The following is a 115,343-nucleotide window of genomic DNA, read 5'->3' as shown; positions in this document are numbered from 1 at the left end:
GCCGCTGCGTCAGTCATCGAAAGACTCACCGCATTGGCGGATGGCGTGTCGTTGGTGTTGGCGGCGCTGGTCGTCACTTTCACCCCGCTGCGCACGCTTTGCAGGTTGTTCACCACCACGTTTTCCCCTTGCTGCAGGCCCGAGGTCACCAGCCATTCTCCATTGATCATCTCGCCGGTGTGGATGCTACGCTGCTCGATGGTGTTGTCGCTTTTCACCACAAAGACATATGGCTGACCTTTGGTGTCATGCATGATCGACTCTTGCGGCAGCAAAATGCCTTGCTGCTGAATGCCCTGCGGGAAGCTGGCATGCACGTACATGCCCGGCAGCAGTTCGTTATTCGGGTTCGGGAACACCGCGCGTAGCACCACGGTGCCGGTGGCGGTATCGACGTTCACTTCCGAGAACGCCAGCCTGCCCTGCTCGGCGTACTGGCTGTTATCTTCCAGCGACAAGCCCACGGCGGCGGTGTTGTCGGCCACTTTGGCGATTTTGCCGTCGGCCAGCGCGCGGCGCAGGCGCAGCAGATCGGTGGAGGATTCGCTGACATCGACATAGATCGGATCAAGCTGAGTGATGGTGGCGAGATAATCGGTTTGCCCGTTGGTGACCAGCGCACCGGCGGTGTACAGCGAGCGGCTAATGTGGCCGGAAATCGGTGCTTTCACCAGCGTGTAGTCGAGATTCACTTTGGCGGTTTCCACGTCGGCCTGCGCTTCACGCGCGGCGGCGACCGCATCGTCGTAGGTTTGCTGGCTGATGGCGTGCGCGTTGGCCAGCGGCTGATAGCGCTTCACCACCATCGCATCGTTCTGCCAGGTCGCCATGGCTTTGTCGTAGGCCGCTTTATAGGTGGCAGGATCGATTTGATACAGCGGCTGGCCGGCTTTTACTTCACCGCCCTCGGTAAACAGGATTTTTTCAATTACGCCGCTCACCTGCGGACGCACCTGCGCAGTTCTCACCGCCGTGGTGCGGCCTGGCAATTGGCTGACAAGCGTAACGGGTTGCGCTTTCAGGTTGACCACGCCCACTTGCGGGGTGGCGGATGCGGCGGGCTTTGCTCCGCCCTGGTCACAGGCTGCCAGTAAAAACACCACGCTGGCAGAAAGAAGTTTCAGGCGCATAGTTGTTCTCTAAAAGATAGGAAGGGAATAGTCACGAAGGTAATGACTCAAAAAGCCATTGTAGGGAGGCGGGTTAAGCGGGGTTGTTAAGGTTGCGTAAAATATATTTTCCAAAGGAAAATGGTAAACCTTTCGTGCCATAAAGGGTTGGGATTTTTAGCGTTTTGCGGGTTTTCAGCCCCGAAATCGATTATCGAAAATTTCGTAGCGGCGCAATTTATTGCGCAAGATAACAGCGGGAAAAAGGTCAACGGAGCGCAATGAATTGCGCCGCTACGGTTATGTGCACGCAATAACCACCGATTTAACCTTTGGGTTCGATGCCTCTGCGGCGCAGCTCGCGGCGCGCCAGCTCTTTTAACCAGCACGACAGCGTGACGTTGTCGTCGTCGGTCACACTGCGCAGCTGCTCGTGCAGCTCCGGGTGAATACGTAACTGAAACGCCGAAGAACGGCCCTCGCCTTTTGGCGTGCGGTCTTTGGTTTTTGGCATCGCGGGTTGGCCTCAACGAGTCGCAATAAAAAATCGCCCCTTAAAGCGCTACCAACACCGTAAGGGGCTAGCGAACCGCCATGGAATGCGACATCGCGGTGCGTTACCTACAGGTTACACAACCCGATATTTTTATGTTGCCGGGGAAGTGTTAAGACTCAGACAAGAGGTGTGAGCGAGTTCGCACGGTCGTAAATTACAGGCAAAAAAAACCCACGCATCTGCGTGGGTCGGTGTAATAACAGGGTACTGCCAAAGCAGCTTGTTTCACACCCATCAATACCTCTGGGATCTCCATACTCGCACCGTTGAGTCGGTGAAAGACAGGTGCAAAAAGCAACGGTGTTTGGGGAAGTGAAACGAGGTGTGAATATTCTCCACACCTCACTTACACTTTTGATTTAACTAAGATTTGTCTGAAGAAGGTTTACTGTAGATCGCATCGGGTGCCACGTTCATGTGCTTGAGTACCGGGCCCATGATGTTGCCGAAGATCGGTGCCGCCACCGAGCCACCAAAGTGATCGCCCGCGGTGGGATGGTTGATCATTACCACCAGCGCCACTTCAGGATGGCTGGCGGGCGCGATGCCGGCGGTGTAGTTGATATAACCGCCATCGTACTTGCCGCTGGTGCCCATCTTCTCTGCGGTACCGGTTTTGGTCGCCAGACGATAACCCGGCACCGCCGCTCTTACCCCGGTCCCGCCCGGCAGTACGTCGCTCTCCAGCATATGCACCACGGTTTGCACCACCTGCGGATTCGCCACCTGTTTGCCTAACACCGGCGGCGTCACTTTGGTGATCGACAATGGACGATAAACGCCGTACGAACCAAGCGTGGCGTATTCACGCGCAATCTGCAGCGGCGTGACGCGCAGGCCGTAGCCAAAGGCAAAGGTGGCGCGTTCGATATCGGCCCAGCGCTCGCGGTGCAGCGGGAAGTACCCCACGCTTTCACCGGTCAATCCCAGCCCGGTAGGTTTACCCAGGCCAAATGCCTGATAGGTATTAACCAGCGCTTCAGCGGGCATCGCCAGCGCAATGTGCGAGACGCCGATGTCACTCGATTTCTGCAAAATGCCGGTCATGGTGAGGCGCGGCCAGTGACCAACGTCGCGAATTAAGTGGCCGTTGACGCTGTAAGGCGTGGTATCGATCACCGAATCGGCGCGCACCAGATGGCGTTCCAGCCCTTCCATCACCACCAGCGGTTTCACCGTGGAGCCGGGTTCGTAACTGTCGTTGATCGCCGAGTTACGCATCTGCGCCGGCGTGGCATTTTCATAGTTGTTCGGGTTGAACGACGGATAAGAGGCCATCGCCAGAATTTCGCCGGTATCGATTTTCACCAATACCGCCGCACCCGAATCCGCTTTGTTAAGCAGCACGCCGTCGCGCAGTTTGCTGTAGAGCGTGAATTGGTCGAACTTATCGATACTGAGCTGCACGGTTGGCGGCTGCTGTGGCGGCTGGTAATCGATCATCGCAATGATGTTGCCTTCACCATCCTGACGATAAACTTCTTTGCCCGGATCGCCCTGCAGCACATGGTCGAAGCCCTTCTCGATGCCGTTCAGGCCGTTGCTGTCGGCCCCTACAATGCCAATCAGCGGCGCAGCTGCTTCACTCATCGGATAGAAACGGCTGTCGTTATACACCGAGCTGATACCTTTGAGTTTCAGCTCGGCGATATCTTTGGCGATGCCGAGTTCGATTTTGCGGCCCAGATAGAGGAAGCGTTTTTTCGGGTTGGCGGTGATGGCCGCGCGCAGATCTTCCGGACGCTGATTGAGCGCGGCCGCCAGATAAGCCCATTTGGCGCTGGTGAAATCGGGATTTGCCTCCAGCACGCGCATTGGATCGGCGATGATGTCACGTGCCGGAACGCTCAGCGCTAACGCCTGGCCGTCACGATCCAGCAAGGTGCCACGGTTAGTTGGCAACGTTACGGTACGCAGCGAGCGCTGATCGGCTTCGTGCTCCAGCATCGGATGCTTGATCAGCTGCAGGTCACCAACGCAAATCAGCAACAGCACCAAACAGCAGAAAACGCCAAGGCAGATCAGGCGAAAACGAAACGGGTTAAAGGGCGCTTTTATCTGGTCTTTTCCCAGAAATTTTTTTATTTGAGGCATGGCAATCCGCTGCTGTAAGTGAATCTGAAGCTTATTGCTTGCAGTTATAAAGAAACGTAAAGCGAGTTGACAGGAAAACTGTGTTTCGATTCGTTAAGCAAAAAAAACCTGCGCATCTGCGCAGGTCGGTGTAATCAAGAAAACTTTTTGATGTTCACCCATCAATACCTCTGGGACCCTGACTGTAGCAAGGTGGCACGCTGGGAAACCATCGCCTAAACGCAACAGTTACCGGCAAAATGTAACCAGCGATGAGATTATTCGTTGCCCATTCACATCAGATGTTTTTTGATTTCCACCAGGCAACTCATGGCGTTAGGACCCTGCGTTAACGACGAGGTGCCGATATCCAATGTCAGGACATTCGGGTTGCCGGCGCGATCCCACGGTTGCCAGGCGCGACCAAAGCCAGGATCGAACCAGGCGCCGGTGGCGATGATCACCACGCCCGGCGTTACACCGTCGGTCAGGCGCACACCGGCCAGCATGCGCCCGCGCGCATTGCTCACCTCAATCTCATCGCCATCCTGAATATCACGCGTTGCCGCATCCTGCGGATGCATATATAGCGTCTCATGTCCGGCGGTTTTGTTGCCTTGCACCGTGGCGGTGGCGTCCATCTGGCTGTGCAGACGATCGGATGGCTGAATCGAGATCATATGCAGCGGGAACTGTGAACTGAGCGGCGCGCCCAGCCACTCTTGCGGCTCGCGCCACTCGGGATGTCCGGCGAAATCTTCCAGCTGATAATCGGCAATAGTTTGGCAGAACAGCTCAATCTTGCCGCTGGCGGTTTGAATTGGATGCGTTTCTGGGTTAGCGCGGAAATCATCCATAAACACGAACGGCTTGCCGCCTTCGGGAATCTCGACAAAACCGCGCTCCCAGAATTCCCCGAACTCCGGGAACGGAATATCACGCCGCGCATGCGCTACCGCGCACTGTTGATACAGATGCTCAATCCACTGCATCTCATTGCGCCCTTCGGTGAACACATCACGATAGCCGAGGCGATCGGCGATATCAGCGAAGATGTCGAAATCATTGCGCGCCTGATGCTGCGGCTTGATCGCCTGATGCATTGCCAGCACGAAGCGATCGCGCGACGATCCGCCGATGTCGTTGCGCTCCAGCGTGGTGGTCGCGGGCAACACGATATCCGCCATCTGCGCCGCCGGCGTCCAGACGATATCCTGCACAATCACGGTATCCGGGCGCTGCCAGCCTTCCACCAGACGATTGAGCTGCTGATGATGATGGAACGGATTGCCGCCCGCCCAGTGCACCAAATGGATATCCGGATAGTGCTGGGTTTCACCCTGGAATGCGTACGGCTGGCCGGGATTGAGCAGCATGTCGCTGATGCGCGCCACTGGAATCGACAAATTGCCCGGATTCGGGCCGGTGCTCATCATGGGTGCCGGGCCATCCTGACGCGGATTGCCGACGCTGTTCATCGAGCCATGACCAAAGGAGAAACCGCCGCCCGGCAAGCCTGGCTGACCGAGCATTGACGACAGCGCAATCATCATCCAGTACGGCTGCTCGCCGCGATGGGCGCGCTGTACCGAATAGGAGCAGGTAATAAAGCTGCGTTTGCCGATCAGCTGCTGCGCCAGCAAAGCAATGCGCGCCGCCGGAATGCCGGTAATGCTGCTGGCCCACTCAGGCGTTTTGGCGATGCCATCGCTTTCACCGAGCAGATAGCCGCGCAGCTGCGGCCAGCCGGTGCAATGGCTGGCGAGGAAGCTTTCATCCAGCGCGTTACGCCTGGTGATCTCAAAACCCAGCGCCAGCATCAGCGCCACGTCGGTGTTCGGGCGAATAGGAATCCACTCGGCATTGACGAACGCCGGGCAGTCATCGCGCATTGGGCTGATGTTAATAATTGGCGTGCCTTTGGCACTGAGCTGCTCCAGCGCCGGTTTCAGGCTGTGCTGCCCTGCGCCGCCGGAAGCCACCTGCGCGTTTTTCAGCGCCAGGCCGCCGAAGGCGATAAAGATGTCGGCGTGCTGCACCACTTCCGGCCAGTCGGTGACGCGGCCGGTGAGCGGCATGTAGGTGCCAATCACGTACGGCAGGAAGAACTGCGCCGCGCCCCAGCTGTAGTTACCTTGCTGATCGACGCCGCCGCCGCCCTGAAAATAGAAGCGACGAATCAGCGTGCGCGCGTGGTTGACGCGTCCCGCCGATGACCAGCCGTAAGAGCCGTTGAAAATGCCCGCTGCGCCGTAGCGATCGCGCACGCGGCGATTCTCTTCCGCCACTAAATCCAGCGCGGTATCCCAATCCACCGCCACGAAATCTTCCCGACCGCGCAAGGTGCGATCGCTGTTCTCACGCGACTTCAACCATGAACGGCGCACCATCGGCTGGCGAATACGCTTATCCGAATAGACCAGTTCAGGAATGGTGTTGAGCATCGGCGAGGGATCGGCATCGGCGAAGAAGGGTTCACAGCCAATCAGGCGATCGTTTTCGGTGACGGCAGTGAATGCGCCCCAGTGCGCCAAGTGTGGCACGCGAGTTTTCATGGTTTTTGGTCCGGCAGGCAGGTGTGATTATGTCTGGCAGCATAACATGAGCCTGTAACCGAGCTAAAGCGCGGCTGTGAGCGCCTGATTTTCCGTGCTTTTGCGACAGCGCTGGCATTCTGCCGGGTTGCTACAGGGTGGGTTTTCCGTAACACTGGTGGCATGTGTAAACGTTTTCCCGGATGTCGATAATCGCATGGCTACCATTAAGGATGTTGCCCGAATGGCTGGGGTGTCGGTTGCGACCGTCTCCCGCGTCATCAATAATTCGCCCAAAGCCAGCGAGAGTTCTCGCCTCGCCGTTACGGCGGCAATGGAGCAGTTGCAGTATCACCCGAACGCCAACGCACGCGCCCTGGCGCAGCAATCCACCGAAACCCTGGGTTTAGTGGTGGGCGATGTTTCCGATCCGTTTTTTGGCGCGATGGTCAAAGCGGTGGATGAAGTTGCGGGCCAGACCGGCAACTTTTTGCTGATTGGTAACGGTTACCACAATGAGCAAAAAGAGCGTCAGGCGATTGAGCAACTGATGCGTCATCGCTGCGCCGCCTTAGTGGTGCACGCCAAGAAAATCCCCGACGACGATTTAGAGATGCTGATGAAGCAAGTGCCGGGCATGGTACTACTGAATCGCCAGCTGAAAGGCTTTGAACATCGCTGCATCGCGCTGGATGACCGTTACGGCGCTTGGCTGGCAACGCGCCATCTGATTCAGCAAGGCCATACGCAAATCGCCTTTATCTGCTCCACTCACACCATTTCCGATGCCGAAGATCGTCTACAAGGCTATTACGACGCGCTGAAAGAGCACGGTTTGCCGTGTAATGACCGTTTGGTGGCGTGGGGCGAACCGGACGAAGTGGGCGGCGAACAGGCGATGACCGAATTGATGGGACGCGGCAAGCAGTTTACGGCGGTGGCCTGCTACAACGATTCGATGGCGGCCGGTGCGCTGGCGGTGCTGAGTGATAACGGCATTCGCGTGCCGGAAGAGATGTCGCTGATTGGCTTCGATGATGTGCTGGTGTCGCGCTATGTGCGTCCGCGTTTGACGACGGTGCGTTATCCGATTGTCACGATGGCGCAACAGGCGGCGCAGTTGGCGCTGGCGTTAGCCAATGGCAGCGAGATGCCGGAAGTGACCAATATGTTTAGCCCCACGCTGGTAAGACGGCATTCGGTGAGTGGGCCGGGTTAATCTAAGCTGTAGATGCCATTTTATATTTACAAATGGCATAGTATTATTTTAATCTCCTTCATACTGAAATATTACAATTGAATTTATGCTTATATAGTGGAGATGAGCATGGGTGAAAGAGCTCGTTATAAAAACATATGGGATGTAGTTTATAAAGAAAAGCCAGCTTCAGAGCAGGCATTTTCAAAAAAAACACTCGTAGATATTATTACACATCAAAAAAGAATAACTGGTTATAAAAATCATGACATTGACATAAACTTCAATCGAGGCTCTATTGCCAATAAGCGATTGTTTTTGAATAATATAAAATTTGAATGCTGTGATTTTAAAGGCAAAAACTCAAATCAAAGAATTACATTCACAAATTGCTCATTCATTAATTGTTACTTTGGAGGTACTGAGTTCACACATACTAACTTTAACAACTGTAGGTTTGAAAGCACATCATTATCACTTGTTTCTTTTAACAACTGTAATTTTGATGATAAAAATGCATTTCGCAATATCTCACACTCAGGCGCATTAACTAAGTTCTCAGAAACGAACATTAAAGCTACAGACCTAATATTCAACACTCACAATTATGCCACCAGAAATTACTGTAAAACAAACAACAAAAAATATTATATAGAAAAATATAAATCTCGAGTTTCCACGTCCAAACTATCAAGGAATGTTCTTTTATCTAATGCATCAACAAGTGATGACGATACATACTATGACTCAATGAAGGCTTTAGCTATTTCTTCATTTCGTGAAAAAGTTTCCAAAACCTTCAAGAACATATACTTAAACCTTAAATCCTGCAGCGAATTATGTATCTCAAAAAAAATCAATCATGACTCTAACTACTTCTTTGCCTTTAAAGCATTGATATTGTCGCTAATACTTATTTTTAGATGTTTCTTTTTCCCTATCGAAAGAGCAATGCTATTTATTAGTGGTGGCTTAAACGGATGGGGTGGCAGTTTGTCAAGATGTATTTTTTCTGGCGCAGCAATAGTTCTGTTCTACTCTTTTATATATCAACACATACAAATTGACACGACTTCAAAGTTCGACAATCCCTTTATTGAGTCTCTTGTAGCTAGTCTAGACATTACCTTTCTGGCTGGTTACACTAAGCATGTAACTAATGATGGCGATACAACTTTAGAGTTGATTGCTCTTTCAAATATGTTATTGGGCCTCTGGTGGTATGCTATTAGCATACCTACTTTAATAAATAAAGTTAGTACATCAAGGTTGTAATGGATAAGAATATAAAATGCTTAGTATTGTTTGGAAGTCACGCACGTGGTGATCATGACTTACATTCAGATATTGATCTGCTCGGAATCGACAACTCATACGATTATGGAGTAACTAGCATTGGAACAACTAACTTATCGTTATATTCTGAAGATAAAATAAAGCAGATGATGATTGAAGGAGATCTATTTGCCTTACACATTAAAGAAGAAGGGGTTTGCATATATAATAGTGAGGCATTTAATGATTTAAAAAGACATTTCACTTATAAAGAGAGCTATTCTGTAGATATTTATACAAGTTACTTTTTAGCAAAAAAAATATTTGAGAGAAAACATGAAATCAAAGACTGGAAATTCGCCAATAGAAGAATTAGTTGGTGCATCAGAACTTTTTTGATCTCTCTATCGGCTGAAAATAAGTTGCCAGTTTTTTCCAAGTCTGCAATATCAAAATTCGCAATGGAACTGGTCGATAAAAATAAAATTTCAGCTGATGAATTCTACTGCTTGATTGATGCAAAATCCCACGCAAAAAAAAACAAAAAAGTAATAAGTCTATTGGCAACTTTTCTGGAATGCTTTAATAATTATGATGATGAAACCAGATTATCCAAAAGAACATTTTACTCAAGTGGAGTGGTTTGCAATACACTTGATAATTTATTCCACGATCTTAAAGTCCATTACATTTAAAAAATTTTGAACCATAAAATTTGTTAGTGAGTACCAATATTTTTAAAGCATCATTTAGTGAACGGGCCAGTTTAAAAAAACAGCCCGCAGCACAATGTGCAGCGGCGCAATTAATTGCAAATTCAGAAGTATCATCGTGGCTTTAAAACAGCGCGATAAATCACACTGCTACGATCAGTGCGTTGAGCTATCACAAATCCCGCGAATACACCTTCACCCGCACATCCGGGAACTCCAGCGCGTCGCACTGATACTGCCAGCCAAAACGTTCGTAATAGCCGCCAAAGGTGGACCATAACCACAGCTTGTCATGACCGCACTGCTGCGCGAAATCGATCACATGCTGCTGCAGCGCTTTGCTCAATCCCTTGCCGCGCGCGGACTCCTCAACAAACAGCGCCGCCACCCACGGCGTGAGATCCTGACGGCTGATCAAATCGCAGCGCCAGAATCCCACCGTGCCGAGCGGTATGTCGCCGTCGAGCGCCACGAAGGTCACCGGAAAGTCCGCGCCGTTGAGGCTGCTGCGCACAATGCTGTGGTAAAACTCACGCGACGTACCGTCACCAAACGCCTGCCATAGCCAGTCGGTGATCTGCGTGGCGTGATGCGGCACCTCGCTGAGCGCGACGATCTTCATCAAATCAGCTCCAGCGCCAGCAGCTCCTGAATGGTCTGCGCACGACGAATTTCACGCGCCGCGCCATTCTCGAACAGCACTTCCGGAATCAGTGGACGACTGTTGTAGTTCGACGACATCGACGCGCCGTATGCGCCGGTATCGTGGAACACCAGATAATCGCCGACCTGCGCCACAGGCAGCGCACGGGTTTCTACTTTGCCACCTTCCAACTGCGTGAACACGTCGCCCGATTCACACAGCGGACCGGCCACTACGCTCTCCACGGTGGCGTCGCCCAGCGCGCGGCCATCGACCGGCAGCAGAGAAATGTGGTGATAGCTGCCGTACATCGACGGACGCATCAAATCGCTGAAACCGGCATCGACCAGCACAAAGTGACGGCTGCCCATCTCTTTTACCGCGCGAACCTGTGACACCAGCACGCCCGATTCAGCAACCAGGAAGCGACCTGGCTCGATCTCCAGTTTCACCGGGTGACCGAGGTGCGCAGCGATACGCTCGCGCGCGTCGTTCCACAAGCCGTAATAGTGCTGGGTATCAATGGCTTCTTCGTCAAAACGATACGGAATCGACAAACCGCCACCGGCAGAAATCGCTTCCAAATCCTGCCCAAATGCCACCACCTGATCGACCATCGCGTCACACACCTGCTGCAGATGGCCATAATCCACGCCGGAACCGATGTGCATATGCAGGCCGACCAGACGCAGGCCGTGCTGCTGAATCGCCGCCAGCGCCAGCCGCAGATCGCTGTGCCAGATGCCGTGTTTACTGTTCTCACCGCCGGTGTTGGTTTTCTGGCTGTGGCCGTGACCAAAACCCGGATTGATGCGCAGCCACACCGCGTGGCCCGGTGACACCTCGCCCAGTTGATGCAGCATATCCACCGAACCGGCATTGACCGGCACTTTCAGCTCGGCGATACGCGTCAGGGTTGGCTGATCAAACACATCGGCGGTGAAGACGATATCTTCGACGCCCGGCTGATAACCGGCGGCAATAGCACGCTCGATTTCACCCAGCGATACCGAATCGACTTTGACGCCCGCCGCACGCATCAGACGCAAAATGTGAATGTTGGAGCAGGCTTTCTGCGCAAAACGCACCACGTCGAAGGCGCCGAGCTGCGCAATGCGCTGCTGAATAATCGCCGCATCATAAGCCCAGAATGGGCCGGCATAACGCTGCGCCAGCGGCAGTAAGTTGGCGGCAGTTAACGCGGTTTCGCTGTTATTGAGTGGGCGTGGCATGTCAATTCTCCTGTGTCATTGAGGCTATTTAGCCACAGCGCATCAATTCAGAAAAATATCTGTTTTAGCGACGTCTATACAAATATGATATGGGTTATCTGGAGGAGACAATGGCAAAAATTAACTGGCGACATATCGAAATTTTTCACGCGGTGATGACCAGCGGCAACCTGACGCAGGCGGCGACGCTGCTGCATACTTCGCAGCCCACGGTGAGCCGCGAACTGGCGCGCCTTGAGCAGCAGCTCGGCCTGCAGCTTTTCGAACGGGTGCGCGGCCGCCTGCAGCCCACGGTGCAAGGCTTGCGGCTGTACGAAGAGGTGCAGCGCTCGTGGTACGGGCTAGATCGCATCATGGATGCCGCCGAAGGATTGCGTCAGTTTCGTCAGGGTGAATTGTCGATCGCCTGCCTGCCGGTGTTTTCGCAGTCGCTGTTGCCGCCGCTGCTGCAGCCCTTTCTTCAGCGCTATCCGCAGGTCAGCCTGAATATCATTCCGCAGGAGTCGCCGTTGCTGGAAGAGTGGCTGTCGGCACAGCGTTACGATCTCGGCCTGACCGAAACCCAACACGCACCGGCGGGCACCGAACGCTTGCCGCTGCTGACCTGTGACGAAGTGTGCGTGCTGCCGCCACAGCATCCGCTGTGTCAGCGCGAGGTGCTGACGCCGCAGGATTTCCACGGTGAAAACTACGTCAGCCTCTCGCGCAGCGATAGCTATCGCCAGCTGCTGGATTCCCTGTTTCATGAGCAGAATGTGGAGCGTCGTCTGGTGCTGGAGACGCACAGTGCGGCGTCAGTGTGCGCGATGGTGCGCGCGGGCGTGGGGATTTCGATTGTGAATCCGCTGACGGCGCTGGATTACGCCGACAGCGGTGTGGTGATGCGTCGCTTCAGTATTGCCGTGCCCTTCACCGTCAGTCTGGTGCGGCCGCAGCATCGACCGGCTTCGGCGCTGGTCGATCACTTCTGCGACCACCTGCAACGGCACGTGGCGGCGTTTCCACAACGTATTGCCGAGCGGCTGGCTTAAGCGTTGACCGCTTCGCCCTGCCCGCCCGCTTTGCGGAAGGTGATCAGGCAGATCACCAGTCCGACCGCGGCCAGCGCAGCAGCGGCAACCGGCACCGACGTCAGGCCGTACCCTTTCTCGATCACCGCGCCACCGACCCACGCGCCGAGCGCATTGCCGACGTTGAAGGCGGAGATATTCAGCGTAGAGACCAGATTCGGCGCATCTTTGCCGTGGCGCACCACGTTAATCTGCAAGCCCGGCACGGTGGCGAAGGTCGCCATCGCCCACAGGAACAGCGTGATTTCCGCCAGCCACAGCGCATGGCTGGTCCAGCTGAACAGCAGCGAGAACACTGCAATCAGCACAAAGCTGAGGATCAGGCTGAACGACACTTTCCAGTCGGCCAGCTTGCCGCCGAGGATGTTGCCGACGGTCAGACCCGCGCCAATCAGGAACAGCGTCCAGCTAACACCTCGATCCGAGATACCGGTCACCTGCAACAGCAGCGGGGCAATGTAGCTAAACAGCGCAAACATCGCCGCCGCAAAGAATACCGTCATCAGCAGCGACAGCCACAGTTTGCCGTTGGCCAGCGCGCTGATTTCACTTGCCAGATGCACCGGCTTCTCTTCTTTGTTGGTCGGCAGGCTCACCATCAGCGCGATAAAGGCGAAGATGCCGATGATCGCCACGCCCCAGAAGGTAGCGCGCCAGCCAAACATCTGACCAAACCAGGTGCCGAGCGGCACGCCGAGCACGTTGGCCAGCGTCAAACCGGTGAACATCAGCGCCACGGCAGAAGCTTGTTTACCTGGTGCGACCAGGCTCGCCGCCACCACTGCACCGATGCCGAAGAACGCACCGTGACACAGCGCCGTCACCACACGCGCCAGCATCAGCAGGTTGTAGGTGTAGGCCAATGCACAGAGCACGTTACCGATGATGAAGATGATCATCAGCAGAATCAGAGTACGTTTACGCGGCAGTTTGGCGGTCAGCAACGCCATGATCGGCGCGCCAATAGCAACGCCCAGCGCGTAGCCGCTGATCAGCCATCCCGCAGAAGGAATGGTCACTTGCAGATCGCCCGCCACCTCGGGCAGCAATCCCATAATGACGAATTCCGTGGTGCCGATGGCGAACGCACTCAGCGCCAGCGCCAGTAATGCAACAGGCATAACATACTCTCCCAATAATTTTTTGCAGGCGGGCCGCACTGCGAACGCAGTACGGTGACAACAGACGCTTATTAAAATTTGAACTGCGTCACATTGTTATTAAAGCATAGCCCTTCCATGCCAACCACCCTGCGCGCCGCAAGACTATTTTGCGCCTGTAGCAATAATCCCTGCGCGCGAAAATGTCACTGACTAACCATTGAGACAGATGGAGGTTTCCGCGCTACGCTTGAGAAGGATGTGATCGTTATCACAGTGAGTCAGCTTTTGGCGCAAAATCAAACAGTAAAGGATGGACGTGCACTGCCGATACCTCAATGGATTGCCCGGTTATGGGGTGTCAAAAATCGAGGGGAAAGCGTATGCGATGGCTCATCGCGCTAACGGTTGGCTGCCTAAGCGGCTGCTCTGTTGGGCATTACGAATACAGCAAAGAAGCAGCAAAACGCGTCGATATGACCGTCACCGGCATTCCAACGGTGCTGGGCATTGGTGCGCTTGGCACCACCATTCCTCTCACGCCCGAATACAGCCTGACGGCGGCCCACGTGGCGAAGTATTCACTCTATCGGGTGAAAGCCTGGCATCCCGAATGCGATATCGCTGTGGTGTACCACAAAAACAGCGAAGCCAATTTGCCGCCGCCGTTCCGCAATAGCCATATCGGCGACGACGTGAATCTGTATGGTTACAGCTTTATTTCGGCGATGCCGGTGGCGTCGAGCGGCAAGAATCTGATCAATACCACGCTGGCGAATGACTGGAACAAAGCCAGCTGTGTGGTGGTGGCGGCCAATGCCGGCGTGGTGAAAGGCATGTCCGGCGGCGCGGTGTATAACGCCAGCGATGATACGCTGGCTGGGGTGATTGTCGGTTACAGCAGCCAGATTGATGACAATAAAAGCGGCAAAACGCTGTTTAAGAATGTGGCGCTGTATGTACCGTACGCACGCTTTCAGGCGTGGCTGGATGGGGTGGTGAAGTCTTAGATCGTGCTGGCTGTCCCCCTCCTCGGTCGGTGCTGGCGGTCGGTGCTGGCTGTCCCCCTCCTCGGTCGGTGATTGCTGTCCCCCTCCTCGGTCGGTGCTGGCTGTCCCCCTCCTCGGTCGGTGCTGGCTGTCCCCCTCCTCGGTCCTCCCCCATAAATGGGGGAGGAAGATGCTGCAATATGATAGTTCTGAAGCTGCATGTGGCAGCGTCTCCTTCCCCCATTCATGGGGGAAGGCCGGGATGGGGGACAGCGTGCACAGTCAAGCCGGAACCCACGCCCCCTGCACCTGCACCTGCGGGAAACCGCTGGTCAGGATACGCAGTTCGGCATCGCGCGGGGTGTTGTCGCCCTGCCCCTGAATGCTGACGATATCCTGCGGACAGGCGGAAAACGCCACAAAACAGTCCATCTCGGCGCGCAGCACAATATAGTCACCCGGCTTCGTCACCACCGGCAGCGTCTTCAGCGTGATGCCATCCGGCTGCACCTGAATATTCATAAAGATATTAAACGAGGCCAGATTGCCATGCGGCAGCGTCACGCCCAGCTCACGCATGCCTTCAAACAGATTGTCATGGCAGTTGCGATGCGGTTCGGTGCAGCCGAGCAGCTCATAACGACGCGCATCGCAGGCCGCCATAAAGGTGTCGTGCACGCCTGGCGAGGTATCCGCCACCAGCGTCAAAATCGGATGGCGCTGGCTGGTGATAAAGCTGTCGCCCACTTTGGGATTGAGACGCTGATTCCACACGCGCGTCGCCTCCATACACATATATTCACTCACATCCTCAGCGTTGTACGCCCAGCAATCCACCACCTGCGTGCCGTGCAGGTTAATCACCTGCACCGCTTCACCTCTCTTCAGGCGCACCGCTTTACCGTAGCGTGCCGGGATGATCACCGCTTCGCGATGCTGAAATTCAGCCGACATGTTGTTCTCCTGATTAATGCTGCATGGCACGACGATAACGCGTCATGCGAGATTCAAGGCCGCGCGCCAGCCAGTCGATGATGCTGTTGAGCAGCCAGTAACAGAGCGCCACCGTGAGATAGATCTCCAGCGGCGCGTAGGTATCCGAAATCGCCTGTTTGGCGGCGTACATAAACTCCTGCACCGAGACAATCGACAGCAGCGCGGAGTCTTTAATCAACCCGATCATCAGCCCGACCAGCGGCGACAACATCTGCGGCAGCGTTTGCGGCAGCACCACGTCACGCAGTTGTTCGCTGCGGCTCAGGCCCAACACGCGGCACGCTTCCCACTGCCCTTGCGGCAGCGCATCAATCGCCGAGCGGATCACCTGCGCAATGTAAGGCGCGTAGTAGAGCGTCAATGCCAGCACGCCCACCACCGGCGACGACAGCGTGATGTCATATTCCGGCAACACAAAATAGAGCAGATAGATCACCACCAGCAGCGGCAGCGCGAGGGTTAAGCCGCTGTAAAGATTGAGCAAACGCAGCCAGAACCGCGAGGCACGCATCAGCAGCACGGCCAATAGCGCGCCCCACAGTAGCGAGCAGAGCGCCGCCACCAGACAAAGCTGCAAGGTGGCGAGCAGGCCGTCACCGAGCGACGGCAGAGAGGTGATAATTGCCTGCCAATCCATTACGCTAACCTCCGCTTCGCTTCTAAACGACGCGCCGCCGCAATTAACGGCATGGCGATCAGCAGATAACCGGCCGCCACCAGCAGCAGCACCTGCGTGGCTTCGTAGGTGCGGGCGATGACGATCTGTCCGGCGTAGGTCAGTTCAGTGAGCGCCACCACCGACGCCAGCGGCGTGGTTTTCAGCAGAATGGTGAATTTATTCACCAGCATCGGCAGACTGGCGCGCATCACTTGGGGATTGATGACGTACCACCACGTCAGCAGGCGGCTCAGACCCAGCGTGCGCGACGCTTCCAGCTGTCCGCGCGTCACCAGGCTGCGATTCACGCGCAGGATTTCCGCCACGTACGCGCCGCTGTTGAGGCCAATGGCAATCACCGCCGCCAGCATCGGCTGACCGCCCAATCCCAGCCGCGGCAAGGTGAAAAACACCACAAACAGCTGCACAATCGCTGGCGTTCCGCGCATCACGCTGACATAGCAACGCCCGATGGCGCGCCAGATCCAGGCTCGACGCAGCTGCAGGAAGCAGCCGAGCTGCCCCATCACCACGCTGACTAATGACGCCAGCACGGTGAGCACCAGCGTCATCAGCAGGCCGTGTCCGAGTTCCGGCAGCGCGGCCACTACCTGTTGATCCAGCCCCATGCGTTACTCCGCGTTAAAGTCGTGCAGGTTTTCCGCCACCGACAGCAGCAGCGGCGCGGGACGATCGTTGCCCTCAATGCCGGTGTTACAGGCGGAGACGATGAACTGCGTGTCCATCACCACGCGACAGGTAATGCTGTCGCCAGCTTGGGTCAGGTTGGTTTCCGGCAGAATCTTGCCTTCTCGCGTCAGCTTGACGTGCATAAACAGGTTGATGGGATCCGGCAGCTTCGGCACCACCATGCCCAGACGCGCCAGCTCGCCGCGCAGCGCATCGAGGCAACCTTCGCCCGGATAACCGCGCTCAGCGAGAAACGCCGTGGTGGAGGCCGGCAGCAGCAGGTCGTGACGCTTCACGCTGTCTTTGCCCAGCACCATCATCGGACGACGAAGGTTGTTCACCAGACGCATGCCGGAACCGAGCAGGTAGCTGTTGCTAAACACCCGCGTGTGATGCACCGACAGCCACACGGCGGGATCGGCCAAGCTAAAGCCAAACAGCGAAGCCACCGCACCATCACCCTGAGCGGTGATGCGCAGCAACTGACCGCGCAGCACGCTAATCGAACCGATGCTGCCCGCTGCAACCTGCACCGGTTCAGCCAGCGTGCGCACGGCGGTTTCCTGATAACTTTCACGCATTAACAGCATGATTCATCTCCTGAGCGTGAAAATGGTCGCTGACCACGATGTCGATTGGCGTCACCTGCAGGCCGTTGCCGGGAATAATGTCCTGCGGGCAGGATGAGACCGCGCAGATCAGATCGCACAGCGCTTCAAAGGTGATGCTATCGCCCGCTTTGCTGTTGGGATCGGTCACTTCCATGCGACCATCGGCGGTGACCGGGCCGTTCTGGAATAGGTTGAACGGTTCCGGCAGCGAGAAGTAGGTGACGCCAAACGCCTTCATCCCCTCCAGCAGGTTATCGACGCAGTTGCGATGCCCTTCGACACCGAAATCAATGCTGAAACGGGTGCGATCGCAGGCCGGCACGTTGGCGTCGTGGATGCCGATGCTGTCGGCAAGAATGCGCAGCATCGGGCGGTTTTCACTCGACCACAGCGCGTCGCCCGGCTTAAAGAACAGCGAGCGCAGCTGCTGACGCGTGTGCACCGGCGACAGCTTCTCGTTCAGGTCATTGGCATTGACCGCGACAAAATCGGCCGCCTGCTGCCCTTCGCTGTCAATCACGGTAATAAACTGGCCCTTGCGCACGCGAAAGGTTTTGCCAAAGCCGGCAGGTACCGTCAGGTTGGACTGGCACATAATTACTCCTGCGGAATGAAGTCGCTGGCGGGCACGGTAAAAGTGGTGCCGAGATATTGCTGCTGCAGTTTGGTCAGTTCGCCATCTTTCTGCATCGCCAGGATGTGGTCGCTAATGGCTTTGTTCAGGCTGCCATCTTCTTTGCGAGTCGCCCAACCCATCCACTGCGACGGGCCGACTTCGCCCACCTGCGCCACTTTGCCGGCATATTTTTTTGCTACCGGCGCGAGTACCGAGATGTCGTCATAAACGAAGTCGGCGCGTTTGGTCATCAAGGTGCTGACGGTTTGATCGAGTGAATCGACATTGATGATGGTGATCGGTTTTTTACCCTCCTTCTTCAACTGCTCGTTGAAGCCCTTCAGCAGCTGCTCTGGCACGCTGGCGGTTTTCACCGCACCGCGCAGACCCGACAAGCTTTCCGGACTCAGGGTTTTGCCGCTGAAGGTTTTCGCTTCGGCTTCACGCACCAGCACGCCGTTGACGGTTTTGCTGTACGGCACGGTAAACAGCACTTTTTTCGCGCGTTCCGCCGTGACGTTGAGGGATGAACCTTCGGCATTGAAAGAGCCCGAAATCAGGCCCGGCAGAATGCCACTGAAGGCGGTTTTCTGAAACTCCAGTTTCACACCGAGATCGTTGGCAAAGGATTGCATGATCGCCACGCTGTAACCGGTGATCTCACCTTTGTCATCGGTGTATTCGTAGGGAGGAAAGGTTGGATCGATACCGACGGTAATTTTGCCGCTGCTTTTGATGTCGGCCAGCGTATCGGCTTGTGCCTGCGCCATGGTGCCGACAGAGAGAAGTGCGGCAATCAGCAGTGCTGTTTTTTTCATTATGGTGTTTCCCTGGTGTTGGTGAAATGTCATTTTCTAATGAGCATATTTTGTGCCAGCTTTTTCACTACCATGCAGGGAGACCTGATAAAAAATAGATTTTATTTAATAAAATCAAATGGAAACATTTGTTTCTTAATTTTTATTTTTAGTTTCTATGATTTCACACACGGTAAGACGGGGATAATTGGATGGGTGGGCACTGGACAGAATTGCACCGTTTTGGTGATTTTTCTGGCGCACAATGCGCCAGCAAGGCGCATTATTCCAGTTCGTCGAGGGATTGGTGCAGCGCTTCGATTTGCGCGAGATGATCGTTGCTGGCTTTACCCATTTGCCGGGCCACCAGTGAACAGAGCAGGTTACACACGCCAGAGAGCGCGGCGGTGCTGTCGAAAATCAGGCTGCTGTCGGTGTGACAGCGGATTACCCACTGCGCATGGCGCGCCGGTTTGCCGGAGAGCACGTCGGCGATATACAACATCGGCACATTGCGCTCGGCCAGCGCGTTCATCGCCGCCTCCAGCGCGGGCATGCGACGACGCAGACCGACGCAGATCACCACATCCTCGGCGGTCAACGCCGCTACATGTTCCGCCAGCGAATCGCCGGGACGCGGCAGCAGACGCACATCGGAGTGAATATGGATCAGGTCACGATAAATCAGATGCGCGATGGTTTGGCTGTGGCGCCAACCCATTACCACCACGCGACGCGCCTGGCTGATGGCGCTGACCGCCTGCTGCAGCTGTTCGCTGTCCAGCGTGCGATAGCTGTTGACCAGGTTGGCGATCTCTCTTTCCAGATGCTGCTGCATGATGCTCGCCAACGGCGACGCGCTGGGTGCCGGTTGCAGATAGAGCGGTGAACCGCTGCTTTGCATGTCACGCGCCTGGCGACGTGCGGCTTCATAACTTTCATAGCCGAGATGGCGGAAGAAGCGCGTGGTGGTGGCTTTGGACACGCCCGCGCTGTGTGCCAGTTCGGTGGCGGTGTTCATGGCTAACTGGCCTGGTGCGGCGAGTAGCACATCGGCAAGTCGCTGCTCGTGGCTGGAGAGTTGATCCCAGTGCTGACGAATCCGGCCCTCTAACGTTGCCGCTTTTGCACTCATGCTGATTCCCTGAAAAAGAAAAAAACCATCCTGCACAGAGCGTGCCGGGTTGTCATCAGGAATTTTGTATTGGGGGGAATGTGCTGGCTGTCCCCCATCCCGGCCTTCCCCCGCTAGCGGGGGAAGGAGATGCTGCCACATGCAGCTTCAGAACTCACATTTTGCAGCATCTTCCTCCCCCATTCATGGGGGAGGACCGAGGAGGGGGACAGCGAGCACGGACCGGGATGGGGGACTGCGGCGAAATACTACTTACCGGTCGGGCGCAGTGCCGGGAACAGGATCACGTCGCGGATGGTGTGGCTGTTGGTGAACAGCATCACCATACGGTCGATACCAATACCCAAACCAGCGGTTGGCGGCAGGCCGTGTTCCAGCGCGGTGACGTAGTCTTCGTCGTAGAACATCGCTTCGTCATCGCCAGACTCTTTCGCATTCACCTGCTGCAGGAAACGCTCAGCCTGATCTTCTGCATCGTTGAGCTCTGAGAAGCCGTTACCGATTTCACGGCCGCCGATGAAGAACTCAAAGCGGTCAGTGATTTCCGGGTTCTCGTCGTTACGACGCGCCAGCGGTGATACTTCAGCCGGGTATTCGGTGATGAAGGTTGGCTGAATCAGGTGCGCTTCAGCGGTCTCTTCGAAGATCTCTGTAACGACGCGGCCCAGGCCCCAGCTCTTCTCAACTTTGATGTGCAGTGATTGGGCAATCGCTACCGCTTTATCAAAGTCTTCCAGATCGCTCAGGTCAGTTTCCGGACGGTATTTCTTGATCGCTTCACGCATGGTGAGCTTCTCGAACGGCTTACCGAAATCGAAGCTGTGATCGCCATACGGCACTTCCGTGGTGCCCAGCACATCCTGCGCCAGCGTACGGAACAGGCTTTCGGTCAGTTCGATCAGATCTTTGTAATCCGCATACGCCATATAGAGTTCCATCATGGTGAACTCTGGGTTATGGCGTGGCGAAATCCCTTCATTACGGAAGTTACGGTTGATCTCGAACACGCGATCAAAACCGCCAACCACCAGACGCTTCAGATACAGCTCTGGCGCAATACGCAGGTACATATCGATATCGAGCGCATTATGATGGGTGATGAACGGACGCGCAGATGCGCCGCCCGGAATCACCTGCATCATCGGGGTTTCCACTTCCATAAAGTCGCGGTTAACCATGAACTGACGAATGCCAGCCATGATTTGTGAGCGAATTTTAAAGGTTTTGCGCGAATCGTCGTTGGAGATCAGATCGAGATAACGCTGACGATAACGGGTTTCCTGATCGGCCAGGCCGTGGAATTTGTCCGGCAGCGGACGCAGCGCTTTGGTCAGCAGACGTAGCTCAGTGATGTGGATCGACAGCTCACCGGTTTTGGTTTTGAACAGCTTACCGCGCGCACCGAGGATATCGCCGAGATCCCATTTCTTGAACTGCTCGTTGTAGACGCCTTCTGGCAGATCGTCGCGTGAGACGTAGATCTGAATCTGGCCGCCGACATCCTGCAGGGTCGCGAATGACGCTTTACCCATGATGCGGCGCGTCATCATACGACCGGCCACGCTCACTTCAACGCCCAGCGCTTCCAGCTCTTCATTCTCTTTCGCGTCATAGCTGGCGTGCAGCACATCGGACGTGGTATCGCGGCGGAAATCGTTAGGAAACGCCACGCCTTTTTCACGCAGCGCGCTGAGTTTTTCGCGACGCGCTTTCAGTTCGTTGTTTAACTCAAGGGCGGCATCAGCGCTCTGCGGTTGTTGTTCAGACATGTCGGTTCCTTATAGCCCTGCTTTTAAACTTGCTTCAATAAAACGATCAATATCGCCATCCAGCACCGCTTGGGTGTTGCGGGTTTCTACGCTGGTACGCAGATCCTTGATGCGTGAATCGTCGAGAACATAAGAACGGATCTGGCTGCCCCAGCCGATATCAGATTTGTTATCTTCCGCTGCCTGCTTATCCGCGTTTTTCTTCTGCATCTCATATTCGTACAGCTTGGCGCGTAACTGCTTGAAGGCCTGATCTTTGTTCTTGTGCTGTGAACGGTCGTTTTGGCACTGCACCACAATGTTGGTCGGCAAGTGGGTAATACGCACTGCAGACTCGGTTTTGTTAACATGCTGGCCACCCGCACCGGAGGCGCGGTAAACGTCGATACGCAGATCGGCAGGATTGATATCGATATCGATGTTGTCATCCACTTCCGGGTAGATAAACACCGAACTGAATGAGGTATGACGACGGCCGCCGGAATCGAACGGGCTCTTACGCACCAGGCGATGAACGCCGGTTTCGGTACGCAGCCAGCCAAACGCGTAGTCGCCGATGATTTTAATGGTGGCGGATTTGGTTCCGGCCACTTCACCGTCTGACTCTTCAATAATTTCGGTTTTATAGCCTTTGGCTTCCGCCCAGCGCAGATACATGCGCAGCAGCATGCTGGCCCAATCCTGCGCTTCGGTGCCGCCGGAACCGGCCTGAATATCCATGTAGCAGTCGGCGCTGTCATATTCGCCTGAGAACATACGACGGAATTCCAGTTCGCCCAGCTTCACTTCCAGTGCATCAAGCTCGGCAACCGCTTCGTTGAAAGTCTCTTCGTCGTCAGCTTCCACCGCCAGATCCAGCAGGCCCTGCACATCTTCCAGGCCTTGCGTCATGTGATCTAAGGTTTCCACTACCGCTTCCAGTGAAGCACGTTCTTTACCCAGCGCTTGCGCGCGCTCAGGTTCGTTCCAGACGTCAGGCTGCTCCAGCTCGGCGTTTACTTCTTCGAGGCGTTCTTTCTTGGCATCGTAGTCAAAGATACCCCCGAAGAACGTCGCTGCGCTCACTGAGGTCCTGGATACGATTTTTGACCGGATTAATTTCAAACATGGCTTTTCAGTCTTTTTTGACGATTCGGTGAAAGGAGATAAAAACTAACGCGCTAGTTTACCCGAAAGTGTGCGCACTTTGTAGCATTGCACGCCGCCTGAGTGAGCGCGCCTCCGCCGTAAGAAAAAAAGTTCTTATCCTTCTGGAAAGCTTTACCAGCTACGCTTTCCCAAACACCCCCGCAAATACCTCGCCTTCAGAACCTTCTTAGGAGTTTTCCTGCAAAAATTAGGCAATTGGCGCCAGATGACGTCATTAAAGATCATGATTTATAACGATAAATCATTAAGAATTGTCTTGTGAGAAATTTCCTGCAAGAAAGCAGACACGTCTCAAATAACGCCATTAAGCAGCTGATATTCAGCCTATCGATTTATTAGCGCCCTTTTATCATTTTGCTCAGTGACTATCCCCCCGATGGACATCACTGACGTCCAGACCGTTTGTCACCACGATCGCCAGGAATGCGCAGCTTCGACAGGGAATGACACAGTAATCAGCGCCCGTAAACGTGAGCGGGCACAACATGTCCTGAGAGACATGAAGGAGTATCGATGTTTATTCCCGGTTTGCGCACTTCACCGCGCCTGCTTGCCTTGTTAATGCCTTTGTTACTTGTCGCCTGCGGAGGTGGTGGCGGCGGCGGAGGTGGCGGTAGCGCGGCAACCTCGCCCACCACCGGCACGCCTGAGACACCCACGCCAGCTCAGCCCAGCGCTTCAGGCAATGTCAGCAAAGTCGGCATTATTGATTCAGGGTTATCGCCCGATCGCAGTGAAATCAATTACGCCAACGTGCAGTTCACCAGCTACGTCGGCGGCGGCAGTAGTTTGAATGATAATCAGGGCATTAACGGTCACGGCACCGTGGTGGCGCTGACGTTATTAGGCCTGTCGCCGGGCAGCACACTGTATGTGGCGCAGGCATCGCAGAACAATATCTTTCAATACGACGATACCGCCCGTGCGGTGAGCGGCCTGCTGAGCCAAGGCGTGCGGGTTTTCAATATGTCGTATGCCTCCAAAGAGCGCTTAACCTCCGCACAGGCACTATCCGATGCGCAGCCGCACTATCAGGTGCTGGTGCAAAGCATGCGTGAGATTGCGGCCGCTAACGGTTTGGCGGTGGTGATCACCGGCAATGGCGGCACTGCAACACCGTCCCCTAACGCGCAGCTGCCGTTGATTTATCAGGACAGCGCGTTGCAAAAGAATATGCTGGCCGTTACCGGCGTGATGGACAGCACCTCATACGACACGGCGAACCGCGCGGCGTTAACCGGGCCGTTTGATGCCTGTGGTAACGCCGCGGCATGGTGCCTGAGCGCACCGGGATACACCGATTATCGCTTTCAGAACGCCGATGGTACCTGGGTAAATGCGCGTAGCTACGGCACCTCGTTTGCCGCGCCGCGCGCCGCTGCGGCCGCTTCGCAAGTGTTGCAGCGCTTTCCGTGGATGAGCGGCTACAACCTGCAGCAAACGTTGCTGACCACCGCCACTTATCGCAGTGATGCTTACGCAGGCGCTGCGGATAGCGCCAACGGGCGGCCTTACAACAACACCTTCGGCTGGGGCGATCTCAACCAGGCGAAAGCGCTCAACGGTCCGGCAATGTTCTGGGCCAATGATTTTCACGCCAGCCTGGATGCGGGTAGCTATGTCTTCTCGAATGCCATCAGCGGGGATCGTGGCCTGATACTCGACGGCGCCAATAATGGCGGCGTGCTACGGTTAACCGCTAACAACAGTTACCTCGGCCAGACCAGCGTTGCCGCCAATACGTTGCTGATTGAGGGTGCGATTGCGGGCAGTGCCAACGTCAGCGGCAGTGGCACTTTAGGTGGCAGCGGTGTGATTGGCGGCAGCTTACTCAATCAGGGAACGGTCAACGGCGGTTTGCAGGTGCAAGGCGATTACCAGCAACGCAGTAATGGCGTGCTCAATATCGCGTTAAACAGCCCGCTGCGTGTAGCGGGCCACTCGACGCTGGACGGCACGCTGAACCTCGCGCCACCCTCATCAACTTATGTGGTGAAACAGCAGGAAACGCTGCTGACCAGCGATGCGGGCGTTAGCGGCCAGTTCAGTCAGGTCAATACTGGCATTTTTCTCGACGGTTCGGTCAGCTACAACGCTAACAGCGTCACTGGCCAGCTGACGCGTAAAAATACCGCAGCAGTAGCGGCAGCGCTGGGCATGAACAGCGCCAGCACTCAGCAAACGGCCGCGAATCTGGAGCAGGCGTTTAGCGTAGCGGACAGCTGGCAGCAACAGGGTTCACTGAGCAGTGCGCAGCAGTCAGCGCTGGGCGCAGCAGGAGCGTTTCAGTCGCTGGCAGATGCCCGCAGTGCGCAGGCCGCCATCAATTCACTTTCCGGTCAGGCGCACGCTTCCAGCAACGCGGTACTGTTTAACGCGCTGGATTATCAAAGCCGCCTGTTGAGTAACCGTATCGCCGATGCCAGCGCTGACAATCGTTACGGTTTCTGGCTGGAGAGCGGTCAACTGCGCGGTTCACTGGATCAAGCGGGCTACCTCGGCACCGATTACCGCAACACGCTTACCGCATTGGGCGTGGATAGCGATTTGGGCATTTCTGGTCTGCGCGTGGGCGTGGCCTGGACGCAGAATCAGATCGACTCAACCTACGACCAAACCGGCGGCACCAGCCGTAATCGCCTGCAAGGCGCGATGCTGTATGGCCGCTACGATTTGACGCCAGCATGGTATCTGCAGGGCAATCTCAGCTATCAACATGGTCGCGATGAGTTAAAGCGTCTGGTGTTGCTGGATGAAGCTTCGCCGGTGTCATCGACCACCAGCAGCAACAGCTGGCAGGCGGCGCTGCAAAGCGGCTATCGCTGGACAATTGAGGAGAATTATCGCCTCGAACCCTATCTCGGCTGGCGTGAAACCGGGCTGGATACCGGTGCGTTTGAGGATAAGGGCAGCGCGTTTGGTCTAAGCGGCGACGGCGACAGCTATCGACGCAGCGTCGGTTATAGCGGTTTGAGTATCAGCGCACGGCAGGATTGGTCGGCTGGATTGTGGAGCATGCTGAGTCTGTATGGCGAATATCAGTACGCATTCAACAATCCGTCGATGGATGTCAGCGCGCGCTGGGGCGGATTTGGCGATGACCAGAACCGCTTCACGATTCCCGGTATGCAGCTCGATCGCCGCTCGCAGTGGTTAGGTGTGCGGTTGGATGTGGCGCAGACGTCACGCGCGCGCCTGTTCCTGCGCGCCGATCAGCACTTCGCCGATCGCGGTGACGAGAAAGTGCTGCGCGGCGGTGTGGATGTGAGTTTCTGATAAACGTTTAACCGGTCAACTGAGCGCGATAAATCGCGCCGCTACGGATACGTGCACAGGTAGCGGCGCGATGCATTGCGCGTTTTGGTAGTGAACTACAGCGGCCAAAGGTGATCGATGATCAATTGCACCGAACGATTGCCACGGTATTCGTTGATATCCAGCTTATAGGCCAGCTGCACCTGACGCACGCTGCTGTCTGGCCACAGCGTGGTATCCACGTTGAAGGCAATCCCATCCAACAGCGGGCCGCCGCCGAGCGGCTCGACCATCACTTTCAAATGACGCTCGCCCACTAACCGCTGTTGTAACAGCTTGAACTTGCCATCGAACACGGGTTCCGGGAATGCCTGGCCCCACGGACCGGCCTCGCGCAGCATTTCGGCAGTATGCAGGGTAAACTCCTGCGCATGCAGTTCGCCGTCCGACCAAATCACGCCCTGCAACGCTTCGCCATCCAGCCACTCATCAATCAACGCGGCAAATCGCGCACGGAACTCCTCGTACTTCGCGGTTTCCAGTGACAATCCGGCCGCCATGGCGTGACCACCAAATTTGATCATTAAGCCTGGGAACAGCGTGTCGAGACGCTCCAGCGCATCGCGCAGATGCAAACCCGCAATTGAGCGGCCCGAACCTTTCAGCGTGCCGTCTCCGGCGGGGGCGAAAGCGATCACCGGGCGATGGAAGCGCTCTTTCAGGCGCGACGCCAGAATCCCCACCACGCCCTGATGCCACTCGGGATGGTAGAACGCCAGTCCAAGCGGCAGATCGGTATGCTGACGCTCCAGCTCATCGCACAGCGCCAGCGCTTCGCTCTTCATGCCCTGCTCAATCTCTTTACGCGTCTGATTCAGCGCATCGAGTTCATTCGCCAGCATGCGCGCCTGGGAAATATCTTCGGTGAGCAGCAGCGCCACGCCGACTGACATATCATCCAGACGACCGGCAGCATTCAGGCGCGGGCCCACGGCAAAACCGAGATCGCTGGCGGCGAGTTGGCGCGCATCGCGGTTGGCAATCTCCAGCAGCGCGCGAATCCCGGCACGGCATTTGCCCGCGCGAATACGGCTCAAACCTTGCCACACCAGAATGCGGTTGTTGGCATCCAGCGGCACCACATCGGCCACGGTGCCCAGCGCCACCAGATCCAGCAGCTCCGCCAGATTTGGCTCGGCTCGGCTCTCACTAAACCAGTTTTGCTGACGCAGGTGCGCACGCAGCGCCAGCATCAGATAGAAGGCCACGCCAACACCCGCCAGCGAACGTGAGGGGAATTCGCTGTCGTTGAGGTTCGGATTAACAATCGCTTCGGCGGCGGGCAAGGTTTCGCCCGGCAAGTGGTGATCGGTAACCAGCACCGGAATGCCGTGCTGATGCGCGGTATCCACTCCGGCATGTGATGAGATGCCGTTATCGACGGTGAGGATCATCTCCGCACCGCGCGCTTTAGCCTGCTCGACCACTTCCGGACTCAAACCGTAGCCATCTTCGAAACGGTTTGGCACCAGATAATCCACATTACCGCCGAGGCTGCGCAGCGCCAGCACGGTTAACGCGGTGCTGGTGGCGCCATCGGCATCGAAATCGCCCACCACCACGATACGTTTGCCCGCCAGCAGCATCTGATGCAGCAACGTTACGGCGGCTTCGATGCCGCCCAGCGTTTGCCACGGCAGCAGATGTTTAGCGCCGCGCTCCAGTTCCATCGCCTCTTTCACGCCGCGTTGCAGATACAAGCGGCGCAGCAAAGGGGGCAAATCAGCGGGTAAGCTGGCTTCGGTCTCGGCTTCGCGCCGACGCAATTCAACAGAATGAATCACTGTGCGTTAACCGCCACGCTTCTGGCCGTCAAGCACCTGCTTCAGCTCTTGCGGTCCCTGGTAGCCAGGAATCATCATGCCGCTATCCGTGAGAATGGCTGGCGTACCCTGAATGCCAAACAGGATGCCGAGTTTGTACTGCTGCTCGATATTGATTTTGCAGGTCGCTGGCGCATCCATCTGCGGCGCATCGCCTTTCATTGCTGCATCGAAAGCTTTGTTACGATCGGCGCTGCACCAGATGGCGCGCATGGCTTTTTCTACCTGACCATTCAGACCTTCACGCGGGAAGGCCAGATAGCGCACGGTGATGCCGAGCGCGTTGTAGTCGGCCATCTGCTCATGCAGCTTGCGGCAGTAGCCACAGGTGATGTCGGTGAACACGGTGATGACGTGCTGCTCTTTCGGCGCTTTATAGACAATCATGTCTGGCGCCAGCGCAGTAACTTTTTTATCCAGCAGCTGGTTGGTAACGTTGATCGGTTGGGTGCCGCTGACATCATACAGCGGGCCCTGAATCATGTGCTTGCCGTCTTCGGAGACGTAAAGCACGCCGCTTTCGGTCAGCACCGTTTTAATACCCGGCAGCGGGGACGGCTGGATTTCAGCCTGCTGCAATCCCAGTTTTTTCAGCGTTTGCTGAATAGCGTTGTCATCGGCATGCGCCAATCCAGTGAATGCACTGACCAGCAGAGCCAGCATCGTTAGCTGCTTTTTCATCTTAAATCCTTGTTACCGCATCTCAAGCGCGCGGATGATGCTGTTGATGTAACAGACGCAGGCGCTCAGTGGCGACGTGCGTATAAATTTGGGTGGTCGAGAGGTCGCTGTGGCCCAGCAACATCTGTACGACGCGTAAATCGGCGCCGTGGTTCAGTAAATGTGTGGCAAATGCGTGGCGCAGCACGTGCGGCGACAGCTTTTCGCTATCGATACCGGCAAGGGTCGCATAGTGTTTAATGCGATGCCAGAAGGTCTGCCGCGTCATTTGCTGCGCGCGTTGGCTGGGAAACATCACGTCCAGCGTTTGCCCGTTGAGCAGCCACGGCCGACCATGTTCCATATAGTATTCAATCCAGTAAACCGCTTCTTCACCTAACGGCACAAGACGCTCTTTGTTGCCTTTACCGATTACGCGCACCACGCCCTGACGCAGGCTGATATCGCTGATGGTCAAACCCACCAACTCCGTTACGCGTAAACCGGTGGCGTACAGCAGCTCCAGCATCGCCTTGTCGCGCAGTTCGAGCGGCACATCAATGCTCGGTGCCTGTAGCAAGCGTTCGACCTGGTTTTCACTGAGATCTTTCGGCAGACGCTGCGGCAGTTTCGGTGCCGACAGCAGCGCGCTGGGATCGTCGCTGCGCACTTTTTCCCGATAGAGATATTGGCACAAGCGGCGAATGGCGCTGAGGGTGCGCGCCGAGCTGGTGGCTTTGTAGCCGCCCTCAACGCGTTCGGCAAGAAACTGCTGCAAATCAAGCGCTTCAAGCGTTAATAGCGTGCGATCGTGGTGATGCAGCCAGCCGGTGAGCGTTTGCAGATCCTGCCGGTAAGAGGCGAGCGTGTTCTGCGCCAGATTACGCTCAATCCAAAGCGCATCCAGAAACTGTTCGATCAGATCGCTGTCCTGCACTGTACTCTCCGCCCGTGTGAAATCGTGCTCATTATGCCTGAAAGTAGCCTGCTTCTGGTACAATTGCCCCCGAGTCAGGTTCAGACAGAGCATTAATTGCATGAATATCGGTTTGTTTTATGGTTCGAGCACCTGTTACACCGAGATGACGGCGGAAAAGATTCGCGACTTTATCGGTGAAGAATTAGTCACGCTGCACAATTTGAAAGATGACGATCCGTCGCTGATGGAGCAGTACGATTTGCTGATCCTCGGCATTCCGACGTGGGATTTCGGTGAGTTACAGGAAGATTGGGAAGCGATTTGGCCACAGATTCCGGCGCTGAATTTGCGCGGAAAAATCGTGGCGCTGTACGGCATGGGCGATCAGGGCGAATACGCCGAATGGTTCCTTGATGCGCTGGGCATGCTGCACGAACTGCTGCAGCCGATGGGCGTGCAGTTTGTGGGTTACTGGCCGCTGGAAGGCTATGAGTTCACCAGCAAAAAACCGCTGACCGCCGATGGCACGCAGTTTGTCGGTTTGGCGCTCGACGATGTTAACCAGTTCGAACAGAGCGATGAGCGCATTGAGCAGTGGTGCGAACAGATTCTGACGGAAACCGCAGCGCTGCTTTAAGGCAGCGTTTGACCATCCCTTAGAAAACAGCAGGCGCGCAGCGTGCGCCATTCACCGGGCGGCAGGTTGTCATGCATTAACCACAGCCGCCAGCGTTTTCCCTGCTGATTACGCAGCACCAGCAAAACGCCATACGGCAACCAATCCGCCTTACGTTCCGCTCGCCAGCGCACGCCGCGCCACAGCCAATTGCCCTTCACGTCCAGCACCAAATGACCTACGCGCTGAACCAAACGGCGCTCGTTACGCCAGCACTCCGCCAGCAGCAGCACTAACACCGGCGCTTTGCTCCACGCCCACGCGTCAGGCCACTCCAGTGCCAGCAGCAAACCGGTGCACAGTAGAGAAAGCGTCACATTCAGTGCGCGCGCACTGCGTGACGCTCGCAGATCACATTGCCACCGGACCGCGTTCACGGTTACGCTGCTGAATCAGTTTCACCATACGTTTGAACTCGGGATCAACCGGTTCACCGTGATTCATCAACCAGTTGAACAGATCGGGATCGTCACTCTTTAGTAGTGCGATAAAAACCTGCTTATCGGTGTCGTTCAGCGAATCATATTCAAATTTGAAAAACGGCATGATAGCCATATCCAGCTCCAGCATGCCGCGACGGCATGCCCATTGGACGCGGGCTTTGTCGTTAATTTCCATGTCTCAGGTTCCATGACTAAAAACAGTGGGGCTCAGTGTACCTGCTTTTTTTTCTCGCTGCAGGCGCTGTGCTTAACCCTGTGCAATACCTCGGCGTTACATCCCCCAGTTTGCAATGGGTATCACGCGATTTGTGCGCCATATTCAGTAAACAGGTTGCAAAGCCGCACTGCTCTTTTACCATTGCAACCTATTACCTCATTAATCAGGAAAGAGACATGTCGATTTTTACCCTTCCACCTCGCCAGCCTGCTGCATCGTCACGCCTGCCTTTAACCCTGATTTCGCTCGACGAATGGGCGCTGGTTAAGGTGCAAGGCAACGACAGCACGTCTTATCTGCAAGGTCAGTTGACGCTGGATGTCGCGGCGATGGGCGAGACGCAGCATCGTCCCGCCGCGCACTGCGATGCCAAAGGCAAAATGTGGAGCAACATTCGTCTGTTCCATCGCAGCGAAGGTTACGCTTACGTGGTGCGTCGCAACCTGCGTGAGCAGCAGCTAACCGAACTGAAGAAATACGCGGTGTTCGCCAAAGTCACCCTCGTCGCTGACGATGAAGCGGTGCTGCTCGGCGTTGCCGGTTTCCAGGCGCGCGCCGCGCTGGCAGGCGTATTCAGCACACTGCCGGATGCCGAAACGCCGGTAGTACAGCAAGGTGAGAGCACGCTTTTGTGGTTTGATCAGCCAGCCGAACGTTTCCTGCTGGTGACCACGCCAGAACAGGCGAATGCGTTGAAAGAGAAACTGGCGGGAGAAGCGCAGTTCAACGACAGCCTGCAATGGCTGGCGCTGGATATTGAAGCGGGCATTCCGGTGATTGAAAGCGCCACCAGCGCGCAGTTGATTCCACAAGCCACTAACCTACAGGCGCTGGATGCCATCAGCTTCAAAAAAGGGTGTTACACCGGCCAGGAAATGGTGGCACGCGCCAAATTCCGCGGTGCGAACAAACGCGCACTCTATTGGCTGGCAGGTAAAGCCAGCAAAGTGCCGGAGGTTGGCGGTTCGATGGAGCTGCAGATGGGCGATAAATGGCGTCGCACCGGCACCGTATTGAGCGGCGTGCAGCTGGATGACGGCAGCGTTTGGGTGCAGGTGGTGATGAATAATGATTTGGAGCCGGATAGCGTATTGCACGTGGAAGGCGACGAAAGTGGCAAATTGACCATTCAGCCGCTGCCGTATTCATTAACCGAATAATTGCGGGCCGGGTCCGTATTAAACACGTAAGGTCGCCATTTTCGGCGACCTGGATTGAGCTTACATCACGTAAAAATAAATCGCGCAGAAGTGCAACACGCTGCCGCCGAGCACAAAACCGTGCCAGATGGCGTGACTGTAAGGAATACGGCGCGAGACGTAGAATATCACCCCTAGCGAATAGACAATGCCACCGGCAGCCAGCAGCCAAATCCCGCCCGGCGACAGTTTGATCGCCAGCTGATAAATCACCACCAACGACAACCAGCCCATACCGAGATAGGTCACCAGCGACAGCGCTTCAAAGCGGTGGGCAAAGGCGATTTTAAACAGGATACCGGCCAGCGCCAGGCTCCAGATCACCACCATTAAGCCCTGTGCCAGCGGCGAATTGAGCCCCACCAGCAAGAACGGCGTGTAAGTGCCAGCAATCAACAGATAAATGGCGCAGTGGTCAAATTTCTTCAGCCAGTATTTGGCTTTTTGATGGGGAATGGCGTGATACAGCGTGGAGGCGAGATAGAGCAGAATGATGCTGCCGCCGTACAGGCTGTAACTGGTGATCGCGGTAACGTTAGCTTGGGATTCAACGGCTTGCGTCAACATCAACACCAGGCCAATGATGCCGAAAATGCAGCCGATTCCGTGGCTGATACTATTGGCGATCTCTTCGGCCAATGAGTAGCCCTGGGCAAGAACTGGGGTTTGTACCATGAGGGGATTCCTGAACAACGGAAAAAGCGAGTGTGCTATTTCTGAGCAACCAGAGTAACCGGGATAATTTTCAGAGTACACATGTACGCTAAAATAAATCTGTGAGTGGGTGTGACAGGCGAGGGTTTGAATGAATCGGTCGCCATGCATGGCGACACTCCGCACGGATACTGTTTTATGGGGTCGGTATTGATACCGGCTTGGTGATTATCGTCCGCCAGCCGCATCGATAAAGGTGCCCGTCACGTATGACGCGGCATCGCTCGCTAGCCAGGCAATTGCTGCAGCAATCTCTTCTGCCTGGCCGCCGCGTCCCATTGGCAATGCGCTCGCCAGGCGATCGACCCGACCCGGCTCGCCGCCATCGGCGTGCATGTCGGTATAGATAAGGCCAGGTCGCACGCTGTTGACACGAATGCCTTGCGATGCCACTTCCAGCGACAACCCTTTAGTCAGCGTATCCATCGCCCCTTTTGAGGCGGCGTAATCCACATATTCGCCTGGCGCACCGAGACGTGACGCAGCGGATGACACATTGACGATGGCGCCCCCTTTGCCGCCATGATGCGTGCCCATGCGTTTTACCGCCTCACGACAGCAGATGAACGTGCCGGTGACATTGGTGGCGAACACGCGCTGAATACGTTCGGCATCCAGATCTTCCACCCGACATTGGGTAAACAAAATACCGGCATTATTCAACAGCACTCGCAGCGCGCCCTTTTGCTGATCCAATTCGGCAAACATACGTATGACCTGCGCTTCATCGCCAATATCGGCCTGCAGCGCAAACGCACTACCGCCCTGCGCTTCAATCTCTGCCACCACGCTTGCCGCTTCGGCTGCACGCTGACGATAGTTGATCGCCACGCGATAACCCGCCTGCGCCAGCGATAGTGCGGTTGCGCGTCCAATGCCGCGACTACCGCCGGTAATCAAAGCCAGATCCATTTTTGCCTCCACAAAAAAGGGCCGAACAATCGGCCCTTTCATAAATATCACCCGCTACTTTAGCCTAAATAATTTGAGATACAGCAAGGCGGCAAGTTCATTCATCCCCGGGAGCTTACATCAGTAAGTGACCGGGGTGAATGAGCGCAGCCAACGCCGCTGTGGCGCAAAGTATGATGGCTAAATTATTGGTATTCGCTCATTGGTACACACGAACAGAACACATTGCGATCGCCAAATACATCATCCAGACGTTTCACCGTCGGCCAGTATTTATTGGCGCTACCGGCCGGGAATACGGCCAGCTCACGGGTATACGGATGCGCCCAGTCGCCGACGATTTCTGTCTGCGTGTGCGGTGCGTTCACCAGCGGATTATCTTCCAGCGGCCATTCGCCATCGGCAACGCGATCGATTTCCATGCGAATAGCCAGCATCGCATCGATAAAGCGATCCAGCTCGATTTTGCTTTCCGATTCCGTGGGTTCAACCATCAGCGTTCCCGCAACCGGGAATGACATCGTTGGTGCGTGGAACCCGTAATCGATCAGACGCTTAGCAATATCCAGCTCGCTGATACCGGTCTGCTCTTTCAGCGGACGAATGTCGAGAATACATTCGTGCGCCACGCGGCCATCGCGGCCGGCATACAGAATCGGATAGGCCGATTGCAGACGGCTGGCAATGTAGTTGGCGTTCAGGATCGCCACCGAACTCGCTTGCTTCAGACCTTCTGCGCCCATCATACGGATATACATCCAGCTGATTGGCAGAATCGATGCGCTACCAAACGGTGCGGCAGATACCGCGCCCTGCTGCGTCAGCACGCCATCAATTTGCACCACGCTGTGACCCGGCACGAACGGTGCCAGATGCGCTTTCACACCGATTGGCCCCATACCCGGACCGCCACCGCCGTGCGGGATACAGAAGGTTTTGTGCAGGTTAAGGTGCGATACATCCGCGCCGATATAACCTGGCGTGGTGATACCGACCTGCGCATTCATGTTGGCGCCGTCGAGATACACCTGGCCGCCGTGCTGATGCACGATCTGGCACACCTCGCGAATGGTTTCTTCATAAACGCCGTGTGTTGACGGATAGGTCACCATGATGCACGACAGCTGCTCACCCACCTGCGCGGCTTTCTCACGCAGATCGCCAAGATCGATGTTGCCTTGTTTATCACACGCCACCACCACAACTGACATGCCCGCCATCTGCGCCGATGCCGGATTGGTGCCGTGCGCCGAGCTCGGGATCAGGCAAACATTACGGCCGCCTTCGTTACGACTTTCGTGGTAACGACGAATCGCCAGCAGGCCGGCGTATTCGCCCTGCGCACCTGAGTTGGGCTGCATGCACAGCGCATCGTAGCCGGTCAACTGCACCAGCCATTGCGACAACTGGCCAATCATCTGCAGATAACCCGACGCCTGCTCAGCCGGGCAGAATGGATGCAGTTCGGCAAATTCCGGCCAGGTGATTGGAATCATCTCCGCCGCGGCGTTAAGTTTCATGGTGCACGAACCGAGTGGGATCATCGCCTGGTTCAGCGCCAAATCTTTTTTCTCCAGGCTGTGCATGTAGCGCATCATCTCAGTTTCGCTGTGATGACGGTTGAACACCGGGTGCGTCAGGAAGGCGCTTTCACGCACCTGACCAGCCGGAATCGCACTGTTTTCCGCAGCAACAGCGGCATCCAGCGCATCAATGTCCTGACCGTGCGCATCGCCCAACAGAATGGCGAACAGCGCCAGCACATCTTCACGGGCGGTGGTTTCATCCAGCGTAATGCCAACCGCATTGTGGATATCGCTGCGCAGGTTGACGCCGAAGCTCTGCGCGCGGTTCAGCACCGCCGCTTTATCGGCCACTTCAACCGTCAGCGTATCGAACCAGCTGTTGTGGCGCAGCTTCAGGCCACCGTTTTGCAGGCCCGCGGCCAGAATGCTGGTCAGACGGTGAATACGTGAGGCAATGCGTTTCAGGCCAACCGGACCGTGATACACCGCGTAGAGACCGGCGATATTCGCCAGCAGCACCTGCGATGTACAGATGTTGGAGTTGGCTTTCTCACGACGAATATGTTGCTCGCGGGTTTGCATCGCCATACGCAGCGCGGTGTTCCCGGCGGCATCGCGCGATACACCAATAATGCGACCAGGCATCGAGCGTTTGTGCTCGTCGCGGCTGGCGAAGAACGCGGCGTGTGGTCCGCCGTAACCCATCGGCACGCCGAAACGCTGGGCAGAACCAAAGACGATATCTGCGCCCTGCTTGCCTGGCGCCTCTAGCTGCACCAGCGCCATGAAATCTGCGGCTACGCTCACCACCACTTTGCGGCTTTTCAGCTCGGCAATCAGTGAGCGGTAATCGTGCACTTCACCGTGCGTACCCACCTGTTGCAGCAACACGCCGAACAGATCATCGTGATCCAGCGCCTTGTCAGCACGATCAATAATCAGTTCAAAACCAAAGGTTTCTGCGCGGGTGCGCACCACATCCAGCGTCTGTGGATGGATGTCATCGGCGATGAAGAATTTGGTGGCGGTTTTCAGTTTGCTAACGCGCCTGGCCATCGCCATTGCTTCGGCAGCAGCGGTCGCTTCGTCCAGCAGTGACGCGGAAGCGATGTCCAGACCGGTCAGATCCAGCGTCAGAGTTTGGAAGTTGAGCAGCGCCTCAAGACGGCCCTGCGACACTTCTGGCTGATACGGCGTATACGCGGTGTACCAGCCTGGATTTTCCAGCATATTGCGCAGGATGACGGGCGGCGTGATCACCGCGCTGTAGCCCATGCCGATCCAGGATTTGTAGCGTTGGTTCTGACTGGCAATGGCTTTCAGCTCTGCCAGCGCTTGCTGCTCGGTCGCCGCAATGCCTACTGCAGGCGGGCCTGGCAGTTGGATGTCGGCAGGCACAATAGAACTGATCAATGAGGAGAGCGAACTGGCACCAATCGCTTCCAGCATTAAGGCCTGTTGTTCCGGCGTAGGACCGATGTGGCGCTCAATGAAAGCACCGTTGTGTTCAAGCTGGCTGAGAGTCTGGGTCATTTGCAGTAAATCCTGAATCGGGCTGGGTTACAAAAATGGCGTTAAATCAGGCAGATAAAAAAGAAGGTGACGCAGCGCGCCACCTTCTGCCACTACCGGTTACTCGTCGATTGCGGCTTTATAGGCATCGGCATCCAGCATCGCGTCGAGTTCTGATTCGTCGCTGGCTTTGATGCGGAACAGCCAACCATCGGCGTACGGCGCGCTGTTCACCAGCTCTGGCGAATCGCCCAGATTGTCGTTCACCGCCACAATCTCACCGCTCAGTGGCGCGTAGATGTCTGAAGCCGCTTTCACCGACTCCGCAACGGCGCAGTCATCACCGGCCGCGAAGGTGGCACCGACGTCTGGCAGATCGACAAACACCATATCGCCCAGCAGTTCCTGTGCGTGTTCGGTGATACCCACAGTGAAGGTGCCGTCGGCTTCTTTACGGACCCATTCGTGGCTATCGCGGTATTTCAATTCATTTGGCACATTGCTCATTGGCCATTTCTCCTGAAAAAAAATTACTGGGCAACCGGCTTACCGGCGCGAACAAAAATCGGTTTGGTAACTTTCACGGGCATTTCACGGTTGCGGATTTCCACAATCGCCTGCTCACCAATGCCGGCTGGCACACGCGCCAGCGCGATGCTGTAACCCAGGGTTGGTGAGAAGGAACCACTGGTAATAATACCTTGCTGCGGCTGACCTTGTTGATCGGTGAAGCGCACCGTTAACCCGTTACGCAGCACCCCTTTTTCGGTCATCACCAGGCCAACCAGCTTTTCGGTGCCGTGCTCGCGCTGCGCTTGCAGGGCATCACGGCCAATGAAATCGCGATCGGCAGGTTCCCAACTGATGGTCCAGCCCATATTGGCGGCGAGCGGCGAAACGCCCTCATCCATCTCCTGACCGTACAGGTTCATGCCCGCTTCCAGACGCAGCGTGTCACGCGCACCGAGTCCAGCCGGTTTAACGCCTGCGGCCAACAGCTGCTGCCAGAAAGCGGCGGCTTCAGCCGCTGGCATGGCAATCTCATAACCCGCTTCGCCGGTGTAGCCGGTGGTAGCGATAAACAGGTTTTCGGCCTGCACGCCAAAGAAGGGTTTCATGCCGGCAACGGCATCACGCTGAGCGGCGCTCAACAGCGTTTGTGCTTTCTGCTGCGCGTTTGGACCTTGCACCGCAATCAGCGCCAAATCGTCACGTTCGGTCAGCTCAACGCCAAACGGCTGCGCATGCTGTTTAATCCAGGCTAAATCTTTCTCTCGCGTAGCGGAGTTCACCACCAGACGGAAGAAATCTTCGCTCATAAAGTAAACAATCAAATCATCAATGACGCCAGCAGAGGCATTCAACATGCCGGTATACAGGGCTTTGCCCGGCTGGGTGAGCTTGGCGACATCGTTTGCCAGCAGATAGCGCAGGAATTCGCGGGTACGTGCGCCGTGCAGATCGACGATGGTCATGTGGGAAACATCAAACATGCCGGCATCGTTACGCACCGCGTGATGCTCATCCATTTGCGAGCCGTAATGCAGCGGCATCATCCAACCGTGGAAGTCCACCATGCGTGCACCGCTTGCCTGATGCTGTTCGAATAGAGGCGTTTGCTGAGTCATAACCATCCTGTGAAGACAAGTGAGTGTGACGCGCCTGCGTCGCCTAATGAGGCTGACGCAAACGTTCTCTTTGTGCTGAAGTTATCACCTAATGTGGCAATTAACCATGAGGAAAACGAGGGCGAAACACTACCACCTTTCATCAAATCATCGAACAACGCCCAGCATAAATCACTGCATTATTGTGATTAGCCTCGCACAAAATACGACTAAATTACTTTCATGCAGCAAATTGAGGGAATACACGCCACAGGATTAAGAAATGGTCCGGCATGCGCAGGGCTATGACATGAATTAATCTAATGCGAATTAAGGCGTCAAATTAGAATAAATCAAACGAGGCGCGATCGCGGTGCATCGCTGCATCATTGGGGTGCAGGAAAGAAAAACGGCGCCCAATTGGGCGCCGTCAGCTGAGATGATTAGCGTATCCATCTGGGTAGATCGTTAAGCCCCATCGCCTGTTTCAGCATCAGCGGTTTAACGCCAGGTAAAGTGTCGGCGAGCTTGAGGCCAACATCACGCAGCAGCTTTTTCGCGGGATGGGTGCCGGCAAACAGCTCGCGGAAACCCTGCATCCCCGCCAGCATCATCGCCGCACTGTGCTTGCGGCTGCGCTCATAGCGACGCAGATAGAGATGCTGACCAATGTCTTTGCCTTCCTGATGCAATCGACGAATTTCACCAATTAATTCAGCTGCATCCATAAAGCCAAGATTCACGCCCTGCCCGGCCAGCGGATGGATGGTGTGGGCGGCATCGCCGACCAGCGCCAAACGGTGCGCGGCAAAGTTACGCGCATAACGTGCCGTCAACGGGAAGGTTTTACGTTCACTCTCGACCTGACACAAGCCAAGACGCATATCAAATGCCACCGACAGCTGCTGATTAAATAGCGCTTCCGGCATCGATTGCAGGCGTGCCGCTTCCTGTGGCGCGAGCGACCAGACGATCGAGCATAAGTGTGGATCCTGCATCGGCAGGAACGCCAGAATACCGTCGCCGTGAAACACCTGACGCGCAATCGCATCATGTGGCATATCGGTGCGGATGTTCGCCACCAGCGCGTGATGCTCGTAATCCCAGAAAGTCAGCGGAATATCCGCTTTATCGCGCAGCCACGAATTCGCGCCGTCGGCCGCCACCAGCAAACGTGCGCTCATCATGCTGCCATCCTGCAACGTAATGAAGGCTTCGTTGTCGCCAAACGCTACTTGCTGCAGCTGCGCCGGGGCAAACAGCGTGATATCGCTGCTCTGACTGGCTCGCTGCCACAACGCGCTATGAATCACTTCGTTTTCAATAATATGGCCAAGATGCGATAAACCCTGCTGCTCGTCATCAAAGCTGATTGAGCCAAAGCTGTCCTGATCCCACACTTCCATGCCGTGATAGGCGCTGGCGCGCAGCGCCAGAATGCTCGACCAGACATCGAGCTTTTGCAGCAGACGTTCACTGGCAGCGTTGATGGCGGAGACGCGAATCGACGCATTGGCCGCCGGATCAAACTGTGGCTCGGGTGCTTTTTCCAGCACGGCAACGCGTAAGCCGCTGCCTTGAAGTCCGCAGGCGACGGCCAAACCCACCATGCCGCCTCCGGCAATTGCCACATCAAAAGTTTGCATTGCAGCCCCTTAATTCGTGCTTAACGCTTAACCCAGCCGAGCGTGCGCGCGGCAAGTGGATTTCGTAGCCAAGGCAGATGGTCCATCGCCACCAGCCCAAGATTTCGTCCTGCTACCAACGGCGCATAGCGGTTAGCAAACAGTCGGACTAAACCGTCAGTGACGCCAACAGTGGCGGCACGATCGGGCTGACGTCGCGCGGCAAAATGCTGTAATACCGCGAAACTGCCGGGATCTTGCTGCTGACGATATGCGCCTGCCAGCGTTTCCGCCAGCGACATCACATCACGCAGACCCAGGTTGAAGCCTTGTCCGGCGATTGGATGCAGCGTTTGCGCCGCGTTGCCCACCAGCGCCAGACGATGTGTCACCTGACGTTCAGCGGTTTGCAGCGCAAGCGGATAATGCTCGCGTTGACCGGTATGCGTGAAGCGCCCCAGACGCCAGCCGAATGCGCGCTGCAGTTCTTGCAGGAAGGTCGCATCATCCCACTGCTTAATCGTTGCTTGCGCCTCAAGCGGGTGGCACCACACCAGCGACATGCGGTTGCCGGACATCGGCAACAGCGCCAGCGGGCCGTATTCGGTAAAGCGCTCAAAGGCGCGGCCCTGATGCGGCAACTGCGTCGACACGTTGGCGATAACCGCCAACTGCTGATAATCGTCGCGCTGCCAGGTGATACCGCAGGACGCGCCTAAAGGTGAACGCGAACCGTCGGCGGCCACCAGTAATGCGCCTGCCAGCTGTTCGCCGCTGTTCAACATCACCTGCACATTATCCGCCGTACGCGCTACCGAAGTTACATGATCCGGGCAGCGCAGCGTGACGCCCGGCGCTTTTTGCAGGCGTTGAAACAGCCGCTGGCCGACATCAAACAGTTCAACCACCTGACCGAGCGCAGGCAACTGATGATCTTGCGCTTTAAGCGAAACAAAGCCGGTATGACCGCGATCGGAAACGTGAATATCGGTGATGGGCGTGGCGCAATCGGCCAGCGAGCGCCACAGATCGATATCTGCTAACTGCTGACAGGTGCCAGCAGCCAGGGCAATCGCGCGTCCGTCAAAGCCAGGATGTGCGCGGCTGTCGGGCTGGCTGCGCTCAATCAGGGTAACCGGCAGTTGGCCTTGCGTCAGATGTGAAATCGCCAGCGCCAGAGTCGCACCGGTCATGCCGCCGCCGGCAATCAAAATGCTCATGCGTGACGTGCCGCCGCCATCAAGGCTTCAATCGCGTCAGCGTCTTTGACTACGCTGTCGGTGAGATTTTCGTTGCCGTCGGCGGTGATGACGATGTCATCTTCGATGCGAATGCCAATGCCGCGATATTGTGGCGGTACTTTGGCATCTGGCGCGATATACAAGCCAGGCTCAACCGTCAGCACCATGCCCGGCTCCAGAACGCGGTCGCGGCTTGGCGTGCCATAATGGCCGACATCGTGCACATCCAGCCCCAGCCAGTGACTCAAACCGTGCATGAAGAAAGGACGATGCGCCTGCTCTTCAAACAGCGTATCGATATTGCCATCCAGAATGCCGAGATCGACCAGGCCGGTAATCATAATACGCACCACCTCGTCGTTGACGTCATGGATGCTGATGCCCGGACGGAACATCGACAACGCTTTGTTGAGCGAAGCCAGCACGATGTCGTAGATGGCGCGCTGCGGCTCGCTAAAGGTGCCGTTGACCGGGAAGGTGCGGGTGATATCGCCCGCGTAGCCGTGGAATTCACAGCCTGCGTCAATCAGCACTAAGTCGCCATCGCGCATTTCCGATTCGTTTTCGGTGTAGTGCAGAATACAGCCGTTTTCGCCCGAACCGACAATGGTGTTGTACGAGGGGAAACGCGCGCCATGGCGATTGAATTCGTGATGAATTTCGCCTTCCAGCTGATATTCAAACATGCCCGGACGACAGGCTTGCATCGCTCGCGTGTGCGCCAGCGCGCTGATTTTTCCGGCGCGGCGCAGAATCTCAATCTCTTCTGCGCTTTTGAACAGGCGCATGTCGTGCACCCACGGACGCCAGTCGGTAACTGTGTCGGGCGCGCTAAGGTTTTGACGGAAGCCGCGACGCAGTTTGTCCAGCGCGCTGAACACCAGCTGATCGGCTTCTGCGTATTCGCCCTGCGCGTGGTAAACCACATCCAGGCCGTTAAGCAGTTGATGCAGCTGCTCGCCGAGGTCATCCCACGGCAAAGCGCGATCGACTCCCAGTTTCGCCGGTGCGGCATCCTGGCCAAGGCGGCGACCAAACCAGATTTCGGCCGTCAGGTCACGCACGCGATTGAACAGCACGCTGTGATTGTGCTTATCATCACTTTTGATTAAGACCAGCAGCGCCTGCGGTTCATTAAAACCGGTGAAGTACCAGAAGTCGCTGTTTTGACGAAAGCTGTATTCGGTGTCGTTGCTGCGCGTCACTTCAGGTGCAGCAAAAATTAACGCCGCACTGCCTGGCGCCATGCGGGCAATCAGCGCCTGACGACGTTGTTGAAACGTATCCAAGGTAATCATGTTTGCACTCCCTGTTGAAGACGGGCCACAACGCACCCGCATTGACGCGCTTAATGTAACGTAGGTTTCTGTACTTCTGGTGCCGTTGGCTGATGCGGACGCGTGAAGGTGTCGTGGCACAGCAGAGCGGCAACGCGCACGTACTCAATCACCTCTTCGAGTGACTGCTCCAGCTCTTCCTGATCCTCATCTTCGTCATAGCCAAGTTGTGCGATGGTGCGCAGATCGTCAATCGCTTCGCCAGTTTCGCCGGTCACTTTCTCCAGCTTCGGTTGCGTGACACCCAAACCGAGCAGGAAGTGGTTTACCCAACCGGCCAGCGCATCCGCGCGATCGAATACCGTGATGTCATCGTCTTCCGGCAACATCAGCTGGAACATAAAACCTTCGTCTTCCAGCGTGGTCGCCAGGCTTTCATGCAGCGCCTGCAGCGGCTGAGACAGGCTCTGCGAAAACGCCATGCCTTCGTTGGTGAGATCGTGAACCATGGTTTTCCAGCTGGTATCCTGATTGCCGCCGCACAGAATCCCGGAAAGGAGACCATGCATTTCGGCTGGCGTCATGCCCACGCCCTGCTGTGAAAGGGCCGCGGCCAGCGCGTTGTAACTCGGCGTTGCGTTCTGTAAAGACATAAGCTTTGGTCGTCGTTGGCAGAATAAGTTCGTGTTATGCTACCACCAGGTGCCTCTGGGTTTCCAGAAAAGGGGTTGTAACTTATAACTCGGGTATATATAGTTTCGCACCTCCCAACCCATTGACCGGTAAGGGAGATGCGATCGAAGTAATCAGTTAGGATGGTGGCATGTCTGCACAACCAGTAGATATTCAAATTTTTGGTCGTTCGTTAAGAGTGAATTGCCCGCCTGAACAGCAAGATGCGCTGAATCTGGCCGCAGAGGATCTCAATCAACGGTTGCAAGATTTAAAAGTTCGCACTAGAGTCACCAATACAGAGCAACTGGTGTTCATCGCCGCGTTAAACATCTGCCACGAGTTGGCACAAGAGAAAGGTAAGACGCGCGACTATGCAGCAAACATGGAACAACGTATCCGCATGCTGCAGCAGACCATTGAACAAGCGTTAGTAGAGCAAGGTCGCATAACTGACCGCCAGGGCCCTAATTTTGAATAAAGCTTCATGGTCCTCATGCTATAGTGACGGTGAAGTAAATTTTCTCTGAGATGTTTGCAAGCGGGCCAGTCCCCTGAGCCGATATTTCATACCAACAGAATGTGACGCTCCACAATTTGTGCGCATGCTCGGTTCGTCCGAGAAGCCTAATAGTTGTGACGGCATGTTCACCTTGAACCAAGGGTTCAAGGGTTACAGCCTGCGGCGGCATCTCGGAGATCTCCATTTAGTAGCAAGTCTGTTTCCCCGGTTCGCATGATATAATCGCTTTTAAGAAGCGATTATTCCGGGGATTTAGATATCATGCCAGCGCCCTCCCTTCTCGACCGTCAAGACATCCGTCAGCATGTGCGCCATTTGCGCCGTAATCTCACGTCTGAGCAACAGGAACAAGCCGCCGATCAGTTGGCTGAACACGCCATCAACATTGCACCGATCGCTAATGCCCAACGCATTGCGCTGTTTTTATCTGTCGATGGAGAGATCAACACCCGCCCACTGATCGCCAAACTTTGGCAGCAAAAAAAGCAGGTTTATTTACCGGTGCTTCATCCCTTCTCGCCGGGCAATCTGCTGTTTATCCGTTACTCGCCAGAAACGCCACTCGCGCCAAATAAACTTCACATCCCGGAACCGCCGCTGGATATCACGCAACTGGCCACGTTGGATCAGCTGGATGTGATGCTGGTGCCGCTGGTGGCGTTTGACTATGCTGGCCAACGTTTGGGAATGGGTGGCGGATTCTACGATCGCACGCTGCAAAACTGGCAGCATCATGGTTTTCTTCCGGTGGGCATCGCACATGATTGTCAGCGCGTAGAAGCATTGCCGGTTGCCGCCTGGGATGTGCCGCTCCCCGCGATACTGACGCCATCGAAACTGTGGCAGTGGGAAGCGTGAGCAGGAAAAACAAAGGGCGCCAATGGCGCCCTGTTTAATCAGTACAGCAGACGGGCGCGGATGGTGCCCGGAATCGCCTTCATCGCCTGCAGCGCTTTATCCGCTGCATCCTGCTCAGCATCAATATCGATCACCACGTAGCCCATAATTGGCGTGGTTTGCAGATACTGCGCGGCGATGTTGATGCCCTGCTCGGCAAAAATCTGGTTAATAGCGGTCAGCACCCCCGGACGGTTTTCATGGATGTGCAGCAGACGGCTAGCACTTGCCGCATGCATTGGCAGTGAGACTTCCGGGAAGTTAACCGCAGACAGCGTAGAACCGTTGTCGGAGTATTTCGCCAGCTTGCCAGCCACTTCGATACCGATGTTTTCCTGCGCTTCCTGCGTTGAACCACCAATGTGCGGCGTCAGGATCACGTTATCGAACTCGCACAGCGGTGAGTTAAACGGGTCGCTGTTAGTCGCAGGCTCGACCGGGAAGACGTCGATAGCGGCACCAGACAGATGTTTGTTCGCCAGGGCATCACACAGCGCCGGAATATCGATCACGGTACCGCGCGCGGCGTTGATCAGCAGCGCGCCCGGCTTCATCAGCGCCAGCTCTTCCGCGCCAATCATGTTCTGAGTGGATTGCGTTTCAGGAACGTGCAGGCTGACCACGTCGCTCATGTTGAGCAGATCGGAGAGATGACGCACCTGAGTGGCGTTACCCAGCGGCAGCTTGCTTTCGATATCGTAGAAGAACACATGCATACCGAGGCTTTCTGCCAGTACACCCAGCTGCATGCCGATGTGACCGTAACCGATGATGCCCAGTTTCTTGCCGCGTGCTTCAAACGAACCGTTGGCGACTTTATTCCAGATGCCACGGTGCGCTTTGGCGTTGGCTTCCGGAATGCCACGCAGCATCAGTAGCATTTCGCCAATCACCAGCTCTGCAACAGAACGGGTGTTGGAGAACGGCGCGTTGAACACCGGCACACCGCGTTTCGCCGCTGCACCGAGATCAACCTGGTTGGTACCGATACAGAAGCAGCCGACTGCTACCAGCTTTTCAGCGGCAGCAAAGATCTCTTCAGTCAGTTGGGTACGGGAACGGATACCAATGAAGTGCGCATCGCGGATGGAGGATTTCAGCGACTCCGCATCCAGCGCCCCTTTGTGAAACTCGATGTTGGTGTAGCCTGCTGCACGCAGGTTTTCCAGCGCACTCTGGTGAACGCCTTCCACCAGCAGGAACTTAATCTTGTCTTTTTCCAGTGATACCTTTGCCATTTCCCGACCCTATTCAGAATTCAATGAGGACTACCATAAGGTAGCCTTCTGTCAAAATATCAAAAATTTCGTGCGCAGCAATACAAACGATTGCCTGGGAGCCAGCACGCGCCCACGCGGAGACAGCACAATGCCGTACAAAATCGTGACATCCTTAATGGACGAAGTACGAACTTACTGCTGATGAATCTTTTGTGACATAAGTCACCAAATTTCAGCCTGGTGAGAAAAGATGTTTTGCGGATGGAAATAACCGGCGCATTACGCGCGCCGGACAGATCATTTTACGATGGTTTTCACGCCTTCTGCGGTACCAATCAGTGCGACATCCGCACCACGTCCCGCAAACAGGCCAACGGTCACTACGCCCGGCAGCGCATTGATGGTTTTTTCCAGCTCGATGGGATCGAGAATACGCAGATTATGCACGTCGAGAATAATGTTGCCGTTGTCGGTAATGACGTTCTGGCGATACTCCGGCAAGCCGCCGAGTTTGACCAGTTCACGCGCCACATACGAACGCGCCATCGGAATCACTTCAACCGGCAGCGGGAAACGGCCCAGCACATCAACTTCTTTCGATGCATCGGCAATGCAGACAAATTTCTTCGCCACCGCCGCAACGATTTTCTCACGCGTCAGCGCTGCGCCACCGCCTTTGATCATCTGCATCTGCGGATTGATCTCATCGGCGCCATCAACATACACCGACAGCTCATCAATTTCGTTGAGATCGAAGATGTGAATGCCCAGCGCTTTCAGTTTCTCCGTTGAGGCTTCCGAGCTGGAAACCGCACCTTCAATCTGATTCTTCATGGTGCCGAGTGCATCAATAAAATGCGCTGCTGTCGATCCCGTGCCTACGCCGACAATGGTGCCGGGCTCTACGTACTGCAGGGCTGCCCAACCTACCGCTTTTTTCAGTTCATCCTGGGTCATGGTATGTTTAAAACCTGTGCGACATCGAAGTGCGCGTAGTATAAAACAAGGCGCTGTAAAAAAGCGCGACAGTTAGACAGCCGATTTAACGCTTTGGAAGCCAGCCCGCAAAAATGCGCCGCAGCACAATTTGACAGTTTTATGGCATAGTAATGTCCACCCTGAACGAGAGAGAACAACAATGAAACGCCCGGATTATCGAACGCTTCAGGCGCTGGATGCTGTGATTCGCGAGCGCGGCTTTGAGCGTGCGGCACAAAAACTCTGCATTACCCAATCGGCGGTTTCGCAGCGTATTAAACAGCTGGAAAATTTATTTGGTCAGCCGCTGCTGGTGCGCACCGTGCCGCCGCGTCCGACCGAGCAGGGACAAAAGTTACTGGCGTTGTTGCATCAGGTTGAACTGCTGGAAGAGGAGTGGCTGGGTGATGATAACGGTGGAACCACGCCGCTGTTGCTGTCGCTGGCGGTCAACGCCGACAGCCTGGCCACCTGGCTGCTGCCCGCGCTGAAAGACGTGCTGGCCGATTCCCCAGTGCGCCTGAATTTGCAGGTGGAAGATGAAACCCGCACGCAGGAACGCCTACGTCGCGGTGAAGTGGTCGGCGCGGTGAGTATTCAGCCGCAGCCGCTGCCAAGCTGTCTGGTGGATCAACTGGGTGCGCTCGATTATCTGTTCTGCGCCTCACCTGATTTTGCTGCTCGCTATTTCCCGAACGGCGTAACACGCTCTGCGCTGCTGAAAGCGCCGGCGGTGGCATTTGATCATCTGGACGATATGCATCAGGCGTTTTTACAGCAGAACTTTGACCTGTCGCCGGGCAGCGTGCCTTGCCACATCGTTAACTCGTCAGAAGCCTTTGTGCAGCTGGCGCGTCAGGGTTCGGTGTGCTGTATGATTCCGCATCTGCAGATTGAGCGCGAGTTAGCGCAAGGTGAACTGGTGGATTTGACGCCAGGCCTGTATCAGCGTCGTATGCTGTACTGGCACCGGTTTGCGCCGGAAAGTCGTTTAATGCGCAGCGTGACCGACGCGCTGATTGCGCACGGACATCGCGTGCTGCGTCAGGATGTGTTGCCAGCGTAAAGATCAGGTCGCACTTCATGGCGACCTGATATCAAACCTTACGGCGTGTTTGGTTTGATTTCAAAGACGACATCCACCTGATCGTCAAAGTGAATGCTCTGCTGCTCGTAAGTTTGCTGCGCGGTGGTATCAGCTTGTACTGCGGCGGCCTTATACATGCGCGCCATCGGCATCGGTTGATAGTTCGCCACGTGATAGCGGATGCTGTAAACCGAACCTAATTTAGCGTTAAACCCTTCTGCCAGCGCGTTAGCCTGCTGCGTAGCATTCGCGATGGCCACTTTACGCGCCTTCTCTTTATAGCTGTCCGGATTCGCCACACCTAACTCGACCGAACGAATTTCATTCAGGCCAGATTTTAACGCGCCATCCAACAGCTCGTTGAGTTTGTCCAGCTGGCGCAGTGTTACCTGTACCTGACGCTCGGCACGATAGCCTTTCAGTACCGACTTACCTTCTTTGGTGTAATCGTACTCTGGCTGCGTGCTGAGGTTTGCCGCATCAATATCTTTTTTCTCGATACCGTTCTTTTGCAGGAAATCGAAATATTGCGCCACGCGGTCATCAGCTTGTTTCTTAGCTTCTGCCGCGTCTTTCGACGAAACATTCACCACAATCGCGAGCGTCGCGAGATCTGGCGTGGCATCAACGCTTGCCTGTCCAGAAGTCACCACATGCGGTCCATTCGGCAATTCGCCTGCCTGAACTAAACCGGACAGTGCGCCCGTGCTCATTACGGCGGCCAGCGCCAGTGCTTTCAGTTTCACGAAAGTCCTCCTTGAGGGATTCAATTTGCAGGTCGCCATTATGGCTAAACCCAAAACACATTAACATGTGTGCTTATCTGATTAGTAAACGGCTCAAAAGTTCGAGCAATCTCCTTTTTAACGTAGCCGCGATCGCAAATTTAGCTGTACGGATTCGCCAATAAAACACTTATTCGTTTCTATTAAAGAAACACCTCTGAGTTCGGGAGAGTTGCCAATGACAGAACAGCCACTTAGCCAAACCGTTGCCAGCGCTCGCGCGGGACGCACGCGCTTTCTGATGCTCGGTCTGGTGTTTATTAACATCATTATCAACTATATGGATCGCACTAACCTGTCGGTTGCCGCTACGGCAATGGCTGGCGAATTGCGCTTCTCGCCCATGGAGATGGGATTGATCTTTTCCGCCTTTGGCTGGATCTACGCTGCGCTACAGATTCCCGGCGGCTTCCTCATCGATCGCCTTGGCGCGCGCGTCGTTTATGGCGTCGGTTTATTTGCCTGGTCGCTGATCACCGCGCTGCACGCGCTTGCCAACAGCTTTGGCGCGCTATTTGGTCTGCGGCTCGGCGTCGGTGCTTTTGAAGCGCCGGTGATGCCCTCCAACAACCGGGTGATCTCCAGCTGGTTTCCGGAGCAAGAGCGCGCCAGTGCCATCGGCATTTACTCCTCAGCGCAGTTTGTCGGCCTGGCGTGTATGACGCCGCTGCTGTTTCATCTGCAGGATGCTTTTGGCTGGCGCGGACTGTTTTTGATCACCGGACTTGCGGGGATGATTTGGGCGCTGGTGTGGTATTGGCTCTACCGCGAGCCGAATCAGCATCAAGGCGTGTCAAAAGCTGAGCTCAGCTATTTGCGTGACAACGGTGCGTTGCTGGAGAGTCGACAAAATTCGCAGCAGCCCGTAGCGCGCTGGGGCGATTTGGCGCAGATGTTCCGCAGTCGTAAATTGGTCGGCATCTACATTGGCCAGTTCACCATTTCCGCCACCTTCTGGTTCTTCCTCACCTGGTTCCCGACGTATCTGGTGGAGTATCGCCACATGGGCTTCATCAAGAGCGGCTATGTTGCTTCGGTGCCCTACTTCGCCGCCTTCTGTGGCGTGCTGCTGGCCGGATTTGCCTCAGATCGCATGATACGTCGCGGTATCTCCGCCAGCGTGGCGCGCAAGCTACCGGTGATTCTCGGCCTGTTCCTGACGCTGTTTATCCTTGGCGCCAATTACACCAACAATTCCACGCTGATTATTCTGTTTATGTCGCTGGCGTTTTTCGGCAACGGCCTGGCGACCATTACCTGGGTGTTTGTCACGGCGTTGGCGCCGCGCCACTTGATTGGTCTGGCGGGCGGCGTATTTAACTTTACCGGTGCGCTGTCATCCATCGTGGTGCCGATTGCCATTGGTGCGTTAATCGACGGCGATAACTTCGCGCCAGCCCTGGCATTTATCGCCGTGCTGGCCGCGATTGGCATCTGCAGTTACCTGTTTATTGTCGGGAAAATCGATCATGTTAGCGCGGGGTGAACACGGTTTGCGCCAGCGATTGCAACTGTTGCAGGCGCTGCGCGAGGTGCGCCTCATCGTCCTGCCAGATTTTGGCGAACGCCAATGCCGCGCGATTGTGATCAATCGGCTGCGCCATGCTGATTTCGCCATCATCGCGGTGCCAGATCAGGTAACCCTCAGCACGCTTACGCGCCAGCAGCGGCGCGATTTGCAGCCACTGTTCTTCGCTAAAACGCGGGCGCAGCGCCTCGTCACTTTCCGCCGCCAGCAACGACACGCCAATCACCGATTGCCATGCGGGCAGCATGCGGAAACCGGCCAGCGCCTGGCTGGCGTTGATGCGTTCACCGGGTTCCGAGTGCCAGATATAGATCACCTGATCCTCCCACAGCACGCCCAGCGCCACCACGATATCCCGCGGCGCGTGGCGTTCCAGCTGCGGCAACGCCTGCGCGAACAGCGAAGATCCGCGAATCGCCTGTGCCGCCAGCGCGTGAATACCGGGGCCAGGCAGATAGCGTCGATGCTCATCCTGCGTCGTCAGTCCAATCGACGCCATGGTCATCAGCAATCGATTCACACGCGTGCTGTTCATCCCCATCTGGCGCGCCAGTTCACGGCAACCCACGGCCTTATCACTGGACACCAGATATTGCAGACAGCGAATACCGTCAATCAGGCTTTGGTTCGGTTGAGAAGACATAGATCACCTGCGGCGGGCAAACTCCAATCTTAGCCTTAGAGTCAGAGGAATGAAATGATGCAGACTTTCTCTACGCAAAATGAGCGCCACTTTCCGCAACAACGACTACAAGCGGAGTTACTGATCGTCGGCGGTGGACTGGCGGGCGTGTGTGCCGCGCTGGCCGCCGCACGCGATGGCCTTGATGTGGTGCTGATTCAGGATCGCCCGGTGCTGGGCGGCAACGCTTCCAGCGAAGTGCGCTTGTGGGCCAACGGTGCGACCTCACACATGGGCAATAACAATCGTTGGGCGCGCGAAGGCGGCATCATGGGCGAGATCATGGAGGAGAACCTGTGGCGCAATAAAGAGGGCAATCCGGTACTGTTCGATATGGTGCTGCTGGACATCGTACAGGCGCAGCCCGGCGTGACTTTGCTGCTCAATACGGTGGTGACCGATATCGAAAAATCTGGCCGCCGTTTGCTGTCAGTGCAGGCGTTCAATGCCATTAATCAAACGCGTTATCAGGTTTCGGCTACACAATTTATCGATGCCAGCGGCGATGGCGTATTGGGCTATCTGGCCGGTGCAGCGCATCGCGTGGGCGCGGAATCCGTGGAGGAGTTTGGCGAGAAGATGGCGCCGGGCGAGAATTTCGGCCATAAGCTCGGACATTCGATTTACTTCTACACCAAGCGCACGGCACAACCGGTACGCTTCGTTGCGCCCTCTTTCGCACTAAAAGAGATCACCGCCATTCCGCGCTATAAACGGCTGAGTTCAGAGCTGAACGGCTGCGATTTATGGTGGCTGGAGTGGGGCGGACGGCTCGATACCGTGCATGAGAGCGAAACCATCAAGTGGGAACTGTGGAAAATTGTCTGGGGCGTGTGGGATTACATCAAAAACTCCGGTGAATTTCCCGATGCCGATAACCTCACCATCGAATGGGTGGGCCTGATTCCCGGCAAGCGCGAGAGCCGGCGTTTTCTCGGCGAGACGATGCTGTGCCAGCAGGACATCATCGAACAACGCGATCACTATGATGCAGTGGCGTATGGTGGCTGGTCGATTGATCTGCATCCGGCCGACGGCGTCTACAGCGAACACGATGGCTGTCGTCAGTTCCACAGCAAAGGGACTTACACCATTCCCTTCCGCGCGCTCTACAGCCAGTCGCTGGACAATCTGCTGCTCACCGGCCGATTGATCTCCGCTACGCACGTCGCCTTTGGCAGCGCACGCGTCATGTGCACCTGCGGCGTGCTGGGCGAAGTGGTGGGCCGCGCGGCGGCGCTGTGCCAGCAACAGCAGATCACGCCCGCCGAACTGGCGCAGCCTGAGCGCGTTGGGCAGCTGCAGCAGCATCTGCTGCGTCAGGGTGCGTTTATCCCGCGACATCCGTTGGCCAACCCAGCGCGCCAGGCGCATGTCACGGTGAGCAGCACCTTAGAGTTGCGCGCCCTGCCCGCCGATGCCGGTTGGCAGCCGCTGCAATCTCGCTGTGCGTTGCTGCTGCCGCTCAAAGCGGGCGAACGCTTGCCGGCAATCAGCGTGCAGCTGCGCGCCGCCAACGCGCAGAAATTACAGGTATCGCTGCTCACCAGCGCTAATCCGGCCAATACCTGCGGCGACTGCCAACTGAGCACGCAAAGTATCACGGTTACTGAGCAAGGCACTTATCGACTGAGCTTTGATTATCGCGCCGATTGCGATCGCTATCTGTTTATCGCCTTTGAGGAGAACGCTGCGATTGAGGTTGCATTAACCAGCCAGCGTTTGCCGGGCGTGATGATGGTGTTCAACAGTCTCAATCCGCGCGTGGCGAAACGCACACGCCAGATTAACGATGGCGATTACGGCGTTGATGAGTTTGATTTCTGGCTGCCGCGCCGGGCTCCACAGCAAATCCTGCTGGCCTTTGCGCTGGAAACGCCGCTGCAGCTTTGGCACCGCGACTATCTGCTCAACGGCAAGCTGCGGCCGGAACAGCACACTAACTGCTGGGTGCCGGCGCAGGATGACACGCATCCCAACGTCAGCTGGCATTGGAATGAACCGCAGCAGGCGAAACACATTACCTTGCTGTTTGACAACGACTTCGACCATGCGATGGAAACGGTGCAAATGGGCCACGCGCTGGCTGTGACGCCGCACTGCACCACGCATTATCGCGTATGGCTGGATGAGATGCTTTTGGCAGACGTGACGGAAAATCATCACTCGCTGTGTCATCACTTGGTACCAGAAGGCGTGAGTTTTAGCCAGATTCGACTTGAGTTGCTCGCCAGTGCGGGCGCGCTGCCCGCACTGTACGGATTACATCTGCATTAGAGTGCAGCAATGCCCTGACGCGCCAGCTGAATGGCGATAAACCACATCACGCCGCCGACCAGCAAATTGATAATGCGCTGCGCCCGCACGGTGCGCAGCCGCGGCGACAGCCACGCGGCCAGCAGCGCCAGGCCGAAGAACCAAATAATTGAGGCACTCACGGTGCCAAATGCAAACCAACGACGCGCGTCTTCAGACGGAAGCTGGCTACCGAGGCTGCCGAGCACCACAAAGGTGTCGAGATAGACGTGCGGATTGAGCCAGGTCACCGCCAGAATAGTAGCGATGATGCGCCAGCGACCTTGCTTTATCTCCGCATCAGATGCCAGCGACACATCACCTTGCCATGCAGCGCGCAGCGCGCCCCAACCGTACCACAGCAAAAACGCCACGCCCGCCCAAGTGATCAGCATCAGTAAGAGAGGCGATTGATTCAGCAACGCGCTGCCGCCAAAAATCCCACCACAGATCAGCGCAATATCGCTAAGGGTACACAGCGATGCGGTCATCAGGTGGTAATGGCGCTTAATGCCCTGATTCATCACAAAAGCATTTTGCGGGCCTAACGGCAAAATCAGCGCAGCACCAAGGGCAAGCCCTTGTAAATAAACAGATAACACGGAAATAACCTTAATAACTGGGGAGATGCGATGCAGTATAGTGACGCGACGATATTAGAGGAAATTGAAATATTTAATAGGCTATTAGCATGAGTAATAAAAAAGGCACCCGCAGGTGCCCTTCTCTATTATTCGCTGTGTGCAGGCTGTTGTTGCTCGCTCTTCACCTGATGCAGATGCACATCCATCTGCGGGTAAGGAATACCGATGCCGTTCGCGTCCAGCGTACGTTTGAAGTTCTTCATCAGATCCCAATAGACGTTTTGCAGATCGCTGCTTTTACTCCAGCAACGCACCACAAAGTTGAGCGATGAAGCCGCCAGTTCATTTAGGCCGATCTGTACGCCGAGGTCTTGCAGTACGCGCTCGTCCGCATCAACCACTTCACGCAACAGGCTAATAACCTGATCGACATCCGCATCGTAAGCCACACCAATAATGAACTCGTTGCGACGGATCGGTTCACGTGAATAGTTAACGATATTGCCGGCGATAATTTTACCGTTGGGTACCACCACGATTTTGCCATCAGCGCTTTTCAGCGTAGTGGAGAAAATCTGCACGTTCTGTACGGTACCCATCACGCCGCCGAGATCGACAAACTCACCGGTTTTGAACGGGCGGAAGGTCACCAACAGCACGCCAGCAGCCAGGTTGGACAGCGAACCTTGCAGCGCCAAACCCACAGCCAAGCCAGCAGCACCCAGCACGGCAATCACAGAGGCGGTTTGTACGCCAACGCGTCCCAGTGCAGCAATGACGGTAAAAGCGATAATTCCGTAGCGCACCATTGCAGAAAGGAAATCTGCCACAGTGGCATCAATATGACGCGCCAGCAGAACGCGGTTAATCGCATTGGAGACGATGCGCGCAATGAACATACCAATGATGATGGTAATAATGGCCGCCACAATATTGACCGCATAGCTCAGGATCAACGCCTGATTACGTATCAGCCATCCACCAGCACTATTAATGCCATCAACGACATGTAAATCTTCCATTTGTTAGCCCTGTTGTTGAGTTTCCCGCGGGAAATTGCCAAAAACTGCCAGATTGACTCCGACACTCCGAATACAAGGGTAAACAAAAATAAGGCGAAGCGCCAAAAATGGCCTGAATTCGTGGGGTTTTCTGGATGAGACGCATAAAAAAAGGCCCTTGCGGGCCTTTTTTATACTGTACGGAAAAATTACAGTACGTCGACAGCGTTAAGCTCTTTGAAAGCCTGCTCCAGGCGAGTCACCATGGAAGCCTGTGCTGAGCGCAGCCATACGCGTGGATCATAGTATTTCTTGTTCGGGCTATCCACGCCTTTAGGGTTGCCCAATTGGCCTTGCAGATATGCTTCGTTTTCTTTGTAGAACTTCAAAATACCGTCCCATGTTGCCCACTGGGTATCGGTATCGATGTTCATTTTAATTACGCCGTAACCAATTGATTCTTTGATTTCTTCTGGAGATGAACCAGAACCGCCGTGGAACACGAAGTCGAGCGCGTTATGCGGCAAGTTGTGTTTTTTAGTCACGTATTCCTGAGAATCACGCAGGATAGTTGGCGTCAGTTTCACGTTGCCTGGCTTGTACACGCCGTGCACGTTACCGAATGAAGCAGCGATGGTGAAACGTGGGCTGATTTTGCTCAGCTCGGTGTAAGCGTAATCAACGTCTGCTGGCTGAGTGTACAGCGCAGAAGCGTCCATGTGGCTGTTGTCCACGCCGTCTTCTTCGCCACCGGTACAACCCAGTTCGATTTCCAGGGTCATATCCAGTTTGGCCATGCGCGCCAGATACTTAGAGGAGATCTCGATGTTCTCCTCCAGTGACTCTTCAGACAGGTCGATCATGTGAGAAGAGAACAGCGGCTTACCGGTTTTCTTGAAGTGCTCTTCACCCGCGTCCAGCAGACCGTCGATCCACGGCAGCAGTTTCTTGGCGCAGTGGTCGGTATGCAGGATTACTGGCACGCCGTACTGTTCAGCCATCAGATGCACATGGTATGCACCCGCGATAGCGCCGAAGATAGCCGCGCCCTGCGGCTTGTCGGTTTTGAAACCTTTACCGGCGATGAAGGCAGCACCACCATTGGAGAACTGAACGATGACCGGCGCTTTCACTTTGGCCGCAGCTTCCAATACCGCGTTAATAGAATCCGTGCCGACGCAGTTAACTGCTGGCAGAGCGAATTTGTTCTCTTTCGCTACCTGGAAAATTTTCTGAACGTCGTCACCAGTGACAACGCCGGGTTTTACGAAATCAAAAATTTTAGACATGTTTGTGTCCCGTTTCGTTACCGTTCATCCCCGAAGGGATTGCGATTTGTGTGCCCCATAAAGGGCTAGCCTTCAGGCGACGCCCAAGCGTCGCCCCCAAAGAGTTACTGCTTCGCGCGCTCTTCCAGCATAGCAACTGCTGGCAGTTTTTTACCTTCCACGAACTCGAGGAATGCGCCGCCGCCGGTTGAGATGTAAGAGATCTTATCTTCGATACCGAACAGATCGATTGCAGCCAGCGTATCGCCGCCGCCTGCCACTGAGAATGCATCGCTATCGGCGATTGCATTTGCCACGATTTCGGTACCTTTACGGAAGTTCGGGAACTCGAACACGCCAACCGGACCGTTCCACAGAATGGTTTTCGCGCCTTTCAGAATCGCGGCCATCGCCTGTGCGGTTTCGTCGCCGAAGTCCATAATCTCTTCGTTATCCGCCACTTCGGAAACCTTTTTCACGGTTGCCGGGGCAGTTTCAGAGAATTCCGTGCCTACGCGAGAATCAGTAGGAACCGGGATACCAAACTGATCACGCAGACCTTTTGCCGCTTCGACGAAGTCTGGCTCGTACAGTGATTTACCGACGTTGTTATCGATAGCCACGAAGGTATTCGCGATACCGCCGCCGACAATCACGGTGTCAGCAATCTTCACCAGCGACTGCAGCACATCAAATTTGGTCGACACTTTAGAACCGCCAACCACAGCAACCAGCGGACGCTCTGGATTACTCATCACTTTGCCCAGCGCTTCCAGCTCAGCTGACAGCAGCGGACCGGCACATGCGATTGGGGCAAATTTGCCCACGCCGTGGGTAGAAGCCTGTGCGCGGTGCGCGGTACCGAAGGCATCCATCACGAACACGTCGCACAGTGCGGCATATTTCTTCGACAGCCCTTCTTCGTCTTTTTTCTCGCCTTTGTTAAAGCGCACGTTTTCCAGCACAACCAATTCACCCGCGCCGACTTCAACGCCGTCGAGGTAATCTTTTGCCAGGGTAACGTTGGTGCCGTTCAGTTTATCTTTCAGGTAGTTAACAACCGGCAGCAGGGAAAACTCTTCGTTGTATTCACCTTCGGTCGGACGCCCCAGGTGAGAGGTAACCATCACTTTCGCGCCCTGTTTCAACGCCGCTTCGATGGTAGGCAGAGAAGCACGAATACGTGCATCTGACGTCACTTTCCCTTCTTTCACTGGCACGTTGAGATCGGCACGGATCAGAACGCGTTTACCAGCAAGATCCAGATCGGTCATCTTAATTACAGACATGGTGAACCCTCTCGTTGATTCTCATAAGTTTTGCCAGACGCAGTCCGCGTCTTACCTGAAACCGCTTGCGGCCATTGCTAACGTGGTGTCGATCATGCGGTTAGCAAAGCCCCATTCGTTGTCACACCAAACCAGCGTTTTGATAAGGTGATGACCACTGACCCGCGTTTGCGTGCCATCGACTATGGCACTGTGCGGATCATGGTTAAAATCTATTGAGACTAACGGTAATTCCGTATAGTCAACTATACCACGAAACGCCCCTTCTGACGCGTTTTGCAGCAACGCGTTGACCTCACACGCCTTCACCGCTTCGCGCACCGACACGCTCAGATCAATGGCTGTCACGTTGATGGTGGGCACGCGCACGGCAATCGCCTCAAAGCGATCGTTAAATTTCGGAAAAATACGGGTAATGCCAGCAGCGAGACGCGTATCTACCGGAATGATCGATTGGCTGGCGGCGCGGGTACGACGCAGATCGCTGTGATAGGCGTCGATCACCTGCTGATCGTGCATTGCCGAGTGAATGGTGGTCACGGTGCCCGACTCAATGCCAAAGGCGTCATCCAGCAACTTGATCACCGGAATAATGCAGTTGGTGGTGCAGGATGCGTTGGAGACAATGCGGTCAGTTTGTTTAAGAGCTTGTTCGTTAACACCGAATACGACTGTGGCATCGAGATCGTTGCCGCCCGGATGCGAGAACAACACTTTCTTCGCGCCCGCCGCCAAATGGGCTTCGCCATCAGCGCGGCTACCGTACACGCCGGTACAATCCAGCACGATATCCACATTCAGTTCGCGCCACGGCAGCACATCAATTTCAGCCTGATGCAGGATGCGAATGGTGTCGTCGCCAACAAACAGTTGATCGCGCTCCTGGCGCACATCAAAGGCAAAACGTCCATGGCTGGTGTCGTACTTAAGCAGATGCGCCATACCGGCGGCGTCTGCCAACTCGTTAATGGCAACCACGGTGATCTCAGCCCGGCGACCGGTTTCATACAGGGCACGCAACACATTACGCCCGATACGACCAAAACCATTTATTGCTACGCGAACGGTCATCTCTACCTTCAACCACACCCGAAAAAACGTGCCGATTAGCCTGAGCGTTTCACACCGTTTTGTACAGGGAATTATTGCTTACCCGCACGAGTGAGATGCACGATTTTATTCACAACTGAAACGGTTCAGCTAGAGTAATGCAAGAGAGGAATAACGGGAATGATTGCGATCAAGTGAGTGGCTGAATATTGGATCTACGTCACAAATTTTGCACTGGCGGATTATTACTGCAGGAATAATTGAACCGTTTCAGGTTAGATACGCCTGCATTGCAGGTGTACGCGATGAATCGCGCCGCTACAGGCTGTGCTTAACCGGTAGCGGCGCAATTTACTGCGCAAAGTTACAGAATAGATTTCGCCGTTTTCACCACATTCTCAACGGTGAAGCCAAACTCCCTGAACAGCTGATCCGCAGGCGCCGACTCACCGAAGGTGGTCATACCGACGATCGCGCCGTTCAGGCCGGTGTATTTGAACCAGTAATCCGCGATACCCGCTTCAATCGCCACGCGAGCAGCAACCGCTTTCGGCAGCACGGATTCACGGTACGCCGCGTCCTGTTTGTCGAAGGCGTCGGTGGATGGCATGGAGACCACGCGCACCTTGCGGCCTTCCGCTGTCAGCTGCTCATAAGCGCTCACCGCCAGCTCCACTTCAGAACCGGTGGCGATCAGGATCAGCTCCGGCGTGCCTTCGCTGTCCTTCAGCACGTAACCGCCGCGCGCCACGTTAGCCAGCTGCTCAGCGCTACGATCCTGCTGCGCCAGGTTCTGACGCGAGAAGATCAGCGCCGATGGGCCGTCCACACGTTCAATCGCGTACTTCCACGCCACCGCTGACTCAACCTGGTCGCACGGGCGCCACAGGCTCATGTTTGGCGTCACGCGCAGGCTGGCCATCTGCTCAACCGGCTGGTGCGTCGGGCCATCTTCGCCCAGACCAATTGAGTCGTGGGTGTAGACCATAATCTGACGGATCTTCATCAGCGCGGCCATACGTGCGGCGTTGCGCGCGTACTCGACGAACATCAGGAAGGTGGCGGTGTACGGCAGGAAGCCGCCGTGCAGCGCGATACCGTTGGCGATCGCGGTCATACCGAACTCGCGCACGCCGTAATGGATGTAGTTGCCCGCCGCATCTTCGTTGATCGGCTTCGAGCCGGACCACATGGTGAGGTTGCTCGGCGCGAGGTCAGCGGAGCCGCCCAGATATTCCGGCAGGATTTTGCCGAAGGCTTCGATGGCGTTTTGCGAGGCCTTACGGCTGGCAATTTTCGCCGGACTGGCCTGCAGCTGCTCAATGAACTTCTGCGACTCGCTGGCCCAGTTCGCCGGCAGCTCATTGTTCACGCGGCGCTTAAACTCGGCAGCCAGCTCCGGATGTGCGGCGGCGTAGGCGGCAAACTTCTGGTCCCACGCGGACTCTTTCGCCTGACCGGCTTCTTTGGCATCCCACTGCGCGTAGATGTCTGAAGGGATTTCAAACGGACCGTGGTTCCAGCCCAGCTGCTTGCGGGTCAGCGCGATTTCATCGGCACCCAGCGGCGCGCCGTGCGAGTCGTGCGTACCGGCTTTGTTCGGCGAACCAAAACCGATAACGGTTTTGCACATCAGCAGTGAAGGCTTGTCGGAAACCGCTTTGGCTTCTTCCACCGCTTTTTTAATCGCGTCCGCATCGTGACCGTCCACGCCGCGCACCACGTGCCAGCCGTAGGCTTCGAAACGTTTGGCGGTATCGTCGGTGAACCAGCCGTCAACGTGACCGTCGATGGAGATGCCGTTGTCGTCATAGAAAGCAACCAGTTTGCCCAGCTTCAGCGTACCGGCGATGGAGCAGACTTCGTGTGAGATGCCTTCCATCATGCAGCCGTCGCCCATAAACACGTAGGTGTTATGGTCTACGATGTCATGACCCGGACGGTTGAACTGCGCCGCCAGCGTGCGCTCGGCAATGGCAAAACCCACTGCGTTAGCGATGCCCTGACCCAGCGGGCCGGTGGTGGTTTCAACGCCTGCGGTGTAGCCATATTCCGGGTGGCCTGGAGTTTTAGAGTGCAGCTGACGGAAGTTCTGCAGCTCGCTCATTGGCAGATCGTAGCCAGTGAGGTGCAGCAGGCTGTAAATCAGCATTGAGCCGTGACCGTTCGACAGCACAAAGCGGTCGCGGTCTGCCCACAGCGGGTTAGTAGGGTTATGGTTCAGGAAGTCACGCCACAGCACTTCGGCAATGTCCGCCATGCCCATTGGGGCACCCGGATGTCCCGAATTGGCTTTCTGTACTGCATCCATACTTAACGCGCGAATGGCGTTGGCAAGCTCTTTACGAGAGGGCATCTTCTACTCCAGGTCGGATTAATGCTCCGCCACGCTTAACTTATTGTAATTAATCAGTTATAAGGCGAAGCGAGAAAAAAGTCGCACATCAATGTACATGAAAATCAGGACAAAAGTACATGCATCTGGGTGCTAAATCACGGGTAACCGTTTGCATTTCCGGGCTTGTCTGCTAGTCATTGAACAACATGCGAGCTATAACCTAAGCGTTTAAACATCTGGGCCAGTTTCAGGTGTTTGTTTTCTTTACCTTGTTACCCAAAGGATGCCGATATGAAAATGAGAGCCACGATTGTTGCTCTGGGAATGGCTTCGCTGCTGAGCGGCTGCGAAGGGTTTGATAACAACGCGCTGCTACAATCGGGTGCGCAGGCTTATCAGGCCTATGCGCTGAACGATACGCAGGTGAAAGAATTGAGCGATCAATCCTGTGCGCAGATGGATAAAGACAATCAGGTTGCGCCCGCTAACAGTGAATACCAGCAGCGCCTGAACAAAATCGCGGCGGCGCTAGGCGACAACATCAACGGCGTGCCTGCCAACTACAAGGTTTATCAGACCAAAGACGTTAACGCCTGGGCGATGGCGAACGGTTGTATCCGCGTCTATAGCGGGTTGATGGATATGATGACCGATAACGAAGTCGAAGGTGTGCTGGGCCATGAAATGGGCCACGTCGCGCTGGGCCATACGCGCAAAGCGATGCAGGTGGCGCTGACGACCACCGCAACGCGCACCGCTGCGGCTTCCGTCGGCGGCGTAATTGGCTCGCTGTCACAATCACAATTGGGTGAAATGGGCGAAAAGCTGGTGAATGCGCAATTCTCGCAAACTCAGGAAACACAAGCCGATGACTACTCGTTCGACCTGCTGAAAAAGCGCGGCATCGATCCGATGGGATTAGCGACCAGCTTTGAGAAGCTAGCGAAACTGGAGCAAGGAAGACAGAGTTCGATGTTTGACTCGCATCCGGATTCGGAAGCCCGCGCCCAGCATATTCGTGAGCGTATTGCGGCTGGGAAATAGATCGTGCTTGCTGTCCCCCTCCTCGGTCCTCCCCCATGAATGGGGGAGGAAGATGCTGCCACATGTCAGTGAGGAAGCTGCATTTAGCTGCGTCTCCTTCCCCCATGAATGGGGGAAGGCCGGGATGGGTGACAGTAAGCAAAGATCAAAAAAAACAACCTTCAACGCTTAAACAATCCATCCACCATCGCACCCAAATCCTGGGTATTCGACGTCTTAATGTGGCCCTGCGGCGATAGCTTATCAATCACCTGCGGCAATAAGGCAGCCAGCGTACCGGACGCACCCTGTACATCGGTGCCGAGCTTATCCGCCAGCGACTGCAGCTGATCATTGCCAAGCGCATTTTGAATCTCGCCGCCATCAATCGACATGTTACTGCCGCTGCCAAGCCAGCTATTCAGCACCTGCCCGAGTCCGCCCTGTTGAAACTTCTGCAGCAGCACTTCAGCGCCGCCCTGTTCCTGCACCCAGTTCCAGATAGCCATCAGCTGTTGCATCTGGTTGCCCTGCCCGCTTCCGTTGCTGTTTCCTAGCGATCCTACTAAATCGTCCAGTAAACCCATAGTCGCCTCCGCAGATTAATTAACCGCCAATAAGTGTAGCCGCAGGAGAAAGGATTAACCTTTATTTGCCGCCTGCACGTGCAGCATGTCCAGCGCCAGTGTGGCTGCGGCCAGCGAGGTCAGATCGGCGTGATCGTAGCCCGGCGCCACTTCCACCAGATCCATACCGACGATATTCATGCCCTGCAAACCGCGAATCAGCTTGGTGGCTTTATCGCTGCTCAAGCCGCCAATCACTGGCGTGCCGGTGCCCGGTGCGTGGGCGGGATCCAGACAATCGATATCAAAGGTCAGATACACCGGCAGATCGCCAACGGTACGCTTCACTTCCGCCAGAATGTCATCAACGCTGCGATCGTTGACCTGCGCGGCATCCAGCACGTTAAAGCCCAAGCTCTTATCGAACTCGGTACGAATACCGATCTGCACAGAGTGCTGCGGATCGATCAAACCCTCTTTTGGCGCGGTGAAGAACATGGTGCCGTGATCGAAAGTAGGACCATTGGAATAGGTATCGGTGTGCGCATCGAAATGCACCAGCGCCATTTTGCCGAAGTGCTTAGCGTGTGCACGCAGCAGCGGCAGCGTGACGTAGTGGTCACCGCCAAAGGTCAGCATGCGCTTACCGTTCGCTAGCAGTTTCTCGGCGTGCGCCTGCAGTTTGTCAGAGAGATCCTGTGAATCGCCAAAGGCATAAACCAGATCGCCGCAATCCACCACGTTCAAACGGTGGCGCAGATCGAAATCCCACGGCCAGCGACAGCCTTCCCACGCCAGGTTGGTGGAAATCTGGCGGATTGCCCCCGGACCTAAACGGCTGCCTGGACGACCGGAGGTCGCGGCATCGAAAGGAACACCGGTGATCACCCACTCAGCGTCACTGTCGTAAGGCTGGAAGTTGAGGGGGAAGCGCATGAAACCAAAAGCGTTAGAAACCAATGAGTTATCATACTGATTGCCCAAGGTGTTATGCATAACTGGTCCTCTTAAGATCCGTAAGTCGATAGGTCTGTTTAGGTATAGATGAAAAAAATCCCCTCAACGTAAATACTACGAGGAAGGGATAGATGGGCGTGATTATTACGAAGATTGAAGTTGGGTGCAATCAATGCTTTGACGTGGTAAGCCTCCAGAAAAATCAAGGTCAATCATTTCGGCTGGAGAGAGCTTGAAACCACAAACGATAATAATTTAATCAAGAATGTTTTGAGCAAAGTGAATAAGGAAAATTGAGCCTTTTCTCAATTATCTTCATAGGAAGGCAGGCAATAATTTCATCGATTGAAAAGTAGCAAATACGATACAAATCAAATAACAACCCATTTAATCAGCTAACTGTAGATGGCAAATCAACGCGACCATTCGAGTCTGCTTATTATCTATTATCTTATCTTCAGCGCATTGGTAACTGTTAAGCCAAGGGCGGTAGCATATCTATTAATCAAGAATACTGTGAGTTTTAAATGGCAAGAAGTGGATTAAATGTACAAAGCGCCACGATTAACGCATTGTTTTTTAGAGAGATAAGAACCAGATTCGGTAAGTTCCGTTTGGGGTATCTCTGGGCGATACTAGAACCATCAGCCCATTTATTAATATTGATGGCCATTTTTGGCTTCATCATGCATAGGACAATGCCAGACATTTCCTTCCCTGTATTCTTACTTAATGGGATCATTCCCTTTTTCATTTTTTCTAATATCTCTACTCGATCACTTGGAGCAATTGACGCGAACCAAGGCTTATTTAATTATCGACCGGTTAAACCCATCGATACTGTTTTAGCAAGGGCGATGTTAGAGACGATTATCTACGTAACTGTCTATATATTTCTGATGTTGATTGTTTGGGCTGCCGGGGAGTATTTTTCTGTGGCAAATCTACTGCAATTAGTGGGTGCATGGAGTCTTTTGATTATTTTCTCATGTGGCGCTGGACTCATTTTTATGGTGATAGGTAAAACCTACACAGAAACGCAGAAGCTTTTGCCAATTCTCCTTAAACCGCTCTATTTCATCTCGGGAATAATGTTTCCACTGCACGCAGTGCCGAAAGATTACTGGCCATTTCTACTCTGGAATCCCATTCTACATGTGGTGGAACTTAGCCGAGCAGCCGTGATGCCGGGCTATAGTAGCGAAGGCGTCAGCCTCGTTTATCTCGCCATTCTCACACTAACGACATTATTTTTGGGGCTTGCCATCTATCGCACCCGTGAAGAGGCAATGCTGACCTCATGATTAAGATTGAAAATCTCACAAAGTCGTACCGCACCTCATCAGGCCGGCACTTCGTGTTTAAAGATTTGAACCTCACTCTGCCAGGTGGAAAAAGTGTGGCGTTGGTTGGCCGAAATGGCGCAGGTAAATCAACATTACTGCGCATGATTGGTGGTATTGACCGGCCTGATAGCGGCGCAATCACTACCAATAAAACGATTTCCTGGCCGGTTGGCCTTACTGGCGGTTTTCAGGGCAGTCTTAGCGGTAGGGAAAACGTTAAATTCGTCGCGCGTTTATATGCCAAACATAGTGAGATGAAAGAGAAAATAGATTTTGTTGAGTCATTTGCTGAATTGGGTAAATACTTCAATATGCCGATCAAAACTTATTCATCCGGAATGAAATCAAGATTAAGTTTTGGTTTAAGCATGGCTTTTGATTTTGATTATTATCTTGTGGATGAGGTCACCGCGGTAGGTGATGCGCGCTTTAAAGAAAAATGCTCAAGGATGTTCCAGGAACGACATAAAAGTGCGAGTTTTTTGATGGTGTCGCATAGCTTAAGTACGCTCAAAGAGTATTGTGACGCAGCTATTTTCATTGGTAGGGATAATCATGTCAATTATTATGACTCGGTAAATGATGCTATTGAGGCTTACTTAAGAAGTGAAAATAACAAAAATACTATTCCAATATAAATAACACCGCTGATCATTTTACAACAATCTATTTTAGGTAAGAGAAATGAAGGGAATCGAACATCAAGATTTGTTGATACTCATTGGAGAAAAAGGAGGGCTGCAAGCCCGTGATAATGGCTTTTGTTATTTTCAGCATAGAATGAAGTCAGGATTTAAAAACACTTTTTTCATTTATAGCAAACAGAATGTCGACATAGAAAAACTTTTACCTTTTAATAAAAACATCATACTTAAGGATAGCAAAAAACATCATAAGATATTTTATGATGCAGACTACCTCCTGCTTAATGACGGATATCTTGATACTTTCCCCTCTTTTAATAAAAAACCATTAGAAAAGGGCTGGGCTCCCATCGTATACCTTCAACACGGAATCATCTCTTACAAGAGAATATTCATATTTAAAGGTCACTACAACGGTAGAATAAGATATTTTAGCACTTCGTTGAAGTCAGAGAAAAATATCGTTATCAATACACTACAAACACAAAAAGATATTAACCAAACAAAAAGATTAGCCATCAAATACAAAATACCACACTACGATGACTTTTTTTCCAGGAATAACCTGGAAGATTTCTATATCTTGCTACTCCAGCGATATTACGTTAACAAAAATTCTGTTGAGGTAGATGATTTACAGGCGCTAAAGAAACTCATACTGAATATTGGTTTCCTCGACAAAAGAGTGATCAATAGTGGCTTGTCGCGACATGAGCTACTACCAATGAAGAAGAAAAATGAAAAAAACATATTATTCTTTTTTACCTGGCGTGAAGAGTGGACAAAACCTGGCGATGACAATCCATTTTTAGACATAGTCCAGCAGATTAAAAACAGCCAAGGAATAATAGATTATGCAAATAAAAGAAATTTAAACATTGCATTTTATTTGCATGAAAAAAATACTCCATCTTAAACCAATGATAGAAAAACTCTTTGATGGGGCTATTTCATTTGTCGGGCACGATGACTTTTCAGTAGTATTAAAAGATACTGCTGTTTGCATAACAGATTACTCATCAATTGCCTTTGAATTTAACCTGATAAAAACACCGGTTATTTTCCTACAATTTGACTATGATAATTACAAGTTTGAACGAGGTCATTTTTTAAAATCCCCCTATGAATTCAACGGTTCAGTCGTGCGTACTATTGATGAACTTGAAGACCTATTTTCAGACAAAAGCATTGATTTCAAGATCAAACATCGAGCCAGAAAGGATTTCCTTAAAGTCATCCGTGATTATGAAAATTTCAATAAAACCAATAAATTTCTGGATAAAGTGATTGCCAATAAACAACAGCACATTGTTTACTGCTGTTATAATATCTATGGCGTAGGTGGAACAGTACAAACAGTTATAAACCAGACAAATTATCTGGTTTCTGTTGGCTATCAGGTATCCATTATCTCAATGCGGCGCACCAGTGATACACCTAAGCTACAACTTGATCCCAGTGTACGTATTGAATATCTCAATGACGCACGCAGCAATGGCAAGTTCCGCACAAAGCTGGATAATCACCTCGCTCAATATTCTTCAAAGATTTTTAAAAAATCAGAAGATCTTTATAATGGCTTATCTTTGTTGACAGACTTCAAACTGGTAAGCATTTTAAAAACTATTAAGAACGCAATAATTATAGGCACATTCCCAGGCCTATGTGTGAATATCATCAAGCATGCCCATAAGTCGAATAAAGTCATTGTTCAAGAACATCGTGAATTTAGCTCACACTCTAAAGAAATACAGATAACTTTGTTAAGAAACTATCCTAAAGCTTACAAGGTACTTACTCTCACCTCTTTTCAAAAAGAAGAGTACAATGCTCAAGGAATTAGTAAGGTTACCCCCATTCCAAATGGACTCGAAGATAAGTTTCCACTAATTTCACAATCGGGTAGGGATACTCAGAAGAAAAGAATTGTTTCTTTTGGTCGTTTGATTGAGTTAAAACAATTCAATTTATTAATAGAATCTTTTGCAAAAATAGCAAAAAAATTCCCAGATTGGATTTTAGATATTTTTGGTGACGGTGATGAAAAAGAAAACCTTATCAATCAAATTGCAACGCTAGGTTTAACATCACAAGTTACCATTCATCCACCGACATCATTAGTTTATGAAGAGATCTACAATAGTGCATTCTGCGCACTCACATCTGCTAAAGAAGCTTTTGGGATGGTCTATATTGAAAGCTTTAGCATGAGCAAACCTGTGGTTAGTTATGATATAGGCTATGGTCCTAAAGATTTCCTGGTGAATGAATATAACGCTTTAGTTTCTCCCTGTTTTGATACTCAACACTTTGCCATGAACATGGAAAGACTTATGGCTGATGAGAACTTACTCAGTCAACTTGGAGAGAACAGTCGAAAAACCTATCTTGAAAAATACGAAATATCTAAAGTTATGGATAAGCTATTAAAGGAGTGTGAATGATGACTAAAGCTTCAAAATTATTAAATACCCCCGGTCTTTTCGTTAAGGATGCTTTTAAGAATATTCTGGGTGGAAGATCAAAAGAAATAATTAATGCAGTAAACACAACGCCAACGGTTGAAACAATCACTGAGCCTCCATTACTAAAATATGACAATGAAAAATTAAACATTCATTTAATAGTCATCGACACGATAAGTGATAAAATAAAATTCAAAGAAAGCTTAGTAAGGTATCAGTATCGTAGTATTATTAAGTACACTAATTTTAAAAGTCTCTCATACATTAGCCAAAGTATAATAAGCAACAACAGTGACATAAGTGTTTTTAAAAAACTACAGTGAGGCTTTCAAAAATAAGATAAGAAACATCAGTCCAAAACGAGAATTATTTATATTTATAGATTTGAACTTTCTATTCCTTAAGAAGGTTACGAATAAAGATTTTATATCTCCAACGGGTATTCCTTATACTTTTATTAAGAATAAAAAAAGAAACATCGACCGAGTAAAAAACACCTTCGCAGAACACTTCTGTGAATTTGATTATAATTTTTCACCCGCTGAAAAATTCTGTTGCGTTGATAATATGCAACTTTGTCATTACAACAACATACTTGAGTCTGTCAGTAACCCACACGATTACTTATTCGAGTTCTTACCCATTTCTAACACTATGACTAAGGGAGAGCAAAGTATAATTAAATCACCCATTCAGTTTGCCCTGCTTGATAGAGGATATGAAGAAAAATTCATCTGGATACAATCTGTGCATGGCTCGAAACGATGTCCTCTCGCCGTAACATTCAACAAGATGAATGATAAAAACGATGACTATGCTATGTTTTTAGATACGATTGTTCCTCATGTTTCACGTGACGAACACTATTTATCCGTGAAGCAGGAATTGAGTCATTGAAATAAAAAAATAAATTAGTCCATTCTCAAAATTTACAGGGTGGATTAATTTTAAAAATGAAACCCAATAAGATGCTAACTATTTCTCTTAGAAAAATCAGGAAATTCAAAAGAGCACCAATACTCTTTTTGAGAGACTACCTACTAAAACGACACCCTTTAATCTTAAATCATAACAATATAATCAATGCAACAGAAGGTATTATTGTTAGTGCTTTACAAAACTCAATGACTTCCTTCAAACCTGCTTTCAAAATCGATGTTGTATACACCTGGGTCGATGCAAATGATTCAGCATGGTTGCAAAAAAAAAGGCTGCACAGCAATCCAGACATATCATATGCACTTTATGCAACTGAAGAATCGAGATTCAGTAATCATAATGAACTCTATTACTCTCTACTCAGTATTGAAAAAAACATACCGTGGGTAAACAGGATATTCATAGTCACTGACAATCAAACACCATTAATTCCAGATAGCCTCAAAGATAGAGTGGTATTAGTTGACCATTCCGAAATCATTCCACAACAATATTTGCCTACATTTAACTCACATGTAATTGAAGCTTACCTATACAAAATTAAGGGATTATCAGAACACTTTATTTACTTTAACGATGACTTCTTTGTTGCTCAAAAAAACAACCCTGAGCATTTCTTCAAGTCAAATGGGATAGCGAGTTTATTTGTTAGTAACAAAAGCACTTCATATTCTCCAGGTAAAGAAAGAACAACAGCAACGTTATCAGCATGTCAGAATTGTAACGATATCTTCGAATCAAACTTTGCTGTTCGATTTGACAATACACTGACTCATACGTATGTACCTTTGATTAAATCTGTTTTTGAAGAAAGTGCGTCTATGTTTCAACATGAAATCGCTGCATTTTCCAGAAACAAATTCAGAGCGACGAATGACTTAAATGTTGCTACCTTCCTCGTTCCATATCATCAATATATTCTGGGTAAATCCGCGCCGAATCTGGACATCTGTTTTTATTTTAATATCCGTTCTCCTGCATCAGGCAGTTTCTATCGAGCACTTATGAATGGCAAAAAATACAATAATCTCCCACATTCATTTTGTGCGAATGACTTTAGCTCTAATGAATTTAATCATGATGGTTACAGTGAAAGATTGAATGAATTTCTATCATCATTTTTTATCTCGTAAAGTCATGACGTAAAAAAAGAATGGCAAAATTTCTTTATAGCGATTGCAATTGAAAAACACTTAAAATTAATAGGATCAACGTTGTTATGAATGATAGTTATGAGAAACAGATTGCAAGCTTCATTGCAGCAGGAAATGTTGTTATAGGTAAACCCGATAAAGTTTTAGGTGATTTTAACCTAAATTTCCAATCAGGTAAGAACTCCAGCATTACTTTCAGCGAAGGATGCATATTAAATAACGTATCTTTTAATATGGAAAATGGTAACGGTGAATTGAAAGTAGGTAAGAAAGCTTACATTCGCGGACGTTACTTTATTGGTGCTGGGTCTAAAATTGAAATCGGAGATCAAACAGCAATGAATCGTCATGTACTTATTGTTGCTACTGAAGGCGCATCAATTACCATAGGCAGGGATTGCCTTTTCTCTGACATAACGATGTCTACGACAGATTGGCATTCAATCATTGATGATATGACTGGAGAAAGAATAAATCCTGCCAAATGTATCATCATTGAGGATTCAGTATGGCTGGGTGAGAATGTCACAATTCAAAAAGGCATTACGATTGGAAAGAATAGCATAATTGGCTCCAGAGCATTAGTGACAAAAACCATTCCGCCCGGAAGTTTAGCCGTTGGTATTCCTGCAAAAATAATCAGACAAAACGTCAGGTGGCAGCGTAAACTCATTCCTATGAACTTCCTGCCAGCAGAACCTTACTAAACTAAAGTAGAGTAAATATTCAATGGGAACCCGCAATTGACGAACCATGCTGCGTCTGAGTGTCAGCATGGCGTTAATTAACAACGCTGAAATTGAGCTCATTTAAAGTTTTGCACGTCTTCTAATTCACACCAAACTTTACTCGAAAAAACGTTCCATTGGTAATAATGGATATTAACTTGCGTCTGGCAGGTCAAATGTGTCATAAAACTTTTGAACAAATAATCATCTGTAACAAACTGATCCCGCCAAAAAAAATCCAAACCCGACTGAAACGTTACTCCTCTAATGTCGTATAACGCCTCTCCCATCACTTTTAACCGCTTACCATGCATCAACGCTAAAATTCCTGCGGTGCTGTTAATCGTAACCACACCTTGAGCATGTGAAATTAATTCCCGCAAAGGGAGATCATGAATATAAACTACTCTATCTGTAATATTTAAACGCTTGCAGAGCTCATTGATCAGCGCTGCGTAATTGCGATGCCCGCAATCCATTGGATGATGTTTAATCACCAGATAAGTATCCGCTGGTGCATGCTGCGCAAAAGAGCACATTACCTCACGGATATAATCCCGCACATCATTATAAGGGCTATGATGCTCTATTTGGCTATCATTATAAACCTGTAAAATCGCCAGGTAATAGCATTGGTCTAAATCAACCGTTAATCTATTAAGTATATGCCTCTGCTTAAATTGATATAATGTCTTGCGCCACCCAGCCCGAAACCAATATGTGGCTTCGCGCCAAGGTGAAAATGGTTTATGGTGACAATATTGGTCAAAGGTATGTCGATAATACCAGCTAATGAAGTAATACCAGCTGGCATGCGCCATCCTGCGGATTTTAGATGGATAACATGCCTCTATTTTCGCTGCTGGCTGCGCCAATAGTTGGCGATAGAATTCAGCATCGCGCGGCATTGAAGAGTTGGCATTGACACCGCCCTCCTCGAGCGTAATAAAATTTGGTCGCAGATACCCTTCTTCGAATACAAAAAATCTTACCCCTTGCGTATGTGCCCAGCCCTTCGCTACCTTATGCAGCGTCCGGCAATCGCCAAAGCACAAAATCGTATCAAAGTCATAATCCCGCTTAACCCGGTTGAGCCAAGCCGAAAACTCCTTTTCTGTTTGCATGAACGTGAGGTATTTACGTTTACGGCAATAGAAGCGGTCGCCGCCGTTGAATACGACATTCACGGCTTCACGCCCCAATGACTCCAGCCAATAAGCCATGTCATTAAAGAAAGGCCCCATTGGGCCTTGTAACAACAGGAACTGCTTTCCTTTTAGCAGCTTTTTAATAGCTTCACTCATGGTTTAAAATGCTAACTTCACCTTAATAAACATTGATAACTTTTTTCCCATCCGCATAAGTCTGTCTCGCCAATTTTTATCAATCACCATATTTGCTCGTGGCGTATTGATGAGAATTTCAATGGCTTCTTCTACTGAAATAGCATCCAGTCGTAACGGATGAATGTAAGTCGGATAGGCAATTAATGCTTGATAGATCAAATCGTAAAGGCCTAATTGTTTCACTCGGCGGAAACAATCATGCTCGTCATATGTTAATCCCCATCCAGCATAGAATGGCATGCCGTAGCAGTACACGCGTTTGCCATGCAATAAAGCTTCGAATCCTGAAAGCGATGTCATCGTATGTACTTCATTGGAAACCTGAATACATTGAATAATGTCTGCATCCAGCGCCTGATAATCAGCATATTGATTAATTTCTCTATCAGTAATATGCCCTTTGCGGTTGCCTACTACTACATCTGGATGTGGCTTGTAAATAATGTATGCCGCAGGATTACGCTCCCGTACGGTTCGTAACAAATCCCGATTAGTACAGATTGTAAAGGTGCCAGTCTGAATAGATGCATCATTTTCTACCTGGCCTGGCACCAATAATACGCGTTTACCTTTTGAATCGGCTGGCAAAGTAAAATCAGCGCCAAGATTGTATTTACTGATTCTGTTATTTACGAGCCGATGATGAACCTTCCTCGCCCGCGAACATTGAGCATCGGTTAATTCACTTTCATTGAGCAACATCTCTAAATCACTGGGTCGCGTGGCATCGTAATAAATACCACGTTTATCCAATACCAAGGACAACGGCGGCAGAAGATCTGAACCCAGGCCCGAAGAGCGTAAAAAACCATCTTCCATCCGCCAAACAGGTAATTGTTGGGCTTGCGCTTTTTCCAACCAACGCTGCTCGCCAGCAATTCCCCATACCACACACGCGGTAGCCAGCTTATTACTTTTTGAAAAACTCAGCGTATTGGTAGCGGTACGCAAAAACGGTTTAAGGATGGTGTATTTCCACATCGATAAACCCGGCGCCCAAAGGTGTCCGATACGTGGTAGCTGATAGTTGCGTTGCAATTGGATCCAATGCAAAACATCAAACAGCGTTGCGGGCTCGCCGGTCAACGGGTGGATATAGCGGCTATAGCGCAAGTAGGCCGCCGCAAACAGTTGCTCAAGCGTAGCGTTGCCACGCCGTTCACTTAGCTGCTTAGCTTGTGGATGGCGATCGTCGGTCAATCCCCAACCGGCATACCAGGGTTGGCCAAAGCACGTCACCGGTTTACCTGCCATCAATGCTTCAAATCCATACTGCGAAGTCATGACATAGACACGTGAGACATGCCGCAACAGAGATTGTGGGCTCACATCATCAGCCATGAGATGTATACGATGCGTGGATTGAAAGGAGTGGTAATATCCCGACTTCTTGCCTTGTAGTACGTCCGGATGGACCTTTATCCACACCACGGCACCAGGATTTTCCCGTATCGCCGCCTCTAACATCAGGACAAAATTATTCGGCCCCGCATTGCCATAGGTTACGGACATGTCACCTAGCGTTTGGTCAATAACTAATACTACATTGCTGGTTGCACATGCTCCTGCAACAAAAGCCGGAGCTTGATTATATTTCGATAAATCTTGCTCAACGATGATGCTCATTGCTCGTTTGGCGTCATCGGCAAGCCGTTGATTAACTTCTCTTTCCTGGATCATCTTCTCTAACTCGCTGGGCCGGTTAGCATCGTAATAGATCCCCAATCTATCCAGCACCAGTGAAAAAGGTGGCGCGCCATTAACGCCAAGATCCAGCGAGCGGATATAGCCATCTTCCAGTCGCAGCACTGATTTTCCTACACTACGCGCCCACGCCACCGGCTGACGTGTGTTGGGACGATATCCCCACACTGCAATGGTGGTCACGGCATCGGCGACAGGCCGTTGCAGCGATAATTTCTGGCACGGCTGGGCCAGGAAATTACGCAAAAATGGAATTCGCCAGATGCCCGAAGAGAATATACCAATCATCACGATGCACCCTTACAGCGTAAGAACCACTTTCGCCGCAACGGCTAATTGATACAGGATGGTGGAAATGCCACGCGTCACTTCGATGCTCTTCGATTCATACTTCGGCAGCACCATTAACTCATCACCTGGATTCAGCGCACCGACATCTTCCGCGTCTTCGGCCGCGCCGTTCTGGCGAATAACGATGACGCGCGCATTACCGGACTTCTGCGTAAAGCCACCGCTTTTGGCGATGTAATCTTTCGCGCGTAAGCCTTGCTCCCAGCTCACTGCATTCGGGAACAGCACTTCACCATGTACCAGCACCAGTGAGGTTTTCTGAGGAATGCTAATCACATCACCATCTTCCAGCAGGGTGGCCGCGAGGTTTTTCTCGTTCAGAATGACTTCACCTTTTGGCACGACCTGACGCGCTTTCGCCACAAATCGGCTGACCAATTGCGCTTCCTGGAAGCGGAGGCCAGCCTCCTCCTTGGTGGATGATTGCGCAGAAAGCGAGGCTTCCTCTAACTTCTGCAACGCCAGGTTCATCATCTCTTTCTGGCGGGAGGCCACGGAGGGACGATACAGCTTGATGGCACTCATCTGCGACATACTATTAGGTCGAATCTGCTTCAACACCGCCTGCATGTTGGATCCGTAAGGCAGTACCATCGCGTGTTCACCTGAGTGTGCGCCTTCAACGCGGACCTGAATCGTGCTGGCATAGCGATCGGTGCTCACAATCAGTCTGTCACCATCTTGCAGGAAGCGGCCGTTCGCCTCGCGAATTGGATAATATTCGCTGCGCTTTGCTAAACCTTGCTGGCGCACAATTAGTAATATGCGTCGCACCCGGTTTGACTCGCGCCCAGCTCAAAGCTTCGGTGACAGGAATAGTGCTGTTGCGAAATTCAAAGTTATAGCTATTGAATACATCGCCTTGCACATTGAACGTATGCTGACGCGGCCCGACCACAATGGTGTCGCCATCGGCAAATTGTGATAATCCCAATTTACCGTTAAGCAAAAAATCATACAGGTTGATATTGGATCGCACTTTATTGCCACGTTTCACTAAAATATCGACGTAACTTCCACGTTCAGGATCAACGCCGCCCGCTTTAATCAAATAGTTCAATAGGGAATCCGACGTCACGCCGCCATATAAACCCGGGCTGTGAACAAAACCGGTGACGTAGACTTTCACAGGCTGTGCCTGTAATAGCGATGCATACACACTGACGTTGGCTTGGTAGACCTGCTTCACTTTGCTGGTAATTAACGCGTTTAGCTGGCTGTTACTGATGCCAGCGACTTTTACCGGCCCCACATTTGGCAGGAAAATGTTGCCTTTGGGATCAACCTGCAACGCGCCGTCAAAAGTAAATGCGCCCCATAAACGCACCTGAACGCTATCTCCTGGATTCAGGATATAGCCGGGATTGAAACCTACGCTTGCCCCGTTATCTCCGCTATTGCCATTAAACAGCTGAGCACCAAACATACGGCTAAGTACCACAGGCGCAGCTGGCACAGGCGTATCATCAAATCCGCTGTTATTGCTGCTGATATTTGCCGGTGCCGAATTGAGCAGAGATTGTGTTTTAACGCCGGTTAAGTTTGCATCAGCGTTAATATTTAAGGCCGCACTGGCCTGCGCAGTGAAGCAAGCTGCGATCATTACAAATGATTTTAAAATTTTCATAACAGACTCATTCTGCGACAGCATTAATCCCGATGATCTTCAATCACCGCCAATAACAGTTTCAGGGTGCCAAACATTAAGCAGCACACCAGCAACCAGCAGGCGATCAAATACGGAATGTTGGGGAAAGTGGACTCTTGCGGCTGCTGCGGTGAACTGATCACCGAAAGCACTTTCAGTTTACGAGCGGCTTCCACGCGTGTTTTTTCGATAGAGGTCAGCGCAAGCTTGTAAAGCTCATTATCAAAGGCGACACGCGATCTAATCTCTTCAAACTCCACCGCCATGCGGTTAAGTTTGTCGCCCTGCGGCGCGGTGATTTTGCCTTTCTCGTTATCGATCTGCGCCTGCATCGAGGCAATGGCGTTACGTACGCTGACAACTTGCGCAGCGTCATCACGCAGATAGGTCAGCAGAGTACGCAGCTCCGCTTCCATCTGGATCTTCTGCCCCATCAGCGTGTTAACCAGTGAACTGGCTGCTAACGCTTGCGCTTCAGGATCCAGCACATTGTTGCTGTTCTGATACGCCAGCAGCTCGGATTTACTGTTATTCAGGCGTGAGCGGGACTTTTCCATCTCCTTTTCCGCAAAGGTCAGCTGATCACGCGCAATACGGTGCGACAACTCATTAATGAAGCGTTCGGACTCTTTCAGCACCGCTTTATTAAAGTTAAGGGCAAAGTCCGGCGTAAAGCCTTGCGTGCGAATAGCCAGCAATCCCGCTTTATCGTCATACGTTACGCTGAGACGTTCACGATAATAACGCAGGAATTTTTCGGCAGTTTCATCAGGAGACAGATGGTGCAAGAAATCCAGTCCGCTTTGGCTGAAGGCTTGACGGAAATTAAGTTGTTTATCTAGCACTGCCAGCATATCCGGCGAATTGATGTACTCCTTTAAGTAGAGTGCATCTTCCACCGAACTGGGATTAATCGCCCCTAACAACAAGCCAAAATTCACGCTATTGCTGGCAAGATCATCTGAGCGTTTAATCGCGACTTTGGATTCGCTCACAAAACGCGGCTGACTGAATATTGCCAGATAAATAATCAGCAACGTCATTGGGAGAAAAATGATCGCTTTTCCGAGGTGCCGTTTAAGATTGGCGAAAGAAACAACGCCTAATCTTTTTTCAAATTTTGATAAGGTGGAATTCTCTTTTATTAACATGGAGCAATCATCAAATATTCATAAGCGTGCCGTAGCACATCATTGAGGTTCGGCCTGCGGCTCTGCGCATTAATAACCCTGCCGCCCCTCGAGGAAAATCCAATATTTCGGGATGTTTTTTGGTGACAAATTGCAGCGCATTAAATAAAAGTACCGCGTCCGTCTTCCCGCGCTCGAAAATAAAACCACATTGATTTGTTCATAATTTCATGTGCGTAACGTATCAAAGCGCTCAGCTTAGCGTTAAGCGCACTTAGCGCCTTTGAGAAACGGCTTGTTATCGTTCACTTCGGGAACCCCTTTTCTCTAATAACAAGCCAGCTCAAGACATTTCTTGCTGTAATTAATTATATAAGTGCGGGATTTAATATTTAACGGTTCGTGTAATAGCTGCCGAAACTTCATGGTGCCCTCATCAATCACCCAAATAAAAAACCGCCGTTTCCTGAGGAAAACAGCGGTTTTAAACTAACGCGTTATACCGTTCCAATTAGCGTTCGCGCATCGCCTCTTGCGCTTTGTTAAACGGCTTAATCAGATAATCCATCACCGTCTTCTCACCGGTTTTAATATCCACGGTAGAAACCATGCCGGGACTGATTGAGAAGCGCTTACCGGCTTTATTCTGCACGTAGTCGTTATCGGTGCGGATAAACACGCGGTAATAGTAAATTTCCGGTTTCACCTCATCCTGAATGGTATCCGGCGAGATGCTCTCCACCACGCCGTTCAGGCCGCCATAAATGGCGTAGTCATACGCCGAGATCTTCACCACCGCCCGCTGGCCGGGACGGATAAAGGCGATATCGCGCGGTGACAAACGCGCTTCAATCAGCAGGCGATCGTTCATTGGCACGATGTTCATCAGCTCGCCATTCGGTGGGACCACGCCGCCCACGGTGGAGACTTTGATGTTTTTCACGATGCCGCGCATCGGCGAACGGATGGTCAGTCGCGTCACCGTGTCTTCACGCCCTTTCACCACTTGCGCCATGCTGTCGGCTTCGGCGTTGGCTTTCGCCAGCTCCTCACGTGCCTGCACATAATATTGCGAACGCATATCGGTGAGTTTCAGCTCCAGATCTGATTTATCGCGCTGCAAACGCAGCACTTCCACGCTACTGGCGGCACCGGTTTTGGCCAGACGCTGCGTGATGGCCAGCTCGCGGTTAGCCAGCGCCAGCGACTCTTTAAACTGCGCAGTCGCATCCGTGAGCTGTGCGCGGCGGGTTTTATACAGCCGCGTTTCTGACGCCATCAGATCGGGGAACTTATTCAACTCTGCCGGGAAACTCAGCGGCTGATCGTTCACTTCCGCATTGAGACGCGCGGCGGCAGCCAATGCCGCACGATAGCGTGCCGCACTTTCGCCGACGTTGGATTGCGAGCGCGTGGCATCGAGGCGCGCCACCACTTGCCCGGCCTGCACCTGATCGCCTTCGTGCACATACAGCTCGGTGAGGATGCCGCCTTCCAGCGATTGCAGCACCTGATCGCGCGAGCTGGGAATCACTTTGCCGGTGCCGGTTGAGACTTCATCCAGCACGCCAAACCAGGCCCAGATCACGGTAACGAGGATCAGTGCGGTGCTGATGACGATCAGCCGCACCGCGCCGGTGTAATGGGTTTCGGATCGCAGCTCACCGAGCAGATCGTCGGAGGAATCCACTTCTGCCGCCGTCACTAAGCGCAGTCTTGCCGGTAATTGTTTGATCATGATTGCGCCTCCGGCAGGCTGCCGTTAGTACGCGGTGTTGGCAAGGCGTTCTCTTTCGGGCTGTCCATCACCAGTTGTCCCTCTTTCAGCACCAGCACACGATCCACTAGCGCGAGGATCGCCGCACGGTGCGTCGCCACGATCAAGGTGCGCCCGTTGAGCCACTGACCGAGACGTTCGATAAACTCTTTCTCGGTGTGATCGTCGAGCGCCGCCGTCGGTTCATCCAGCAGGATGATGTTGGGATCGCGCAGCAGCATACGCGCCAGCAGCAGCGACTGACGCTGTCCGCCGGAAAGCCCAACGCCGCCTTCCATGATCGGATGGTCGAGGCCGAGCGGCAGACGACGAATGAAATCTGCGCCGCCGCTGACGGTGAGCGCGCCAAAGATCGCATCATCGGTGGCGTGCGCCGCGCCCATAGTGAGATTCTCGCGTAGCGTGCCGTGGAACAGCCGCGCGTTTTGCGTCAACAGGCCAACGTTACGCCGCACATCCGCCACATCAATGTGCGGCAGGCTGAGGTTATCCAGCCGCAGTTCACCGCCGACCAGATCGATGCCGCCAATCATCGCCTGCAGCAAGGTCGATTTACCCGAACCGTTGCGTCCCAGCACCGCAATGCGCTCGCCCGGTTTGATGGTCAGGCTTTTAATGCGCAGCGCGATGTTCATCGAATCGGTGTAGTAACGGAACATTGCATCGGTGAACTGATAGTGACCAAACAGCACCGGCGTGTGGATCCGCGTTTCGTCTTTGCTGTTTTCCACCGGCAAATTCATCAGCGCATCAAGGCTGCCTTTCGCCGCTTTCACCTGCTGCCAGCGCGCCAGCACGCCACACAGCGTGGCCATCGGCGCAATCATGCGCGAGGAGAGCAGCGACGCCGCCACAATCGCACCGGTGGTAATATCGCCGTTGATTACCATCGGCGCACCGATCACAATCACGCTGGCGTATACCAAACCCTGCACCGTCACGCCCCAGGTAATCAGCGAGTGCATCACTTTGCGCATCTCCACGCCGGATTGCGCGGTAATGCGAATGTAGCTGTTCCACTGTTGCAGGAAGCGATCTTCCGCCTGCATCAGCTTGATATCTTCCAGCCCTTGCACGCTCTCCACCAGCACCGCATTTCGCAGCGTCGACTCTTTCAGGTTCTGCTGCGCCAGCTTCGCCAGCTTCTTCTGGCTCAGCACGCCCGGCAGGATCATCAGCAGCACCGCCACCGGCGCAATCCACGCCAGCTGCGGCGCGATAATCGCCATCACCAGCATGAACAGCAGGAAGAACGGCATATCGACAATCGAGGTGACCGTGGTGGACGTGACCATTTCGCGGATCGCCTCCAGCTCGCGCAGCTGCGAGATAAAGGTGCCGGTCGAACGCGGCACCGCGCTGTTACGCAGCCGCAGCGCGTGACCAAATACCCGATCGGAGACGCGCATATCGGCACGCTTGCCCAGCAGATCGGTCACGTGATCGCGCCCAACGCGCAGAATATAAGTGAACACCACCGAGATGATCACGCCGATATACAGCACATACAGCGTGGGATAGGACTGCGCCGGAATCACCCGATCGTACACCTGCATCGAGAAGATAATGCCGACCAGCGCCAGCAGGTTGATCAGGAAGGATCCGAGCATCACGTAGCCGTACGGCCGCAGATCGTGCAGCACCAGACGGCGCAGCCAATCCGGTTTTACCGTGGCGAGATAGCGATCGACGCGGCTATCTTTGGCAGCGGTAACTGGACGCAGCGCGGCGGCAAAGCGGATTTCCGGCAGCAACGTCTCCAGCGCAATTGGTGCTGGCTGTTCATCACCGGCAAAATGCACCCGCACTTCATCGTCGCCATCAAACTGGGTGATAACGCCCACCTGACCGTCGGCCAGCTCGATCGCCAGCGGTAAGCGCCAACTGGTGATCTCCCACTTATTCTCTTCATATAATTGCAGCGATAAACCGGCCTGGCGCGCCAGATGGCGTAACGCTTTATCGCGTGACTGTTTGCCCTGCCATTCGGCAGCGGCCATGATCATTCCCGGCGAACAGGGCAAGCGATAATGGCTGGCGATCAGGATGATTGCGGTGGCCCATCCGTGTAAGGGCACGTTTCCCCCGGACGCGCTATCAGGCGCGTCGGGAATCTGTAATTGCGTCATGGCTGGATCTCCACGGACTGGATCCGCTGATTATTCAAAGCAAACGCCGACCGCATATGCCCGGTGCTGTAGAGACAATCGAGCTGCAGTGAGCGTAACTGGCTGATGGTTTGCTGCAATGTGAAACGGGTCTGGAACACTTCCTGCTCGGCGTTGAGAACGTCCAGCAGCGGACGGGTGCCGAGTTGCAGATACTGATCCTGATAGAGCGACTGGGTTTTCTCGCCCAGCGTCTGTTGCCGTCCCATGATCGCCAGGCTGAGCGCCAGGCTTTGCGACGCGTTCTGCGACTCGCTTAGCTGCTGACGCGCTTTAAGCCGCGCCGAGTTGACGGCCGCATTGGCGGCCTGCAATGCATTGGCGGCCGCGTCCCGGCTGGCGGTGATGCCGCCGCCCTGATAGAGCGGCATTTCCACTTTCACAAACGCCGAATATTGGGTGCGATCCAGCGATTCGCTGCCGGAATAGTGATTATTGAGATAATGCGTCACCTGCGGTTCCAGCGAGATGGTTGGCATGTTTTGCGCGTTAGCATTATCGAGTTTGGCCTGCGCCTGATTGGCCTGCGCCCAGGCCGCCAGCACCGACGGATTGAGCTTGTCATCGGCTTTCGCCACCTGACAGGACTGGGTGAGTTTGGTGGGAAAATCGTCGCTGACCTTTTTCACCAGCGGCCAGCCAAGATAGGTTGCCAGCGTGGCGCGCCAGCGGTCGAGGTTGGCTTGATACTGCGTTAGGGTGGTACGCGCGCCTTCGATACGCGCATCGGTTTGGGTGGCATCCGAAAGCGACGCCGCGCCCTCTTCATTACGCTGGCGCGCCAGATCGCCAATCTTACTCAGCGCCGTGAGCTGCTCACGCGCAATTTTGACCAGTTGCTGATAACCCTGCACTTCCACCAGCGCAGCGGCGGTATCGTGCGCCACGGTATCAATGCTCACCAGCACGTTGGCCTGCTCCTGCGCCACGCCCGCTTCGGCGGAACGCACCGAACTGCTGACCTTGCCGAAGTCATACAACATCTGTGAAACCGACAGCACAAACGACGGGCTGAAGCCCTTTTCGCTGTAGGCGTTGCTGTAGCCGTTGTTCATGCCGGTACTGATTTGTGGATAGTATTTGGCTTTCGCCACATCAACCTGATTGGCCTGCTCCAGCATTTTTCCTACTGCCTGAGCGATATCGGGATGCCACTGAACGGCGCGCTGTACCGCCTGGTTGATGGTGAGAAAGTCGGGGACGTTGGCGAGGGCGGGTTCCGCCACTTCACCGGTTAATGAAGGCAGTTCTTGCTGTTGCGCTAAACCTGCTGAGGTGATGTGCCCCGCCCGGGTTAACGCGTCACTGGCCGCTAAAAGTGGAGAACTGTAAAGTAAAGCCATGCCCGCACAGAGAACGCTGAGCTTAAACGAACGGCGAAAAGTTGCGCCTGAGTGCATCAGTTCCATCGATAGTCCACCAGTCAATAAAGAGAAAGGGGCACATCCCTGTGCCCTAACTGCATCCCTGCATCACAGAGCGATTACGCCGTGTGGTTTTGGTGCGGTTGTTGCAGCAGCTCCTCCAGAGAAACGTTCACGCCTTCCAGCGTAATCAGCTGAGTGGTGCTGTAACCCGTACCGGTACCATCACGGTCAATGGAGAGCACCGTATTGCCATCTGAAGTATGATCCACTTTCACGAAATCATTAATATTACTTGTGGAATCATTCCAGCCGATAAGCAAGTTACTGACGTCAATTTTGTCGCCTTGCGCGACATCAAAGTCGGTCCAGGTATCGTGACCGTTACCGCCGGTAGCATCCGCACTCGCCAGTAAGTGATACACCAACGTATCTGCGCCGGCACCGCTGGTGATGGTGTCGTCGTAGGCACCGCCGGTTAGCGTGTCAGCCCCCGTGGTTCCTGTGATAGTTGGATGCAGCTCAATGGTGAACGACTGCGTGGTGATGGTGCCATCACTCGCCGCCAGGGTGTAACTGAACACCTCTTTATGGGTAATGGATTGTCCATCCACGCCCGCATTCAGTGAATAGGTGTAGTTACCGTTGGCGGCAATACTCAGCACACCAAAGTCGCCGGCAATCGACGTCGTACCCACGCTGTGAACCGTAGTGATATCGCCGTGTTCATTAGTGATACTCAAGGTTCCGGTGTGCGTGCCCGATGCTGAACCGTAGATGCTGCCGCTGGCGTCATGGTCATTGGTGGCTTCGGCCACCAGACTGTTGGTCGCCAGCAGCGTGCTGGTGGATGCACCGTTGTGCAGGTTCACCGTCAAGCTGGCCGAGGTCACCGCGCCGCTGGCATCACGCACCGAATAGGTGAAGACGTCGGTGGCTGGCACCAGATCGGCATCCAGTCCCGCCTTCAGCGTATAGGTGTAGTTACCATGCGAATCGATGGTCAACGTACCGTAGCTGCTGGTGATCACCGTGTTACCGGTGGCCGCAATCGCATTGCCAGTCACCTGGGTGACCACCGTACCGTTCGGCACCGTACCGGCGACGGAGCTGGTATCGTTGGTCAACAGGTTGCCGGTGACGGTTGCCGCCACGGTCAACGCCAGCGTCGTAATATCCGACGTGGTGGTGACGGTAGTCGATGGCAACACGCCAACGCCGTTGCTGGTGCCCAACAGCACGGCATAGTTACCTGTACCGAGGTTGCTGTAAGTCACGTTGCCACCGGTTTGTGTACCAATGGTCAGAACCGTGGTGATGTAGTTGGCGTTGCTGGATTTCAGCGCCCAGGTGCCGTTCGCCTGCTGTTGATAGAGGTACAAGGTATAAGTCGATGTCAGCGCCGCCAGGCTGGTGGCCGAGGCGTGTAATGTCACCGTGCGCGTATCCCCTGCGCCAACGTTAAACATATAGGCGTTAGTGCTGCTCAATACTCCCACACCCAGCACGCTGCCGAGGTTAACGCTCAGCAATGCGACGCTGGTCGAACTGGTATTGGCATTGGTGATGGTGCCGATTTGGGTGGTGTAATCCACTTCGTTGACATCATTCGCTGCCACGATTTGAATCGCACCGGTCAGCGGGGTGCTGGTCGATACGTTGCCTGCGCGGTCAGTCTGAATCACCGACAACGAAGCACCGGTGGTTTGCGCCGTACTCAGGCTCACCGACCATGAACCGCCGCTGCCTACCGTCGTTGTACCCAGCGCGTTACCGCCCGCATCACGTACCGTTACCGTTGCCCCCACTTCACCGCTACCGGTGACCGTGGTACCGGCACCGTTGATTGCCAGGCCACTTACCGCCGCAGGCGGCACAGTATCGACGTTCACCGTCACCGCCGTGTTACCGGTGCTGACGTTACCCGCCGAATCAGTCACCGTTACGCTCAACGGATGCGCACCGTTCGCCAGTGCGCTGGGGGTGTAAGTCCAGCTGCCACCGGCGCCAACCGTTACTGAACCCAGCGCGGTGGTGCCATCGTAGATGGTGACAATCGCGCCCACTTCCGCCGTGCCGTTCAACACCGGCGTGGTGTCACGGGTGTACGCGCCATTGGTCAACGTCACCGGCGTGCTGCCGGCGTCGTCGGTAATGGTGAGCGTACTGGCCGTTGGTGCCACAGTGTCGATGCGCAGCGTGGTCGAGGCGTTCGGGCTGACGTTGCCCGCCGCATCGGTTGCCGTCACGTTCAGCGTATGGGTGCCGTTGCTCAGCGCAGTTGAGACGAAGCTCCATGTGCCACCGCTGCCCACCGTGGTGGTGCCCAGCAGTGTGGTGCCGTCGTACACGCTGATCCGTGCCCCGACTTCGCCGTTACCGGTCAACAGCGGCGTGCTGTCGTTGGTAATGCCGTTATTCGGGATGGTCACCGCCGTGCTGCCGTTGTTATTGGCGGCAACCAGGTTAGTGACCGCCGCTGGCGGCGTGGTATCGATAATGACCGACGCCGACGTCGTCCCGCTGACGTTACCGGCCGTGTCCGTTACCGTCACGCTCAATGGATGCGTGCCCTGCGTGAGCGCGGCGGTGGTGAAGGTCCATGCGCCAGTGCTACCCGCAATCGCCGTGCCTAACAAGGTGCCACCATCGTAGATCGAGACGCGGCTGCCCGCTTCCGCCACGCCGCTCAACGTTGGCGTGGTGTCGTTGGTAGCACCGCCGCTCGGCACCACGGTACTGGTGACATCATTGGTGATCACCAGCGTTGACGCCGCTGGAGCCACGGTATCCACCGTAATGGAAACCGTCGCCGATGCCGCACTGGTGTTACCCGCGGCATCGGTCACCGTCACGCTCAGCGGATGGCTACCGTTGCTCAGGGTCGCGGTGGTGAAGCTCCATGCACCTGAACCATTGGCGGTGGTGGAACCTATCACGGTGGTACCGTCGTAGATGGTCACAATCGCGTTGGCTTCCGCCGTGCCACTCAGGGTTGGCGTGGCGTCATCGGTGAAGGCACCGTTCGCCAGCGGCCCCTGAAGAGTGCCGACGTCATCATTGATCACCAGATTGGTCACCGGATTCGGCGCCACGGTATCAATCGTCAGGGTGGTTGAGGCGTTCGGGCTCACGTTACCCGCCGCATCGGTTGCCGTGACGTTCAGCGTATGTACACCGTTGCTCAGCACCGCCGAGACGAAGCTCCATGTGCCACCGCTGCCCACCGTGGTGGTGCCCAGCAGCGTGGTGCCATCGTAAACGCTGATCTTCGCGCCAATCTCGCCGGAACCGGTCAACAGCGGCGTATTGTCGTTGGTCACGCCGTTGTTCGGAATGGTCACCGCCGTACTGCCGTTGTTGTTGGCGGCCACCAGATTGGTGACTGCCGCTGGCGGCGTGGTATCGATGGTTACCGAGGCCGAGGTGCTACCGCTGACGTTACCGGCCGCGTCGGTGACCGTGACGCTGAGTGGATGCGTGCCGGTGGTGAGCACGCCGGTGGTAAAGGTCCATGCGCCTGTGCCATTCGCAATCGCCGTCCCCAGCAACGTCGCGCCATCATAAATCGACACGCGGCTGCCCGCTTCCGCTACACCGCTCAGCGTTGGGGTGTTGTCGTTGGTGGCACCACCGCTCGGCACCGTGGTACTGGTGATGTCGTTGGTGATCACCAGCGTTGAAGCCGTTGGCGCCACGGTGTCTACCGTGATGGAAACCGGCGTGGTGGCGGCACTGGTGTTACCCGCCGCATCTTTCACCGTTACGCTCAGCGGATGCACACCGTTGCCTAGCGTGGCAGTGGTGAAGTTCCACGCACCGCCCGCGCCGGCCACCACTGAACCCAGCACCGTGGTGCCGTCGTAAATGGTGACAATCGCATTCGCTTCCGCCGTACCGCTCAGCGTTGGTGTGGCATCATCGGTCACCGCACCGTTCGCCAGTGGCCCCTGAATGCCGCCCACATCGTCGTTGATCACCAGGTTAGTGACGGGCGCAGGTGCCACGGTATCCACCGTCAGGGTAAGCGTCGCGTTCGGGCTGACGTTGCCCGCTGCATCCGTCGCCGTGACGTTGAAGGTGTGCGGCCCCTCCGCCAGCGTTGGCGTGGTGAAGCTCCATGCGCCGTTAGTGCCTGCGGTAACAGAACCGATAATCGAGGTGCCATCGCGGATGATCACCAGACTACCCGCTTCTGCCGTACCGCTCAGCGCTGGCGTGTTGTCATTGGTGCTACCGTTATTGGCAATCGCCACTGGCGTACTGCCGTTGTTGTTGGCTGCGGCCAGGCCGGTTACCGCCACCGGCGCGACGGTATCAATAATTACCGTGGCCGAGGTGCTGCCGCTGACGTTACCCGCCGCATCGGTAACCGTGACGCTCAGTGGATGAGCGCCTTGCGTCAGCACATCGGTGGTGAAGGTCCATGCGCCGTTGCTGCCTGCCACCGCCGTACCCAGCAGGGTGCCGCTATCGTAAATCGACACGCGGCTGCCGGCTTCCGCCGTACCGCTCAGCGTTGGCGTGCTGTCGTTAGTTGCACCACCATTCGGTACCGTGGTGCTGGTGAGATCATTAGTGATTAACAAGGTTGCGTTGGCTGGCGCCACCGTATCGACATTGACCGTGAAGTTGGTCGCCGCGCTGGTGTTACCGGCTGCATCGCGTACCGTCACGCTCAATGGATGCGATCCGTCGCTCAATGCGGCAGTGGTAAAGCTCCACGCACCATTGCTGCCCGCCACCACAGAACCCAGCACCGTGGTGCCTTCCGAGATAATCACGATGTTGCCAGCGGTAGCATTACCGCTCAGCGTTGGCGTGTTGTCATCGGTCGCCGCACCGCTGGTGAGTGCCCCTTGTGTTGCACCCACGTTGTCAGAAACCACCAGATCGGTGACTGGCGTTGGTGCTGCTGTGGTCACAGTGAAGCTGATCGCCGCATTCGGGCTGACGTTACCGGCGAGATCGGTCGCCGTCACGTTCAGGGTATGCAGACCATCAGCCAGCGTGGGTGACGTGAAGCTCCATGCGCCGTTGCTGCCTGCGGTGACAGAACCGATAACGTCGGTGCCATCACGGATCACCACCACGCTACCCGCTTCCGCCGTACCGCTCAGCGCTGGCGTGTTGTCGTTGGTGTTACCACCCGCAGCAATGGTCACCGGCGAACTGCCGTTGTTGTTGGCAGCAGTCAAACCGCTCACCGCCGTTGGTACGACGGTATCTACGATCACCGTTGCCGTGCTGGATGCCGCGCTGGTGTTACCGGCGGCATCTGTCACGCGCACGGTGAGCGGATGGCTGCCTTCGCCCAGTACCGGTGAAATAAAGCTCCATGCTCCGCCTGTTCCTGCAGCAACCGAACCGAGCAAGGTCGTACCATCGTAAACGGTGATCACACTGCCCACTTCCGCGGTACCGCTCAGCGTCGGCGTGTTATCGTTGGTCGAACCGCCATTTGGCACCACCGTGCTGGTGACGTCGTTGGTGACCACCAGCGTCGAAGCGTTGGGTGCCACGGTATCGACAGTGAGATTCACGACATCAGAGCGCGGACCGACGTTACCCGCCGCATCCGTCACGGTGACGCTCAGCGCATGTCCGCCCTGACTCAGCGTTGGCGACGTGAAGTCCCACTCACCGCTACCATTGGCGACCGTTGAGCCGATAACCGTGTTGCCGTCATAAATCGTAACAATGCCGTTGGCTTCCGCGAGACCGGCGAGCCGCGGGGTACTGTCGTTGGTGGTGCCATTGTTAGCAATGGGCACGGTTACGCCGTCGTTGTTATTAGCGGCAGAGAGGTTAGTTGCTGCAAGCGGTGCCACGGTATCAATAGTGAAGTTCACCGTTGGCGAGGTTGCGCCCGGATTACCCACTGAATTGACCGTGGTGACATAGATGCCGTGCGGTCCATCATTCAGCGTTGGCGTGAAGGTCCACTGTCCGGTCGCACCGACGGTAACGCTACCCAACACGTTAGCACCATCGTGAATGGTAATCACATCCCCCACATCTGCCGCGCCGGTTAATACCGGCGTGCCGTCCTTGATATTGGCGCCGTCATTCACGGTAACCAGTGAATTGCCGCTATCGTCGGTGATCACCAGCGTACTGACCGCTGGCGGCAGATCCGCTGCGATATTCAGCGTAAACGCCGGACTGCTTGCCGCGCTGACGTTGCCTGCTACATCGGTCACTGTGAAGGTGAAGTTATGCTCGCCGTTAGAGAGCGCGCTGCCCGGCGTGAAGCTCCATGTGCCGCCAGTGGCGATCACGGTGCCCAGCAGCGTGGTGCCATCGTAAACCGACACTCGGCTGCCCGCTTCAGCGGAGCCGCTCAGCGTTGGCGTGTTGTCATCGGTGGTGTCACCCGACAGCAACGGACCGGTGCTGCCCCCCTCATCGTCTGTTACTACCAGATTGCTGACCGTTGCCGGTGCAGCCGTATCAATATTAATCGTAATCGGTATCGCTTCCGGGCCCGTGGTGCCCGCAGCGTTGGTGACTGAAACGGTGAAGCTGTGCTGGCCATCATCTAAAGCCGCAGTTTCAAAGCGCCACTCGCCGTTGTCGCCAACCGTGGTGGTGCCAAGAAGATCGCTGCCCTCGTAGATGTTGATGATGGTGCCCGCTACACCGGTTCCGCTCAGCAAAGGCGTGTTGTCGTTGGAGTCACCGTCATCCGCCACCTGCACGGTGGTAGTGGCCGCATTATTGTAAATAGCGAAGCTCGACACCGCTGCCGGCGTAGAGGTGTCCACCGTCAGTGATACCGAGGCATTGGCGCTCACGTTGCCCGCTGCATCGGTCACGGTGACATTCAGCGTATGGGTGGCGTCAGTCAGCGCGCTGGTGGTGATGCTCCATGCGCCGTTGCTGCCTGCCACGACTGAACCCACTAAGGTGGTGCCGTCATAGACGCGAACGATCGCGTTGGCTTCCGCCGTGCCGCTGATGGCTGGCGTGCTGTCATTGGTAATGCCGCCATCGGCAATGGTCACCGGTGAGCCACCATTGTTATTTTGCAGCAGCAGATCGTCAGCCGGTTGCGGTGCGGTGGCATCCACCACCACGGTAAAGGTCGAGGATGGCGAACTGACGTTGCCGACCTCGTCGGTTACGGTGGCGGTCAGCGTATGCGAACCCTCAGTTAAGGTCGGTGAGCTGAAGCTCCAGGTTCCGCCCGCCGTTGCGGTGGTCGAGCCGATAACGGTGGTGCCATCATAAAGAGTGACCAGGCTGCCCGCTTCCGCTGTGCCACTCAGCAACGGCGTGTTGTCGCTGGTGGTGGCGCCGTTCGGCACCAGTACGGGCGTCCCGCTGTTGTCATTGTTCACCACCAGCGTGGCTGGCGCTGGAACCACGCTGTCGACGGTAAAATCAATCGCCGGTGACGCTGTACTCACATTGCCCGCCGCATCCACCACGGTGGTGCTCAGGCTGTGCGCGCCCTCATCCAGCGTGGGTGAGGTGAAGCTCCACTGGCCGTTGCTGCCCACCGAAGCGCTACCGATGATGGTTGTGCCGTCACGGATAATCACCGTGCTGCCCGCTTCGGCGGTACCGGTGAGGAATGGCGTGTTGTCGTTGGTGAAGCCGCCGTTGGTGATAGCCACTGGCGACGTGCCTTCATCATTACTGGCCACCACGTTCAGCGCCGCCGCTGGCGGTGTGGCATCAATCACGACGCCAATGGTGCTCGGCGCACTGACGTTTCCTGCCGCATCGCTGGCCGTGACGCTAAAGGTATGGGTTCCATCCGCCAGCGCGCTCGCCGGCGTGAAGGTCCAGGTTCCGCCCGCCCCGACGGTGGTGGATCCCAACACGCCGTTCTGATCGGACACGGTGATGATGCTGCCCGCTTGTCCAGAACCGCTCAGCACCGGTGTGCTGTCGTTGGTGAGCCCGCCGTTCGGAATGCTAACGGGTGTACCAATATCGTTGGTCAGCGTCAGTCCGGTTGCTGCTGGCGGCGCTACGGTATCCACGGTGACGGTGATGGTGCTGCTTGCCGGTCCGGTGTTACCTGCGGCGTCACGCACCGTCACGCTCAGGTTGTGCGTGCCATCGGTCAGATTGGGTGAGAAGCTCCAGGCGCCCTGCGCATCGGCGACGGCGCTGCCCAGCACGGTGGTGCCGTCAGACACAATCACAATGCTGTTGGCTTCTGCGGTACCGCTCAACTCTGGCGTGTTGTCGTTGGTGGTGCCGTTGTTAGCAATCGGCACCGGCGAACCGCCGTTGTCGTTGTTCAGCACCAGTCCGGTTGCCGCAACAGGCGCAACGGTATCAACGTTAAAGGCGATTGCTGCGGAGGCAGGACCGACGTTACCCGCAGGATCGGTGACGGTCGCCGTCAGGCTGTGCGCACCTTCACCCAACGTTGGCGTGGTGAAGCTCCACTGTCCGTTACTGCCAACAATCGCGGTGCCCAGCACGGTAGCGCCATCCAGCACGGTCACGGTGCTGCCGGCTGCTGCGGTACCGCTGATCGCCGGTGTGGCATCGTTGGTGGTGCTGCCTGCGGCAATCGTAACCGGTGAACTGCCGTTGTTGTTATTCAGCGCGATCGCGCCTGGCGCCACTGGTGGCGTGGTATCAATGCTGAAGTTCAGGGCCGCGGACGGCGAACTGACGTTACCTGCAGCATCGGTCACCGTGGTGGTCAGGCTGTGATCGCCCTCGCCCAGCTCCGGCGAAGTGAAGCTCCAGCTGCCGCCGCTGCCGACCACAACCGAGCCCAGCACGTTGCTGCCGTCAGAAACAATCACGATGCTGCCTGCTTCAGCGCTGCCGCTCAACACGGGTGTGGTGTCGTTGGTGGCGCCGCCCGCAGCAATCGGTACCGGCGTTTGGCCGGAATCATTACTCAGTTGCAGACCAGTCGCCGCATTCGGTGCCTCGGTATCGACGGTAAAGGCGATTGCCGTAGACGGAGCGCTGCTGTTGCCTGCGGCGTCAGTGACGGTTACCGTCAGGCTGTGCGCGCCCTGGCTCAGCGCTGGTGAAGTGAAGCTCCAGGTTCCATCGGTGCCAACAATCGTCGAGCCCAGCACGGTGGTGCCGTCACGCACGATGATGATGTTGTCCGCCTCGGCGGTACCGCTCAGCACCGGCGTGGTGTCGTTAGTGGCTCCGCCCGAGACGATTGGCGTTGGCGTGCTGCCCTGATCGTTACTGAGTGCTACCGTAATCACGGCTGGCGGCGCGGTGATATCAATGGTAACCGCGTACGGCGTAGAGGCCGGGCCGACGTTACCGGCCGGATCGGTGACGGTAGCGGTCAGGCTGTGCGCGCCCTCGTCCAGCGGATTGGCCGGAGTGAAGCTCCATTTGCCATCGGTGCCGACGGTGGTGCTGCCCAGTACCTCGGTGCCATCACGCACGGTTACGACGCTGCCCGCTTCGGCACTGCCGCTCAACACTGGCGTGGTGTCGTTGGTGCGACCGCCGGTATCAACAGGAATCGCCGTGCCGCTGTTGTTATTGCTGAGCTGCAGATCAGTGGCGGCGGCTGGCGGTGTGGTATCCACGGTAAAGGTAACCGGCGTGGATGCGCCGCTGCTGTTGCCCGCCGCATCGATGACGGTGGTGGTCAGGCTGTGTGCGCCCTCGCCCAGCGCGATCGTTGGCGTAAAGCTCCAGTTGCCGTCGGTGTCCGCCGTGGCGGTGCCCAGCACGGTGGTGCCATCCAGTACGGTGACGGTGCTGCCCGCTTCGGCGCTGCCGCGCAACACGGGCGTGCTGTCGTTGGTGATACCGCCAGCGGCAATCGCCGTACCGCCGTCGTTACTCAGTTGCAGACCGGTTGAGGTTGCTGGTGGCTGCGTATCCACGGTGAAGTTAATCGGCGCAGACGGGTCGCTAACGTTACCCGATGCGCTGGTGACGGTGGTGGTCAGGCTGTGCGCGCCTTCGCTTAATGCCGGCGTGCTGAAGCTCCAGCTGCCGCCGCTGCCAACCACAACGGTGCCGAGCACGGTGGTGCCGTCCAGTACGGTGACGGTACTGCCCGCCGCTGCGCTACCGCTAAGCACCGGCGTGGTGTCATTGGTCGCGCCGCCGGACGCAATCGGAACTGGCGTGCCGCCGTTGTCATTGTTCAGCTCAAGATCATCTGCGACTGGCGGTTGGGCGGTGTCGATATTGACGACGATGGGGGCCGATGCCGGGCCAACGTTACCGGCCGGATCGGTGACGGTCGCAGTAAGCGTGTGCTCTCCCGCCGTCAACGGTGCGGTTGGGATCACGCTCCAGCTGCCATCACTGCCAACGGCTGCGCTGCCGATCACGGTCGTGCCATCACTCACCGTGACGATGCTGCCCGCTTCTGCGATGCCGCTCAGCGCAGGTGTGGTGTCATTAGTGGTGCCGCCCGCAGCAATCGGTACCGGCGTCGCTCCTTCGTTGTTGCTGAGTTGCAGACCCGTTGCCGCCGCAGGTGGCGTGATATCCACGGTGACCACAATGGGCGCAGAGGGCGCACCGGTGTTGCCCGCCGGACTGGTAACGGTGGCGGTCAGGCTGTGATTGCCCTCGTTCAGCGCTGGCGTGGTGAAGCTCCATGTTCCGCCGCTGCCGACGGTGACGGTACCGAGTACGGTAGCGCCATCAGAAACGGTAATGGTGCTGCCCGCCGCTGCGGTGCCGCTCAATACTGGCGTTGCATCGTTGGTTGCCGCACCAGAGGGAATAGGTACAGACGTGCCGCTGCTGTCGTTACTCAGCTGCACACCGCCCGGTGCTGGCGGTGCCGTGGTGTCAATGGTGAAGGTCAATGGCGTGCTTGCCGCGCCGGTATTGCCCGCCGCATCGGTCACGGTGGTGGTCAGGCTGTGTGAACCATCGCCGAGCGCCGGAGAGGTAAAGCTCCAGTTGCCATCGTTGCCGACGGTCACCGAACCCAACGCCGTGCTGCCATCAGACACCGTCACGACGCTGCCCGGTTCCGCACGACCACTCAACACTGGCGTAACATCGTTGGTGGTGCCGCCATCCGCGACCGGCACCAGCGTGCCGCTGCCATCGTTGCTCAGTTGCAAATCGGTCGCCGCTGCCGGTGGCGTGGTATCCACAATCACAATCACCACCGACGACGCAGGGCCGACGTTACCGGCCGTATCGGTGACGGTGGTGGTGAGATTGTGCTGCCCTTCAGTCAGCGGATCGGTTGGTGTAAAGCTCCAGTTGCCGTCGATGCCGGTGATTGCGGTGCCCAGCACCGTAGTGCCATCGCTCACCGTCACGGTGCTGCCCGGTTCGGCGGTGCCGTTCAGGGTTGGCGTGGTGTCGCCGGTGGTGCTACCTGAAGCCAGCGGCGTGCCGTCGTCGTTGGTGAACTGCACATTGCCCGCTGCGGCAGGCGGCTGGGTATCGATGGTCACCGTCACCGGCGTAGAAGCCGGGCCGGTATTGCCAGCGGCATCGGTAACGGTTGAGGTCAGGCTATGATCACCATCGCTCAGCGGTGGCGTGGTGTAACTCCAGCTGCCATCGTTGCCCACCGTGGTGGTGCCGAGCACGGTGGTGCCATCCGAGATGGTGACCGTACTGCCCGCTTCACCGCTGCCGCTCAAGGTTGGCGTGTTGGTGTTGGTGCTGCTGCCTTCCGGGATCGGCACACCCGCACCATCTTCCAGCGCCACGCCGGTTGGCGCGGTGGGCACCACGGTATCAATGGTGATGTTGATGGTTGGCGAATCGGTCTCCACGCCGGTCGTCGCGTTAGTGGCGACCGCATGGAAAGCGTAAGTCGCATCGGCCAGCGCCGCAGGTGTGAAGTTCCACTGCCCATCGCTACCCGCGACCGTGCTGCCAATGATGGTGGTGCCGTTATACAGCGTGATCAGATCGCCCGCGCCCGCCTGGCCGCTAAGAATCGGCGTGGTGTCGTTAGTGCTGGAGTTGTTTGGCAGTTCAACCAGCGTGCTGCCGCTGTCGTCGGTCACCACCAGCAGGCTGCTGGTCGCCGGAACGCCAGCATCGACATTGAGGGTAAATACCGGCGACGACGGGCTAACATTGCCTGCCGCATCGGTGACGGTGGTGGTCAGGCTGTGTTGGCCGTTAGTCAGCGCGGCATCTGGCGTGAAGCTCCAGCTACCGTCGCTGCCCGCTGTCGCTGAGCCCAGTAGCGTGGTGCCGTCATAAACGCGCACCACCGATCCCGCTTCGGCGGTGCCGCTCAGGGTTGGCGTGCTGTCGTCGGTGATGGTGCCCGAAGTCAACGGACCGGTGCTGCCGCCGACGTTATCATTGACCACCAAACCGCTCACCGGCGCTGGCGCGGTGGTGTCTACGCTGAAGGCGATCGGTGTGGTCGCCGGACTGACGTTGCCCGCCGCATCGGTCACGGTGGTGCTCAGGCTGTGATTGCCCTCCGCCAGCGTCGGTGTGGTAAAGCTCCAGTTACCGTCGCTGCCGACCGTCACGGTACCCAACACGGTGGTGCCATCGAGGATAGTGACAGTGCTGCCCGCTTCCGCGCTGCCGCTTAAGACTGGTGTCGCGTCATTGCTGGCACCGCCGGCGGTAACTGGCTGCGTAATGCTGCCCGCATCGTTGGTGAGTTCCACGTCGGTTGCGGCATCGGGCGCGATGGTATCCACGGTGATGTTAATGGTTGCGGTATCAGTGACGTTGCCGTTGGCATCGGTAATGGTGCCGTGCAACGCATGCGGACCATTGCCTAAACCGGTGACATAGAAAATCCACTGACCGTTACTGCCCGCCGTGGTGCTGCCCAGCACGGTGGTGCCGTCATACAGGGTTATGATATTGCCGGGCCCCGCCAAACCGGTTAATACCGGGCTGTCATTGTTGGTGCTGCCGCCGTCAGTCAGCTGACCCACGGTATTGCCGTTTTCATCCGTCACTTCCAGCGACGATGTGGCTGGCGGAATAGCCGCATCAACGTTGATCACAATCGGCGGACTGGCTGGGCCGACGTTACCGGCGCTGTCCGTGGCGGTGACGGTGAGGGTATGGCTGCCATTGCTCAACGCTGGCGTGGTGAAACGCCATGTGCCGTCGGTGTCCACGGTGGTGTTACCCAGCAGCGTGGTGCCATCGTAAATACTGATGGTGGCATTCGGCTCGCCGGTGCCGCTCAGGGTTGGTGCGCGGTCATCGGTGGTATCGCCGGACGTTAACGGCCCTTGAACCGCGCCGACGCTATCTTCGATCACCAGATCGGCAATAACGGCTGGCGGCGTGGTATCCACTGTTAAAGTAACGGCTGGCGACGCCGGACCGGTGTTGCCAGCCGGATCGGTGACGGTGGTGGTCAAGCTGTGGTTGCCGTCACTCAGGGTTGGCGAGGTGAAGCTCCAGCTGCCGTCGCTGCCCACCGTTGCGCTGCCGATCACGTTGGTGCCATCCAGCACGGTAACGGTGCTGCCCGGTTCTGCGGTGCCGCTCAAGGTTGGCGTGTTGTCATTGCTGGTGCCGCCAGAGGCAATGGGTACCACAGTGCTGCCGCTGTTATCGCTCAATTGCAAGTCGCCAGCCGCTGCCGGCGCGGTGTTATCAATAGTGATGTTAAGGGTGCCGGAATCAGTCACATTGCCATTGGTATCAGTGGCCGTGGCGTGGAAGGCATAAGTCCCGTCGGCCAGCGCAGTGGCTGGCGTAAAGCTCCATTGCCCATCTGCACCCGCGACGGTGCTGCCGAGCAGCGTAGTACCGTTATATAACTCAATGAGCGCGCCCGCCGAGGCCAGACCGCTCAAGGTTGGCGTGGTGTCCTGCGTGCTGGAACCTTCTGGCAACAGGCGAAGTGTACTGCCGCTGTCATCGGTGATTTCCAGCGTGCTGGTGGTTGGCGGTACGCCAGCGTTGACGGTGAAGCCAACACCGGTTGTCGCCGGGCTGACGTTACCTGCCGCATCGGTCACCGTTACGCTGAGCGAATGGCTACCGTTGCTCAATGTTGGCGTGGTAAAGCTCCAGGTGCCGTCGTTGCCAACGGTGACGCTGCCGAGCAGCGTGCTGCCATCATAAATTTTGACGATGGCGTTGGCTTCACCGTTACCGGATAGCGTGGGTGTGCTGTCGTCGGTGGTCCCGCCCGCGGTGATTGGGCCGGTTGCAGCGCCGACGTTATCGCTGATCACCACATTGCTGGCACCCGCAGGTGCCTGAGTATCCACGGTGAAGGCGATCGGCGTCGAGGTTGGACCCACATTACCTGCCGCGTCGGTGACCGTGGCGGTCAGGCTGTGACCGCCTTCGGTTAAGGTCGGCGCAGTGAAGCTCCATGACCCATTGCTGCCCACGGTTGCCGTACCGAGCACGCTATCGCCATCACGCACGGTGACGGTGCTGCCCGGTTCAGCGGTGCCGCTCAGCACCGGCGTGGTGTTATTGGTCGCGCCACCGGCGGCAATCGGTTGTAGCGTGCTGCCATCGTTATCGCTCAGCGTTACGCCACCGGCCGCAGCAGGTGCGACGGTATCCACCGTGATGATGATGGTTGGCGTTTGCGTCACGCTGCCCGCGTTGTTATCGACGGTGGCGTGCAGCGCGTAGGCACCGTCAGCCAACACAGTTGGGGTAAAGGTCCACTGACCATCGCTGCCCGCAACCACGCTACCCAGCACCGTGGTGCCGTTATACAGCGTGATCAGCGCACCCGCCGTCGCCAGGCCGCTCAGCGTTGGCGTGTTATCGTGAGTGCTGGCGCCGTTGCTGAGCTGCACCAGCGTGTTGCCGGAGTCATCGGTGATTTCCAGCGACGTTGTGGCCGGCGGAATAGCGGCCTGCACGGTGATTTCATAAGGGGCTGATGGCGCGCTGACGTTGCCAGCCGCATCGGTCACGGTCACATTCAGGCTGTGGCTGCCATTACTCAGGGCGCTGGTGGTGTAACTCCAGCTGCCATCGGAACCCACGACCGCCGTACCCAGCAGCGTTTGCCCATCATAAACGCTGACAATCGCGCCCACTTCACCGCTGCCGGTAAGCGTCGGCGTATTGTCATCGGTTGTCCCGCCGTTAGTTACGGTGCCGCCGCTGCCGCCTGAATTATCGTTAACCTGCAGGTCGATGACTGCTGCTGGCGCTTGCGTATCCACGGTGAAGGTGATGGTCGCTGGCGTGCTGACGTTGCCCGCTGCATCGGTGGCGGTGATGCTCAACGTATGGCTGCCCTCGCCCAGCGTTGGGCTGGTAAAGCTCCATGCACCGTTGCTGCCCACGGTGACACTGCCGAGCACCGTATCGCCATCGCGGATGGTGATAATCGAGCCCGCTTCCGCCGTTCCGCTCAGCACTGGCGTGGTGTCTTTGGTCGCGCCGCCGTTGGTGATGGGCTGCGCAGTCGAGCCGCTGTTGTTAATGACGCTCAGGTCGCCAACCGTTGCGGGCGCCACGGTATCCACGGTGAAATCCACCGGATTGGTCGCTGGGCTGGTGTTGCCCGCCGCGTCGGTGACGGTAGCGGTCAAACTATGCTGACCCTCCGCCAGCACTGGCGTGGTAAAGCTCCAGCTTCCGTCGGCGCCAACGGTCACGGTGCCGAGCAGCGTGCTGCCATCGTAAATGCTGACAATTGCGCCCGCTTCAGCGGTGCCGCTCAGCGTGGGTGTGTTGTCATCGGTAATGGCACCCGCGCCAATCGCGCCCTGATACGGACCTACGGCGTCGTTGATCACCAAATCCGTGATGGCGGTTGGCGGCGTAGTGTCGTTTTCACCGGGATCGGTGGGATTGGTTGGGTTGGTAGGATTAGTTGGGTTGGTGGGATTGCCGCCGTTGTTACCGTCATCGGGATTGGTCGGCGAGGCATTACCGCCACCACCACCTGAACCGGCAAACAGCGCACCTAAGCCCGCCAGGGCCGCACCACCGATACCAAAGGCAGCAATGGTGCCGTTATTGGTGGTGTTTTCCGCTAACAGCCCTTCGGTGCTGTCGATTGAAACGTACTGGAAACCTTCTGTACCGGGATCTTCAACCCACCACATGGCGCCGCGATCGTCCTGCAGAACCAGATCGCTATCGCCATTCGGGCTGTAAAAATTATGAATAACAACCACTTCACCAGACTTCGTGGTGACGACTAAATCATTACCATTGCGTGTGAAAGACTTAATATCAGACTGATTAAGATGCAGCTTCACCAAACTCGGAGCGGTCAAATTAACTTGATTTCCACTCAGCTCAGAAGCAACGGTCCCACCTTTTGGGGTTACTGAGATATTATTCATGTTATCGAGATCCCGCAGTTTCCATAATCACGCCCGGCATCAGCAGACACCGGCTTTTACAGCGAATAATCGCGACGATTATTCACTTCTTCTCTTGATCGATTTCATACAGGCTAAGAATGAAATCGCGTTGAGTTTTGTTTAGCCGCCATCCTGATAACTGATTGGTTTTATTTCTTAAAATCACCACGGGAAAAATATATTTGTTCTCAAGCGGCCGGGCACACATGACGTGAAACGCATAAAGCCCAGGCTTTGACATTTTTTCACTTCCCCGAGGGATGAAACCAACTCAATAATTTCAGGATTAAGCTAATAAATCATCGAGATAGACGCTCTGCCACAAATAGCCCTGCATGCCATAAATTGCTTTATGCGACAGCAGGTCGACCTGTTGTTGATTTTCAACACCCTCAACGATGACGCCGTTGCATAATTCGTTGAGATGGTCGAGCAGAATGTCAAAGGTGCGACCGTCGCCAAATTGCCAAAAAAATTCTTTGTCAATCTTGACGATTTCAAATATTCCGCTATCAAACATGGAAAGGTTGGAATAACCCGGACCAAAGTCATCGAGCCATAAAGGGGCCGGCGTCACTTTCGCGACACCTTTTAAAATCAACAGATCGGCGCTATTAAATCGCGCAGTAAAGAATGCTGATATTTCCAGACGCAACAGCGTCAGTTGAGCCAGTTTTTCTTGCATTTCAGCATCTTTAAAAATGCTGGCTACGATATCTCTATCAACATTGACACTGACAATCTGGTCGAACCCTTTCTGGTATAGCTGAATAAGTTTTTCGATCTGGTGGAGGAATAACTGCCATTTAACGTCAGCAGAAAGCTGACTGAAGAACCCAACATCCCTTTCAGGGTTACGCTTATTATTGATATCTGCGTCGTCTGCAAGACGCGTTAACAATTCCCTGGCAATCACCTGGCCGGATAAATCGTAAACCGGCTCCAACAAGAACACTGTCTTCGGTTGATTGCTCATTTCACATCCTTACTGCAACTGCCTGATAGCCTTAAACTGTCAGGATTTCTCATGTAAGAAGTAAGGTAAACATTGATAAAACTTAATGTCTTAACTGAAGGTTAACGTACTACTTACACTTTGAGAAATAGATTTCAGTAAACACTTCAGGTAACTTCAATCGTTTAAATCAATCAATAACGTAAGTAAATTTCTCTAAAATTCACAAAAGCTCAGAAAATTCTTAATCTAATTTAACTTATCATTTACTTTGATAGATGTGTAAAAACCTTATCGAATTGAAAAATAATGATAAAAAAAGATTCCGCACGATTTGATAGCTCTCCTTAACTCAAATTGCAAAATGTTTTATCTGGCATCTATGCTTCCAAAAAGCGCCAATAACCACTAATTTCAATAGTGACTATTAAAATCTTAATGTTTAAATTTTTATTATGCATTGCAAAGAATACATAACAGAATAACTGCTTAATCCATGATGAATCAGTAAGTAAGGTAAGGATATTAAGAAAATAATCAGCGTTGCCGACTCGCTTTATTAGAGAAAAGAAGGAGATAGCATTTGGGGAGGTAAATGTGGGATTTACGTGACAGGTTACAAATAAGCCAAAGGTGATCGTCTTCACAAATCAAATTAAATTATTGTTGCCAGGCGCGGATATAGCAGGAAAAGCGAAAACCGAGCCCTTGCGAGCTCGGTTTAAGAGCAATTAATTACTCATCTTCTAAATAGGTATAACCGTACAAGCCACTCTCGAATTCAGACAAGAATTGCGCGCGCAGCTCTTCATCTATATCCGTTTGTTGCGTTACCTGATCGCGGAACAGCGTCATCAAATCGTTAGGATTCAACTGCACGTACTCAAGCATATCCGCTACGGTATCGCCCTCATCCGACAACTGAACTTCCACGCTGCCATCCGGGAACGCAAACACATCAACCGCTTCGGTATCACCGAACAGGTTATGCATGTTGCCGAGAATTTCCTGGTACGCGCCCACCATAAAGAAGCCGAGCATCGGCGGATTGTCGATGTCGTATTCCGGCATCGGCATGGTGGTGGCAATGCCATCGCCATCGACGTAGTGATCGATGGTGCCATCGGAGTCACAGGTGATGTCGAGCAACACCGCACGACGCTTCGGCATTTTATTCAGCCCTTCCAGCGGCAGCACCGGGAACAGCTGATCGATGCCCCACGCATCCGGCATTGACTGGAACAGCGAGAAGTTGACGTAAATCTTATCCGCCATGCGCTCCTGCAGCTCATCAATGATCGGGCGATGCGCGCGGTTGCTGGGATCGAGATGCTGCTGAATGTAGTGGCAGATGCTCAGATAAAGCTGCTCTGCCCAGGCGCGCTGGCCAAGATCGTAGGTGCCTGATGAATAACCGGTATGGATGTCGAACAGATCCATTTGGCTATCGTGCAGCCATTCGCGCAGCGAACGACGCACGTCAGGTTCGTGCATCTCCTGCCACGTATCCCACAGGCTCTGAATCGGACGCGGTGAATCGGCATCCGGTGCCACCGGCGTGCTGAACTCGTTACGCTCAACACCAATGATGTTGGACACCAGCACGGTGTGGTGCGCCGTCACCGCACGACCTGACTCGGTGATCACGGTTGGATGTTCCAGCCCGTTCTCTTCACAGGCATCGCCAATCGCCCAAATCACGTTGTTGGCGTATTCGTTCAGACCGTAGTTGACCGAGCAATCTGACTGCGAGCGGGTTCCTTCATAATCCACGCCCAAACCGCCGCCCACATCGAAGCATTTGATGTTAACGCCTAGCTTCGCCAGCTCCACGTAGAAACGCGCCGACTCACGCACGCCGGTCGCGATGTCGCGGATGTTGGACATCTGCGAACCGAGATGGAAGTGCAGCAGCTGCAGGCTATCGAGACGGCCCGCTTTGCGCATGATATCGACCAGCTGTAACACCTGCGATGCCGCCAGGCCAAACTTCGATTTTTCACCGCCGCTCGACTGCCACTTGCCTGAGCCCTGCGACGCCAGACGCGCGCGGATACCGAGACGCGGTATTACATTCAGACGCTCGGCCTCTTCCAGCACCAGACGCACTTCGGTCATCTTCTCGATCACCAGATAGACTTTGTGGCCGAGCTTTTCACCGATCAGCGCCAGACGAATGTATTCGCGGTCTTTATAGCCGTTGCAGACAATCACCGAACGGGTTTTGCCGGCGTGGGCCAGCACAGCCATCAGCTCGGCTTTCGAACCGGCTTCCAAGCCCAGCGGTTCGCCAGAGTTGACCAGCGACTCAATCACGCGCTTATGCTGATTCACCTTGATTGGGTAAACCAGGAAGTAGTCACCTTTATAGCCGTAAGATTCACGCGCGCGTTTGAAGGCGGCATTAATCGAACGCAGACGATGCTGGAGAATCTGCGGGAAGCAGAACAGCGCCGGCAGACGTTGACCGTCGGCTTCGCGCTCTTTCACCAGCTTCGCTAAGTCAACGCGCACTTCCGGCTGATCCGGATCGGGACACACGCTGATGTGCCCCAGCTCGTTGACGTCGTAATAGTTGTTTCCCCACCAGGCAATGTTGTAGGTACGCAGCATTCTGCTCGCTTCCTGATCGTTCATCGCCACCTCCTGCATGGAGCGGAGTACACCTTGTTCGCCAGCTGACGAACCCTTGATATTCTTCATGTCGTCAGACATCGCGAACCTCAATTTTCCGTTGAAATATGAATTTGTTACCGAGTTTTGTCATGGTGGCGCCAGGTAAAAATTGCCTCATCCTGCTTGCTGCCTCTGTAAGGTTGCACTGTGCAATGCTGACTCTAAGTGTAAAACACCGCGCCAAAGTCGGGGCAAATAGCCTGAGACTTCCACGGTCAGTAGACAGCGAAATAGAGTAATAGATGCAGAGAAATGTTAACCGGCGCGCGTGTCGGGAGAATGAACACAACGTCGATAAGAGAAAAGAACGGGTTTGGAGTGTGAAAGGAGTGCCAGCGCGCCGGAACAGCGCAGTGAACCAAAGCGAGAGAAAGAGTGGTTCATTACTTTAATCACCTCCATCGCCTGCTTAAAGCATGCGAGAAACGGCTTGGGTGAAGGTCAGATTAAATGGCATCTGACAGCGCGACGCACGGCGGCGTCATCCTTTGCGGCTGTGGTCAACAGCAGCGGCGTTTTATACAGCCACGCGGGGTAAATTGCAAAATCTTTGTCAGTAACTGCGCGCGGTGTCAGGAAATGATTCCACTTAGGATGTTGCGGAAAATGCGGGATCGGAAAAAGCACTGGAAAAGTGCTCACTGAGTAACCTAGAATAGCCGTCCAGATGGTTTTCCATCTAAACTGATTAACATTCAGGCGGTGTGAGTTAATGCTCTCGCTGCCACTGCTTGCGGCTTTGCCTGAAGGGGCGTCGAGTCGGTCTGATCCCGCTTACGCTATGCAGTCGTATTCAAACCATTTTTAAGGTAAAGAACAGAATGGCTAAACACCTTTTTACATCTGAGTCCGTATCAGAAGGACATCCTGATAAAATCGCTGACCAAATTTCCGATGCCGTGCTGGATGCGATCCTCGAGCAGGATCCGAAAGCGCGCGTGGCCTGCGAAACTTACGTGAAGACCGGTATGGTGCTGGTGGGCGGTGAAATCACCACCAGCGCATGGGTGGATATCGAAGAGATCACCCGTAATACCGTACGTGAAATCGGCTATGTCCATTCCGATATGGGCTTTGATGCGAACTCTTGCGCAGTGCTGAGCGCGATTGGTAAGCAATCTCCAGACATCAATCAGGGCGTTGACCGTACCGATCCGCTGGAACAAGGCGCGGGCGATCAGGGCCTGATGTTCGGCTACGCCAGCAACGAAACCGACGTGCTGATGCCAGCGCCGGTCACCTACGCGCACCGTCTGGTGCAGCGTCAGGCTGAAGTGCGTAAAAGTGGTTCACTGCCGTGGCTGCGTCCGGATGCAAAAAGCCAGATCACCTTCCAGTACGATGACGGCAAAATTGTCGGTATCGATGCGGTTGTGCTCTCGACCCAGCATGCTGAAGATGTGACCACCGCCGATCTGCGTGAAGCGGTGATGGAAGAGATCATCAAGCCGGTTCTGCCGACTGAGTGGATCACCGCCAGTACCAAATACCACATCAACCCAACTGGCCGTTTTGTCATCGGTGGTCCAATGGGCGACTGCGGTCTGACCGGTCGCAAAATCATCGTTGATACCTACGGCGGCATGGCGCGTCACGGTGGCGGCGCGTTCTCAGGTAAGGATCCGTCAAAAGTCGACCGTTCTGCCGCTTACGCTGCACGTTATGTGGCGAAGAACATCGTCGCGGCTGGCCTGGCTGACCGTTGTGAAATCCAGGTTTCTTACGCCATCGGCGTGGCTGAGCCAACCTCGATCATGGTTGAAACTTTCGGTACCGAGAAAGTCTCCACCGAACAGCTGACGCTGCTGGTGCGCGAGTTCTTCGACCTGCGTCCATACGGCCTGATTCAGATGATGGATCTGCTGAAACCGATCTACAAAGAGACCGCAGCATACGGTCACTTTGGTCGTGAGCACTTCCCGTGGGAGCAGACTGACAAAGCCGCGCAGCTACGCGAAGCGGCGGGTTTGAAGTCATAGACTACTCTGCGGGCTGATGCCCTCGCCCCGGCCCTCTCCAACGGGAGAGGGCGACGCTGCACAATTTGACTTCGAAGCTCGCTTTTGGCGGGCTTTTTTTTATGCCTTTGCATCGTCAGGCACATTTTTCTCCGCCGTCTACACTTCTTTCACCTCGCTTACAACTTAGTGATAACGATTACATTTTGAAATCCTTTATCAATCGGCAATTTAGAGATTTTTCAGCGTAGTTATTACTCTGAAAATGCGTTATTTTCAGCGTCGTCTGATAGCCGGTATTTAGTGCGATGTCAGAAACTTAAAGGGTGCTATACCTTACTGGTTACGTAACTATTTCGGGCGGAAAATGCTGGATTGCAGGGTTTCAGCGTGTGTAACCGATTACACTGGTGTGATCTTACTCACTTTTTTCCGCCGACAGGTTTCATAACATTGATAACAACAACGATGGATAAACTTTGGAGGCTTCATGCCTGGTAATAATCACAAGAGCAGAACTTCAAATAAGGTCATGACCTTGTTTGTCTGCTTCTTAGCGGCGCTGGCCGGCTTGCTGTTTGGTCTGGATATCGGTGTTATCGCCGGTGCTCTGCCTTTCATCGCGAAAGATTTTAACGTCACTGCCCACCAGCAAGAGTGGATCGTCAGCTCAATGATGTTTGGTGCTGCAGTCGGTGCGGTGGGCAGCGGCTGGATGTCATCGCGTCTGGGTCGTAAAAAGAGCCTGATGGCCGGTGCGATTCTTTTCGTTATCGGTTCACTGTGGTCTGCGGGTGCAACCAGCCCGGAAATGCTGATCGCCGCGCGTGTGGTGCTTGGCCTGGCCGTGGGTGTTGCCTCTTACACCGCGCCGCTGTATCTCTCGGAAATCGCACCAGAGAAGATTCGCGGCAGTATGATTTCGCTGTATCAGCTGATGATCACCATCGGTATTCTGGCGGCGTATCTCTCCGATACCGCGTTCAGCGACGCTGGCGCATGGCGCTGGATGCTGGGCATCATCACTATTCCTGCGGTACTGCTGCTGATTGGCGTCTTCTTCCTGCCCAACAGCCCACGCTGGCTGGCGGCTAAAGGTGACTTCCGCAGTGCTGAGCGCGTGTTATCGCGCCTGCGTGATACCAGTGAACAAGCAAAACGTGAACTGGATGAAATCCGTGAAAGCCTGAAAATTAAACAGTCGGGCTGGCAGCTGTTCCAGAGCAACAGCAACTTCCGCCGCGCAGTGTTCCTTGGCGTGCTGTTGCAGGTGATGCAGCAGTTCACCGGCATGAACGTCATCATGTACTACGCACCGAAGATCTTCGAAATCGCTGGCTTTGCCAACACCACGCAGCAAATGTGGGGCACGGTGATTGTTGGTCTGGTGAACGTGTTGGCGACCTTTATAGCTATCGGTCTGGTGGATCGCTGGGGCCGTAAACCTACGCTGCTGCTGGGCTTCCTGGTGATGGCGCTGGGTATGGGCATTCTCGGCACCATGCTGCACATCGGCATCCATTCTCAAGAAGCGCAATACTTCGCGGTGGCGATGCTGCTGATGTTCATCATTGGTTTTGCGATGTCTGCTGGCCCGCTGATTTGGGTACTGTGTTCCGAGATTCAGCCGCTGAAAGGCCGCGACTTCGGTATCACGGTGTCCACCGCGACCAACTGGATTGCCAACATGATTGTCGGTGCTACCTTCCTGACCATGCTGAATACGCTGGGCAACGCGCCAACCTTCTGGGTTTACGCCGGTCTGAACGTGTTCTTCATTCTGCTGACGCTGGCGCTGATTCCAGAGACCAAAAACGTCTCGCTGGAGCACATCGAGCGCAACCTGATGTCCGGCAAAAAACTGCGCGACATCGGTCAGAAGTAATCCCGATGAGCGAATGCAAGGGCTGCCAATTGGCAGCCCTTTTTATTTGAGATCGTTCCGGCAACCTTTTATGCTGCCCTCCATGAAAACACCGCGCCTTCCCATCGCCTTACAACAAGCCGTTATGCGCTCGCTGCGCCACTATTTACAGCTGGCCAACGAGAAGCTGGAACGTCGCTTTGATGAGCCCTCGCTGGTTTATCAGCAGCGCGGCACCGCTGCAGGCACTGCATGGCTGGAGAAGTGGGAAATCCGCATCAATCCGGTCCTGCTGCTGGAGAATCAGCAGGCATTCGTTGATGAAGTGGTGCCGCACGAACTGGCGCATCTGCTGGTGTGGAAAACCTTTGGCCGCGTGCCGCCGCACGGCAAAGAGTGGAAATGGATGATGGAGAGCGTGCTCGGCGTGCCTGCGCGCCGCACCCACCAGTTTGAAATCGCCTCGGTGCGCAGCAACACCTTCCCCTATCGCTGCCGCTGTCAGCAGCATCAGCTCACCGTACGGCGCCATAATCGTGTGCTGCGTGGAGAAAGCGAATATCGCTGTGTGCACTGCAAATCCCTGCTGCAACCCGGTGAGTATTTATCGAATTAGTTCAGCAACCTAGCCTAATCTCATATCCCGTGCGTCATCATTCTGTTACCCTGCCGCCCTTTTTCAGGACCAGGTTAATTTTTGGAATATGTCTCGCAAAACGTTGCTGTTACTTACCTTGTTAGTTGCCCCACTTAGCGCTTACAGCCTCAGTTTCACTCACTATCATCAAAACAATTTTAGTCAGGCCAAAGCCTATGCCGCGCAGATCAACGCAGATGCGCCCGCCGACTTTTACTGCGGCTGCAAAATCAGCTGGCACGGCAAAAAGGGCGTACCGGATCTAAGCAGTTGCGGCTACAGCGTGCGTAAGAACGCCAATCGCGCCGAACGCATTGAGTGGGAACATGTGATGCCCGCGTGGGAGTTCGGCCATCAGCGTCAGTGCTGGCAAAACGGCGGCCGCAAAAGCTGCAGCAAAGATGCCGATTACCGCCGCATTGAGAGCGATCTGCATAACCTGCAGCCGGCGATTGGTGAAGTGAACGGCGACCGTAATAATTTCCAGTACAGCCAATGGAACGGCGGCGAACAGCAGTACGGTCAATGCAGCATGAAGATCGATTTTAAGCAGAAACTGGCGCAGCCGCCGGAGCGTGCGCGTGGCGCCATTGCCCGCACTTACTTCTATATGCGCGACCAATATCACCTGCGCCTGTCGCGTCAGCAAACCCAGCTGTTTACCGCGTGGGATAAGCAATATCCGGTGACGAGCTGGGAGTGTGAGCGCGACAATCGCATCGCCAAAGTGCAGGGAAATCACAATTCCTACGTACAGCAGGCTTGCCAGCGCTAAAAGCGCTACCCTACACTAGCTTTTTTCGATTGCGCCGTGTCCGCTGACACGGCATAACGCTGGCAGGAACCGCATGCGTATACCTCGCATTTATCATCCCGAATCTCTCGAAGTTAACAGTGAAGTCTTCCTCGATGAGGATGCCGCTAACCATGTTGGACGCGTGCTGCGCATGTCGGCCGGTCAGCAAATTGAGCTGTTTGATGGCAGTAATCTGACTTTTAGCGCCGAAATCACCCAGGCTGATAAAAAGCGTGTAAAAGTAAGGGTCCTTGCCAGCCAGGCTGATGACCGTGAATCCCCGCTGCATTTACATCTCGGTCAGGTGATGTCGCGCGGTGAAAAAATGGAATTCACTATCCAGAAATCGATCGAACTTGGCGTGAATGTGATTACGCCCTTGTTTTCTGAACGCTGCGGCGTAAAGCTGGACGCCGAGCGGCTGGCAAAAAAAATTCAGCAATGGCAGAAAATCGCGATTGCCGCCTGTGAACAGTGCGGCCGTAATCGTGTGCCGGAAATTCGCGAGCCGATGACATTGCAAGCCTGGTGCGCGGAAGCCGAAGACGGTTTGAAGCTCAATTTGCATCCGCGCGCCAGCCACAGCATCAACACGCTGCCGCAGCCGGTAGAGCGCCTGCGCTTGCTGATTGGGCCGGAAGGTGGCTTAACCGCCGATGAAATTGCCATGACCGCGCAGCAGGGTTTTACCGATATTCTGCTTGGACCCCGCGTGTTGCGCACCGAAACCACCGCACTCACCGCCATTACGGCACTTCAGGTGAGGTTTGGTGACCTCGGTTAAGCGATACTTTCGGGTTCGAACGTAACTTCACAGCACAACGCTTTCGGGGTAAATGCTTCCCCATTTAGGAGAGAATAATGATTAAGCTTGGCATCGTTATGGACCCGATTTCGTCCATCAATATTAAAAAAGACACCAGCTTCGCCATGTTGCTGGAAGCACAGCGCCGTGGTTACGAAATTCATTACATGGAGATGGGCGATCTCTCCCTGCGCGGCGGTGTGACTTACGCGCGCACGCGTCTGCTGAGCGTTGAGCAGAACTACGACAACTGGTACACGTTTGGCAGCGAGCAGAATATCCCGCTGGCCGATCTTAACGTGGTGCTGATGCGTAAAGATCCGCCGTTCGACACCGAATTTATCTATGCCACATACCTGCTGGAACGCGCAGAAGAGCAAGGTACGCTGATCGTGAACAAACCGCAGAGCCTGCGCGACTGCAACGAGAAGCTGTATACCGCATGGTTCGCCGACCTGACGCCAGATACGCTGGTCACGCGTAATAAAGAGCAGCTGCGCGCCTTCTGGCAGGAGCATGGCGACGTGATCCTTAAGCCGCTGGACGGCATGGGCGGCGCCTCGATCTTCCGCGTGAAACAGGACGATCCCAACTTCGGCGTGATCACCGAAACCCTGACTAATCACGGTCAGTACTTCTGCATGGCGCAGAACTATCTGCCGGCGATCAAAGACGGCGACAAACGCGTGTTGGTGGTGGATGGCGAACCTGTGCCTTACTGCCTGGCGCGCATTCCGCAAGGCGGCGAAACGCGCGGTAATCTGGCAGCCGGTGGCCGTGGTGAAGCGCGTCCGCTGAGCGACAGCGACTGGGAAATTGCGCGTCGCGTTGGCCCAACGCTGAAAGCCAAAGGGCTGATTTTTGTCGGCCTGGATATTATCGGTGATAAACTGACTGAAGTTAACGTGACCAGCCCAACCTGCGTACGTGAAATCGAGGCCGCGTTCCCGATATCGATCACTGGCATGCTGATGGATGCCATTGAGAAACGCCTGGGCTGATGCCGTCGGAGTCTCCACTCCGTGAACACCCAAAACCGGCGCTGCCGCGGCTGCGCCGGTTATTTTTGGTATACGAGTGATAATGAATTTACAGCATCATTTTCTAATTGCGATGCCGTCGCTGCAGGACCCACTGTTCAAACGCTCGGTAGTCTATATCTGCGAGCACAATGAAGATGGCGCCATGGGTTTGATCGTTAATAAGCCAATGGACAACCTGACGGTCGAAGGCATCCTTAAAAAGCTTAAAATTAGTGCATCCGAACGCGATCCTGCCATCAAACTGGACAAGCCAGTGTTTGCCGGTGGTCCGCTGGCGGAAGATCGTGGTTTCATCCTGCACTCGGCGCAGCGCATTTACTCCTCGAGCATTCGTATTTCAGACACCACGGTAATCACCACCTCACGTGATGTGCTGGAAGCGATCGGCACCACTTCACAGCCCGATAACGTGCTGGTGGCGCTGGGTTATTGCGCCTGGGAGAAAGGTCAGCTGGAAGAGGAGTTGCTGGAGAATGCCTGGCTCACCTCGCCCGCTAACACCAATATTCTGTTCCAGACGCCCATCGCTGAACGCTGGCGTGAAGCGGCACGCGGTTTGGGCGTCGATATTCACAACATTGCCACCGATGCAGGGCACGCCTGATGGCCAGTGAAACTTTACTGGGCTTCGATTTCGGCACCAAAAGCATCGGCGTTGCTGTCGGTCAGCAATTAACGGGCACCGCGCGCGCGTTGACGGCGCTAAAAGCGCAGGATGGCACGCCGGACTGGAAGCTGATCGAAAAGCTGCTGAAAGAGTGGCAGCCCAATTATGTGGTGGTGGGCTTGCCGCTGAATATGGATGGCACCGAACAGGAACTTACTGCGCGCGCACGTAAGTTCGCCAATCGCCTGCATGGTCGTTTTGGCGTACGCGTCGAGCTGCAGGACGAGCGCCTGAGCACCGTTGAAGCGCGTGCCGATCTGTTTGAACGCGGCGGCTTTCGCGCGTTGCAGAAAGGCCAGGTTGATTCCCAATCCGCGGTGATTATCCTCGAAGATTGGTTTGATACGCATTAAAGCCATCCAGAACTGGCACATGGCGTAGCGGCGCATTTATTGCGCATTGCCACGGATGAGCAGGGCAGCGGCATAAATATGCGCGATGAATCGCGCCGCTACAATGGGTTGGTTTTCCGCCTTTGAGCGCCTATCTGGCTCTCTTCAAATCATCCCCGCCGCCTGACGCCCCTGCTCGCTCTGCGCAAAGGTTTGCATGCCCGCCTGCGCGCCGGTTTGCAAAACGCCAGGCAACTGATGCATCTTGCCTTCGCGGATCAGGTTCGCCACCGCCGGCGTCGCCACCAACACTTCAAACAAGCCGATGCGCCCGCCCGCTTTTGCCGGCACTAAACGTTGCGCCAGCACCGCTTTCAGGCTGCCCGCTAATTGAGTGCGCACCAGGTTTTTCTCCTCAGCGGGAAAGACATCCACCAGCCGATCAACCGCCTGGGTTGCGCCGCGCGTATGGAGCGTGGCCAGCACCAGATGCCCGGTTTCTGCTGCAGTGAGCGCCAGGCGGATGGTTTCGCTGTCGCGCAGTTCGCCGAGCAGAATCACATCAGGATCTTCACGCAGCGCGGCTTTCAGCCCGTGTTGAAACGAGGCACAGTGCGCACCTACTTCGCGCTGTTGAATCAGCGAGCGCTGGCTGCGATGCACAAACTCAATCGGATCTTCCAGCGTCAGAATGTGCCGCGCCTGCTGACGATTCAGACAATCCACCATCGCCGCCAGCGTGGTGGATTTGCCGCTGCCGGTGGCGCCGGTAATTAAAATCAGCCCCTCTTCCAGCTGTAATAGCTGGCTCACCACCTCGGGCAGATGCAGGCTGCTGAGATCGGGCGCCTGGCTGGCAATCAGCCGCAGCGCCAGCGATAAGCCGTGACGCTGCATAAACAGGTTGGCGCGCAGCCGTATGCCGCTGGCAAGCGTAATAGCGAAGTCAACGTGGCCGTTCTCCTCCAGCTCGGCCTGCTGCGACGTCGTTAGCCACTGCTGCATAAAGACTTCCAGCCAGCCGCCATCCAGCGCGCTCTGCTGCGGAATCGGCTCCAGCACGCCTTGTCGCCGCCAGTGCGGCAAATGTCCGCTGCAAAGGTGCAGATCGGCGGCGTTATGCTTTACACTAAGGGCCACTATTTCATCCAACTCCATTTAGCTTCTCCTGACTATGACTTCCATTGAGCACAACTTACAGCAAGTGCGTGAGCGTATCGCCGCCGCCGCCGCACGTTGCGGCCGCGCGCCAGAAGAAATTACGCTGCTTGCAGTGAGCAAAACCAAACCTGCGAGCGCGGTCGCAGAAGCCATTGCCGCTGGACAACACGCGTTCGGTGAGAATTACGTGCAGGAAGGGGTTGAAAAAGTGGCTGAGCTGGCCGCACATCCTGATTTGCAATGGCACTTTATCGGCCCGCTGCAATCCAATAAAAGCCGTCTGGTGGCGGAAAACTTCGCCTGGTGCCACACCGTGGACCGCCAGCGCATCGCGCAGCGTCTGAACGATCAGCGCCCGGCGTCGTTGCCGCCGCTCAACGTGTTAATTCAGGTAAATATCAGTGACGAGAACAGCAAATCTGGCATCATGCTGGAGGCGTTGCCGGAGCTGGCGCAGCAGATCGCCGCACTGCCGAATTTGCGCTTGCGTGGGCTGATGGCGATTCCGGCGCCAGAGTCAGAATACGCACGGCAACTGGCGGTGTGTCAGCAGATGGCCGCCGCGTTTCAAACCTTAAAACAGGACTATCCTGACGTCGATACGCTTTCTCTGGGAATGAGCGACGATATGGACGCGGCAATCGCCGCGGGCAGCACCATGGTGCGTATTGGCACCGCCGTTTTTGGCGCGCGGGATTATGCGCGACCTTCACAACAATAATTGAGGAACCTCATGTTAACACTGACGTTTTTAGTCAAAACGCTGATCGATTTGTACGTGATGGTGCTGCTGCTGCGCATCTGGATGCAGTGGTCGCGCTGTGACTTCTACAACCCGCTGGCGCAGTTTGTCGTGAAGATCACCCAACCGATTATCAAGCCGCTGCGCCGTGTCATCCCGGCCATTGGCCCGATTGATACCGCATCGCTGCTGCTTGCCTTTGTACTGACCACGCTGAAATATCCGATCCTGCTGCTGATTCAGGTCGGCGTGTTCTCCGTTGATCCCACCAACCTGCTGGTTGGCCTGCTGTCGCTGGTGAAGTCCGCCGGTTATCTGGTGTTCTGGGTGATCATCATTCGTTCGCTGATGAGCTGGATCAGCCAGGGTCGCGGCCCGGTGGATCAGGTTCTGATGCAGCTGACTGAACCGCTGATGTCACCGATTCGCCGTATTCTGCCGGCGATGGGCGGTATCGATTTCTCTGCCATGATTGTGATTCTGGTGCTGTACGCGCTGAATTTCCTCGGCATGGACCTGTTCCCAGGTCTCTGGTATTTGCTGTAATTCGTCTATCTGGAACTGTTATGCAAAAAGTTGTACTCGCGACCGGAAATCCCGGCAAAGTCCGCGAACTGGCCGATCTGTTAGCGGCCTTCGGACTTGATATCGTGGCGCAAACCGAACTCGGCGTTGAGTCGGCGGAAGAAACCGGCCTGACCTTCATCGAAAACGCCATCCTGAAGGCGCGTCATGCGGCTGAGATTACCGGTTTACCGGCGATTGCCGACGATTCCGGTCTGGCGGTCAATGCGCTGGGCGGCGCGCCGGGGATCTACTCCGCGCGCTATGCGGGCGTTGATGCCAGCGACCAGCAGAATCTGGATAAGCTGCTGGTGGCATTGGAAAACGTGCCGGATGGCAAACGTCAGGCTCAGTTCCACTGCGTGCTGGTTTACCTGCGTCACGCTGCCGATCCCACGCCGCTGGTGTTCCACGGTAGCTGGGCTGGGGAAATCACCCGCGCGGCAGCGGGCGCAGGCGGTTTTGGTTACGATCCCATCTTTTATGTCCCTGAATTGGGTAAAACGGCGGCAGAGCTGAGTAAAGACGAAAAGCGCGCCGTCTCTCACCGTGGTAAAGCATTGACGCTGCTGCTGGAAGCGATGCGCAATGCCTGAGTTTTCACCTACGTTGCCGCCATTAAGCCTGTACATCCATATTCCGTGGTGCGTGCAGAAGTGTCCGTACTGTGATTTCAACTCTCACGCGTTAAAAGGCGAGGTGCCGCACATTGAGTATGTGCAGCACCTGCTCAACGATCTCGAACAGGATTTACCGCTGACCGGCGGCCGTGAAGTGCGCACGATTTTCATCGGCGGCGGCACGCCAAGCCTGTTGAGCAGCAATGCGATGCAGATGCTGATGGACGGCGTGCGTGCGCGTTTGCCGCTGGCGGCCGATGCGGAAATCACCATGGAAGCTAATCCAGGCACCGTTGAAGCCGATCGCTTTAGCGCCTACCAGAAAGCCGGCATCAACCGTATTTCGATTGGCGTGCAGAGTTTCAGCCCACAGAAGCTGGCGCGTTTAGGCCGCATTCACGGGCCGGAAGAAGCCGTGCGCGCCGCCCAGCTGGCTGAAGGATTAGGCCTGCGCAGTTTTAACCTCGACCTGATGCACGGCTTGCCGGATCAGTCACTGGAGGAAGCGCTGGATGATCTGCGCCAGGCGATTGCGCTTAATCCGCCGCATCTATCGTGGTATCAGTTGACGATTGAGCCGAACACCTTATTCGGTTCGCGCCCGCCAAAACTGCCTGATGACGATGCGCTGTGGGATATTTTTGAGCAAGGTCATCAACTGCTGAGCGCCGCAGGTTATCAGCAATATGAAACCTCGGCGTATGCCAAACCGGGTTATCGCTGCGAGCACAATCTCAACTATTGGCGCTTCGGGGATTACCTCGGCATTGGCTGTGGTGCCCACGGTAAGCTGACGCAAGCCGATGGTCGCATCGTGCGCACGGTGAAAACCCGTCATCCGCGCGGCTTTATGAAAGGCAACTATCTCGATAAGCAGCACGACGTGGCCGAGAACGACAAGCCGTTCGAGTTCTTTATGAACCGTTTTCGTCTGCTGGAAGCCGCACCGCGCGCCGATTTCCGCCGCTATACCGGCATGGATGAGCAGGTGATTCGCCCGCAAATCGATGCGGCGATAAGTGCAGGATACGTGGAGGAAACCACGGAGAGCTGGCAGATCACTGAGAAAGGCAAACTGTTCCTGAACTCGCTGCTGGAACTGTTCCTGACGGAAGAGTAATGAAAAATGCCCGGCTTATACCGGGCATCTTTTTTGCGTATTAGCCGTAAGTAATTTCAATTTCCTGATTCACTAACAGTGTGTAATGCGCCTGGCTATTGGTTAACAGTGTCCAGTTTTCCCCGCCGATCTGGACTTTATTCTGCGAAGTTAACCAGCCGTCGCTGAATTGCGTGCGATCAAGCGTGATGCGGTCGCCCATGTCGCCATCAATCATCAATTGCTGACTATCGTCGTTAATAAATAGCCCCTCACCGCCTTCATTCAGTAACGAGTGCAGATCGAGATTAAGCAGATTATTACCTTTGCCACTTATATCTATTTTCTGCAAACCTTCCACACGTGCACTTAGCGCAGCAAAATCAATTATCTGGTTTTCACCCGAAAAAATAATATTTGCCGCTTTCACCAGATAATGAGACGGGTACGTATTTAACCAGCTCGCGACATCATAAATGTGGCGTTCTCCTGGGATGGGCAAATAGCTCGTCCCATTCCCATCATCTCTTGATTCACTTTCATAATTGGCTTGATATTGGGGTGACGGGATGAATCTCACCGGATAATTTGCAGAGTAGGAACTTTCATTCCCTGCTTCATCTATCGCCTTCACACCAAAATTATTCAGCCCTGCACGCATATCTTGCTGCGGAGTCATTCTCCAGTCACCCTGACTATTTGCATAAGCCGATCCCACCGCCGTACCATCCTGATACAAAATCACCAGGCTGTTAACTTCGGCCTTACCGATAAAATCCAGACGTGCATCGTCGGTATTTTGCCCTGGCAATACCGATTCAATCGGTCCCCTATCATCGAACACCTGCATAATGAGGGGCTGAATGGTTGTGGTATCAATCAGCAGCGTGACGGTGCTGCTCCATTTACTGACGTTGCCAGCATGATCAATGTTACGTACGCGAAAATTCCATTCGCCATCGGAGAGATTTTGCGGTGGAGTCCACAGCCAGGTGCCATCACTGTCTACCGCAACGGTCGCGGTTGTTACCCAATTGCCGTTTTTGCTGGCGTATTGAACGCGTACATATTCATTAGGGTCGCCAGTGCCGTACAGCTCAGGG

General features: G+C 54.6%; 87 protein-coding genes, 1 other RNA gene and 1 pseudogene (2 of these 89 cut by a window edge). 35 read left to right on the top strand and 54 right to left on the bottom strand.

All coding sequences use genetic code 11. From position 1 onward, the window contains the following. The 4 genes from Q3H59_RS04360 to Q3H59_RS04345 form a co-directional block, all read right to left on the bottom strand. Positions 1 to 1,130: the 5' portion of an efflux RND transporter periplasmic adaptor subunit gene (locus Q3H59_RS04360; protein ID WP_192412034.1), read on the bottom strand. Its footprint begins 7 nt before the window's first position; the window shows 1,130 of its 1,137 coding nt (coding positions 1-1,130); it begins with the start codon at positions 1,128 to 1,130; its stop codon lies off the left edge, out of view. Positions 1,131 to 1,434: 304 nt separating this feature from the next. Continuing rightward, entirely contained in the window at positions 1,435 to 1,623 is a 189-nt protein-coding gene (locus Q3H59_RS04355) for a hypothetical protein (protein WP_061719884.1), read from the bottom strand. A 405-nt stretch (positions 1,624 to 2,028) separates the two neighbouring features. Next, positions 2,029 to 3,759, bottom strand: coding sequence for a penicillin-binding transpeptidase domain-containing protein (locus tag Q3H59_RS04350; RefSeq protein WP_101761978.1), 1,731 nt, complete (start codon positions 3,757 to 3,759; stop codon positions 2,029 to 2,031). Between the two features lie 272 nt (positions 3,760 to 4,031). Next, positions 4,032 to 6,293: a molybdopterin-dependent oxidoreductase gene (locus tag Q3H59_RS04345; RefSeq protein WP_101761977.1), complete on the bottom strand. Its 2,262-nt coding sequence runs from the start codon at positions 6,291 to 6,293 to the stop codon at positions 4,032 to 4,034. A gap of 196 nt (positions 6,294 to 6,489) precedes the next feature. Between Q3H59_RS04345 and galR the strand changes: the two genes are divergently transcribed. The 3 genes from galR to Q3H59_RS04330 all read left to right on the top strand — a co-directional run bounded on the left by galR (position 6,490) and on the right by Q3H59_RS04330 (position 9,440). Then, the gene (gene galR, locus Q3H59_RS04340) at positions 6,490 to 7,491 is read left to right on the top strand and encodes an HTH-type transcriptional regulator GalR (protein ID WP_309833453.1); all 1,002 of its coding nucleotides are present in this window, start codon (positions 6,490 to 6,492) and stop codon (positions 7,489 to 7,491) included. Between the two features lie 108 nt (positions 7,492 to 7,599). After that, on the top strand, positions 7,600 to 8,745 hold the full coding sequence (locus tag Q3H59_RS04335) for a pentapeptide repeat-containing protein (protein WP_309833451.1): 1,146 nt from the start codon (positions 7,600 to 7,602) through the stop codon (positions 8,743 to 8,745). Continuing rightward, complete coding sequence (locus Q3H59_RS04330; protein ID WP_309833449.1) at positions 8,745 to 9,440, top strand: nucleotidyltransferase domain-containing protein; 696 nt, start codon at positions 8,745 to 8,747, stop codon at positions 9,438 to 9,440. Before Q3H59_RS04335 ends, Q3H59_RS04330 begins: the two co-directional genes overlap by 1 nt. Before the next feature lie 190 nt (positions 9,441 to 9,630). Here Q3H59_RS04330 and Q3H59_RS04325 read toward each other — a convergent pair whose 3' ends face one another. Further along, positions 9,631 to 10,080 (bottom strand): GNAT family N-acetyltransferase, encoded by a 450-nt coding sequence (locus tag Q3H59_RS04325; RefSeq protein WP_309836632.1) that lies wholly within the window; start codon positions 10,078 to 10,080, stop codon positions 9,631 to 9,633. After that, positions 10,080 to 11,333: a diaminopimelate decarboxylase gene (gene lysA, locus Q3H59_RS04320; protein ID WP_309833447.1), complete on the bottom strand. Its 1,254-nt coding sequence runs from the start codon at positions 11,331 to 11,333 to the stop codon at positions 10,080 to 10,082. Before lysA ends, Q3H59_RS04325 begins: the two co-directional genes overlap by 1 nt. 110 nt (positions 11,334 to 11,443) lie before the next feature. Here lysA and Q3H59_RS04315 point away from each other — a divergent pair, with 110 nt between their 5' ends. Then, positions 11,444 to 12,364: a LysR family transcriptional regulator gene (locus Q3H59_RS04315; RefSeq protein ID WP_192236479.1), complete on the top strand. Its 921-nt coding sequence runs from the start codon at positions 11,444 to 11,446 to the stop codon at positions 12,362 to 12,364. Here the strand turns inward: Q3H59_RS04315 and Q3H59_RS04310 are convergent. Beyond that, positions 12,361 to 13,524: an MFS transporter gene (locus Q3H59_RS04310; protein ID WP_101761973.1), complete on the bottom strand. Its 1,164-nt coding sequence runs from the start codon at positions 13,522 to 13,524 to the stop codon at positions 12,361 to 12,363. The genes Q3H59_RS04315 and Q3H59_RS04310 overlap by 4 nt on opposite strands. Positions 13,525 to 13,886: 362 nt before the next feature. Here Q3H59_RS04310 and Q3H59_RS04305 point away from each other — a divergent pair, with 362 nt between their 5' ends. After that, entirely contained in the window at positions 13,887 to 14,513 is a 627-nt protein-coding gene (locus Q3H59_RS04305; RefSeq protein WP_101761972.1) for a hypothetical protein, read from the top strand. 261 nt (positions 14,514 to 14,774) lie between these two features. Here Q3H59_RS04305 and Q3H59_RS04300 read toward each other — a convergent pair whose 3' ends face one another. The 9 genes from Q3H59_RS04300 to prfB all read right to left on the bottom strand — a co-directional run bounded on the left by Q3H59_RS04300 (position 14,775) and on the right by prfB (position 22,872). Beyond that, the gene (locus Q3H59_RS04300) at positions 14,775 to 15,446 is read right to left on the bottom strand and encodes an urea carboxylase-associated family protein (RefSeq protein WP_309833443.1); all 672 of its coding nucleotides are present in this window, start codon (positions 15,444 to 15,446) and stop codon (positions 14,775 to 14,777) included. Positions 15,447 to 15,459: 13 nt separating this feature from the next. Beyond that, positions 15,460 to 16,125: an amino acid ABC transporter permease gene (locus tag Q3H59_RS04295; RefSeq protein WP_101761970.1), complete on the bottom strand. Its 666-nt coding sequence runs from the start codon at positions 16,123 to 16,125 to the stop codon at positions 15,460 to 15,462. Further along, positions 16,125 to 16,775 (bottom strand): amino acid ABC transporter permease, encoded by a 651-nt coding sequence (locus Q3H59_RS04290; RefSeq protein ID WP_309833440.1) that lies wholly within the window; start codon positions 16,773 to 16,775, stop codon positions 16,125 to 16,127. The genes Q3H59_RS04295 and Q3H59_RS04290 overlap by 1 nt, the downstream gene beginning before the upstream one ends. Before the next feature lie 3 nt (positions 16,776 to 16,778). Continuing rightward, a complete protein-coding gene (locus Q3H59_RS04285) occupies positions 16,779 to 17,426 on the bottom strand; it encodes an urea carboxylase-associated family protein (protein WP_309833438.1) in 648 nt (215 codons plus the stop codon). Then, positions 17,410 to 18,042 carry an urea carboxylase-associated family protein gene (locus Q3H59_RS04280; protein WP_309833437.1) on the bottom strand — a complete coding sequence of 211 codons (633 nt, stop codon included), beginning with the start codon at positions 18,040 to 18,042 and terminating at the stop codon, positions 17,410 to 17,412. The genes Q3H59_RS04285 and Q3H59_RS04280 overlap by 17 nt, the downstream gene beginning before the upstream one ends. Before the next feature lie 2 nt (positions 18,043 to 18,044). Beyond that, positions 18,045 to 18,881 (bottom strand): transporter substrate-binding domain-containing protein, encoded by an 837-nt coding sequence (locus tag Q3H59_RS04275; RefSeq protein ID WP_101761967.1) that lies wholly within the window; start codon positions 18,879 to 18,881, stop codon positions 18,045 to 18,047. A gap of 262 nt (positions 18,882 to 19,143) precedes the next feature. Next, positions 19,144 to 19,995 carry a MurR/RpiR family transcriptional regulator gene (locus Q3H59_RS04270; RefSeq protein WP_101762021.1) on the bottom strand — a complete coding sequence of 284 codons (852 nt, stop codon included), beginning with the start codon at positions 19,993 to 19,995 and terminating at the stop codon, positions 19,144 to 19,146. Positions 19,996 to 20,243: 248 nt separating this feature from the next. Further along, the gene (gene lysS, locus Q3H59_RS04265; RefSeq protein WP_101761966.1) at positions 20,244 to 21,764 is read right to left on the bottom strand and encodes a lysine--tRNA ligase; all 1,521 of its coding nucleotides are present in this window, start codon (positions 21,762 to 21,764) and stop codon (positions 20,244 to 20,246) included. Positions 21,765 to 21,773: 9 nt separating this feature from the next. After that, positions 21,774 to 22,872 (bottom strand): peptide chain release factor 2 gene (gene prfB / locus Q3H59_RS04260; protein WP_110867985.1). Its coding sequence is split into 2 segments (ribosomal slippage): positions 21,774 to 22,796 and positions 22,798 to 22,872, totalling 1,098 coding nucleotides; the frame shifts between segments, so codons are not numbered across the junction. A 554-nt stretch (positions 22,873 to 23,426) separates the two neighbouring features. On the opposite strand from prfB, the gene Q3H59_RS04255 reads away from it, so the two are divergent. Beyond that, positions 23,427 to 26,189, top strand: a complete 2,763-nt coding sequence (locus Q3H59_RS04255; RefSeq protein WP_309833433.1) for an autotransporter domain-containing protein — start codon at positions 23,427 to 23,429, stop codon at positions 26,187 to 26,189. Between the two features lie 95 nt (positions 26,190 to 26,284). On the opposite strand, the gene recJ is transcribed toward Q3H59_RS04255, so the two are convergent. Genes recJ through xerD form a run of 3 tightly spaced genes read right to left on the bottom strand, consistent with a single transcriptional unit; the run spans position 26,285 to position 29,648 of the window. Then, positions 26,285 to 28,012 carry a single-stranded-DNA-specific exonuclease RecJ gene (gene recJ, locus Q3H59_RS04250; protein ID WP_210081705.1) on the bottom strand — a complete coding sequence of 576 codons (1,728 nt, stop codon included), beginning with the start codon at positions 28,010 to 28,012 and terminating at the stop codon, positions 26,285 to 26,287. A 6-nt stretch (positions 28,013 to 28,018) separates the two neighbouring features. Beyond that, positions 28,019 to 28,732 carry a bifunctional protein-disulfide isomerase/oxidoreductase DsbC gene (gene dsbC, locus Q3H59_RS04245; RefSeq protein ID WP_101761962.1) on the bottom strand — a complete coding sequence of 238 codons (714 nt, stop codon included), beginning with the start codon at positions 28,730 to 28,732 and terminating at the stop codon, positions 28,019 to 28,021. Between the two features lie 22 nt (positions 28,733 to 28,754). Further along, positions 28,755 to 29,648: a site-specific tyrosine recombinase XerD gene (gene xerD, locus Q3H59_RS04240; RefSeq protein ID WP_008108233.1), complete on the bottom strand. Its 894-nt coding sequence runs from the start codon at positions 29,646 to 29,648 to the stop codon at positions 28,755 to 28,757. Between the two features lie 100 nt (positions 29,649 to 29,748). On the opposite strand from xerD, the gene fldB reads away from it, so the two are divergent. Further along, positions 29,749 to 30,267 (top strand): flavodoxin FldB, encoded by a 519-nt coding sequence (gene fldB / locus Q3H59_RS04235; protein WP_101761960.1) that lies wholly within the window; start codon positions 29,749 to 29,751, stop codon positions 30,265 to 30,267. Here the strand turns inward: fldB and Q3H59_RS04230 are convergent. Then, positions 30,264 to 30,623 carry a protein YgfX gene (locus Q3H59_RS04230; RefSeq protein WP_233501811.1) on the bottom strand — a complete coding sequence of 120 codons (360 nt, stop codon included), beginning with the start codon at positions 30,621 to 30,623 and terminating at the stop codon, positions 30,264 to 30,266. The genes fldB and Q3H59_RS04230 overlap by 4 nt on opposite strands. Positions 30,624 to 30,657: 34 nt before the next feature. Beyond that, a complete protein-coding gene (gene sdhE, locus Q3H59_RS04225; RefSeq protein ID WP_101761958.1) occupies positions 30,658 to 30,924 on the bottom strand; it encodes an FAD assembly factor SdhE in 267 nt (88 codons plus the stop codon). A gap of 218 nt (positions 30,925 to 31,142) precedes the next feature. On the opposite strand from sdhE, the gene ygfZ reads away from it, so the two are divergent. Then, positions 31,143 to 32,126 carry a tRNA-modifying protein YgfZ gene (ygfZ, locus tag Q3H59_RS04220; RefSeq protein WP_309833427.1) on the top strand — a complete coding sequence of 328 codons (984 nt, stop codon included), beginning with the start codon at positions 31,143 to 31,145 and terminating at the stop codon, positions 32,124 to 32,126. Between the two features lie 60 nt (positions 32,127 to 32,186). Here ygfZ and Q3H59_RS04215 read toward each other — a convergent pair whose 3' ends face one another. The 9 genes from Q3H59_RS04215 to Q3H59_RS04175 form a co-directional block, all read right to left on the bottom strand. Beyond that, positions 32,187 to 32,840: a hemolysin III family protein gene (locus tag Q3H59_RS04215; RefSeq protein ID WP_101761956.1), complete on the bottom strand. Its 654-nt coding sequence runs from the start codon at positions 32,838 to 32,840 to the stop codon at positions 32,187 to 32,189. Between the two features lie 207 nt (positions 32,841 to 33,047). Then, positions 33,048 to 33,791 carry an SDR family oxidoreductase gene (locus tag Q3H59_RS04210; RefSeq protein ID WP_309833424.1) on the bottom strand — a complete coding sequence of 248 codons (744 nt, stop codon included), beginning with the start codon at positions 33,789 to 33,791 and terminating at the stop codon, positions 33,048 to 33,050. 185 nt (positions 33,792 to 33,976) lie between these two features. Beyond that, the gene (gene gcvP, locus Q3H59_RS04205) at positions 33,977 to 36,850 is read right to left on the bottom strand and encodes an aminomethyl-transferring glycine dehydrogenase (RefSeq protein WP_210082042.1); all 2,874 of its coding nucleotides are present in this window, start codon (positions 36,848 to 36,850) and stop codon (positions 33,977 to 33,979) included. A 99-nt stretch (positions 36,851 to 36,949) separates the two neighbouring features. Continuing rightward, positions 36,950 to 37,336 carry a glycine cleavage system protein GcvH gene (gene gcvH, locus Q3H59_RS04200; protein WP_110867991.1) on the bottom strand — a complete coding sequence of 129 codons (387 nt, stop codon included), beginning with the start codon at positions 37,334 to 37,336 and terminating at the stop codon, positions 36,950 to 36,952. 23 nt (positions 37,337 to 37,359) lie between these two features. Then, entirely contained in the window at positions 37,360 to 38,457 is a 1,098-nt protein-coding gene (gcvT, locus tag Q3H59_RS04195; protein ID WP_309833421.1) for a glycine cleavage system aminomethyltransferase GcvT, read from the bottom strand. A gap of 422 nt (positions 38,458 to 38,879) precedes the next feature. Next, the gene (gene ubiI, locus Q3H59_RS04190; RefSeq protein WP_101761951.1) at positions 38,880 to 40,082 is read right to left on the bottom strand and encodes an FAD-dependent 2-octaprenylphenol hydroxylase; all 1,203 of its coding nucleotides are present in this window, start codon (positions 40,080 to 40,082) and stop codon (positions 38,880 to 38,882) included. 20 nt (positions 40,083 to 40,102) lie between these two features. Next, positions 40,103 to 41,281 (bottom strand): 2-octaprenyl-6-methoxyphenyl hydroxylase, encoded by a 1,179-nt coding sequence (ubiH, locus tag Q3H59_RS04185; protein WP_277974051.1) that lies wholly within the window; start codon positions 41,279 to 41,281, stop codon positions 40,103 to 40,105. Further along, a complete protein-coding gene (pepP, locus tag Q3H59_RS04180; RefSeq protein WP_192412048.1) occupies positions 41,278 to 42,600 on the bottom strand; it encodes a Xaa-Pro aminopeptidase in 1,323 nt (440 codons plus the stop codon). Before pepP ends, ubiH begins: the two co-directional genes overlap by 4 nt. Before the next feature lie 50 nt (positions 42,601 to 42,650). Then, complete coding sequence (locus Q3H59_RS04175; protein ID WP_101761948.1) at positions 42,651 to 43,232, bottom strand: YecA family protein; 582 nt, start codon at positions 43,230 to 43,232, stop codon at positions 42,651 to 42,653. Positions 43,233 to 43,402: 170 nt separating this feature from the next. Here Q3H59_RS04175 and zapA point away from each other — a divergent pair, with 170 nt between their 5' ends. From zapA to Q3H59_RS04160, 3 genes are all read left to right on the top strand, one after another. Next, a complete protein-coding gene (gene zapA / locus Q3H59_RS04170; protein ID WP_007890288.1) occupies positions 43,403 to 43,732 on the top strand; it encodes a cell division protein ZapA in 330 nt (109 codons plus the stop codon). A 39-nt stretch (positions 43,733 to 43,771) separates the two neighbouring features. Continuing rightward, positions 43,772 to 43,955: non-coding RNA, 6S RNA (ssrS, locus tag Q3H59_RS04165), on the top strand. An 80-nt stretch (positions 43,956 to 44,035) separates the two neighbouring features. Then, positions 44,036 to 44,632, top strand: a complete 597-nt coding sequence (locus Q3H59_RS04160) for a 5-formyltetrahydrofolate cyclo-ligase (protein WP_309833415.1) — start codon at positions 44,036 to 44,038, stop codon at positions 44,630 to 44,632. A 38-nt stretch (positions 44,633 to 44,670) separates the two neighbouring features. Here the strand turns inward: Q3H59_RS04160 and serA are convergent, their stop codons facing one another. Then, a complete protein-coding gene (gene serA / locus Q3H59_RS04155; RefSeq protein ID WP_137386397.1) occupies positions 44,671 to 45,909 on the bottom strand; it encodes a phosphoglycerate dehydrogenase in 1,239 nt (412 codons plus the stop codon). A gap of 279 nt (positions 45,910 to 46,188) precedes the next feature. Then, positions 46,189 to 46,848 (bottom strand): ribose-5-phosphate isomerase RpiA, encoded by a 660-nt coding sequence (gene rpiA / locus Q3H59_RS04150; RefSeq protein WP_137386398.1) that lies wholly within the window; start codon positions 46,846 to 46,848, stop codon positions 46,189 to 46,191. Positions 46,849 to 47,029: 181 nt separating this feature from the next. On the opposite strand from rpiA, the gene Q3H59_RS04145 reads away from it, so the two are divergent. After that, positions 47,030 to 47,935 carry a LysR family transcriptional regulator ArgP gene (locus Q3H59_RS04145; RefSeq protein ID WP_007890292.1) on the top strand — a complete coding sequence of 302 codons (906 nt, stop codon included), beginning with the start codon at positions 47,030 to 47,032 and terminating at the stop codon, positions 47,933 to 47,935. 38 nt (positions 47,936 to 47,973) lie between these two features. On the opposite strand, the gene Q3H59_RS04140 is transcribed toward Q3H59_RS04145, so the two are convergent. After that, positions 47,974 to 48,702, bottom strand: a complete 729-nt coding sequence (locus Q3H59_RS04140; RefSeq protein ID WP_101761944.1) for an oxidative stress defense protein — start codon at positions 48,700 to 48,702, stop codon at positions 47,974 to 47,976. Between the two features lie 217 nt (positions 48,703 to 48,919). Between Q3H59_RS04140 and Q3H59_RS04135 the strand changes: the two genes are divergently transcribed. Next, on the top strand, positions 48,920 to 50,227 hold the full coding sequence (locus Q3H59_RS04135) for an MFS transporter (RefSeq protein WP_309833410.1): 1,308 nt from the start codon (positions 48,920 to 48,922) through the stop codon (positions 50,225 to 50,227). Here the strand turns inward: Q3H59_RS04135 and Q3H59_RS04130 are convergent. Next, the gene (locus Q3H59_RS04130; protein WP_101761942.1) at positions 50,214 to 50,912 is read right to left on the bottom strand and encodes a transcriptional regulator; all 699 of its coding nucleotides are present in this window, start codon (positions 50,910 to 50,912) and stop codon (positions 50,214 to 50,216) included. The two genes, Q3H59_RS04135 and Q3H59_RS04130, sit on opposite strands and share 14 nt — an antisense overlap. Positions 50,913 to 50,969: 57 nt before the next feature. On the opposite strand from Q3H59_RS04130, the gene Q3H59_RS04125 reads away from it, so the two are divergent. Then, entirely contained in the window at positions 50,970 to 53,228 is a 2,259-nt protein-coding gene (locus Q3H59_RS04125; RefSeq protein ID WP_405042191.1) for an FAD-dependent oxidoreductase, read from the top strand. Here the strand turns inward: Q3H59_RS04125 and argO are convergent. The 6 genes from argO to tkt all read right to left on the bottom strand — a co-directional run bounded on the left by argO (position 53,225) and on the right by tkt (position 60,794). Beyond that, positions 53,225 to 53,848, bottom strand: coding sequence for an arginine exporter ArgO (gene argO, locus Q3H59_RS04120; RefSeq protein WP_110868000.1), 624 nt, complete (start codon positions 53,846 to 53,848; stop codon positions 53,225 to 53,227). The genes Q3H59_RS04125 and argO overlap by 4 nt on opposite strands. 128 nt (positions 53,849 to 53,976) lie before the next feature. Beyond that, positions 53,977 to 54,852: a small-conductance mechanosensitive channel MscS gene (mscS, locus tag Q3H59_RS04115; RefSeq protein ID WP_309833406.1), complete on the bottom strand. Its 876-nt coding sequence runs from the start codon at positions 54,850 to 54,852 to the stop codon at positions 53,977 to 53,979. 188 nt (positions 54,853 to 55,040) lie between these two features. Further along, positions 55,041 to 56,120: a class II fructose-bisphosphate aldolase gene (fbaA, locus tag Q3H59_RS04110; RefSeq protein ID WP_309833404.1), complete on the bottom strand. Its 1,080-nt coding sequence runs from the start codon at positions 56,118 to 56,120 to the stop codon at positions 55,041 to 55,043. Positions 56,121 to 56,224: 104 nt separating this feature from the next. Beyond that, complete coding sequence (gene pgk, locus Q3H59_RS04105; RefSeq protein ID WP_101761937.1) at positions 56,225 to 57,388, bottom strand: phosphoglycerate kinase; 1,164 nt, start codon at positions 57,386 to 57,388, stop codon at positions 56,225 to 56,227. Between the two features lie 51 nt (positions 57,389 to 57,439). After that, positions 57,440 to 58,459 carry an erythrose-4-phosphate dehydrogenase gene (gene epd / locus Q3H59_RS04100; protein ID WP_137386403.1) on the bottom strand — a complete coding sequence of 340 codons (1,020 nt, stop codon included), beginning with the start codon at positions 58,457 to 58,459 and terminating at the stop codon, positions 57,440 to 57,442. Between the two features lie 343 nt (positions 58,460 to 58,802). Then, positions 58,803 to 60,794, bottom strand: coding sequence for a transketolase (gene tkt, locus Q3H59_RS04095; RefSeq protein WP_309833401.1), 1,992 nt, complete (start codon positions 60,792 to 60,794; stop codon positions 58,803 to 58,805). A 273-nt stretch (positions 60,795 to 61,067) separates the two neighbouring features. Between tkt and Q3H59_RS04090 the strand changes: the two genes are divergently transcribed. Next, positions 61,068 to 61,820 (top strand): M48 family metallopeptidase, encoded by a 753-nt coding sequence (locus Q3H59_RS04090; protein WP_101761934.1) that lies wholly within the window; start codon positions 61,068 to 61,070, stop codon positions 61,818 to 61,820. A 161-nt stretch (positions 61,821 to 61,981) separates the two neighbouring features. Here the strand turns inward: Q3H59_RS04090 and Q3H59_RS04085 are convergent, their stop codons facing one another. Next, the gene (locus Q3H59_RS04085; protein ID WP_192236431.1) at positions 61,982 to 62,386 is read right to left on the bottom strand and encodes a YidB family protein; all 405 of its coding nucleotides are present in this window, start codon (positions 62,384 to 62,386) and stop codon (positions 61,982 to 61,984) included. Positions 62,387 to 62,440: 54 nt separating this feature from the next. Then, the gene (gene speB / locus Q3H59_RS04080; protein WP_309833398.1) at positions 62,441 to 63,361 is read right to left on the bottom strand and encodes an agmatinase; all 921 of its coding nucleotides are present in this window, start codon (positions 63,359 to 63,361) and stop codon (positions 62,441 to 62,443) included. Positions 63,362 to 63,849: 488 nt separating this feature from the next. Here speB and Q3H59_RS04075 point away from each other — a divergent pair, with 488 nt between their 5' ends. From Q3H59_RS04075 to Q3H59_RS04040, 8 genes are all read left to right on the top strand, one after another. Next, the gene (locus Q3H59_RS04075; RefSeq protein WP_137386407.1) at positions 63,850 to 64,626 is read left to right on the top strand and encodes an ABC transporter permease; all 777 of its coding nucleotides are present in this window, start codon (positions 63,850 to 63,852) and stop codon (positions 64,624 to 64,626) included. Then, positions 64,623 to 65,306, top strand: coding sequence for an ABC transporter ATP-binding protein (locus tag Q3H59_RS04070; RefSeq protein WP_309833396.1), 684 nt, complete (start codon positions 64,623 to 64,625; stop codon positions 65,304 to 65,306). The genes Q3H59_RS04075 and Q3H59_RS04070 overlap by 4 nt, the downstream gene beginning before the upstream one ends. Positions 65,307 to 65,352: 46 nt before the next feature. Next, a complete protein-coding gene (locus Q3H59_RS04065) occupies positions 65,353 to 66,228 on the top strand; it encodes a hypothetical protein (protein WP_309833394.1) in 876 nt (291 codons plus the stop codon). Beyond that, entirely contained in the window at positions 66,206 to 67,756 is a 1,551-nt protein-coding gene (locus Q3H59_RS04060; RefSeq protein WP_309833392.1) for a glycosyltransferase, read from the top strand. Before Q3H59_RS04065 ends, Q3H59_RS04060 begins: the two co-directional genes overlap by 23 nt. Then, the gene (locus Q3H59_RS04055) at positions 67,753 to 68,100 is read left to right on the top strand and encodes a hypothetical protein (RefSeq protein WP_309833390.1); all 348 of its coding nucleotides are present in this window, start codon (positions 67,753 to 67,755) and stop codon (positions 68,098 to 68,100) included. The genes Q3H59_RS04060 and Q3H59_RS04055 overlap by 4 nt, the downstream gene beginning before the upstream one ends. Then, a complete protein-coding gene (locus Q3H59_RS04050) occupies positions 68,078 to 68,674 on the top strand; it encodes a hypothetical protein (RefSeq protein WP_309833388.1) in 597 nt (198 codons plus the stop codon). Before Q3H59_RS04055 ends, Q3H59_RS04050 begins: the two co-directional genes overlap by 23 nt. A 56-nt stretch (positions 68,675 to 68,730) precedes the next feature. Continuing rightward, a complete protein-coding gene (locus Q3H59_RS04045; protein WP_309833385.1) occupies positions 68,731 to 69,849 on the top strand; it encodes a Stealth CR1 domain-containing protein in 1,119 nt (372 codons plus the stop codon). A gap of 86 nt (positions 69,850 to 69,935) precedes the next feature. Beyond that, positions 69,936 to 70,577 (top strand): acyltransferase, encoded by a 642-nt coding sequence (locus Q3H59_RS04040; protein ID WP_309833383.1) that lies wholly within the window; start codon positions 69,936 to 69,938, stop codon positions 70,575 to 70,577. Between the two features lie 98 nt (positions 70,578 to 70,675). Here the strand turns inward: Q3H59_RS04040 and Q3H59_RS04035 are convergent, their stop codons facing one another. The 10 genes and pseudogenes from Q3H59_RS04035 to speA form a co-directional block, all read right to left on the bottom strand. Next, positions 70,676 to 71,902 (bottom strand): capsule biosynthesis protein, encoded by a 1,227-nt coding sequence (locus Q3H59_RS04035; protein WP_192412056.1) that lies wholly within the window; start codon positions 71,900 to 71,902, stop codon positions 70,676 to 70,678. Positions 71,903 to 71,905: 3 nt separating this feature from the next. Continuing rightward, positions 71,906 to 73,936 (bottom strand): capsular polysaccharide biosynthesis protein, encoded by a 2,031-nt coding sequence (locus Q3H59_RS04030; RefSeq protein WP_192412308.1) that lies wholly within the window; start codon positions 73,934 to 73,936, stop codon positions 71,906 to 71,908. A 12-nt stretch (positions 73,937 to 73,948) separates the two neighbouring features. Beyond that, positions 73,949 to 75,626: pseudogene (locus Q3H59_RS04025) on the bottom strand (polysaccharide biosynthesis/export family protein). Between the two features lie 23 nt (positions 75,627 to 75,649). Continuing rightward, a complete protein-coding gene (locus Q3H59_RS04020) occupies positions 75,650 to 76,798 on the bottom strand; it encodes a capsule biosynthesis protein (RefSeq protein WP_192412058.1) in 1,149 nt (382 codons plus the stop codon). Positions 76,799 to 77,288: 490 nt separating this feature from the next. Beyond that, positions 77,289 to 78,515 (bottom strand): HlyD family type I secretion periplasmic adaptor subunit, encoded by a 1,227-nt coding sequence (locus Q3H59_RS04015; protein WP_192412059.1) that lies wholly within the window; start codon positions 78,513 to 78,515, stop codon positions 77,289 to 77,291. Next, positions 78,512 to 80,683 carry a type I secretion system permease/ATPase gene (locus Q3H59_RS04010; protein WP_192412060.1) on the bottom strand — a complete coding sequence of 724 codons (2,172 nt, stop codon included), beginning with the start codon at positions 80,681 to 80,683 and terminating at the stop codon, positions 78,512 to 78,514. Before Q3H59_RS04010 ends, Q3H59_RS04015 begins: the two co-directional genes overlap by 4 nt. Then, positions 80,680 to 82,131 (bottom strand): TolC family outer membrane protein, encoded by a 1,452-nt coding sequence (locus tag Q3H59_RS04005; protein ID WP_192412061.1) that lies wholly within the window; start codon positions 82,129 to 82,131, stop codon positions 80,680 to 80,682. Before Q3H59_RS04005 ends, Q3H59_RS04010 begins: the two co-directional genes overlap by 4 nt. Before the next feature lie 74 nt (positions 82,132 to 82,205). Then, complete coding sequence (locus tag Q3H59_RS04000; protein ID WP_309833378.1) at positions 82,206 to 98,300, bottom strand: Ig-like domain-containing protein; 16,095 nt, start codon at positions 98,298 to 98,300, stop codon at positions 82,206 to 82,208. Positions 98,301 to 98,607: 307 nt separating this feature from the next. Beyond that, positions 98,608 to 99,297: an EAL domain-containing protein gene (locus Q3H59_RS03995; protein WP_222234740.1), complete on the bottom strand. Its 690-nt coding sequence runs from the start codon at positions 99,295 to 99,297 to the stop codon at positions 98,608 to 98,610. 714 nt (positions 99,298 to 100,011) lie between these two features. Beyond that, positions 100,012 to 101,991 (bottom strand): biosynthetic arginine decarboxylase, encoded by a 1,980-nt coding sequence (speA, locus tag Q3H59_RS03990; RefSeq protein ID WP_101761914.1) that lies wholly within the window; start codon positions 101,989 to 101,991, stop codon positions 100,012 to 100,014. 782 nt (positions 101,992 to 102,773) lie between these two features. Between speA and metK the strand changes: the two genes are divergently transcribed. The 8 genes from metK (at position 102,774) to ruvX (ending at position 110,075) form a co-directional block, all read left to right on the top strand. Beyond that, positions 102,774 to 103,931 (top strand): methionine adenosyltransferase, encoded by a 1,158-nt coding sequence (gene metK / locus Q3H59_RS03985; protein ID WP_309833374.1) that lies wholly within the window; start codon positions 102,774 to 102,776, stop codon positions 103,929 to 103,931. A 469-nt stretch (positions 103,932 to 104,400) separates the two neighbouring features. After that, a complete protein-coding gene (locus Q3H59_RS03980) occupies positions 104,401 to 105,795 on the top strand; it encodes a sugar porter family MFS transporter (protein WP_101761913.1) in 1,395 nt (464 codons plus the stop codon). 82 nt (positions 105,796 to 105,877) lie between these two features. Then, on the top strand, positions 105,878 to 106,390 hold the full coding sequence (locus tag Q3H59_RS03975; protein ID WP_271461062.1) for a SprT family zinc-dependent metalloprotease: 513 nt from the start codon (positions 105,878 to 105,880) through the stop codon (positions 106,388 to 106,390). An 88-nt stretch (positions 106,391 to 106,478) separates the two neighbouring features. After that, complete coding sequence (gene endA, locus Q3H59_RS03970; RefSeq protein WP_277974073.1) at positions 106,479 to 107,186, top strand: deoxyribonuclease I; 708 nt, start codon at positions 106,479 to 106,481, stop codon at positions 107,184 to 107,186. A gap of 73 nt (positions 107,187 to 107,259) precedes the next feature. Continuing rightward, the gene (gene rsmE / locus Q3H59_RS03965; protein WP_192412065.1) at positions 107,260 to 107,991 is read left to right on the top strand and encodes a 16S rRNA (uracil(1498)-N(3))-methyltransferase; all 732 of its coding nucleotides are present in this window, start codon (positions 107,260 to 107,262) and stop codon (positions 107,989 to 107,991) included. 77 nt (positions 107,992 to 108,068) lie between these two features. Beyond that, complete coding sequence (gene gshB, locus Q3H59_RS03960) at positions 108,069 to 109,013, top strand: glutathione synthase (RefSeq protein WP_101761909.1); 945 nt, start codon at positions 108,069 to 108,071, stop codon at positions 109,011 to 109,013. Between the two features lie 82 nt (positions 109,014 to 109,095). Continuing rightward, complete coding sequence (locus tag Q3H59_RS03955; RefSeq protein WP_137386422.1) at positions 109,096 to 109,659, top strand: YqgE/AlgH family protein; 564 nt, start codon at positions 109,096 to 109,098, stop codon at positions 109,657 to 109,659. Beyond that, positions 109,659 to 110,075 (top strand): Holliday junction resolvase RuvX, encoded by a 417-nt coding sequence (ruvX, locus tag Q3H59_RS03950; RefSeq protein ID WP_101761907.1) that lies wholly within the window; start codon positions 109,659 to 109,661, stop codon positions 110,073 to 110,075. Before Q3H59_RS03955 ends, ruvX begins: the two co-directional genes overlap by 1 nt. Before the next feature lie 144 nt (positions 110,076 to 110,219). On the opposite strand, the gene Q3H59_RS03945 is transcribed toward ruvX, so the two are convergent. Beyond that, positions 110,220 to 111,212, bottom strand: coding sequence for a type IV pilus twitching motility protein PilT (locus tag Q3H59_RS03945; protein WP_271461060.1), 993 nt, complete (start codon positions 111,210 to 111,212; stop codon positions 110,220 to 110,222). A gap of 16 nt (positions 111,213 to 111,228) precedes the next feature. Between Q3H59_RS03945 and Q3H59_RS03940 the strand changes: the two genes are divergently transcribed. From Q3H59_RS03940 to hemW, 4 genes are read left to right on the top strand one after another with little or no spacing between them, the layout of a single operon-like run. After that, a complete protein-coding gene (locus Q3H59_RS03940; protein WP_101761905.1) occupies positions 111,229 to 111,936 on the top strand; it encodes a YggS family pyridoxal phosphate-dependent enzyme in 708 nt (235 codons plus the stop codon). Between the two features lie 12 nt (positions 111,937 to 111,948). Further along, positions 111,949 to 112,503 (top strand): YggT family protein, encoded by a 555-nt coding sequence (locus Q3H59_RS03935; protein ID WP_008107240.1) that lies wholly within the window; start codon positions 111,949 to 111,951, stop codon positions 112,501 to 112,503. A gap of 20 nt (positions 112,504 to 112,523) precedes the next feature. Beyond that, positions 112,524 to 113,117, top strand: coding sequence for an XTP/dITP diphosphatase (locus Q3H59_RS03930; protein ID WP_110868025.1), 594 nt, complete (start codon positions 112,524 to 112,526; stop codon positions 113,115 to 113,117). After that, entirely contained in the window at positions 113,110 to 114,261 is a 1,152-nt protein-coding gene (hemW, locus tag Q3H59_RS03925; RefSeq protein ID WP_192236408.1) for a radical SAM family heme chaperone HemW, read from the top strand. Before Q3H59_RS03930 ends, hemW begins: the two co-directional genes overlap by 8 nt. A 40-nt stretch (positions 114,262 to 114,301) precedes the next feature. On the opposite strand, the gene Q3H59_RS03920 is transcribed toward hemW, so the two are convergent. Further along, positions 114,302 to 115,343: the 3' portion of an Ig-like domain-containing protein gene (locus tag Q3H59_RS03920; RefSeq protein ID WP_309833363.1), read on the bottom strand. The gene runs 722 nt beyond the window's last position; 1,042 of the gene's 1,764 nt are visible here — the last part of the coding sequence; its start codon lies beyond the right edge, outside the window; the stop codon is at positions 114,302 to 114,304.

It is taken from the genome of Pantoea sp. SORGH_AS_0659 (genome assembly GCF_031453915.1).
Taxonomy (GTDB): domain Bacteria; phylum Pseudomonadota; class Gammaproteobacteria; order Enterobacterales; family Enterobacteriaceae; genus Pantoea; species Pantoea leporis.
This window is presented reverse-complemented; position numbering and strand designations above follow the sequence as displayed.

Coding starts and splice junctions, on each gene's coding strand:
- Q3H59_RS04355 (WP_061719884.1), bottom strand. CDS start 1,623: ATGCCAAAAACCAAAGACCGCACGCCAAAAGGCGAGGGCCGTTCTTCG.
- Q3H59_RS04350 (WP_101761978.1), bottom strand. CDS start 3,759: ATGCCTCAAATAAAAAAATTTCTGGGAAAAGACCAGATAAAAGCGCCC.
- Q3H59_RS04345 (WP_101761977.1), bottom strand. CDS start 6,293: ATGAAAACTCGCGTGCCACACTTGGCGCACTGGGGCGCATTCACTGCC.
- galR (WP_309833453.1), top strand. CDS start 6,490: ATGGCTACCATTAAGGATGTTGCCCGAATGGCTGGGGTGTCGGTTGCG.
- Q3H59_RS04335 (WP_309833451.1), top strand. CDS start 7,600: ATGGGTGAAAGAGCTCGTTATAAAAACATATGGGATGTAGTTTATAAA.
- Q3H59_RS04330 (WP_309833449.1), top strand. CDS start 8,745: ATGGATAAGAATATAAAATGCTTAGTATTGTTTGGAAGTCACGCACGT.
- Q3H59_RS04325 (WP_309836632.1), bottom strand. CDS start 10,080: ATGAAGATCGTCGCGCTCAGCGAGGTGCCGCATCACGCCACGCAGATC.
- lysA (WP_309833447.1), bottom strand. CDS start 11,333: ATGCCACGCCCACTCAATAACAGCGAAACCGCGTTAACTGCCGCCAAC.
- Q3H59_RS04315 (WP_192236479.1), top strand. CDS start 11,444: ATGGCAAAAATTAACTGGCGACATATCGAAATTTTTCACGCGGTGATG.
- Q3H59_RS04310 (WP_101761973.1), bottom strand. CDS start 13,524: ATGCCTGTTGCATTACTGGCGCTGGCGCTGAGTGCGTTCGCCATCGGC.
- Q3H59_RS04305 (WP_101761972.1), top strand. CDS start 13,887: ATGCGATGGCTCATCGCGCTAACGGTTGGCTGCCTAAGCGGCTGCTCT.
- Q3H59_RS04300 (WP_309833443.1), bottom strand. CDS start 15,446: ATGTCGGCTGAATTTCAGCATCGCGAAGCGGTGATCATCCCGGCACGC.
- Q3H59_RS04295 (WP_101761970.1), bottom strand. CDS start 16,125: ATGGATTGGCAGGCAATTATCACCTCTCTGCCGTCGCTCGGTGACGGC.
- Q3H59_RS04290 (WP_309833440.1), bottom strand. CDS start 16,775: ATGGGGCTGGATCAACAGGTAGTGGCCGCGCTGCCGGAACTCGGACAC.
- Q3H59_RS04285 (WP_309833438.1), bottom strand. CDS start 17,426: ATGCTGTTAATGCGTGAAAGTTATCAGGAAACCGCCGTGCGCACGCTG.
- Q3H59_RS04280 (WP_309833437.1), bottom strand. CDS start 18,042: ATGTGCCAGTCCAACCTGACGGTACCTGCCGGCTTTGGCAAAACCTTT.
- Q3H59_RS04275 (WP_101761967.1), bottom strand. CDS start 18,881: ATGAAAAAAACAGCACTGCTGATTGCCGCACTTCTCTCTGTCGGCACC.
- Q3H59_RS04270 (WP_101762021.1), bottom strand. CDS start 19,995: ATGAGTGCAAAAGCGGCAACGTTAGAGGGCCGGATTCGTCAGCACTGG.
- lysS (WP_101761966.1), bottom strand. CDS start 21,764: ATGTCTGAACAACAACCGCAGAGCGCTGATGCCGCCCTTGAGTTAAAC.
- Q3H59_RS04255 (WP_309833433.1), top strand. CDS start 23,427: ATGTTTATTCCCGGTTTGCGCACTTCACCGCGCCTGCTTGCCTTGTTA.
- dsbC (WP_101761962.1), bottom strand. CDS start 28,732: ATGAAAAAGCAGCTAACGATGCTGGCTCTGCTGGTCAGTGCATTCACT.
- fldB (WP_101761960.1), top strand. CDS start 29,749: ATGAATATCGGTTTGTTTTATGGTTCGAGCACCTGTTACACCGAGATG.
- sdhE (WP_101761958.1), bottom strand. CDS start 30,924: ATGGAAATTAACGACAAAGCCCGCGTCCAATGGGCATGCCGTCGCGGC.
- ygfZ (WP_309833427.1), top strand. CDS start 31,143: ATGTCGATTTTTACCCTTCCACCTCGCCAGCCTGCTGCATCGTCACGC.
- Q3H59_RS04215 (WP_101761956.1), bottom strand. CDS start 32,840: ATGGTACAAACCCCAGTTCTTGCCCAGGGCTACTCATTGGCCGAAGAG.
- Q3H59_RS04210 (WP_309833424.1), bottom strand. CDS start 33,791: ATGGATCTGGCTTTGATTACCGGCGGTAGTCGCGGCATTGGACGCGCA.
- gcvP (WP_210082042.1), bottom strand. CDS start 36,850: ATGACCCAGACTCTCAGCCAGCTTGAACACAACGGTGCTTTCATTGAG.
- gcvH (WP_110867991.1), bottom strand. CDS start 37,336: ATGAGCAATGTGCCAAATGAATTGAAATACCGCGATAGCCACGAATGG.
- gcvT (WP_309833421.1), bottom strand. CDS start 38,457: ATGACTCAGCAAACGCCTCTATTCGAACAGCATCAGGCAAGCGGTGCA.
- ubiI (WP_101761951.1), bottom strand. CDS start 40,082: ATGCAAACTTTTGATGTGGCAATTGCCGGAGGCGGCATGGTGGGTTTG.
- ubiH (WP_277974051.1), bottom strand. CDS start 41,281: ATGAGCATTTTGATTGCCGGCGGCGGCATGACCGGTGCGACTCTGGCG.
- pepP (WP_192412048.1), bottom strand. CDS start 42,600: ATGATTACCTTGGATACGTTTCAACAACGTCGTCAGGCGCTGATTGCC.
- Q3H59_RS04175 (WP_101761948.1), bottom strand. CDS start 43,232: ATGTCTTTACAGAACGCAACGCCGAGTTACAACGCGCTGGCCGCGGCC.
- zapA (WP_007890288.1), top strand. CDS start 43,403: ATGTCTGCACAACCAGTAGATATTCAAATTTTTGGTCGTTCGTTAAGA.
- Q3H59_RS04160 (WP_309833415.1), top strand. CDS start 44,036: ATGCCAGCGCCCTCCCTTCTCGACCGTCAAGACATCCGTCAGCATGTG.
- serA (WP_137386397.1), bottom strand. CDS start 45,909: ATGGCAAAGGTATCACTGGAAAAAGACAAGATTAAGTTCCTGCTGGTG.
- rpiA (WP_137386398.1), bottom strand. CDS start 46,848: ATGACCCAGGATGAACTGAAAAAAGCGGTAGGTTGGGCAGCCCTGCAG.
- Q3H59_RS04145 (WP_007890292.1), top strand. CDS start 47,030: ATGAAACGCCCGGATTATCGAACGCTTCAGGCGCTGGATGCTGTGATT.
- Q3H59_RS04135 (WP_309833410.1), top strand. CDS start 48,920: ATGACAGAACAGCCACTTAGCCAAACCGTTGCCAGCGCTCGCGCGGGA.
- Q3H59_RS04130 (WP_101761942.1), bottom strand. CDS start 50,912: ATGTCTTCTCAACCGAACCAAAGCCTGATTGACGGTATTCGCTGTCTG.
- Q3H59_RS04125 (WP_405042191.1), top strand. CDS start 50,970: ATGCAGACTTTCTCTACGCAAAATGAGCGCCACTTTCCGCAACAACGA.
- mscS (WP_309833406.1), bottom strand. CDS start 54,852: ATGGAAGATTTACATGTCGTTGATGGCATTAATAGTGCTGGTGGATGG.
- fbaA (WP_309833404.1), bottom strand. CDS start 56,120: ATGTCTAAAATTTTTGATTTCGTAAAACCCGGCGTTGTCACTGGTGAC.
- pgk (WP_101761937.1), bottom strand. CDS start 57,388: ATGTCTGTAATTAAGATGACCGATCTGGATCTTGCTGGTAAACGCGTT.
- epd (WP_137386403.1), bottom strand. CDS start 58,459: ATGACCGTTCGCGTAGCAATAAATGGTTTTGGTCGTATCGGGCGTAAT.
- tkt (WP_309833401.1), bottom strand. CDS start 60,794: ATGCCCTCTCGTAAAGAGCTTGCCAACGCCATTCGCGCGTTAAGTATG.
- Q3H59_RS04090 (WP_101761934.1), top strand. CDS start 61,068: ATGAAAATGAGAGCCACGATTGTTGCTCTGGGAATGGCTTCGCTGCTG.
- Q3H59_RS04085 (WP_192236431.1), bottom strand. CDS start 62,386: ATGGGTTTACTGGACGATTTAGTAGGATCGCTAGGAAACAGCAACGGA.
- speB (WP_309833398.1), bottom strand. CDS start 63,361: ATGCATAACACCTTGGGCAATCAGTATGATAACTCATTGGTTTCTAAC.
- Q3H59_RS04075 (WP_137386407.1), top strand. CDS start 63,850: ATGGCAAGAAGTGGATTAAATGTACAAAGCGCCACGATTAACGCATTG.
- Q3H59_RS04070 (WP_309833396.1), top strand. CDS start 64,623: ATGATTAAGATTGAAAATCTCACAAAGTCGTACCGCACCTCATCAGGC.
- Q3H59_RS04065 (WP_309833394.1), top strand. CDS start 65,353: ATGAAGGGAATCGAACATCAAGATTTGTTGATACTCATTGGAGAAAAA.
- Q3H59_RS04060 (WP_309833392.1), top strand. CDS start 66,206: ATGAAAAAAATACTCCATCTTAAACCAATGATAGAAAAACTCTTTGAT.
- Q3H59_RS04055 (WP_309833390.1), top strand. CDS start 67,753: ATGATGACTAAAGCTTCAAAATTATTAAATACCCCCGGTCTTTTCGTT.
- Q3H59_RS04045 (WP_309833385.1), top strand. CDS start 68,731: ATGAAACCCAATAAGATGCTAACTATTTCTCTTAGAAAAATCAGGAAA.
- Q3H59_RS04040 (WP_309833383.1), top strand. CDS start 69,936: ATGAATGATAGTTATGAGAAACAGATTGCAAGCTTCATTGCAGCAGGA.
- Q3H59_RS04035 (WP_192412056.1), bottom strand. CDS start 71,902: ATGAGTGAAGCTATTAAAAAGCTGCTAAAAGGAAAGCAGTTCCTGTTG.
- Q3H59_RS04030 (WP_192412308.1), bottom strand. CDS start 73,936: ATGATTGGTATATTCTCTTCGGGCATCTGGCGAATTCCATTTTTGCGT.
- Q3H59_RS04020 (WP_192412058.1), bottom strand. CDS start 76,798: ATGTTAATAAAAGAGAATTCCACCTTATCAAAATTTGAAAAAAGATTA.
- Q3H59_RS04015 (WP_192412059.1), bottom strand. CDS start 78,515: ATGATCAAACAATTACCGGCAAGACTGCGCTTAGTGACGGCGGCAGAA.
- Q3H59_RS04010 (WP_192412060.1), bottom strand. CDS start 80,683: ATGACGCAATTACAGATTCCCGACGCGCCTGATAGCGCGTCCGGGGGA.
- Q3H59_RS04005 (WP_192412061.1), bottom strand. CDS start 82,131: ATGGAACTGATGCACTCAGGCGCAACTTTTCGCCGTTCGTTTAAGCTC.
- Q3H59_RS04000 (WP_309833378.1), bottom strand. CDS start 98,300: ATGAATAATATCTCAGTAACCCCAAAAGGTGGGACCGTTGCTTCTGAG.
- Q3H59_RS03995 (WP_222234740.1), bottom strand. CDS start 99,297: ATGAGCAATCAACCGAAGACAGTGTTCTTGTTGGAGCCGGTTTACGAT.
- speA (WP_101761914.1), bottom strand. CDS start 101,991: ATGTCTGACGACATGAAGAATATCAAGGGTTCGTCAGCTGGCGAACAA.
- metK (WP_309833374.1), top strand. CDS start 102,774: ATGGCTAAACACCTTTTTACATCTGAGTCCGTATCAGAAGGACATCCT.
- Q3H59_RS03980 (WP_101761913.1), top strand. CDS start 104,401: ATGCCTGGTAATAATCACAAGAGCAGAACTTCAAATAAGGTCATGACC.
- Q3H59_RS03975 (WP_271461062.1), top strand. CDS start 105,878: ATGAAAACACCGCGCCTTCCCATCGCCTTACAACAAGCCGTTATGCGC.
- endA (WP_277974073.1), top strand. CDS start 106,479: ATGTCTCGCAAAACGTTGCTGTTACTTACCTTGTTAGTTGCCCCACTT.
- rsmE (WP_192412065.1), top strand. CDS start 107,260: ATGCGTATACCTCGCATTTATCATCCCGAATCTCTCGAAGTTAACAGT.
- gshB (WP_101761909.1), top strand. CDS start 108,069: ATGATTAAGCTTGGCATCGTTATGGACCCGATTTCGTCCATCAATATT.
- Q3H59_RS03955 (WP_137386422.1), top strand. CDS start 109,096: ATGAATTTACAGCATCATTTTCTAATTGCGATGCCGTCGCTGCAGGAC.
- ruvX (WP_101761907.1), top strand. CDS start 109,659: ATGGCCAGTGAAACTTTACTGGGCTTCGATTTCGGCACCAAAAGCATC.
- Q3H59_RS03945 (WP_271461060.1), bottom strand. CDS start 111,212: ATGGAGTTGGATGAAATAGTGGCCCTTAGTGTAAAGCATAACGCCGCC.
- Q3H59_RS03940 (WP_101761905.1), top strand. CDS start 111,229: ATGACTTCCATTGAGCACAACTTACAGCAAGTGCGTGAGCGTATCGCC.
- Q3H59_RS03935 (WP_008107240.1), top strand. CDS start 111,949: ATGTTAACACTGACGTTTTTAGTCAAAACGCTGATCGATTTGTACGTG.
- Q3H59_RS03930 (WP_110868025.1), top strand. CDS start 112,524: ATGCAAAAAGTTGTACTCGCGACCGGAAATCCCGGCAAAGTCCGCGAA.
- hemW (WP_192236408.1), top strand. CDS start 113,110: ATGCCTGAGTTTTCACCTACGTTGCCGCCATTAAGCCTGTACATCCAT.